This is a genomic window from Streptomyces sp. HUAS MS02 (assembly GCF_055702265.1).
In genome coordinates, this window is record NZ_CM146747.1 from 2,677,531 (window position 1) to 2,792,873 (window position 115,343).

94 protein-coding genes, 5 tRNA genes and 1 pseudogene (2 of these 100 only partly in view) are annotated in these 115,343 nt (G+C 71.2%); 31 read left to right on the forward strand and 69 right to left on the reverse strand.

Annotated elements, in window-relative coordinates; translation table 11 throughout:
• The 8 genes from lepB to proS all read right to left on the reverse strand — a co-directional run.
• Positions 1–73 carry the beginning of a signal peptidase I gene (gene lepB / locus ACZ9QC_RS11260; RefSeq protein ID WP_472920037.1) on the reverse strand. It extends 656 nt beyond the left edge of the window, so only the first 73 of its 729 coding nucleotides appear in the window; it begins with the start codon at positions 71–73; its stop codon lies beyond the left edge, outside the window.
• A gap of 57 nt (positions 74–130) precedes the next feature.
• Positions 131–481, reverse strand: a complete 351-nt coding sequence (gene rplS, locus ACZ9QC_RS11265; RefSeq protein ID WP_033526928.1) for a 50S ribosomal protein L19 — start codon at positions 479–481, stop codon at positions 131–133.
• Between the two features lie 134 nt (positions 482–615).
• Positions 616–1,449: a tRNA (guanosine(37)-N1)-methyltransferase TrmD gene (gene trmD, locus ACZ9QC_RS11270; RefSeq protein ID WP_472920038.1), complete on the reverse strand. Its 834-nt coding sequence runs from the start codon at positions 1,447–1,449 to the stop codon at positions 616–618.
• Positions 1,449–1,991, reverse strand: a complete 543-nt coding sequence (gene rimM, locus ACZ9QC_RS11275) for a ribosome maturation factor RimM (protein WP_472920039.1) — start codon at positions 1,989–1,991, stop codon at positions 1,449–1,451. Before rimM ends, trmD begins: the two co-directional genes overlap by 1 nt.
• A 128-nt stretch (positions 1,992–2,119) precedes the next feature.
• A complete protein-coding gene (locus ACZ9QC_RS11280; RefSeq protein WP_472920040.1) occupies positions 2,120–2,359 on the reverse strand; it encodes an RNA-binding protein in 240 nt (79 codons plus the stop codon).
• 2 nt (positions 2,360–2,361) lie between these two features.
• Positions 2,362–2,781 carry a 30S ribosomal protein S16 gene (rpsP, locus tag ACZ9QC_RS11285; RefSeq protein WP_467299510.1) on the reverse strand — a complete coding sequence of 140 codons (420 nt, stop codon included), beginning with the start codon at positions 2,779–2,781 and terminating at the stop codon, positions 2,362–2,364.
• 364 nt (positions 2,782–3,145) lie between these two features.
• Positions 3,146–3,742: a hypothetical protein gene (locus ACZ9QC_RS11290; RefSeq protein ID WP_472920041.1), complete on the reverse strand. Its 597-nt coding sequence runs from the start codon at positions 3,740–3,742 to the stop codon at positions 3,146–3,148.
• A 260-nt stretch (positions 3,743–4,002) separates the two neighbouring features.
• Positions 4,003–5,418, reverse strand: a complete 1,416-nt coding sequence (proS, locus tag ACZ9QC_RS11295) for a proline--tRNA ligase (protein ID WP_472920042.1) — start codon at positions 5,416–5,418, stop codon at positions 4,003–4,005.
• A 202-nt stretch (positions 5,419–5,620) separates the two neighbouring features.
• On the opposite strand from proS, the gene ACZ9QC_RS11300 reads away from it, so the two are divergent.
• The gene (locus ACZ9QC_RS11300; protein ID WP_472920043.1) at positions 5,621–6,481 is read left to right on the forward strand and encodes an SAM-dependent methyltransferase; all 861 of its coding nucleotides are present in this window, start codon (positions 5,621–5,623) and stop codon (positions 6,479–6,481) included.
• Between the two features lie 311 nt (positions 6,482–6,792).
• On the opposite strand, the gene ffh is transcribed toward ACZ9QC_RS11300, so the two are convergent.
• The 5 genes from ffh to nsdA all read right to left on the reverse strand — a co-directional run bounded on the left by ffh (position 6,793) and on the right by nsdA (position 14,485).
• Complete coding sequence (ffh, locus tag ACZ9QC_RS11305; RefSeq protein WP_215449196.1) at positions 6,793–8,343, reverse strand: signal recognition particle protein; 1,551 nt, start codon at positions 8,341–8,343, stop codon at positions 6,793–6,795.
• 150 nt (positions 8,344–8,493) lie between these two features.
• Positions 8,494–10,944: a [protein-PII] uridylyltransferase gene (locus ACZ9QC_RS11310; protein ID WP_472920044.1), complete on the reverse strand. Its 2,451-nt coding sequence runs from the start codon at positions 10,942–10,944 to the stop codon at positions 8,494–8,496.
• 26 nt (positions 10,945–10,970) lie between these two features.
• Positions 10,971–11,309 (reverse strand): P-II family nitrogen regulator, encoded by a 339-nt coding sequence (locus tag ACZ9QC_RS11315; RefSeq protein ID WP_043680493.1) that lies wholly within the window; start codon positions 11,307–11,309, stop codon positions 10,971–10,973.
• Positions 11,306–12,598, reverse strand: coding sequence for an ammonium transporter (locus tag ACZ9QC_RS11320; protein ID WP_472920045.1), 1,293 nt, complete (start codon positions 12,596–12,598; stop codon positions 11,306–11,308). The genes ACZ9QC_RS11315 and ACZ9QC_RS11320 overlap by 4 nt, the downstream gene beginning before the upstream one ends.
• Before the next feature lie 411 nt (positions 12,599–13,009).
• A complete protein-coding gene (gene nsdA, locus ACZ9QC_RS11325) occupies positions 13,010–14,485 on the reverse strand; it encodes a transcriptional repressor NsdA (protein WP_472920046.1) in 1,476 nt (491 codons plus the stop codon).
• Between the two features lie 426 nt (positions 14,486–14,911).
• Between nsdA and ACZ9QC_RS11330 the strand changes: the two genes are divergently transcribed.
• Positions 14,912–15,568 (forward strand): bifunctional DNA primase/polymerase, encoded by a 657-nt coding sequence (locus ACZ9QC_RS11330; RefSeq protein WP_472920047.1) that lies wholly within the window; start codon positions 14,912–14,914, stop codon positions 15,566–15,568.
• Positions 15,569–15,682: 114 nt separating this feature from the next.
• Here the strand turns inward: ACZ9QC_RS11330 and ftsY are convergent, their stop codons facing one another.
• Positions 15,683–16,879 carry a signal recognition particle-docking protein FtsY gene (ftsY, locus tag ACZ9QC_RS11335; RefSeq protein WP_230220733.1) on the reverse strand — a complete coding sequence of 399 codons (1,197 nt, stop codon included), beginning with the start codon at positions 16,877–16,879 and terminating at the stop codon, positions 15,683–15,685.
• Between the two features lie 133 nt (positions 16,880–17,012).
• Between ftsY and ACZ9QC_RS11340 the strand changes: the two genes are divergently transcribed.
• Positions 17,013–17,984, forward strand: coding sequence for an LLM class flavin-dependent oxidoreductase (locus ACZ9QC_RS11340; RefSeq protein WP_472920048.1), 972 nt, complete (start codon positions 17,013–17,015; stop codon positions 17,982–17,984).
• Positions 17,985–18,071: 87 nt separating this feature from the next.
• Here ACZ9QC_RS11340 and ACZ9QC_RS11345 read toward each other — a convergent pair whose 3' ends face one another.
• The 4 genes from ACZ9QC_RS11345 to ACZ9QC_RS11360 all read right to left on the reverse strand — a co-directional run bounded on the left by ACZ9QC_RS11345 (position 18,072) and on the right by ACZ9QC_RS11360 (position 24,330).
• Positions 18,072–19,487 carry a sugar porter family MFS transporter gene (locus tag ACZ9QC_RS11345; RefSeq protein WP_472920049.1) on the reverse strand — a complete coding sequence of 472 codons (1,416 nt, stop codon included), beginning with the start codon at positions 19,485–19,487 and terminating at the stop codon, positions 18,072–18,074.
• A gap of 92 nt (positions 19,488–19,579) precedes the next feature.
• On the reverse strand, positions 19,580–23,212 hold the full coding sequence (gene smc, locus ACZ9QC_RS11350) for a chromosome segregation protein SMC (RefSeq protein ID WP_472920050.1): 3,633 nt from the start codon (positions 23,210–23,212) through the stop codon (positions 19,580–19,582).
• A gap of 235 nt (positions 23,213–23,447) precedes the next feature.
• Complete coding sequence (locus tag ACZ9QC_RS11355; RefSeq protein ID WP_472920051.1) at positions 23,448–23,648, reverse strand: hypothetical protein; 201 nt, start codon at positions 23,646–23,648, stop codon at positions 23,448–23,450.
• 400 nt (positions 23,649–24,048) lie between these two features.
• Positions 24,049–24,330 (reverse strand): acylphosphatase, encoded by a 282-nt coding sequence (locus tag ACZ9QC_RS11360; RefSeq protein WP_184899816.1) that lies wholly within the window; start codon positions 24,328–24,330, stop codon positions 24,049–24,051.
• A gap of 190 nt (positions 24,331–24,520) precedes the next feature.
• Here ACZ9QC_RS11360 and ACZ9QC_RS11365 point away from each other — a divergent pair, with 190 nt between their 5' ends.
• Together ACZ9QC_RS11365 and ACZ9QC_RS11370 are read left to right on the forward strand one after the other, a co-directional pair.
• Positions 24,521–25,507 (forward strand): CAP domain-containing protein, encoded by a 987-nt coding sequence (locus ACZ9QC_RS11365; RefSeq protein ID WP_472920052.1) that lies wholly within the window; start codon positions 24,521–24,523, stop codon positions 25,505–25,507.
• A 138-nt stretch (positions 25,508–25,645) separates the two neighbouring features.
• A complete protein-coding gene (locus tag ACZ9QC_RS11370; protein WP_472920053.1) occupies positions 25,646–26,086 on the forward strand; it encodes a winged helix-turn-helix transcriptional regulator in 441 nt (146 codons plus the stop codon).
• Here ACZ9QC_RS11370 and mutM read toward each other — a convergent pair.
• The 8 genes from mutM to recG all read right to left on the reverse strand — a co-directional run bounded on the left by mutM (position 26,059) and on the right by recG (position 33,692).
• The gene (gene mutM / locus ACZ9QC_RS11375) at positions 26,059–26,919 is read right to left on the reverse strand and encodes a bifunctional DNA-formamidopyrimidine glycosylase/DNA-(apurinic or apyrimidinic site) lyase (protein WP_472920054.1); all 861 of its coding nucleotides are present in this window, start codon (positions 26,917–26,919) and stop codon (positions 26,059–26,061) included. The two genes, ACZ9QC_RS11370 and mutM, sit on opposite strands and share 28 nt — an antisense overlap.
• Positions 26,920–27,186: 267 nt before the next feature.
• On the reverse strand, positions 27,187–28,032 hold the full coding sequence (gene rnc, locus ACZ9QC_RS11380) for a ribonuclease III (protein ID WP_472920055.1): 846 nt from the start codon (positions 28,030–28,032) through the stop codon (positions 27,187–27,189).
• 7 nt (positions 28,033–28,039) lie between these two features.
• Positions 28,040–28,213: a 50S ribosomal protein L32 gene (rpmF, locus tag ACZ9QC_RS11385; protein WP_007493396.1), complete on the reverse strand. Its 174-nt coding sequence runs from the start codon at positions 28,211–28,213 to the stop codon at positions 28,040–28,042.
• Positions 28,214–28,215: 2 nt separating this feature from the next.
• On the reverse strand, positions 28,216–28,860 hold the full coding sequence (locus ACZ9QC_RS11390) for a YceD family protein (protein ID WP_472920056.1): 645 nt from the start codon (positions 28,858–28,860) through the stop codon (positions 28,216–28,218).
• A 151-nt stretch (positions 28,861–29,011) separates the two neighbouring features.
• A complete protein-coding gene (locus ACZ9QC_RS11395) occupies positions 29,012–30,103 on the reverse strand; it encodes an ATP synthase subunit B family protein (RefSeq protein WP_472921660.1) in 1,092 nt (363 codons plus the stop codon).
• Between the two features lie 89 nt (positions 30,104–30,192).
• Positions 30,193–30,672, reverse strand: coding sequence for a pantetheine-phosphate adenylyltransferase (gene coaD / locus ACZ9QC_RS11400; protein ID WP_184903734.1), 480 nt, complete (start codon positions 30,670–30,672; stop codon positions 30,193–30,195).
• 26 nt (positions 30,673–30,698) lie between these two features.
• Positions 30,699–31,286 carry a 16S rRNA (guanine(966)-N(2))-methyltransferase RsmD gene (rsmD, locus tag ACZ9QC_RS11405; protein WP_472920057.1) on the reverse strand — a complete coding sequence of 196 codons (588 nt, stop codon included), beginning with the start codon at positions 31,284–31,286 and terminating at the stop codon, positions 30,699–30,701.
• A gap of 192 nt (positions 31,287–31,478) precedes the next feature.
• Positions 31,479–33,692 (reverse strand): ATP-dependent DNA helicase RecG, encoded by a 2,214-nt coding sequence (gene recG / locus ACZ9QC_RS11410; RefSeq protein ID WP_472920058.1) that lies wholly within the window; start codon positions 33,690–33,692, stop codon positions 31,479–31,481.
• A 190-nt stretch (positions 33,693–33,882) separates the two neighbouring features.
• Here recG and ACZ9QC_RS11415 point away from each other — a divergent pair, with 190 nt between their 5' ends.
• Positions 33,883–35,778, forward strand: coding sequence for an HSP90 family protein (locus ACZ9QC_RS11415; protein ID WP_472920059.1), 1,896 nt, complete (start codon positions 33,883–33,885; stop codon positions 35,776–35,778).
• Between the two features lie 17 nt (positions 35,779–35,795).
• Positions 35,796–38,756, forward strand: coding sequence for a tetratricopeptide repeat protein (locus ACZ9QC_RS11420; RefSeq protein ID WP_472921661.1), 2,961 nt, complete (start codon positions 35,796–35,798; stop codon positions 38,754–38,756).
• A 269-nt stretch (positions 38,757–39,025) separates the two neighbouring features.
• Here the strand turns inward: ACZ9QC_RS11420 and ACZ9QC_RS11425 are convergent, their stop codons facing one another.
• Entirely contained in the window at positions 39,026–40,765 is a 1,740-nt protein-coding gene (locus tag ACZ9QC_RS11425; protein ID WP_472920060.1) for a DAK2 domain-containing protein, read from the reverse strand.
• A 255-nt stretch (positions 40,766–41,020) separates the two neighbouring features.
• On the opposite strand from ACZ9QC_RS11425, the gene rpmB reads away from it, so the two are divergent.
• A complete protein-coding gene (rpmB, locus tag ACZ9QC_RS11430) occupies positions 41,021–41,206 on the forward strand; it encodes a 50S ribosomal protein L28 (RefSeq protein ID WP_003993230.1) in 186 nt (61 codons plus the stop codon).
• 104 nt (positions 41,207–41,310) lie between these two features.
• Here rpmB and thiD read toward each other — a convergent pair whose 3' ends face one another.
• Both thiD and ACZ9QC_RS11440 read right to left on the reverse strand, forming a co-directional pair.
• A complete protein-coding gene (gene thiD / locus ACZ9QC_RS11435; RefSeq protein ID WP_472920061.1) occupies positions 41,311–42,120 on the reverse strand; it encodes a bifunctional hydroxymethylpyrimidine kinase/phosphomethylpyrimidine kinase in 810 nt (269 codons plus the stop codon).
• Positions 42,117–43,082, reverse strand: a complete 966-nt coding sequence (locus ACZ9QC_RS11440) for a thiamine-phosphate kinase (RefSeq protein ID WP_472920062.1) — start codon at positions 43,080–43,082, stop codon at positions 42,117–42,119. Before ACZ9QC_RS11440 ends, thiD begins: the two co-directional genes overlap by 4 nt.
• Before the next feature lie 229 nt (positions 43,083–43,311).
• Here ACZ9QC_RS11440 and ACZ9QC_RS11445 point away from each other — a divergent pair, with 229 nt between their 5' ends.
• Both ACZ9QC_RS11445 and ACZ9QC_RS11450 read left to right on the forward strand, forming a co-directional pair.
• Entirely contained in the window at positions 43,312–43,545 is a 234-nt protein-coding gene (locus tag ACZ9QC_RS11445) for an Lrp/AsnC family transcriptional regulator (RefSeq protein ID WP_033526900.1), read from the forward strand.
• 20 nt (positions 43,546–43,565) lie between these two features.
• Entirely contained in the window at positions 43,566–44,087 is a 522-nt protein-coding gene (locus tag ACZ9QC_RS11450; protein ID WP_472920063.1) for a DUF3515 domain-containing protein, read from the forward strand.
• 124 nt (positions 44,088–44,211) lie between these two features.
• Here the strand turns inward: ACZ9QC_RS11450 and ACZ9QC_RS11455 are convergent, their stop codons facing one another.
• Genes ACZ9QC_RS11455 through ACZ9QC_RS11465 form a run of 3 tightly spaced genes read right to left on the reverse strand, consistent with a single transcriptional unit; the run spans position 44,212 to position 47,251 of the window.
• Positions 44,212–45,369, reverse strand: a complete 1,158-nt coding sequence (locus ACZ9QC_RS11455) for a D-alanine--D-alanine ligase family protein (RefSeq protein WP_472920064.1) — start codon at positions 45,367–45,369, stop codon at positions 44,212–44,214.
• 59 nt (positions 45,370–45,428) lie between these two features.
• Entirely contained in the window at positions 45,429–46,439 is a 1,011-nt protein-coding gene (locus ACZ9QC_RS11460; RefSeq protein ID WP_184899790.1) for an NAD(P)H-dependent glycerol-3-phosphate dehydrogenase, read from the reverse strand.
• Positions 46,436–47,251, reverse strand: coding sequence for a lysophospholipid acyltransferase family protein (locus ACZ9QC_RS11465; protein ID WP_472920065.1), 816 nt, complete (start codon positions 47,249–47,251; stop codon positions 46,436–46,438). Before ACZ9QC_RS11465 ends, ACZ9QC_RS11460 begins: the two co-directional genes overlap by 4 nt.
• 165 nt (positions 47,252–47,416) lie before the next feature.
• Between ACZ9QC_RS11465 and cofC the strand changes: the two genes are divergently transcribed.
• Positions 47,417–48,067: a 2-phospho-L-lactate guanylyltransferase gene (gene cofC, locus ACZ9QC_RS11470; protein ID WP_472920066.1), complete on the forward strand. Its 651-nt coding sequence runs from the start codon at positions 47,417–47,419 to the stop codon at positions 48,065–48,067.
• Positions 48,068–48,076: 9 nt separating this feature from the next.
• Positions 48,077–48,280 carry a hypothetical protein gene (locus tag ACZ9QC_RS11475; RefSeq protein WP_467335383.1) on the forward strand — a complete coding sequence of 68 codons (204 nt, stop codon included), beginning with the start codon at positions 48,077–48,079 and terminating at the stop codon, positions 48,278–48,280.
• A gap of 204 nt (positions 48,281–48,484) precedes the next feature.
• On the opposite strand, the gene ACZ9QC_RS11480 is transcribed toward ACZ9QC_RS11475, so the two are convergent.
• From ACZ9QC_RS11480 to leuC, 4 genes are all read right to left on the reverse strand, one after another.
• Entirely contained in the window at positions 48,485–49,138 is a 654-nt protein-coding gene (locus ACZ9QC_RS11480) for an HU family DNA-binding protein (protein ID WP_472920067.1), read from the reverse strand.
• A gap of 139 nt (positions 49,139–49,277) precedes the next feature.
• Entirely contained in the window at positions 49,278–49,508 is a 231-nt protein-coding gene (locus ACZ9QC_RS11485; protein ID WP_472920068.1) for an SCO5555 family protein, read from the reverse strand.
• Between the two features lie 287 nt (positions 49,509–49,795).
• Positions 49,796–50,389: a 3-isopropylmalate dehydratase small subunit gene (gene leuD / locus ACZ9QC_RS11490; RefSeq protein WP_184899779.1), complete on the reverse strand. Its 594-nt coding sequence runs from the start codon at positions 50,387–50,389 to the stop codon at positions 49,796–49,798.
• A 6-nt stretch (positions 50,390–50,395) separates the two neighbouring features.
• Positions 50,396–51,826, reverse strand: a complete 1,431-nt coding sequence (gene leuC, locus ACZ9QC_RS11495) for a 3-isopropylmalate dehydratase large subunit (protein WP_472920069.1) — start codon at positions 51,824–51,826, stop codon at positions 50,396–50,398.
• A gap of 198 nt (positions 51,827–52,024) precedes the next feature.
• Here leuC and ndgR point away from each other — a divergent pair, with 198 nt between their 5' ends.
• Positions 52,025–52,741 carry an IclR family transcriptional regulator NdgR gene (gene ndgR / locus ACZ9QC_RS11500; RefSeq protein ID WP_020270051.1) on the forward strand — a complete coding sequence of 239 codons (717 nt, stop codon included), beginning with the start codon at positions 52,025–52,027 and terminating at the stop codon, positions 52,739–52,741.
• A 167-nt stretch (positions 52,742–52,908) separates the two neighbouring features.
• On the opposite strand, the gene ACZ9QC_RS11505 is transcribed toward ndgR, so the two are convergent.
• The 9 genes from ACZ9QC_RS11505 to ACZ9QC_RS11545 form a co-directional block, all read right to left on the reverse strand.
• Positions 52,909–52,981, reverse strand: a tRNA-Glu gene (locus ACZ9QC_RS11505).
• A gap of 44 nt (positions 52,982–53,025) precedes the next feature.
• Positions 53,026–53,097: transfer RNA gene (locus ACZ9QC_RS11510), tRNA-Gln, on the reverse strand.
• A gap of 20 nt (positions 53,098–53,117) precedes the next feature.
• A tRNA-Glu gene (locus ACZ9QC_RS11515) sits at positions 53,118–53,190 on the reverse strand.
• 62 nt (positions 53,191–53,252) lie between these two features.
• Positions 53,253–53,325 (reverse strand) — tRNA-Glu (locus ACZ9QC_RS11520).
• A gap of 40 nt (positions 53,326–53,365) precedes the next feature.
• Positions 53,366–53,437: transfer RNA gene (locus ACZ9QC_RS11525), tRNA-Gln, on the reverse strand.
• A gap of 90 nt (positions 53,438–53,527) precedes the next feature.
• Positions 53,528–54,259, reverse strand: coding sequence for an HAD family hydrolase (locus ACZ9QC_RS11530; protein WP_472920070.1), 732 nt, complete (start codon positions 54,257–54,259; stop codon positions 53,528–53,530).
• A gap of 126 nt (positions 54,260–54,385) precedes the next feature.
• On the reverse strand, positions 54,386–55,861 hold the full coding sequence (gene gltX, locus ACZ9QC_RS11535; RefSeq protein ID WP_467299566.1) for a glutamate--tRNA ligase: 1,476 nt from the start codon (positions 55,859–55,861) through the stop codon (positions 54,386–54,388).
• On the reverse strand, positions 55,854–56,630 hold the full coding sequence (locus ACZ9QC_RS11540; protein WP_472920071.1) for a fumarylacetoacetate hydrolase family protein: 777 nt from the start codon (positions 56,628–56,630) through the stop codon (positions 55,854–55,856). The genes gltX and ACZ9QC_RS11540 overlap by 8 nt, the downstream gene beginning before the upstream one ends.
• A 217-nt stretch (positions 56,631–56,847) precedes the next feature.
• Entirely contained in the window at positions 56,848–57,027 is a 180-nt protein-coding gene (locus ACZ9QC_RS11545) for a hypothetical protein (RefSeq protein ID WP_184899770.1), read from the reverse strand.
• 604 nt (positions 57,028–57,631) lie between these two features.
• Between ACZ9QC_RS11545 and ACZ9QC_RS11550 the strand changes: the two genes are divergently transcribed.
• From ACZ9QC_RS11550 to ACZ9QC_RS11585, 8 genes are all read left to right on the forward strand, one after another.
• Positions 57,632–61,483 carry a sensor histidine kinase gene (locus tag ACZ9QC_RS11550; protein WP_472920072.1) on the forward strand — a complete coding sequence of 1,284 codons (3,852 nt, stop codon included), beginning with the start codon at positions 57,632–57,634 and terminating at the stop codon, positions 61,481–61,483.
• 9 nt (positions 61,484–61,492) lie between these two features.
• Entirely contained in the window at positions 61,493–61,906 is a 414-nt protein-coding gene (locus ACZ9QC_RS11555; protein WP_005479910.1) for a roadblock/LC7 domain-containing protein, read from the forward strand.
• 111 nt (positions 61,907–62,017) lie between these two features.
• Positions 62,018–62,416, forward strand: a complete 399-nt coding sequence (locus ACZ9QC_RS11560) for a DUF742 domain-containing protein (protein ID WP_009314205.1) — start codon at positions 62,018–62,020, stop codon at positions 62,414–62,416.
• The gene (locus ACZ9QC_RS11565) at positions 62,397–62,972 is read left to right on the forward strand and encodes an ATP/GTP-binding protein (RefSeq protein ID WP_184899766.1); all 576 of its coding nucleotides are present in this window, start codon (positions 62,397–62,399) and stop codon (positions 62,970–62,972) included. Before ACZ9QC_RS11560 ends, ACZ9QC_RS11565 begins: the two co-directional genes overlap by 20 nt.
• A gap of 398 nt (positions 62,973–63,370) precedes the next feature.
• Positions 63,371–66,589 (forward strand): sensor histidine kinase, encoded by a 3,219-nt coding sequence (locus tag ACZ9QC_RS11570; protein WP_472920073.1) that lies wholly within the window; start codon positions 63,371–63,373, stop codon positions 66,587–66,589.
• Positions 66,590–66,599: 10 nt separating this feature from the next.
• Positions 66,600–67,013 (forward strand): roadblock/LC7 domain-containing protein, encoded by a 414-nt coding sequence (locus tag ACZ9QC_RS11575; RefSeq protein WP_004983065.1) that lies wholly within the window; start codon positions 66,600–66,602, stop codon positions 67,011–67,013.
• Between the two features lie 98 nt (positions 67,014–67,111).
• A complete protein-coding gene (locus ACZ9QC_RS11580; RefSeq protein WP_472920074.1) occupies positions 67,112–67,681 on the forward strand; it encodes a DUF742 domain-containing protein in 570 nt (189 codons plus the stop codon).
• Positions 67,662–68,243 (forward strand): GTP-binding protein, encoded by a 582-nt coding sequence (locus ACZ9QC_RS11585; RefSeq protein ID WP_009314218.1) that lies wholly within the window; start codon positions 67,662–67,664, stop codon positions 68,241–68,243. Before ACZ9QC_RS11580 ends, ACZ9QC_RS11585 begins: the two co-directional genes overlap by 20 nt.
• Before the next feature lie 278 nt (positions 68,244–68,521).
• Here ACZ9QC_RS11585 and ACZ9QC_RS11590 read toward each other — a convergent pair whose 3' ends face one another.
• The 3 genes from ACZ9QC_RS11590 to ACZ9QC_RS11600 all read right to left on the reverse strand — a co-directional run bounded on the left by ACZ9QC_RS11590 (position 68,522) and on the right by ACZ9QC_RS11600 (position 72,852).
• Positions 68,522–68,716, reverse strand: a complete 195-nt coding sequence (locus ACZ9QC_RS11590; RefSeq protein WP_230220678.1) for an acyl-CoA carboxylase epsilon subunit — start codon at positions 68,714–68,716, stop codon at positions 68,522–68,524.
• Positions 68,717–68,772: 56 nt separating this feature from the next.
• Positions 68,773–70,356 (reverse strand): acyl-CoA carboxylase subunit beta, encoded by a 1,584-nt coding sequence (locus ACZ9QC_RS11595; RefSeq protein WP_472920075.1) that lies wholly within the window; start codon positions 70,354–70,356, stop codon positions 68,773–68,775.
• 165 nt (positions 70,357–70,521) lie between these two features.
• Positions 70,522–72,852, reverse strand: coding sequence for a polysaccharide lyase 8 family protein (locus ACZ9QC_RS11600; RefSeq protein ID WP_472920076.1), 2,331 nt, complete (start codon positions 72,850–72,852; stop codon positions 70,522–70,524).
• A gap of 148 nt (positions 72,853–73,000) precedes the next feature.
• Between ACZ9QC_RS11600 and ACZ9QC_RS11605 the strand changes: the two genes are divergently transcribed.
• Positions 73,001–73,618, forward strand: a complete 618-nt coding sequence (locus tag ACZ9QC_RS11605) for a YceI family protein (protein ID WP_472920077.1) — start codon at positions 73,001–73,003, stop codon at positions 73,616–73,618.
• A gap of 203 nt (positions 73,619–73,821) precedes the next feature.
• On the opposite strand, the gene ACZ9QC_RS11610 is transcribed toward ACZ9QC_RS11605, so the two are convergent.
• Positions 73,822–74,694 (reverse strand): aminoglycoside phosphotransferase family protein, encoded by an 873-nt coding sequence (locus tag ACZ9QC_RS11610; protein ID WP_472920078.1) that lies wholly within the window; start codon positions 74,692–74,694, stop codon positions 73,822–73,824.
• Positions 74,695–74,972: 278 nt separating this feature from the next.
• Here ACZ9QC_RS11610 and ACZ9QC_RS11615 point away from each other — a divergent pair, with 278 nt between their 5' ends.
• On the forward strand, positions 74,973–75,755 hold the full coding sequence (locus ACZ9QC_RS11615) for a serine protease (RefSeq protein ID WP_472920079.1): 783 nt from the start codon (positions 74,973–74,975) through the stop codon (positions 75,753–75,755).
• Between the two features lie 201 nt (positions 75,756–75,956).
• Here the strand turns inward: ACZ9QC_RS11615 and ACZ9QC_RS11620 are convergent, their stop codons facing one another.
• From ACZ9QC_RS11620 to ACZ9QC_RS11635, 4 genes are all read right to left on the reverse strand, one after another.
• Entirely contained in the window at positions 75,957–77,336 is a 1,380-nt protein-coding gene (locus ACZ9QC_RS11620; RefSeq protein ID WP_472920080.1) for a hypothetical protein, read from the reverse strand.
• A 341-nt stretch (positions 77,337–77,677) separates the two neighbouring features.
• Positions 77,678–79,282 carry a citramalate synthase gene (cimA, locus tag ACZ9QC_RS11625; RefSeq protein ID WP_472920081.1) on the reverse strand — a complete coding sequence of 535 codons (1,605 nt, stop codon included), beginning with the start codon at positions 79,280–79,282 and terminating at the stop codon, positions 77,678–77,680.
• A 349-nt stretch (positions 79,283–79,631) separates the two neighbouring features.
• Positions 79,632–80,717 (reverse strand): branched-chain amino acid aminotransferase, encoded by a 1,086-nt coding sequence (locus tag ACZ9QC_RS11630; RefSeq protein WP_472920082.1) that lies wholly within the window; start codon positions 80,715–80,717, stop codon positions 79,632–79,634.
• A gap of 250 nt (positions 80,718–80,967) precedes the next feature.
• Complete coding sequence (locus ACZ9QC_RS11635; RefSeq protein WP_472920083.1) at positions 80,968–82,011, reverse strand: 3-isopropylmalate dehydrogenase; 1,044 nt, start codon at positions 82,009–82,011, stop codon at positions 80,968–80,970.
• Positions 82,012–82,153: 142 nt separating this feature from the next.
• Here ACZ9QC_RS11635 and ACZ9QC_RS11640 point away from each other — a divergent pair, with 142 nt between their 5' ends.
• Positions 82,154–83,770 (forward strand): purple acid phosphatase family protein, encoded by a 1,617-nt coding sequence (locus ACZ9QC_RS11640; protein ID WP_472920084.1) that lies wholly within the window; start codon positions 82,154–82,156, stop codon positions 83,768–83,770.
• Positions 83,771–83,861: 91 nt separating this feature from the next.
• On the opposite strand, the gene ACZ9QC_RS11645 is transcribed toward ACZ9QC_RS11640, so the two are convergent.
• From ACZ9QC_RS11645 to ACZ9QC_RS11655, 3 genes are all read right to left on the reverse strand, one after another.
• A complete protein-coding gene (locus tag ACZ9QC_RS11645) occupies positions 83,862–83,993 on the reverse strand; it encodes a hypothetical protein (protein ID WP_005479955.1) in 132 nt (43 codons plus the stop codon).
• Positions 83,994–84,323: 330 nt separating this feature from the next.
• On the reverse strand, positions 84,324–85,955 hold the full coding sequence (gene pruA, locus ACZ9QC_RS11650) for an L-glutamate gamma-semialdehyde dehydrogenase (protein WP_215449151.1): 1,632 nt from the start codon (positions 85,953–85,955) through the stop codon (positions 84,324–84,326).
• Positions 85,956–86,005: 50 nt separating this feature from the next.
• Positions 86,006–86,932 carry a proline dehydrogenase family protein gene (locus tag ACZ9QC_RS11655; protein WP_472920085.1) on the reverse strand — a complete coding sequence of 309 codons (927 nt, stop codon included), beginning with the start codon at positions 86,930–86,932 and terminating at the stop codon, positions 86,006–86,008.
• 128 nt (positions 86,933–87,060) lie between these two features.
• Here ACZ9QC_RS11655 and ACZ9QC_RS11660 point away from each other — a divergent pair, with 128 nt between their 5' ends.
• On the forward strand, positions 87,061–88,263 hold the full coding sequence (locus ACZ9QC_RS11660; protein WP_472920086.1) for a PucR family transcriptional regulator: 1,203 nt from the start codon (positions 87,061–87,063) through the stop codon (positions 88,261–88,263).
• 15 nt (positions 88,264–88,278) lie between these two features.
• Here the strand turns inward: ACZ9QC_RS11660 and ACZ9QC_RS11665 are convergent, their stop codons facing one another.
• The gene (locus ACZ9QC_RS11665) at positions 88,279–88,860 is read right to left on the reverse strand and encodes a DUF4240 domain-containing protein (RefSeq protein WP_472920087.1); all 582 of its coding nucleotides are present in this window, start codon (positions 88,858–88,860) and stop codon (positions 88,279–88,281) included.
• 185 nt (positions 88,861–89,045) lie between these two features.
• On the opposite strand from ACZ9QC_RS11665, the gene ACZ9QC_RS11670 reads away from it, so the two are divergent.
• The 4 genes from ACZ9QC_RS11670 to ACZ9QC_RS11685 are packed head-to-tail and all read left to right on the forward strand — an operon-like array spanning position 89,046 to position 94,534.
• Complete coding sequence (locus tag ACZ9QC_RS11670) at positions 89,046–90,536, forward strand: ABC transporter substrate-binding protein (RefSeq protein ID WP_472920088.1); 1,491 nt, start codon at positions 89,046–89,048, stop codon at positions 90,534–90,536.
• Positions 90,533–92,737: an ABC transporter permease subunit gene (locus ACZ9QC_RS11675; RefSeq protein WP_472920089.1), complete on the forward strand. Its 2,205-nt coding sequence runs from the start codon at positions 90,533–90,535 to the stop codon at positions 92,735–92,737. The genes ACZ9QC_RS11670 and ACZ9QC_RS11675 overlap by 4 nt, the downstream gene beginning before the upstream one ends.
• Before the next feature lie 37 nt (positions 92,738–92,774).
• Positions 92,775–93,839 carry an ABC transporter ATP-binding protein gene (locus ACZ9QC_RS11680; RefSeq protein ID WP_472920090.1) on the forward strand — a complete coding sequence of 355 codons (1,065 nt, stop codon included), beginning with the start codon at positions 92,775–92,777 and terminating at the stop codon, positions 93,837–93,839.
• Positions 93,836–94,534: an ATP-binding cassette domain-containing protein gene (locus tag ACZ9QC_RS11685; RefSeq protein WP_472920091.1), complete on the forward strand. Its 699-nt coding sequence runs from the start codon at positions 93,836–93,838 to the stop codon at positions 94,532–94,534. The genes ACZ9QC_RS11680 and ACZ9QC_RS11685 overlap by 4 nt, the downstream gene beginning before the upstream one ends.
• A gap of 55 nt (positions 94,535–94,589) precedes the next feature.
• Here ACZ9QC_RS11685 and ACZ9QC_RS11690 read toward each other — a convergent pair.
• The 8 genes and pseudogenes from ACZ9QC_RS11690 to ACZ9QC_RS11725 form a co-directional block, all read right to left on the reverse strand.
• A pseudogene (locus tag ACZ9QC_RS11690) lies at positions 94,590–94,778 on the reverse strand (TetR/AcrR family transcriptional regulator); the annotation flags it as partial.
• A gap of 13 nt (positions 94,779–94,791) precedes the next feature.
• The gene (locus ACZ9QC_RS11695) at positions 94,792–97,725 is read right to left on the reverse strand and encodes a helix-turn-helix transcriptional regulator (RefSeq protein ID WP_472920092.1); all 2,934 of its coding nucleotides are present in this window, start codon (positions 97,723–97,725) and stop codon (positions 94,792–94,794) included.
• A gap of 299 nt (positions 97,726–98,024) precedes the next feature.
• Positions 98,025–99,614, reverse strand: a complete 1,590-nt coding sequence (serA, locus tag ACZ9QC_RS11700; RefSeq protein WP_472920093.1) for a phosphoglycerate dehydrogenase — start codon at positions 99,612–99,614, stop codon at positions 98,025–98,027.
• Between the two features lie 258 nt (positions 99,615–99,872).
• Complete coding sequence (gene ilvC, locus ACZ9QC_RS11705; RefSeq protein ID WP_472920094.1) at positions 99,873–100,874, reverse strand: ketol-acid reductoisomerase; 1,002 nt, start codon at positions 100,872–100,874, stop codon at positions 99,873–99,875.
• Positions 100,875–100,992: 118 nt separating this feature from the next.
• Complete coding sequence (ilvN, locus tag ACZ9QC_RS11710; protein WP_184899728.1) at positions 100,993–101,520, reverse strand: acetolactate synthase small subunit; 528 nt, start codon at positions 101,518–101,520, stop codon at positions 100,993–100,995.
• A gap of 25 nt (positions 101,521–101,545) precedes the next feature.
• The gene (locus ACZ9QC_RS11715; RefSeq protein WP_472920095.1) at positions 101,546–103,408 is read right to left on the reverse strand and encodes an acetolactate synthase large subunit; all 1,863 of its coding nucleotides are present in this window, start codon (positions 103,406–103,408) and stop codon (positions 101,546–101,548) included.
• A 246-nt stretch (positions 103,409–103,654) separates the two neighbouring features.
• Positions 103,655–106,795 carry a putative bifunctional diguanylate cyclase/phosphodiesterase gene (locus ACZ9QC_RS11720; RefSeq protein WP_472920096.1) on the reverse strand — a complete coding sequence of 1,047 codons (3,141 nt, stop codon included), beginning with the start codon at positions 106,793–106,795 and terminating at the stop codon, positions 103,655–103,657.
• A gap of 392 nt (positions 106,796–107,187) precedes the next feature.
• A complete protein-coding gene (locus ACZ9QC_RS11725) occupies positions 107,188–108,189 on the reverse strand; it encodes a 2-hydroxyacid dehydrogenase (RefSeq protein ID WP_472920097.1) in 1,002 nt (333 codons plus the stop codon).
• Between the two features lie 76 nt (positions 108,190–108,265).
• Between ACZ9QC_RS11725 and ACZ9QC_RS11730 the strand changes: the two genes are divergently transcribed.
• Together ACZ9QC_RS11730 and ACZ9QC_RS11735 are read left to right on the forward strand one after the other, a co-directional pair.
• The gene (locus tag ACZ9QC_RS11730; protein WP_472920098.1) at positions 108,266–109,264 is read left to right on the forward strand and encodes an aldo/keto reductase; all 999 of its coding nucleotides are present in this window, start codon (positions 108,266–108,268) and stop codon (positions 109,262–109,264) included.
• Positions 109,265–109,442: 178 nt separating this feature from the next.
• Entirely contained in the window at positions 109,443–110,606 is a 1,164-nt protein-coding gene (locus ACZ9QC_RS11735; RefSeq protein WP_472920099.1) for a PQQ-dependent sugar dehydrogenase, read from the forward strand.
• 104 nt (positions 110,607–110,710) lie between these two features.
• Here the strand turns inward: ACZ9QC_RS11735 and ACZ9QC_RS11740 are convergent, their stop codons facing one another.
• The 4 genes from ACZ9QC_RS11740 to ACZ9QC_RS11755 all read right to left on the reverse strand — a co-directional run.
• The gene (locus ACZ9QC_RS11740) at positions 110,711–113,806 is read right to left on the reverse strand and encodes a helix-turn-helix transcriptional regulator (RefSeq protein WP_472921662.1); all 3,096 of its coding nucleotides are present in this window, start codon (positions 113,804–113,806) and stop codon (positions 110,711–110,713) included.
• Positions 113,807–113,962: 156 nt separating this feature from the next.
• On the reverse strand, positions 113,963–114,130 hold the full coding sequence (locus ACZ9QC_RS11745) for a hypothetical protein (protein ID WP_472920100.1): 168 nt from the start codon (positions 114,128–114,130) through the stop codon (positions 113,963–113,965).
• Positions 114,131–114,325: 195 nt separating this feature from the next.
• Positions 114,326–114,940, reverse strand: a complete 615-nt coding sequence (locus ACZ9QC_RS11750; RefSeq protein ID WP_472920101.1) for a hypothetical protein — start codon at positions 114,938–114,940, stop codon at positions 114,326–114,328.
• A gap of 35 nt (positions 114,941–114,975) precedes the next feature.
• Positions 114,976–115,343: the 3' portion of a GNAT family N-acetyltransferase gene (locus ACZ9QC_RS11755; RefSeq protein WP_472920102.1), read on the reverse strand. It continues 208 nt past the right edge of the window; only the last 368 of its 576 coding nucleotides appear in the window; its start codon lies beyond the right edge, outside the window — the gene reads right to left on this strand; its stop codon occupies positions 114,976–114,978.

Here is a 115,343-nt window from a genome sequence, read left to right on the forward strand (position 1 = left end):
CCTCGGAGACCTCCGCGCCGGAAGGGCGGGGGGAACGGTCGCGCTCCATGTGCTGCTGTGCTTCGGTGTCCATCGGGGCCAGATCGTATCCGGCCCCGGTGTGACGACCTTTTGCGACTCGAACGCGCGATCAGTTGTCGCGCTTCTCCTTGATCTTCGCCGCCTTGCCGCGCAGCTCGCGCAGGTAGTACAGCTTGGCGCGACGGACGTCACCGCGGGTGACGAGCTCGATCTTCTCGACGATCGGGGTGTGCACCGGGAAGGTGCGCTCGACGCCGACGGAGAACGAGACCTTGCGGACCGTGAAGGTCTCGCGGACACCGGCGCCCTGGCGACGGATGACGACGCCCTTGAACTGCTGCACACGGGAGCGGTTGCCCTCGATGACGCGCACGTGGACGTTGACGGTGTCACCCGGGCGGAACGCCGGGATGTCGCTCCGCAGCGACGCGGAGTCGAGGGAGTCGAGCAGGTGAGACATTTCGTCTGCTTTCTTCGCCCATGCCACAGGTCATAGGCGGGAGCTAGGTGTTACGAGAGGATGCTGTCCGGGTCGGGGCGGGCGTCGTGTCCCCCTGTGGCAGGGGCGCGCGCCGGACGACGCACAACAGCGCCCTATTCTTCCACGCCCTCGGGCCGCCGCCAAAATCGGCCGTGGGGCGCCCCCTCCGGATCCGGCGCCCAGCCCAGGATGGAGAGCATCTCGCGGTCCTTCTTGTCGAAGGCCTCGGGGTCGCAGCGCTCGATGAGGTCGGGCCGGTTGGCGGCCGTACGCCTGAGCGCCTCGTCCCGCCGCCAGCGCGCGATCCTGCCGTGGTGGCCGCTGAGCAGCACCTCGGGGATGTCCCGGCCGCGCCACTCGGGGGGCTTGGTGTACACCGGCCCCTCCAGGAGGTTGGCCATGGCGCCCGGCGCGAAGGAGTCGTCGCGGTGGGACTCGGCGTTGCCGAGGACGCCGGGCAGCAGTCGTGCCACGGCCTCGGTGACGACGAGGACGGCCGCCTCGCCGCCGGCGAGGACGTAGTCACCGATGGACACCTCGTACACCGGCATACGGGTGGCGTACTCGTCGATCACACGCCGGTCGATGCCCTCGTAGCGCGCCGGCGTGAAGACCAGCCAGGGGCGCTCGGAGAGTTCGACGGCGAGCGCCTGGGTGAAGGGGCGGCCGCTGGGGGTGGGGACGATGAGCGCGGGCCGGGCGGATCCCGTCTCGTATCCCTGAGCCAGCACGTCGTCGAGGGCGTCGCCCCAGGGGTCGGTCTTCATGACCATGCCGGGGCCGCCGCCGTACGGGGTGTCGTCGACCGTGTTGTGCCGGTCGTACGTCCATTCCCGCAGGTCGTGGACGTGTACCTGGAGCTGTCCACGGGCGCGGGCCTTGCCGACGAGGGAGACGTTCAGGGGTTCGAGGTACTCGGGGAAGATCGTGACGACGTCGAGCCGCATCAGGACTCGTCCCGGGAGGACGCGACCTCCGCCTGGTCGTCGATCAGACCGGGCGGCGGGTCGATGACCGCCTTCTGCTCCTCAAGGTCGATCTCGGTGACGATCTCCCCGACGAACGGGATCATCACCTCGCTCCCGTCGGGCCGTTCGACGATGAACAGGTCCTGGGAGGGCAGATGCGAGATCTCGGTGATCCGGCCGACCTCGACGCCGTCCTTGGTGACCACGTCCAGGTCCATCAGCTGGTGGTCGTAGTACTCGTCCTCCTCCTCCGGCAGTTCCTCCGGGTCCACCTCCGCGATCAGCAGGGTGTTACGGAGGGCCTCGGCGGCGTTGCGGTCCCGGACGCCCTCGAAGCGCAGGAGCAGCCGGCCGCTGTGGACACGGCCGGTCTCGATGGTGAGGGGGCCCGTCGAGGCGGGGTCCGTGAGCAGGACGGCGCCGGGGCCGAGCCGGAGTTCCGGTTCGTCGGTGCGGACCTCGACGGTGACCTCGCCCTTGATGCCGTGGGCGCGGCCGATCCGTGCGACTACGAGCTGCACTGTGCTCGATCTCCTGTCATACGACTCATACAACTCATACAACGCATGGGACTCATGCCACGCATACGACTACGGGCCGGGGACGGCCGAGTGGCCCTCCCCGGCCCGAGCCGGTGCTGCGATGTTCGTCAGCGGACGTGGTCCACGTCGACGAGGTCGACGCGGACACCGCGGCCGCCGATGGCGCCCACGACGGTACGCAGGGCACGGGCGGTACGGCCGTTACGGCCGATCACCTTGCCGAGGTCGTCGGGGTGGACCCGGACCTCGAGTACGCGCCCGCGGCGCAGGGTGCGGGAAGCGACCTGCACGTCGTCGGGGTAGTCGACGATGCCCTTGACGAGGTGCTCGAGAGCCTCCTCGAGCATGCTCAGGCCTCGGTCGACTCGGACTCGGCGGCAGCCTCGTCCTTCTTGTCGGCCTTCTTCTTCTGGGTGATCGCCTCACCCTTGCCCTCGTCGTCGCCGCCCAGGGCCTCGAACGACGGGCGCGAGGACTTCGGCTGAGCCACGAGCAGCGGCGCCGGAGCGGGCTCGCCCTTGAACTTCTGCCAGTCGCCGGTCTTCTTCAGGATGGCGAGCACGGGCTCGGTCGGCTGCGCGCCGACACCCAGCCAGTACGCGACGCGCTCCTCGTCGACCTCGATGACCGACGGGTTGTACGTCGGGTGGTACTTGCCGATCTCCTCGATCGCACGGCCGTCACGACGGGTGCGGGAGTCGGCGACGACGATGCGGTAGTGAGGCGAACGGATCTTGCCCAGACGCTTCAGCTTGATCTTGACTGCCACGGGAGTGGGTTCTCCTGGATTTGACGTGGTTGGGCACGGCGAGAGAGCCGCGTGGGGTTGCGGTACCCGAGTGCCCGATGGACGCGTCAGCCGGAGGAGAGAGGGGTCCTGTGCGACTGTCGAGTACAGCTAGCCATTGTGCCACACGCTGGGGTTCGCCTCTTACCGGGAGTGCACGCGGTCATGCCGAAGCGGCACCCGGCGCCAGGGATTGCTTCACCGGGTGCCGCCCGCATCCACCCGTGCCACGTCCAGCGGCACGACTGCCCGCGGCGAGGGCGGACCACAGACCGACCGCGAACCGGATACGGCTGCCACGAGCAGCCGTCTGTTCAGCTCGCCGTCTTCTCGGCTCGCCCTCGTCTCACGCCGCGCCCGCGACCTCCGGGATCCGGAAGGGCTTGCCGCAGCCGCCGCAGACGATGGGTGCCTGGGCGAGTACGGACGGGACCACGCGGACGTTGCGGCCGCAGTCGCACACGGCCTTGACGCGGACGCCGCCACCGGAGGAGCCGTGTCGTGCGGCCGGACCCCGGAAGCTGCGGGCCGTGTCCGCGGAGGTCGCCGCGGTGTGGGCCTTGAGTGCGCGCTGCAGTCTGTCGATGGTCGGGCGGTAGCGACGCTTGGCCTCGGGATTGAGGGTGACCAGCGAGAAACCGCTGCTGGGATGCGGCTCCTCGGGGTGGTCGAGGCCGAGCTCCTCGGCAATCGCGAGGAATCTGCGGTTGTGGTACCTACCGGCGCGCGAGGTGTCGCGAACCCCACGCGCGGCGGCGATGCCATGGACTGCCTCATGGAGCAGTCGCTCGAAGGAGAGCTCGTGCCCGCAAGCGGACGACGACTCTCCGATCAGGGACTCGGGAGCGGCAAGATCCGGCAGCTCGGGGTGGTGCCGTTGAATGTCGGCCCACGCCTGTGCCAGTTCTGCGGCGAGAACAGGTGGTGTCTGTGTCGTGCTCACGTAAGGACAACGAGCCTGAGTGCCCGTGTGTTCCGATTCCGGGGCATCCCAAATAATTTGCACGTACCCGTCAGTTGCCACTAGTGCGTCCTGACGAGGGCGGGTGCGCTGATCTGCGGAGAAGCCTCGCAGCTCGCCACAAGGCGGTACGTAGGCACCCGTACGCCCCGGCGCGTAGATGAGGTCCGCGCGCCGGGGCACCTGAGTTCGGCAGATGCGCAAGGGACGTTTCGGTCGCTCTCCCGGCGGAACGGGGTGCTCTAGTAAGCGCGCGCCACGACGGCGACGTTACCGGGTGCGTCGTAGGAGTCGGGCACCGACCCGTCCTCGGCGACCAGACAGCGTACGGTCACCGCGTGCTCCCCGAGCCGGTTCTCGCCGTCCTCGCCCAGCGTCGACCAGGGGATCCGCGCCCAGCCGCCGGCCGTGGCCGCCTCGATCGCCTCGTCGAGCGTGGACACCTCGGTCGTCCGGGACTCGCGCCGCTCGCGCGACTGCCGCAGCAGGAGCGCCTGGTCCTCCTCCAGGACGGCGGGGAGCAGGTGCACGAGCGAGTCGAGCGCGACCGGCTCCTTGCCGCCCGGGATGCGGCGGGCGAGCATCGCGGTGCCGTTCTCCAGGTCACGGGGGCCGACCTCGATGCGTACGGGCACGCCCTTCAGCTCCCAGTCGACGGCTCGGCGGCCGAACGGGACGTCCGTGCGGTCGTCCACCTGGACGCGGACGCCCGCCGCCTTCAGCCGCGCACCGATGTCGCGGACCTTGGCCAGAACCGCCTCGTCGCCCTTGATCGCGACGACGACTGCCTGGACCTGGGCCAGCCGGGGCGGGACGCGGAGGCCGTCGTCGTCGCCGTGCATCATCACCAGGGCACCGATCATGCGGGTGGTGGATCCCCAGGAGGTCTGCCAGACGAGTTCCTGCGTGCCGTCCTTCGACAGGTAGCGGGTGTTGAAGGCCTTGGCGAAGTTCTGGCCGAGTTCGTGGCTGGTGGCCATCTGCAGGGCCTTGCCGTCGCCCATCATGCCTTCGAGCGTGAGGGTGTTGATCGCGCCGGCGAAACGCTCCTTGACGGTCTTGCGGCCGGGGACGACGTCCATGGCGAGCACGTTCACCATGAAGTCCTCGTAGACCTCCCGGTGGATGTGCGCGGCGAAGTCGCGCGCCTCCTCGTACGTCGCGTGCGCCGTGTGGCCCTCCTGCCAGAGGAATTCGCTCGTGCGGAGGAAGAGGCGGGGGCGCAGTTCCCAACGGACCACGTTGGCCCACTGGTTGATCAGCAGAGGGAGGTCGCGGTAGCTCTGCACCCACTTCGAGAAGGAGGCGTTGATGATCATCTCGGAGGTGGGGCGGACCACCGCGGGCTCTTCGAGGTCCTTGCCGCCGCCGTGCGTCACGACCGCCAGCTCGGGCGCGAAGCCCTCGACATGTTCGGCCTCACGGGTGAGGTACGACTGGGGGATCAGGAGCGGGAAGTACGCGTTCTGCGTGCCCGTCTCCTTGATCCTGGCGTCCATCTCCTGCTGCATCCGCTCCCAGAGGCCGTACCCGTACGGTCGGATGACCATGGTGCCGCGCACCGGACCGTTGTCGGCCAGTTCGGCCTTGGTGATCAGATCCTGGTACCAGCGCGGGAAGTCGTGCGCGCGCGGCGTGAGAACGGGTGCCTTTGCCATGGCCGAATGGTACGGCGGCATATTGCGGCGATGTGAATTCTTTTTTCCATCCCTGGACAGTTCGCAGAACGGTGTCCGAGACCCCTGGACGACTCGCCGGGTGCGGAGTTACCTGGCATACGGGGGGAGTGCGAGCGCGCACTGCCACGGGGGCCAGGAAATCCGGCAACGGCAACTCACGGCGGATTGGGGCGCTTTCGATATGACACCTACGCTCGTGCGGCAGCAACTGCCTCGCGCGGGAAGGGCAACCCGCGTGGACCGGTGTGCACGCGCGCGTGACTGGGCGGAGATCCAGGAACGGATGCTGGTACCGCTGTACGAGGCCGTGTACCGGCGGCTCGACGTCGGTAGCGGTACGCGGCTGCTCGGCCTCGGCTGCGGGTCGGGGCTCGCGCTGCTGATGGCGGCGGGGCAGGGAGCCGCGGTCACCGGCGTCGACTCGGCGGCCCCGGAGAGAACGGCACTGGCACGGGAGCGGCTGCGGCCGGAGTCCTGGGGCAAGCGCGCGAGCGCCGGCACCCGGGTCGTCGAAGGTGTTCCCGAGGACGTGGCCCGCGCGCCCGGTGAACCGCTCTACAACCTGGTGACCGCCTTCGAGCCGATCGGCTGTCTGGCCGGGGACTCCGAGGGGCTCGGCGAACAGTTGGCCGCCGCGACCCCGCTCGCGGAGCACGGCACCCCCGTGGTCCTCGCCGGCTGGGGCCCACCGGAGCGCTGCGCCACGTCCGCGGTGCTCCGCGTGGCCACGAAGCTCGCCGATCCCCTGCGCAGCGCCGGCAGTTGGCGTCCGGCGCTGCGGGACGACCTGGAGGAGGTCGCCCAGCGGGCCGGCCTCAAGCCGGACGGCTCCGGACGGGTGGCCTGCCCCTTCGGGTACGCCAACGTGGACAACGCCGTGCGGGGGCTGCTGTCGACCGGGCTGTTCGACGCGGCGATCGGGGCCACTGACCAGGACCAGGTGGACAAGGAACTGACCGAGGCGCTGCATCCGCACCGCCGTCGGGACGGGACGGTCTGGATGCCGAACGTCTTCCGCTACCTGATCGCACGGACGCCCTGAAAGGGTCGACGCCCCGGAAAAGATCGACGTCCTGAGAAGGTCTTCGAGACTTCTTCCGATGCGAGTGTGAATGGTGTGAAGAAAGCGGGCCGGTGGCGCTTTCGCTTGGTCAAGTGCCGCACGGCCCCCATAGCCTGGCGCATCGTCCAGGGGAACTACACATCCGCGTACGGGAGTTGTCACCGAGGAGCACGACGAGCGACACCACACCCAGCCGTCCACGCACGGCATCCGGCGCCGCGCGCCCGGCCACACCCCCCGGCCGGTCACGCGGCGTCCGCCGTTCGCCCTCGCGGAACGCGGGGTCGGGGTCAGCCCATGAACTTCTTGAACTCGTCCGGCAGCTCGAAGTCCTGACCGGCCTGCTGGCCCGGCAGTCCGAAGGCGCCGCCCTGGGCCGCGGCGGCCCGGCGCGCGGCCTCCTCCTGCTCCTGCTGCTTGCGCTTCATCGGGTTGCCCGAACGCTGCTTGCCCTTGGCCTGCTTGGGCTGCTTCTTGGTCCGGCCGGGGCCGCCGCCCATGCCGGGCATCCCCGGCATCCCGGGCATGCCGCCGCCCTGGGCCATGCGGGACATCATCTTGCGGGCCTCGAAGAACCGCTCGACGAGGTTCTTCACCGCGCTGACCTCGACACCGGAGCCCTTGGCGATACGGGCGCGGCGCGAGCCGTTGATGATCGTCGGCTCCTGGCGCTCGGCCGGGGTCATCGACTTGATGATCGCGGCCGTGCGGTCGACGTCACGCTCGTCGATGTTGTTGATCTGGTCCTTGATCTGCCCCATGCCGGGCAGCATGCCGAGCAGCTTGCTGATGCTGCCCATCTTCCTGACCTGCTCCATTTGGGCCAGGAAGTCGTCGAGCGTGAAGTCCTGCCCCTTCTTGGACGCCAGCTTGGAGGCCATCTTGGCGGCCTCTTCCTGGCTGAAGGTCTTCTCCGCCTGCTCGATCAGGGTGAGCAGGTCACCCATGTCGAGGATGCGGGAGGCCATCCGGTCCGGATGGAACGCGTCGAACTCGTCGAGCTTCTCGCCGTTCGACGCGAACATGATCGGCTTGCCGGTGACCGAGGCGATCGACAGGGCGGCACCACCGCGGGCGTCACCGTCGAGCTTGGAGAGGACCACACCGTCGAAGCCGACGCCGTCCCGGAAGGCCTCCGCCGTGTTGACGGCGTCCTGACCGATCATCGCGTCGACGACGAAGAGGATCTCGTCCGGGGAGACCGCGTCCCGGATGTCGGCGGCCTGCTGCATCATCTCCTGGTCGATGCCCAGGCGGCCCGCGGTGTCGACGACCACGATGTCGTGGACCTTCGACTTCGCGAACTCGATGGAGTCCTTGGCCACCTTGACCGGGTCGCCCACGCCGTTGCCCGGCTCAGGGGCGTAGACCGCGACACCGGCGCGCTCGGCGACCACGCTGAGCTGGTTCACGGCGTTCGGGCGCTGGAGGTCGCAGGCGACGAGGAGCGGCGAGTGGCCCTGCTCCTTCAGCCAGCGGCCCAGCTTGCCCGCGAGGGTCGTCTTACCGGCACCCTGGAGACCCGCGAGCATGATCACGGTCGGCGGCTGCTTGGCGAAGCGCAGACGGCGGGTCTCGCCGCCGAGGATCCCGACCAGCTCCTCGTTGACGATCTTGAGGACCTGCTGGGCCGGGTTGAGCGCCTTGGAGACCTCGGCGCCGAGCGCGCGCTCCTTGACGTTCTTGATGAAACCCCGGACGACCGGCAGGGCGACGTCCGCTTCCAGGAGCGCGATGCGGATCTCGCGCGCCGTGGCGTCGATGTCGGCCTCGGAAAGGCGCCCCTTGCCGCGCAGGTTCTTGAAAGTCGCTGAGAGGCGATCGGAGAGCGTATCGAACACGGCGGTGTCGGTCCTCGGAGTCGGGGGCAGGGTGGGCTGCCCTCCAGGGTATCTGTCTGGGTGTGGTCGGGTCTCCACCCCTGTGGACAACGGTGACGGAGCCCGGCCGCGTCGGGTACGGAACCGGGCGGTCCCGTACCCCCGACGTGGTCAGCCGCGCAGGGTCTCCTCCAGCTTGCGCGCCACGGAAGTGGCCTCGTCGCTCGGCAGCGGAGCCCCCTTCGGTCCGGTGACGTAGAACGCGTCCACGGCGTTGGCGCCCAGCGTGCTGACGTGCGCGCTCCGCACCCGTACGTGCGCGTCCTCCAGGGCGCGTCCGATGCGGTGCAGGAGCCCCGGCGCGTCCTGGGCGCGGACCTCGATGACCGTGGCGTGCCGGGAGGCCGCCGGGGCCACCGTGACGCGCGGCGGGGGCGCGACCACGCCCCGCCGCCGGGGGTAGGCCGCGTCCCGCTCGGCGAGCCGCCCGGTGATGTCCAGGGAGCCGTCGAGCGCCCGGACGAGGTCGGCGCGCAGTCGTGCCGCCTGGGGCAGCGAGCCGTACTCGGCGGCGACCCGCCAGTTCAGCAGCAGGACCGAGCCCTCGACTCCGTCCGGGAGGTCGAAGCTGCGCAGCTCGGCCGTGCGCACGGTGAGCCGGTGCATGGCGAGCACGCCGGCGACCGCGGGCAGCACGCCCGCCTGGTCGGGCACGGCGATGAGCAGCTCGACCCCGAGCGGCTCGGGGTCCCCCTTGTCGTCCTTCTCCTCGGCCGGGGCCTCCGTCTGCGCGCGCAGCGACAGCACCGGCCCGCCGGTGCGGAACGCCTCTATGGCGAGCCGCTCCTGCTCGGCGCTGGTCTCGCCGGGCTCCGGCTCCTCCGGCTCGTCCCCGGCGAACAGCGCGTCGACCCGCTGGACGAGTTCGGAGACGAGGGAGGCCCGCCACGTCGACCATGCGGCGGGGCCGGTGGCCAGCGCGTCCGCCTCGGTCAACGCGTGCAGCAGTTCGAGCGTGCCCGGCGATCCGACGGCGTCGGCCACCGAGCGGACGGTGGCCGGGTCCTCCAGATCACGCCGGGTGGCGGTGTCGACGAGCAGCAGATGATGCCGTACGAGGGTGGAGAGCACCGCCACGTCGTCGCGGTCGAAGCCGATCCTGGCGGCCACGTCCTTGACGATGATCTCGCCGGCCACGGAGTGGTCGCCGGGCCAGCCCTTGCCGATGTCGTGCAGCAGCGCGGCGACGAGCAGCAGGTCGGGCCGGTGCACCCGGCGGGTCATCTCCGAGGCCTGGACCGCGGTCTCGATGAGGTGCCGGTCGACGGTCCAGATGTGCACGGCGTTGCGTTGCGGCCGACAGCGCACCCGCTCCCAGTCGGGCAGCAGATGGGTGATGAGCCCTTCGGCCTCCAGCGCCTCCCAGACGTCGACGGTCGGACGCCCGGAGCCCAGCAGGGTGACGAGCTGCTCGCGCGCCTCCGCGGGCCAGGGCGTCGCGAGCGGCCGGGCGGTGGCCGCCAGGCGGCGTACGGCGTGCAGGGACAGCGGCAGTCCGGCCTGGGCGGCCGCGGCGGCGGCGCGCAGGGGCAGCACCGGGTCCCGCTCGGGCCGGGCGGCGCGCGCGAGCACGACCTCGCCGTCCTGCTCGACCACGCCCTCGGCCAGCGGCGACCGCTCGGGAGCCGGCTTGCCGCCGCCGAGCATGGCGCGCAGCCGGGGCCGCACGGCGCGCGAACGCAGCACGCGCCCCACTTCACGCCAGGTCACATCGCTGGCGTACGAGATGACCCGCGCCGCCTCGTACACCTGGCGCAGCAGGGTGTCGGCGTCCAGCAGCCCCAGCTCGGCGGCGACCTGGTCCTGTTCCTGGAGTGCGAGCCGGTCGGTCGCGCGCCCGGTGGAGAGATGGAGCGCGTCCCGGACGTCGAGCAGGCGGCGCCGGGCGTCGGCGAGCCCCTCGCGCGGGGCGTCCGCGAGCCAGGAGGCGGCGACGGCGCGCAGGGCGGTGGCGTCACGCAACCCGCCGCGCGCCTCCTTGAGGTCGGGTTCCAGCAGGTATTGCAGCTCCCCCTGCCGTTCGGCCCGCTCGGCGCACAGTTCCTGGAGCTCCGGCAGACGTCTCGGGGCCTGGTTGCGCCAGTCGGCGAGGACGGAGGTCCGCAGTGCGGCGGTCAGTCCCAGATCACCGGCGATGTGGCGGGCGTCCAGCAGTCCGAGCTGCACCTTGAGGTCCTCGCCGGCCGTCTTGCGGGCCTCGGCGGGGGTGCGCACGGAGTGGTCGAGAGCCAGCCCCAGGTCCCAGACGGGGTACCAGATGCGGTCGGCCAGCGCGGCCACCGCCGCCCCGTCGGACCCGTCGTGCAGGAGCAGCAGGTCAAGGTCGCTGCGGGGCGAGAGCTCGCCGCGCCCGTATCCCCCGACGGCCACGAGGGAGACCCCGCGCGGCTCGGTGGCTCCCGCCCCGAAGAGGCCGGCCAGCCAGTCGTCGGTCAGCTCGGCCAGGGCCGAACGGCGCGGCGGCCCGGACCGCGCCCCCTCCTGGAGGAGGCGCAGCCGGGCCGCCGCGTAGCCGCTGGGTCCCGAGTCCTCTGCATCCGTACGTACGTCCGTACTCGTCACCCAGCGACTCCTGTTCTTCTCTTCGGTCAGAGCGCGTCCGGGCCGCGCTCGCCGGTCCGGACCCGTACGGCCGTCTCGACCGGGAGGGACCAGACCTTGCCGTCACCGATCTTGCCGGTGCGGGCGGCCTTGACGATGACGTCGATCAGCTGCTCGGAGTCGTCGTCCTCGGCCAGGACCTCGATCCGGATCTTGGGAACCAGGTCGACCGTGTACTCGGCGCCGCGGTACACCTCGGTGTGGCCCCGCTGCCGACCGTACCCACTGGCCTCGGTCACCGTAAGTCCGTGCACCCCGAAGGCCTGCAGGGCTTCCTTGATCTCGTCGAGCCGGTGCGGCTTGACGACCGCGGTGATCAGCTTCATGCCTCGACCTTCTTGCTCTCAGTGGTGGCAGCGACGCTGCTCGTGCTGGCGGAGATGTGCGAACCGGCGGCCGAGCTGAAGTCGTACGCGGTCTCGGCGTGCAGTGCCTGGTCGACGCCGGTCATCTCGTCCTCCTCGGACGCCCGGAAGCCGATCGTCTTCTGGATGGCGAAGGCGATGATCCAGGTCACCACGAAGGTGTAGCCCATGACGGAGAAGGCACCGGTGGCCTGCTTGCCGAACTGGTCGAGGCCGCCGATCCCGTCGGTGGCGAGGAAGCCGACCATCAGGGTGCCGATGACACCGCCGACCAGGTGGACACCCACGACGTCGAGGGAGTCGTCGTAGCCGAGCTTGTACTTGAGGCTGACGGCCCAGGAGCAGAGAACACCGGCGACGATACCGATCAGGATGGCGCCGAAGGCGTTGACGTGACCGCCGGACGGGGTGATCGCGACGAGGCCCGCGACGGCACCGGAGCAGGCACCCAGGGTGGTGAACGCGCCGTGACGGATGCGCTCGTAGATCAGCCAGCCGATGATGGCCGCTGCGGTCGCGATCTGCGTGTTGATGGCCATGCGGGCGGTCGTGCCGTCGACACCGAGCCAGGAGCCGGCGTTGAAGCCGAACCAGCCGAACCACAGCAGGGCGGTGCCGATCAGGACCAGCGGCAGGCTGTGCGGCCGCATCGGGTCCTTCTTGAAGCCGATCCGCTTGCCCACGACGAGGACCGCGGCGAGCGCGCCGATACCGGCGTTGATGTGGACCGCCGTACCGCCGGCGAAGTCGATGACGCCCATCTCGAAGAGCCAGCCGCCCGGCGCCCAGACCCAGTGCGCGACCGGGAAGTACACCAGGGTGACCCAGAGCGTGACGAAGATCATCCAGGCGCCGAACTTGACGCGATCGGCGAGCGCGCCGCTCATCAGGGCCGGCGTGATGACCGCGAACAGCATCTGGAAGAGGATGAAGGCGAACGCGGCGATCTGGTGCGGCTTGTCGTTCGCACCGACGACGAAGCTGTCGACCGTGCTGGCGACGTCGATGCCCTTGAGGCCGATCGCGTCCAGGTTGCCGATGAAGCCGCCCTGGTCACCGCTGAAGGCGAGCGAGTAGCCGTACAGCACCCACAGGATGCTGACGATGCCCAGCGAGATGAAGGACATCATCAGCATGTTCAGCACGCTCTTGGCACGCACCATGCCGCCGTAGAAGAGCGCCAGGCCCGGCGTCATCACCATGACGAGCGCCGCACTGATCAATACGAATCCGGTATCTGTGCCGTTCAATGCCGGTATCTCCTCGTGGTCGGAACGGCCCGTGCGGATGCGGAAGCTGTGGGGGAGCTATCGGGGAGGGCCGACTGTGCTGAGGAGACTGACGCAGCACCGTTTCACCGGGAGATTGGAAATGTTTCCTGGACGTGACGAAGGCACCCATCACGTTACGGACAGGTGAAACGTGAATCGCGGCGGATTCATCCCGTGTGGGGCCCAGGCTCTGTGGGCCTCTCGGCGGATAACGGTTTCGTATCCGATGGAACTTCCGGTGGTACTTCCACCGGACTTCCGTGGGACTTCCCGGAACGGACCGACCGCGGCAGACCATCCGATGACCTGGCATGGGGGAGCCGAGTCGGGCAGTAGGGATGGCAGGCCGCGGCCGGCGTGGAAGGGGCCCTGGCGTGGCGCCGGGCCGGGTCAGACCGCTTCGGCGGTCTCGGGGAGGTGGACGGCGAGCTGGTCCGTGAGGTCGACGACCTCGGCGAGACCGCCGAAATCACGTACGGCCGTGTCGACGGTCTTGCGGATGCGGGTGTTGACGCGCTCGGAGCGGACCTTGCGCGCGACGTCCATGGCCTCCTTGGCCATGGCGGCGCCCTGCTCGGGCTCACGCTGGAGCAGGTGCACGGTGGCCATGCCGATGAGGTTCAGCGCGTACGACCGCTGGTGTTCGGCGTCCGTGGCGAAGAGGTCGACGGCCCGGCGCATCACGGGCTCGGCGAGGGAGGCGTAGGTGGGGCTGCGGCCGGCGACATAGGCGAGGTCGCGGTAGGAGTGGCTGTTCTCGCCGTGCAGTTCGGCCTCGTTGAAGAAGCGGATCCAGTCGGGGTCCGGGTCGTCCCACTCCTCGGCGTCCGCGAAGACGTCCTCGGCCATCCGCACCGCCCGTTTGCACTTCCCGGGCTGGCCCATGTTGGCGTAGGCGCGGGCCTCCATCGCATACAGCATCGACTGGGTGCGCGGGCTCGCGCAGTCCCGGCTGCCGTACTGGGCGAGATGGATCAGTTCGAGCGCGTCGTCGGGCCGGCCGAGGTGGATCATCTGTCGGCTCATGCTGGACAGGACGTACGAACCGAGAGGCTTGTCGCCTGCCTCCTTCGCCGCATGCAGGGCGAGCACGAAGTACTTCTGGGCGGTGGGCTGGAGGCCGATGTCGTAGCTCATCCAGCCGGCCAGCTCGGCCAGTTCGGCGGCGACCTTGAACAGTCGCCGGGTGGTGGCCTCGGGCTGCGGCTCCTGGAGGAGGTCGGTCACCTCGTGCAGCTGGCCGACGACCGCCTTGCGGCGCAGACCGCCGCCGCACTGGGCGTCCCACTGCCGGAACATCACCGTCGTGGATTCGAGAAGGTCCAGCTCCGGCCGGGAGAGCCGGCCGGCGCGGCGGGCGGCGGGCGACGGCTCGGGCTCCGCGCGCGGGGCGGGCGGCGAGGGGACGAGCCAGCGCTGCATCGGCTCGATGAGGGCCGGGCCCGCGGAGAGGGCGAGCGAGCTCCCGAGGAAGCCGCGCCGCGCCAGCATCAGGTCGCTGCGCGAGAACTCGCTGATCAGCGCCACGGTCTGCGGGCCCGTCCAGGGCAGGTCGACGCCGGAGACGGACGGGGACTGGTGCGCCGCGCGCAGACCCAGGTCCTCCACGGCGACGACACAGCCGAACCGCTCGGAGAACAGCTCGGACAGGATGCGCGGGATCGGCTCGCGCGGGTTCTCCCCGTCGAGCCACCGGCGTACGCGCGAGGTGTCGGTGGAGATGTGGTTGGCGCCGAGCTGACGGGCCCGGCGGTTCACCTGCCGGGCGAGCTCGCCCTTGGACCATCCGCTGCGGACGAACCACGAACCGAGCAGTTCGTTCGGGCGCTTCTCAGCGTTCGTGCCGCTTCCGCCGTTGCCGCCCACTGGAACGCCCCCATCCCTGAACCCACTTGTGCGCTGTGTGCGCCAAGCCCTACCAGAATGCCGGTTACCACGCCGTACGTCCGACCCCCGTCACCCATCGAACGGAAAGACGACTTGCCTCCGGCATACCCACGAGCGTGTACGTCTCCAGACCCCGTGCACTCAAAGTAATCCTACGATCACGCGTCCGGCCACGGCGATTCCAGAAACGCCACCATTCGCCACCCCTTCGAATGAACTAACGGTGGCCCGTCCGCGATTCACTTGACACAGGACGGACGGGAGTGGGCGTAGCGATGCATTCAGGGGCGCGCGCTGGCGACCACGCCACCCGGGGTGCCGTAGTGCGCCGCCCATGCGGAAGCAGAGCGTCGCATTCCGACTCCGTCGCGTAACCACCAGCGCGCTGGACCCGTTGGAGGGGGCATGGGCTTCACGATCGGCGGCATCCGGGAGATGCGATCCGGCACGCGTCGACGCGGCCGTTCCTCGGAGTGCACGGCGGTGGCCGAGTTCACCGGCCTCTGGGGATGGGACGTCGTCCCCGGCGCGCGGACGGCTTCGGGCGCGTGCTCGTGCGGCAGGACGACCTGCTCCGCGCCCGGCGCACACCCCCTCGGCTTCGCGCCTCCCATCCACGCCGGAGCGACGCTCGACGAGGTGACCGAGGCCTGGGCCGAGTTCCCCGGCGCGTCGGTGATGCTGCCGGTGGGCCGCTCGTTCGACGTGATCGAGGTCGCCGAGTCGGCCGGGCGGCACGCACTGGTCCGCCTGGAGCGCATGGGCCTCCCGCTCGGCCCCGTGATCGCCACCCCCGAGGGCCGCGCCCAGTTCTTCGTCGCTCCCGGCGCCGCCGCCGAGCTGCCCTCCCTGCTCTACCGCATGGGCTGGGACGACCCCTCCGCCCTGGACCTGCGCGGTCTCGGCCCCGGCACCCATGTCACCGCCCCGCCGTCCGACCGCGGCGGCCTCGGCCCGGTCCGCTGGCTCCGCTCCCCCGCGCTCGACTCGGCGACCAGGCCACCGGCCGCGCGGCTGCTGCTGGGCACCCTGGCCTACGTGGCCCACCGCTCCCGGGCCTGACCCCGGTCGGCCACCCGCTGTCCGTACACAGCGAAGCGCCCGTCCCCAACTGCACCTTGGGGGCGGGCGCTTCTTCCCTGCCACCTACGGGTTCCCGCAGGTGGCCACCGCCTGTCACTCGCCGATAAGGGCATCCACGAACGCCTCCGGCTCGAACGGCGCGAGGTCGTCCGCTCCCTCTCCCAGGCCGACGAGCTTGACGGGCACGCCCAGCTCGCGCTGCACGGCGATGACGATGCCGCCCTTGGCGGTGCCGTCGAGCTTGGTGAGGACGATGCCGGTGATGTCGACGACCTCGGCGAAGACCCGCGCCTGGACGAGGCCGTTCTGGCCGGTGGTGGCGTCGAGGACGAGCAGGATCTCGTCCAGCGGCGCGTGCTTCTCGACGACGCGCTTGACCTTGCCGAGCTCGTCCATCAGGCCGGTCTTGGTGTGCAGCCGGCCGGCGGTGTCGATGAGGACGACGTCGGCGCCCTCCTCGATGCCCTCCTTGACGGCGTCGAAGGCGATGGACGCCGGGTCGCCGCCCTCGGGGCCGCGCACGGTACGGGCACCGACGCGCTCGCCCCAGGTCTGGAGCTGGTCGGCGGCGGCGGCGCGGAAGGTGTCGGCGGCGCCGAGGACGACGTTCTTGCCGTCGGCGACGAGGACACGCGCGAGCTTGCCGGTGGTGGTGGTCTTGCCGGTGCCGTTGACGCCGACGACCATCACGATGCCCGGGGTGTCGAGCGGCGAGTCGGTGTTGACCGCGCGGTCGAACTCGGGGACGAGGATCTTCAGCAGTTCCTCGCGCAGCAGCGTGCGCAGCTCCGCCGGGGTGCGGGTGCCGAGGACCTTCACGCGCTCACGCAGCCGCTCGACCAGTTCCTGGGTGGGCTGGACGCCGACGTCGGCGGTGAGGAGGGTGTCCTCGATCTCCTCCCAGGTGTCGTCGTCGAGGTGCTCGCGCGAGAGCAGCGTGAGCAGCCCCTTGCCGAGCGCGTTCTGTGAGCGGGAGAGCCGGGCGCGCAGCCGTACCAGACGGCCGGCGGTCGGCTCGGGGATCTCGATCTCGGGGGCGGGCGGTTCCTCGACGGCCACGGGCGCCGACGCCGAACCGTCCGGGAGATCCACCTCCTCGATCGTCCGGCGCGGTTCGTCGCGCGGCGTCTCGGCCTCGTCGCCGACATGCGGCTCGGCCGGAGGGGCGGTGATGTCGGGTGTCGTGGGGGGAGCCGGGGGCAGCGGCTTCTTCCTGCGGCTGCCTACGACGAGCCCGCCCAGCACGCCGAGCACGACCACGGCGATGACTACAGCAAGGATGAGTTCCATAACGGGACCAGTATGCGGGACCGCCCCCCGAGGCGTTCGATCGCCGTACGGGGGACTCCGGCCTTCCACACCCCTGGTTACCTGACGAACCGTCAGCTAACGTCCCCCTCCACAGCCGCCCGAAGGGGGTCCCATGCCCGTCACGGTCGTCCGTTTCAACCTGGTCGAGCCCGGCGCCACGCCCGCCTCGCTCCGGGCCCGCTACCGGGCCGCCGTCGAGATGGCCGCGTACGCCGACGAGCAGGGCGTCAGCACCGTGCAGACGGAGGAGCACCACGGGGTCGAGAACAACTGGCTGCCGTCGCCGTTCGTCTTCGCGGGGGCGGTGTTCGGGGCGACACGGCGGGTCGCGGTCACGGTCTCGGCGGCGATCGGGCCGCTGCACGATCCGCTGCGGCTGGCGGAGGACATCGCCGTGCTGGATCTGGTCAGCGGCGGGCGGCTGGTCACCGTCGCCGGGATCGGGTACAGGCCGGAGGAGTACGCGCAGTTCGACGTGGACTGGAAGGAGCGGGGCAAGCTCCAGGACGAGGTGCTGGAGACGCTGCTCCGGGCGTGGACGGGCGAGCCGTTCACCTATCGGGGGCGCACGGTCCGGGTCACCCCGCGCCCGGGCACCGAACCGCATCCGCTGCTGCTGGTCGGCGGTTCCTCGAAGGCGGCGGCCCGCCGGGCGGCACGCCTGGGGCTCCCCTTCTTCCCGAGCGCGCACCTGCCGGAGCTGGAGGCGTACTACAAGGAGCGGCTCGTCGAGTACGGCACCGCGGGCTGGACGATAATGCCGGCCGCCGAGACGCCCCTGCTGCACGTGGCGGAGGACCCAGACCGGGCGTGGGCCGAGTACGGCGGGCACTTCCTGCACGAGGCGCGGACCTACGCCTCCTGGCAGTCGGCCGGCATCCGGTCGGCCGTGCGGTCGGGCGCGGCGACGGTGGCGGAGCTGCGCGCGGAGGGCGTGTACCGAATCGTCACGCCGGACGAGTGCGTGGCGCTGGGCCTGGACAACTACGTCCTGCATCCGCTGGTCGGCGGGATGCCGGTCGAGGAGGGGTGGCGGGGACTGCGCCTGTTCGCCGAGCGGGTGCTGCCGCGCCTGGCCGACTGACCGTCGCGCGTCCCCGGAGAGCCGCCGTCCCGGCCCGCTCGGTGGTCGGGCCGGGACGGCGGAGGGGTACGAGGGGTGGGGCTGGGGCTAACCCATCTCCTCCAGCGCCTTGCCCTTGGTCTCCTTGACGAACTTCAGGACGAAGGGGATGGAGAGCGCGGCGAAGACCGTGTAGATCACGTACGTCACGGAGAGGTTCCAGTCGGCCAGGGACGGGAAGCTCGCGGTGATGGCCCAGTTGGCGATCCACTGGGCGGACGCGGCCACACCCAGCGCGGCGGCGCGGATCCTGTTCGGGAACATCTCGCCGAGCATGACCCAGACGACGACACCCCAGGAGAGGGCGAAGAAGAGGACGAACACGTGGGCGGCGATCAGGGCGACCCAGCCCTGGGTGGCGGGGAGCTTGCCGTCGACGAGGTCGTAGGAGAAGGCCCATGCCTCCAGGGCGAGGCCGAGGACCATGCCGACGGAGCCGATGAGGGCGAGCGGCTTGCGGCCGATCCGGTCGACGAAGATCATCGCGATCACGGTGCCGACGATGTTGATGATCGAGGTCGTGAAGGAGTAGAAGAACGACTCGCTGGGGTCGACGCCCACGGACTGCCACAGCGTCGCGGAGTAGTAGAAGGCGACGTTGATGCCGACGAACTGCTGGAAGACCGACAGGCCGATGCCGATCCAGACGATCGGCCTGAAGAGGAAGCTGCCGCCGAGCAGATCCTTGAAGGTCGACCTGTGCTCGCTGTTCATGGCCGACTCGATCTCGGCGACCCGGGCGTCGAGATCGACGTCCCCGCCCTCGACCTCGGCCAGCACCTCTCGGGCGCGCTCGTACTTGCCGACGGAGATCAGGAAGCGCGGCGACTCGGGGATCGCGAAGGAGAGCAGGCCGTAGAGCACGGCCGGGACGACCATGACGCCGAGCATGAGCTGCCAGGCCTCCAGGCCGAGCAGTTCACCGCGCTGGTCGCCGTCGGCGGCGTTCAGGATGCCCCAGTTGACCAGCTGGGAGACGGCGATGCCGACGACGATCGCGGCCTGCTGGAACGAGCCGAGCCGGCCCCGGTAGGCGGGCGGGGCGACCTCGGCGATGTAGGCGGGGCCGATGACGGACGCCATGCCGATCGCGAAGCCGCCGACGATCCGCCAGAAGGCGAGGTCGTACAGCGCGAAGGGGAGCGCGGAGCCGACGGCGCTGACCGTGAACAGGGCGGCCGCGATCTGCATGCACCGGATACGGCCGATGCGGTCGGCTATCCGGCCCGCCGTGGCCGCGCCCACGGCACAGCCGATCAGCGCGACGGCGATGACCTGCGCCAGGGCCGTGGAGCCGATGTCGTAGCGGTGGCGGATGGCTTCGACGGCGCCGTTGATCACGGCACTGTCGTAGCCGAAGAGGAAGCCGCCCATCGCGGCCGCCGCCGCGATGAAGATCACGTGCGAGAGATGGTCGGGCTGAGCGCCCCGAGCTCCTGCCCTGGGCTGCGCTGTGCTGGTCACGTCTGTACTCCTCGGCGGGCACGTCGCCGATGTCGGGGGAACGGGCCTGATGATCTGCTGGACCAGCCGCGCCTACCCCCGCTCGGACCCGCCTAACGCAGCCGCTGGCTGATCACCTTCGAGACGCCGTCGCCTTGCATGGACACGCCGTACAGCGCGTCGGCGACCTCCATGGTCCGCTTCTGGTGGGTGATCACGATCAGCTGCGAGGCCTCCTGCAGCTCCTGCATGATCCGGATCAGCCGCTGAAGGTTGGTGTCGTCGAGCGCCGCCTCGACCTCGTCCATCACGTAGAACGGGCTGGGCCGCGCCTTGAAGATCGACACCAGCATGGCGACGGCCGTCAGCGACCGCTCCCCGCCCGAGAGCAGCGACAGCCGCTTGACCTTCTTGCCCGGCGGCCGGGCCTCGACGTCGACACCGGTGGTGAGCATGTTGTCCGGGTCGGTGAGGATCAGCCGTCCCTCGCCGCCGGGGAAGAGCCGGCCGAACACGCCCTCGAACTCCCGTGCGGTGTCCCAGTACGCCTCGGTGAAGACCTGCTCGACCCGCTCGTCGACCTCCTTCACCACCTGCAGCAGATCGGCGCGAGTCTTCTTCAGGTCCTCCAGCTGCTCGCTGAGGAACTTGTGCCGCTCCTCCAGCGCCGCGAACTCCTCCAGCGCCAGCGGATTGACCTTGCCGAGCTGCTGGTAGGCCCGTTCGGCCGCCTTCAGCCGCTTCTCCTGCTCGGCGCGGTGGAACGTCTTCGGCTGGTTGCGGGGGTGCTCCGGGTCCTCCGGCAGCTCCTCCCCCTCCGCAGGCGGCGACGGCGGTACGAGCTGGTCGGGCCCGTACTCCGCGATCAGCCCCTCCGGTTCGACGCCCAGCTCCTCCAGCGCCTTGGTCTCCAGCTGCTCAATCCGCATCCGCTTCTCGGCGCCGAGCACCTCGCCCCGGTGGACGGAGTCGGTCAGCTTGTCCAGCTCCGCCTTGAGGTCCCTCCCCTCGTTGCGGGCCTGCGCGAGCTCCTGCTCACGGCGCGCCTTGGCCGCGTCGGCGGCGGTGCGTTCCCGCTCCGCGCGGGCGAGGGAGACCTCGACGTGGCGGAGCAGTTGCCGGGCACCGGAGGCGACGGCCTCGGCCACGGCGGCCTCGTGCCGCAGCCGCGCTCTGCGCTGTTCGGCGCGCGCCCGCGCCTCGCGCTCGGCGCGCGCGGCCCGGTCGAGGGAGTCCGCGCGCCCCGCGAGCCCCTTGACCCGCTCCTCGTGCGTCCGCACCTGGAGCCGGGCCTCCATCTCGGTCTGCCGCGCGTTGGCCCCGTCCGCCGCGAGCCGGTCCCGTACGAAGGTGTCCGGCTCCTCCTCCACGGGCATCTCCTCGGCCACCGCGAGCCGTTCGGCCAGCTCCTCGGCATCCTCCACGGCCTTGTCGAGCGACTCCTGGGCGCGTGCGGCGGCGGCCGTGGACCGTTCCGCCTCCCCGGCGGCGCCCCGTGCCTGACCGGCCAGCCGCCCGAGCTGCTGCGCGACCGCCGACCTCTCCCGCTCGCCCGCCCGGCGCCGCTCCCCCAGCTCCTCCACGATCCCGGCCCGCTCCCGGCGCAGCTCGACCGCGTGCTGCTGGGCCTCGGCCAGCTCCTCGCACCGTACGGCGAGCTCCTCCAGCTCGGCCGCCGCCTCGTCGACGGCGGCCTGCACCTCCAGCAGGCTCGGTGCCCCGGCCGAGCCGCCGTGCGCGAAGTGGGCCCCGAGCAGGTCGCCTTCGGCGGTCACGGCGGTGAGGTCGGGGCGGGCGTAGACCAGGTCCTCGGCGTCCTCGAGGGTGTCCACGACGACGATGCGGTGCAGGAGACGGCGTACGGCGGGTGTGAGGTCGGAGGGGGTCCGGATCAGGTCTGCGGCGAAGTGCGCGGGAGGGGATGCCGGGAGAGGTCGTCTTTCGTCCGCGGGCCCGTCGTGGCTGGTCGCGCAGTTCCCCGCGCCCCTTTGAGGCGCTGTCCCCGAGGACGGCGCCACGTCGTCCGGTGCTCCTGCCAGCAGCAGGGCCGCACGGCCAGCGTCCTGCTTGCGCAGCAGGCGGATCGCCTCCGCCGCGGCTGAGGGTGAGGTCACCGCGATCGCGTCGGCCGCCGCGCCGAAGGCCGCCGCGAGGGCGATCTCGTAGCCCGGGGTGACCGTCAGCAGTTCGGCGGCCGGGCCCAGTACTCCGCCCAGCCGGTCCTTCGCGGCGAGCAGCGCGCCCGTGCCGTCCTTGCGGCGCAGGCCGAGGGCGAGGGCCTCGTGGCGGGCCTGGGTGGCGGCCCGGCGGCGTTCGGCGGTGGTCGTGGCCTCGCGGGCGGCGGCGAGGGCGGTCTCGGCCTCGGCCAGGGCGCGCTTGGCGGCGTCGTGCTGTTCGGCCAGGTCAGAGTCGCCGGCGTCGAGGGTGTCGACCTCGGCCTTGAGCGCCTCGTACTCCTCCTGGGCGGCGGCGGCGCGTTCGCGCGCCTCGTCGCGGGCGGCGGCGAGGCGGTCGATCTCGGACTGCGCGGAGGCCGCGCGGGAGCGGGCGGCGTTGACCTGGCCGTTCAGCCGGGCGAGGCTCTCGCGGCGGTCGGCGATGGTCCGGGCGACGTCCTTCAGCCGGCGTTCCTCGACCACGAGTTGCCGCTCCAGGTCGGCGCGGTGCTCGACCGTGTCCTCCAGGGCGCGCTCGGCGGCCTCCAGGGCCGCTTCGAGTTCGGCCTCCTGTTCACGGATGCGGGCTGCCTCGCGCTCCATGTCCTCCGGGTCGCGGCCGCGCCGCTCCTCGGCGGGCGCGGAAGTGGCGCTCTTGACCCGGGCGTCGGCCAGGGAGATCGTGCCGCGCACCCGCTCGGCGAGCTGCGACAGCTCGTACCAGGTCTCCTGGGCGCGCTGGAGGCGCGGCGCCAGCCGGCGCACCTCACCCTCCAGATGGGCCTCCCGCTGGAGCGCCTTCTTCAGCTCGGTCTCGGCGGCCTCCTTGCGCTGCTTCAGCGCGGCCTCGTCGGCGACCTCCGTACGGAGCGCGGCGTGGAGGCGTACGAGATCGTCGGCGAGCAGGCGCAGGCGGGCGTCGCGCAGGTCGGCCTGGATGACGGCGGCCCGGCGCGCGACGGCGGCCTGGCGGCCCAGCGGCTTGAGCTGGCGGCGGAGTTCGTCGGTGAGGTCCTGGACGCGGGCCAGGTTGGCCTGCATGGCGTCCAGCTTCCGGAGCGCCTTCTCCTTGCGCTTGCGGTGCTTGAGGACGCCGGCGGCCTCCTCGATGAAGGCGCGGCGGCCCATGGGGTCGGCGTGCAGGACGGAGTCCAGCTGTCCCTGGCCGACGATGACGTGCATCTCACGACCGATGCCGGAGTCGGAGAGCAGGTCCTGGATGTCGAGGAGTCGGCAGGTGTCGCCGTTGATCTGGTACTCGCTGCCGCCGTTGCGGAACATGATCCGCGTGATCGTGACCTCGGAGTACTCGATGGGGAGGGCCCCGTCGGAGTTGTCGATGGTCAGCGACACCTCCGCGCGCCCGAGCGGGGGGCGCCCGGTGGTGCCGGCGAAGATGACGTCCTCCATCTTGCCGCCGCGCAGCGACTTGGCGCCCTGTTCCCCCATGACCCAGCTGAGCGCGTCCACGACGTTGGACTTGCCCGAACCGTTGGGCCCGACGACGCACGTGATGCCCGGTTCGAACCGGAGCGTGGTCGCCGAGGCGAACGATTTGAACCCACGGAGGGTCAGGGCCTTGAGGTGCACGGCGCTGGACTCTACCTTCCGGCCTTGTCTCACTCCATGAACGCGCGGTTTCGCCCATGAACGTGCAGGGCACACCAGACGTTAAAGAGGGTGAGGTGGGGAGCCGGGGGCCGAGCCGGGGCTCGGGGACAGAAAGAAGGGACGCCTTGGAGAAGGCGTCCCTTGCAGATCTGACAACTTAGCGGTTGATACGGGCAGCCCAACCACTGCTGTCTGTCGTGGTGCGATGCAGTGATCAGGTGAGCGCAGGCTCCGCCTGGCGTGCGTCGAGCTCCATGAGCGAGTCGTGAGAAGCGGCAGCCGTCAGCGCGTCGTTCTTCGCCTGGATGCGTCCGAGCTCGGATTCCAGGTCCTGGACACGCTGCTGGAGCCGTCGCATCTCGGCGAGGAGTCGCGGGTCGGAGCCGCCGACGTAACCGAGAAGCGCCTTTGCCATGATGGATGGTCCTCCACACTGAGTGACCGACCGAAGCGGTGTGGGTCGTGAGGGAATCGCACCCGCATTGCTTGGCACTGTTGAGTTTTTGCTGCCGTCTTCATGCCAAACAGCTAAGGTGCGCGGGGTTGCTTTTAGCGTCTCACCAAAAAGTTTGACGGTCAACACGATCACGCCCCGCAATGGCGGGCATCCCTCTGCCGCGCGGCCCCGAACGGGCGACGCTGCGGCGATTCCGGGACCTCTCCTGACCGTCGGAGCGAGGGGATCATCCTCTCTTCGGAGCCTGCCATGACAGACCTGTCTTGACAATCACCTGCACATTTCCGGTTTGTGCATGCTCCTGGCATATGCCGGTGGCGCTCCCCTCCGCTCTCGCGCCACTCACCCCCTCGGGGGATCAGCGAATGGCGAAGCCCTCGTACCCCCCGCGCGGTGTGTCCCAGATCTCGGTCACACCCACCACGCGCCCGGGCGTGTCGTCGCCCTGGAGCCACTCCAGGAGCCCTTCGCACGCCTCGCGCGGCCCCTCGGCGACCACCTGGACCCGTCCGTCGGCCAAATTGAGAGCAAAACCACTCAGGCCCCCGATCTCCAGCGCCCTCGCCCTGGTGAACCAGCGGAAACCCACACCTTGCACCCGTCCACGCACCCAGGCGACCAGCCGTACATCCTCGCTCATGACTGCACGCTAACGGGCCAATGTCTCCCGGGTCTCACCGTCCCCAGGCGCCATGCTGTACCGTCCCCACCCAATGAATCTCATATGAAACTCACTCCTTCGTGTGAGATTCGTGAAGACGACGATCACAACGTTGACGAACTCCCCAACGTTGACCGCAGGACACCGCAAGGACGAGGAAGGCCAAGACATGGGACGCCACCGACGCTCCGCCGCCGGCCGCGCCGCCAGGGGGGGCCGCGCCGCCGGGGTCACTGACAGGGGCTTCGTTCCCGAGGAGCCGCACTACGGTCCGGAGAACCTGTACGGGTTCGCCGCGTTCCTGGAGGCCGACGCCCAGGCCGCTTCGCGGAACGGTGGCTCGCGCCGCCGCAAGAAGAAGACCGTGACGCCTGTGAAGACCGGTCTCCTCGGTGTCTCCGCCGCCGTCGCCCTCGGCACCGTCGCGGTGGCCACCGGGGTGCTGCCGGGCGGCGACCAGTACACGATCAGTGGTGGCAACACCAACGAGACGGTGGTGCCCGCCGGCTCGCCGACGGGTGCGGCGACCCAGCAGGGCGGTGCGGACGGCGCCGCGCAGGAACAGCGCGAGGACGAGGCCACCAGCCGGGACGCCGAGCGCGCGGCCTCTCCGTCCAACACCCAGGCCCCCTCGACGCCCCCGTCCGAGAAGAAGCCCGCCGAGGAGGCGGACAAGGGCTCCGGCTCCCAGAAGACCAAGAAGCCGTCCGACAAGCCCATCAAGGAGAAGGAGAAGGGCAAGGAGAAGGACACCACTTCTCCGGCGGAGCTCTCCTCCGAGACCCAGGCCGAGGCCGCGGTCCTCCTGCTGGTCAACGAGGAACGGGCCAAGGCGGGCTGCCAGCCGGTGGCGGCCAACAGCGACCTGGCGAAACTGGCCGAGGCGTTCAGCGAGGACATGGCCCTGCGCGGGTTCTTCGACCACACCGACCCCGACGGTTCCGACCCGTGGGACCGCGCGGCCACCCTCGGGATCACCGGCCTCGGCGGCGAGAACATCGCCCGCGGCCAGGCCACCGCCGAAGCGGTCATGGAGGCCTGGATGAACAGCCCCGGCCACCGGGCGAACATCCTGAACTGCGACTTCAAGACCCTCGGAGTCGGCGTCCACCTGGGCGACGGCGGACCGTGGTGGACGCAGGACTTCGGCTACTAGGCCCGAGGCACCCGCCCGCCCCGTCGCCGGCCGGCTCACCTTCCCCGGGCCGGCTCGTCACCGCCTCCCCCACCCCACCGCTAACCATCAGTTAGTGCGATCTTCTGGTCAGCGCTGTGCCGGAGTATCCTCGGTGGTATGGAATCAGCCGCGCAGACCGGCGTGACGTCCACGCGGGCCGCCGCGGGTACGGGCGCTGTGGATTTCGACGGCCTCGCCTTCGACGTGTTCGCCAGGAACTGTCCCTCGCGGGGCACCCTGGAGCACGTCACGGGCCGCTGGGGCGCCCTCACGATGGGCGCACTGTACGAGAGTTCGCTCCGCTTCAACGAGCTGCGCCGCCGCGTCGACGGCGTCAGCGAGAAGATGCTCTCCCAGACCCTGCACGCCCTGGAGCGCGACGGCCTCGTCCACCGCGACGCGCAGCCCACCAACCCGCCACGGGTCGACTACACCCTCACACCGCTCGGCCGCGAGATCTCCCAACGCCTGCTGTCCCTCATCACCTTCGTGGAGGACCGCATGGAGGACGTGCTCCGGTCCCGCGAGCGCTACGACGCGACGCGTGGCGCCCGCTGACACGTCGGGCAGAAGTAGCTGGACCGGTTCATCCACGGCCGCCGCCGCATGGGCGTGGCACAGCGGCGGCAGGGCAGTCCCTCACGGCCGTACGCGTCCAGCGAGCGGTCGAAGTACCCCGACTCGCCGTTGACGTTGACGTAGAGGCTGTCGAAGCTCGTGCCGCCCACCGCGAGGGCCGCGTTCATCACGTCCCGTACATGGCCGAGGAGTTCGGTGGTGCGGGGGCGGGTGAAACCGGCCGTGGGGCGCTCGTAGTGGATCCGCGCGCGCCAGAGCGCCTCGTCCGCGTAGATGTTGCCGACCCCGCTGATCAACGACTGGTCGAGCAGGGCCCGTTTGATCGTCGTGCGCTTCCGCCGCAGCGCCTGGTGGAAGGCCTCCGCGTCGAACCGCGGATCGAGGGGGTCGCGGGCGATGTGCGCGATGACGTCCGGCAGACCGTCCGGGGTGGTGTCGTGCAACGACAGTCCGCCGAAGGTGCGTTGGTCGACGAAGCGCAGTTCGGTGGCGAGGTCGTCCGCGAAGCGGACGCGGATCCTGAGGTGCTTCTCGTCGACCGCGTCGTGCGGCTGCACGAGCAGTTGGCCGCTCATGCCGAGGTGGGCGAGGACGGCGATGCCGGTGTCCTCCACGGGCAGCCACAGGTACTTCCCGCGGCGGCTGGGCTCGCCGATGCGATGGCCCTTGAGCCGGTGCGCGAAGTCCTCCGGACCGGCCAGGTGCCGACGGATCGCCCGGGGGTGGAGGACCTCGACGTCGGCGACGGTCCGATGGGCCACCCATCGCTCCAGGCCGCGCCGTACGACCTCGACCTCGGGGAGTTCTGGCACGGGGGCCTCCGGAGAGAGCGGGGGGTGGGGGGTGGGTGGGTGAGGTCGTGGGTGGGTGCGGGTGAGTGGGGGCTGGTCGCGCAGTTCCCCGCGCCCCTGAAAAGCAGGGGCTGCGCCCCGTGCTTTTCAGGCCCACATGGCCTGATCGTTCGGGCCCCGCAGGGCCTGATCTTTCAGGGGCTCGGGGAACTGCGCGAGAAGCCCCCACTCACCCGCACCCGACAACGCACCACACCACACGACACCGCACCGCACCCGGCGGAGCCGTTACGCCGGGGCCGCGTCCGAAGGACTTTCCGCGGGCTCGTCGGGCAGAGCCACGGCCTCGGCCGCCGCCTTCGCCCGCTCGTCCGCCGCGGCGCGGATCGCACGCCAGGCGGACTCGGCCGCCTGCTGTTCCGCTTCCTTCTTGCTGCGGCCGGTGCCGGTGCCGTACGAGACGCCTCCGACGCGGGCGGCAGCGGTGAAGGTCTTCTCGTGGTCGGGGCCGGTCTCCGTGACCAGGTACTCGGGCACACCGAGCCCCTCGGTCGCGGTGAGCTCCTGGAGACTGGTCTTCCAGTCCAGGCCGGCACCGAGGTTCGAGGACTTCTCGATCAGCGGGTCGAACAGGCGGTGCACCAGCTCCGCCGCCGAGTCCAGACCCTGGTCGAGATAGACCGCGCCGATCACCGCTTCGAGGGTGTCGGCGAGGATGGACGCCTTGTCCCGGCCGCCCGTGCCCTCTTCACCGCGGCCGAGCCGGATGAAGGAGCCGAGGTCGAGCCCGCGGCCCACCTCCGCCAACGCACGAGAGTTGACCACCGCGGCCCGCAGCTTGGCCAGTTGGCCTTCGGGCAGGTCGGGGTGGGTGCGGTACAGCGTGTCCGTCACCACGAGGCCGAGTACGGAGTCCCCGAGGAACTCCAGGCGCTCGTTGGTGGGCAGACCGCCGTTCTCGTACGCGTACGAACGGTGCGTCAGCGCACGCACCAGAAGGGCGGACTCGAGCTGATAGCCGAGCCGCCCTTCCAGAAGCGTGTGGGACGAGGCTGTGTTCTCCGCCTTTTTCTTGGCGTTGGTCTCCGCCTTGGCGTCATCCGCCTTCTTGGGGCTGGACACAGTGCCTCTCACCAGCCGCTCAGACCTCGAGGACCTGGCGCTTGTTGTAGGTGCCGCAAGACGGGCACGCGATGTGCTGCAGCTTGGGCTCGTGGCAGCGCTCGCACGCAACCAGGGTGGGGACCGCAGCCTTCCACTGCGACCGGCGGTGGCGCGTGTTGCTGCGCGACATCTTCCGCTTCGGAACAGCCACGGCTACTTCTCCTGCTTCTCGTCGACACCGGATTCGGCGCCGCTCATCTCGTCCTTCTCGCCGTCTTCGAGTGAACCGGCGAGTCCCTGCAGTGCCGCCCAACGGATGTCGACGGCGTCGTGGTGGTGGTCCGGGTCGTCCGCGAGCCGGGCTCCGCATTCGGAGCACAGGCCGGGGCAGTCGTCCTGGCACACCGGCTGCATCGGCAGTGCGAGCACCACCGCATCGCGCAGCACGGGTTCGAGGTCGAACAGGCCGTCCTCGATGAAGAGCCTGTCCTCGTCGTCCTCGGCGTCGTTGTCGGGTTCCGCGATCACGCGGCCCCGCTCATCGGCGTCGGGGTACGAGAACATCTCCTGGAAGTCCGCTTCGAGCTCCAGCCCGAGCGGCTCCAGACACCTTACGCACTCCCCCTTGGCGTCGGCACGGGCGGTGCCTGTGACGAGCACCCCTTCCATGACCGACTCCAGACGGAGTTCGAGCTCCACCGGGGCGCCTTCCGGCACTCCGACGACCCCCTTGATCCCGAGGTCCTTGGGAGCGTCGACCGAACGCGTCAGGCGCTGCTGCGCACCGGGCCGCCGACCCAGCTCGTGCGTGTCGAACACGAGGGGGTTGCGGTGGTCGAGGCGGGCGTTCAGAGCCATTTCTGCTTTCGGTCTTCGAAACTCGGAGGAGGGCGCCACCCCTGGTGTTCCGGGCAGCGCTCGATCGCGGGCGTCTGCTGCGGACAGCATCAACGCACGCGCGACCGAAGAGCCAGGATACTGGACCTTTCGCCATCGGCCCAATCGGCTGTCAGCGGCCCTGCTCGTAGCGGCGCAACTGCTCCGCCGTGATCATGGTGGTGTCGAAGAGGCTGGTCTCGTCGAGCTGGTTCCCCTGCGGCTGCGCGTACCCCTGGTGCCCCTGCTGGTCCTGGTGTCCCTGCGGCTCCATGTGCCCCTGCGGCTCCATGTGCCCCTGGTTCGGGTCGTACGCGGGCTGCTGTGGGTAGCCGGCCGCGTACGGGTCGGCCTGCTGGTAGCCGTAGGGGTCGGCGGACTGCTGGGGCTGGGCGTACTGCTGCTGGTAGCCGTACGGGTCCTGCTGGTACGCCGTCGCCGCGTAGGAGTCCTGCTGCTGCCCGTACGACGGCTGCTCCGGCGCGGACTGGGCGGGGGTGTCCGAGAGGGCGACGAGCTCGGCCAGGTAGTCGGCGTCGCTGGTGGGGCGGGGGGAGGTGCCGTCGTCGTTCAGGGCGAGGGCGCCGAGGTCGTCGGTGGCGATCCGGCCGTGCAGCTTCTGCCGGCCGCGGCCGACGGCCTCCAGGGTCTTGGCGAGGACGGCCTCGAAGGCGCCGAGCTTGGCGTCCACGTAGGCGTCGGCGTCGCGGCGCAGGGTCTCGGGGTCGTGGCTGCGCTCGGGAGCGTCCTCGTCCTCGTACCCCTGCTCGTCGACGCCCGGGCCGGTGCCCAGGAGCTTCTCACGGCCGCGGCCGACCGAGCCGAGGGTCTTGGTGAGGACGACCTCGAAGTTGGCGAGCTTGGAGTCGACGTAGTCGTCGGCCTCGGCGCGGACCTCCTCGGCCTCCTGGCGGGCCTCGCCGAGGATGCGGTCGGCCTCGTTCTGGGAGCGGCGGGCGACCTCGGTGTCGGAGATCAGGGAGCCGCGCTCGGCGTGCGCGTTCTGGATGATCCGCTCGGCCTCCAGCCGGGCCCGCTCGACCATGTGGTCGCGGTCGCCGATCAGCTCCTGTGCCTGGGCGAGGGAGTCGGGCAGAGCCGCGCGCAGTTCGTCGAGCAGGGAGAGCAGTTCCGCGCGGTTGACCACGCACGAGGCCGACATGGGCATGGCCCGGGCGCCGGAGACCACCGAGACGATCTCGTCGAGCTTCTTCTGCACGTCCACCGTGTGGTCCACCGTGTGCTCGCCACTCTCTACAGCTGTGTTGGAGACGGTCGGGTCGACTGTACGGCCAGCGGGGGACGTTCGTCCGCTCAGTCCCGCTTCAGTCGCTCGGCCAGTGCTTCGAGGACCAGCGGGGGCACCAGGTGGGAGACGTCGCCGCCCCAGGTCGCGACCTCCTTGACCAGGGAGGACGACAGGAAGCTGTAGGTGGGGTTGGTGGGGACGAAGAGGGTCTCCACGCCCGACAGGCCGATGTTCATCTGGGCCATCTGCAGTTCGTAGTCGAAGTCGCTGACCGCGCGCAGGCCCTTGACGATGGCCGGGATGTCGCGCTGCTTGCAGAAGTCGACGAGCAGTCCGTGGAAGGCCTCCACCCGGACGTTCGCGTACTCGGCGGTGACCTGGCGGATCAGCTCGATCCGCTCCTCGACCTCGAAGAGGCCCTTCTTGGACTTGTTGATCATCACCGCGACGTAGATCTCGTCGTACAGCTTGGAGGCGCGGCCAATGATGTCGAGGTGTCCGTTGGTGATGGGGTCGAACGACCCGGGACAGACGGCACGGCGCACTTGAGGTCCCTCGCTCTCCGGTCCGGTCATCGTGCGTCTTCGCACGTAGAGGCGGCGCGACCGTACCAAAACGTTCCCTCGCCGTAGCGACGGGCCCTGAGGGCTTCGAAACCGGTCGGCCAGGCGAATTCACCGCCTCTGGTGCTGCGCTCCACGGTGACGAGGGCTTCGTCGCCGAGCCAGCCCCCGGCACGGAGTGTGAGCAGGATCTCCCGAAGATCGTCGTCCGAGACGGCGTACGGGGGGTCCAGGAAGACGAGGTCGTACGGCTCGTCCGGCGCCGGGCCCTGGATGATCTGCTCGGCTTTGCCCGATCTCACCTCGGCGCCGGGGAGGCCGAGCGATCTGACGTTGTCGCGGACCGTTTTCGCGGCGCGGGCGTCGGCCTCCACGAGCAGGGTGTGGGCCGCGCCTCTGGAGAGGGCCTCCAGGCCCACGGCACCGGAGCCGGCGTACAGGTCCAGGACGCGTTCGCCGTCCAGGGGGCCGCCGAGGAGGGACTGCCAGGTGGAGAAGAGGCCCTCGCGGGCGCGGTCGGAGGTGGGGCGGGTGCCGTTGCCCGGCGGGACGGCGAGGCGGCGTCCGCCGGCTGCGCCGGCGATCACGCGGGTCATCTTGGGTCCTTGGGGAGGAGGAGCGACTGTGGGTCCAGTCTGGCAGTCGGTGGGGAGGGGTGCGTCTGCCGTGGGCGGCTGCGGGACGGTGGCGGGTTCGCCTGGTGGGGTGCCTGCCGATCGACGTGGGCGACTGCGGGTCCGTCGTGGCCGCTCGCGCAGTTCCCCGCGCCCCATCGGGGGCGCGGGGCCTCACCCCTTGTCCAGGTACTGCTCCCGTTCCTCGTCCAGGAGGGCGTCCAGGGCTGTGCGCAGCGCCGGTAGGTGCTCCAGGTCCGGGTCGGCCGCGACCACCGCCGCCGCTTCCTCCCTCGCCTCCGCGATGATCTCCTCGTCGTCGATGACGGTCAGCATGCGCAGGCTGGTGCGGGCGCCGGACTGGGCCTGGCCGAGGACATCGCCCTCGCGGCGTTGTTCGAGGTCGATGCGGGAGAGCTCGAAGCCGTCGAGGGTGGAGGCGACGGCGCCCAGGCGCTGGCGGGCGGCGCTGGCCTCGGGCATCTCGGTGACCAGGAGGCAGAGGCCGGCGGCGGAGCCTCGGCCCACCCGGCCGCGCAGCTGGTGGAGCTGGGAGACGCCGAAGCGGTCGGCGTCCATGATCACCATGGCGGTGGCGTTCGGGACGTTCACACCGACCTCGATGACCGTGGTGGCGACCAGGACCTGGGTCTCGCCGGCGGCGAAGCGGCGCATGGCCGCGTCCTTGTCGTCAGGGTGCATCCGGCCGTGCAGGACCTCGACCTTCAGGCCCTGGAGGGGGCCCTTGGCGAGCTGGTCGGCCACGTCGAGGACGGCGAGAGGCGGGCGCTTCTCGGCTACGTCCTCCGGGGACTTGCCGCTCTTCTTCGAGTCGCCGGGTTCGTCGACGTCGTCTCCGATGCGCGGGCAGACGACGTACGCCTGGTGGCCGTTCGCCACCTCCTCGCGGACGCGTTCCCAGGCGCGGGCGAGGAAGTGGGGCTTGTCGGCGGCCGGGACGACATGGCTGGCGATGGGGGAGCGACCGGCGGGCAGCTGGTCCAGGACCGAGGTCTCCAGGTCGCCGAAGACGGTCATGGCGACCGTGCGCGGGATGGGGGTGGCCGTCATGACGAGGAGGTGGGGCGGCTGCTTGCCCTTGCCGCGCAGGGCGTCGCGCTGCTCGACGCCGAAGCGGTGCTGCTCGTCCACCACGACCAGGCCCAGGTCGTGGAACTGGACCTTGTCCTCGATCAGCGCGTGCGTGCCGATGACGATCCCGGCCTCGCCGGTGACCAGGTCCAGCAGCGCCTGCCGGCGGCCGGCGGCGCCCATCGAGCCGGTGAGCAGGACCACCTTGGTGGCGTGCTCGGCGCCGCCCAGCATTCCGCCCTCGGCCAGCTCCCCCATCATCTCGGTCACCGACCGGTGGTGCTGCTGGGCGAGCACCTCGGTGGGCGCGAGCATGGCCGCTTGCCCGCCCGCGTCGACGACGGCGAGCATGGCGCGGAGGGCCACCATGGTCTTGCCACTGCCCACCTCGCCCTGGAGCAGCCGGTGCATCGGGTGTTCGGTGGCCAGGTCGTCGAAGATCTCCCTGGAGACCTTCTGCTGGCCCTCGGTGAGGGTGAAGGGGAGGCGGGCGTCGAACGCGGTGAGGAGCCCTTCGGGGGCGGGGCGGCGGGCGACGGCGGGCAGCTGGGCGTCGGCGTGGCGGCGACGGGCCAGGGCGACCTGGAGGACGAAGGCCTCGTCCCATTTGAGGCGGTCCCGGGCCGACTCGATGTCGGCCCTGGTGTGCGGGCGGTGGATCTTCAGGAGGGCTTCGGGGAGGGTGGCCAGGCCCCGGCCCTCGCGCAGGGAGTCGGGGAGGGGGTCGACGGCCTCCTGGGCGCTCGGCAGGACCGTCTGGACGGCCTTGGCGATCTTCCAGGACTCCAGCTTGGCGGTGGCCGGGTAGATCGGGATGACGGCGCCGGCCCAGGTGTCGACGGTCTCCGTGACGTCGTCGCCGCGCAGCAGTTCGTAGGCCGGGTGGGCCAGTTGGAGGCGGCGGTTGAAGACGGAGACCTTGCCGGCGAAGAGGGCGCGGGTGCCGGGGAGGAGGTCCTTGTGGGGTTTGTGCACGCCGTTGCCGAAGAAGACGAGCTGGAGGCGGCCGCTGCCGTCGGTGATGGTGACTTCGAGGCGCTGGCCCTTGCCCCGGGGGGCCTTGGCGGAGGCGAAGCTGTGCAGGCGGGCGTCGGCGACCTGGGCGACCACCGTGACGTGCTCGTCCATCGGCAGGTCGGCGAGGTGGGTGAGCTGGCCGCGCTCCTCGTATCTGCGGGGATAGTGGTGCAGCAGATCGCCGACGGTGTGCAGGCCGAGATGCTCGGCCATCACCTTCGCGGTGGCGGCGCCGAGCGTGTTCTTGAGCGGTTCTTCGAGCGCGGGCACGAGATCCATTGCACACCACGCCACTGACATTCCCGTATACGTCCTTGAAATCCGCTGGTCAGGCGGGTCGTTCGCGCCTAGGATGACGCACTCCCGGGCCCAGCAGTCGGGCCCTGCCGCCGCCGTCCGCGGTCACCGTCCGACGGGACCGCCCGACCCCGCCGCCGTCGCCAGAATCCCTCCCACCGGCGCTGCGACGATGGATTCAATGACCTCACAGTCATCCCAGGCACCCCAGACTCCTCAGGCACCCCAGTCGCCGCACACGTTCCAGGTCGATCTGCGTGGCCTGGTGGATCTGCTCTCGCACCACCTGTACTCCAGTCCGAAGGTCTACCTGCGCGAACTGCTGCAGAACGCGGTGGACGCGATCACCGCGCGCCGCGCCGAGCAGCCCGACGCCCCCGCCCGCGTACGGCTGTTCGCCGAGGCCGGCACGCTGCGGGTGGAGGACTCGGGCATCGGGCTCACCGAGACCGATGTGCACAACCTGCTCGCCACGATCGGCCGCAGCTCCAAGCGGGACGACGGAGGCATCCAGGAGGTCCGCTCGGACTTCCTGGGACAGTTCGGCATCGGGCTGCTCGCCTGCTTCGTGGTCGCCGAGCGCATCCGGGTGGTCAGCCGCAGCGCCCGTACGCCGGACGCGCCACCCGTGGAGTGGACGGCTGCCGACGACGGCTCGTACACCGTGCGGACACTGCCCGACGAGGCGCGCCCCGAACCGGGTACGACCGTGCATCTGGTCGCGCGGCCCGGGGCCGCCGAATGGCTCTCCCCCGCACGCGTGCTGACGCTGGCGCGGGACTTCGGGTCGCTGCTGCCGTACGACGTACGGGTGGGCGAGGAGGCGGTCACCGACCTGCCGGCGCCCTGGAACCGGGCGTACGCCTCGCCGGCCGGCCGGCGGGTGGCCCTGGCCCGGCACTGTCACGACCTGTTCGGGTTCACGCCGCTGGACTCGATCGAGCTGGACGTGCCGCTGGCCGGGATCCGGGGCGTCGCGTACGTCCTGCCGACCGCCGTCAGCCCGGCGCAGCGGGCGAGCCACCGGGTGCATCTGAAGGGCATGCTGCTCACCGAGCGGGCCGAACAGTTGCTGCCGGACTGGGCGTTCTTCGTGCGCTGCGTCCTCGACACGGACAGCCTGCGGCCCACGGCGTCGCGGGAGTCGCTGTACGAGGACGAGACGCTGGCGGCCGTGCGGGAGGCGCTCGGCGAGCGGATCCGAGGTTGGCTCACGGGGCTCGCCGCGGGTGATCCGGAGCGGCTGGCGGCCTTCCTGTCGGTGCACTACCTGGGCGTGAAGTCGCTGGCGCGGCACGACAGGGAGATGCTGCGCACGATGTTGCCGTGGCTGCCCTTCGAGACGACCGACGGGCGGCTCTCGCTGGAGGAGTTCGCGCAGCGGCACCCGGTGGTGCACTTCACGCGGACGGTCGAGGAGTACCGGCAGGTCGCGCCGATCGCGTCCGCGCAGGGCGTCGGGGTGGTCAACGGCGGCTACACGTACGACAGCGAGCTGGTCGAGGCGCTGCCGTCGGTGCGTCCGGGGACGGTGGTCGCCGAGCTGGACGCCGACACGGTGACCGCTCACCTGGACGTGCCGGACCCGGACGAGGAGCTGGCGCTGGCGGGCTTCCTGTCGGCCGCGCGGGCGAAGCTCGACCCCCTGGGCTGCGACGTGGTGCTGCGGGCCTTCCATCCGCTCTCGGTGCCCGCGCTGCACCTGGACGACCGGTCCTCCCGGCACGAGCAGGCCCGGGCGGAGGCGGAGGAGCAGGCCGACGATCTGTGGGCGGGCATCCTCGGTTCGCTGCGGGGCAGCGCGCCGCGCGCGCGGCTGGTGCTCAACCATCTCAACCCGCTGGTCCGGCGGATCAGTTCGCTGACCGACCGGGAGCTGATCGGCACGGCCACGGAGTCCCTGTACGGGCAAGCCCTGCTGATGGCCCAGCGGCCGCTCAGGCCGGCTGACTCGGCGCTCCTGAACCGCGCCTTCATCGGCCTGCTGGAGTGGGCCACGCACACCGAGCCGGGGGCCGGCCCGGGCAACGGGTCCGGTCGGGGCTTCGGGGAGGGTGGTCGCCGGTGACCGACGTCGTGGATTCCATGGACTTCGACGAACTCCGCCGCGCCATGGCGGAGAACCACGAGCAGCCGGAGGGCCCGGCGCGCAACGCGCGCGCGGAGCGGCTGCTCGCCGAGGCCGAGAAGCTGAACGAGCCGCTCGCCGTGATCGAGGCGCTCGGGCACCAGCTGAAGGTCTACAACTACAGCTCCGAGAAGGCCAAGATGTTCGTCCCCTTCGCGCGCCTGCTGCGCATGTGGGACGAACGCCCGGAGGACTTCGACGAGTACGAGATCCACTCCCTGCACTGGGTGTTCAAATGGATGTCGGCCGGCATGCTGAACCAGCCGCACATTCCGCTGGCCTCCATCGAGAAGTGGCTCGGCGAGATGGAGCACCGCTACCGGCTCGCCGGGCACTCGGAACGGGCCGTGCGCAGCGCCGAGTTCAGTGTGGCCGCGCACATCGGCGACCTGGCGCGGGCCGAGCGGGCGTACGGCGCGTGGCTGGCCGCCGACCGGGACGCGATGGCCGACTGCCACGCGTGCGAGCTGCACGGGCAGGGCTGGTGGCGGGCGCGGCGCCGGGAGGACGCCGAGGCGCTGGAGCTGTGGGCGCCGGTCCTGGAGGGCGAGTACACCTGCGCCCACGAGCCGCACACCGTCCTCGCGTCCTCGCTGGTGCCGCTGCTGCGCCTGGGGCGCCCGGACGAGGCGCGGGCCAACCATCTGCGGGGCTTCCGGATGGTGCGGTCCATGGAGAGCATGCGGGGCGCGTACGCGGACCACGTGGAGTTCTGCGCCCTGACCGGCAACGAGGCGCGCGGTCTGGAGCTGCTGGCCGAGCGTCCGGCGTACTTCACCGATTCCGGCGACCCGCGCAGCAAGCTCGACTACCTGAGCGTGGTGGCCCTGCTCATGGACCGCCTCACCGCGCGCGGGCTGGGCGAGCAGACCGTCCCCGGTCCCGCCGGCCGGGAGTGGACCGCCCGCGGACTGGCCTCCCACGCGCGCGAGGAGGCCCTCGCGCTGGCCGCGCTCTTCGACGCGCGCAACGGCACGGCGTACGTCAGCACGCACGTCCGGGAGCGGATGGACCGGCGCCCCCTGCTGGACCGGCTGCCGCTGGGCGTGCGCCCGAAGCGGACCGTCGTGACCGTGCCCTCTCCCCGGCAGCCCGCCGCCGGGGAGAGGGCGGAGGCCGCCGCCGGGGCGAAGACGGAGACCACCGCCGCGCCGCAGGGCCTGCCCGCGCTCCTCGCCGAGGCGCGGCGGCTCTCGGCGTCCCTGCACCCCGGTTCCGTCGATGCCTGGGCCGCCGTGGCGCGGGCCGCCGACGCCGAGGGCGCGGAGCTGGACGCCTGGGACCGCGCGGAGATCGTGGACCACGAGGCGATCGGCCTCGGGCCGGAGGGCCGCCCGCTCTTCGAACGCGCGGCCGACATGTACGAGGCGGCGGGCGACCCCGGCGAGGCACTGGCGGCACGCGCGCGCGGGGCGAACGTCCACGCCCTCACGGGCCAGGTGGATGCCGCCGTGGAGCTGATCGCCGAGCCGTACGAGCGGATCCTCGCCCTCTGGGCGGCCGGCGGGACGGGTGCGCGGCAGACGGCCTCCGTACTGGTCGGGCGGGCACGAATACTCGTGCAGCGGACGCACGCGTCCGAGGACGCCGACGCGGTGGCCCTGGCCGAGGACGCCGTGCGGGAGCTGGCGGACTTCGTCGAGCCGCGCCGCGCGGAGGACGTACGGCTGGCCTCGCGAGCCGCGGAGGCGCGGGGCATGCTCGGGGAACTGGCTGCGCGCGGCGGTGACGCCGAGGCGGCCGCCGAACTGTTCGCGGAGGCCGCGCAGCGGTACGTGGCGGCCGGGCTGCCGTGGTTCGCGGTGCAGTACGAGGCACGGCTCGCCGGGGTGGCACAGCACCTGGGGGACCTGGCGACCGCGGAGCGGGCGGCCCGGGCGGCGTTGGAGCACGGCGGGTCCGAGCTGGAGCCGGTGGGCCACGCCCAGCTGCGCCTCCAGCTGGCCGAGTTGCTGGGCGCCGGGGAACGGGTCGAGGAGGCCGCCGAGCACGCCCTGGAGGCGGCGCACTGGGCCGACGAGGCGGGCGAGGGTCCGACGCTCGGCTCCTGGGCCCGGCATCTGCTCGGCGGGTTCCTGCTGCGGCTACGGCGGTGGGCGGAGGCGGCCGAGGTGCTGGAGTCGGCGCTCCCCGATCTCACGGCCGAGACCCACGGGGACGGGGCGGTCGCGCAGACCCTGTGGTGGCTAGGGGACTGCCACACCGAGCTGGGCGAGCACCGCGAGGCTGCGGAACGCTGGCTGCGGGCCGCCGACATCGCCCGGCACTGGCCCGAGCAGCGCGACCACGCCATGCTCGCCCATCTCGCCGCCGAGGCGCTGGCGCGCGCGGGGCTGCCCGCCGACGCCGACCGGGCGTACGCGCGCGCGGTCGACCTCTGGGGCGAGCTGGGCAACGTCCACGGGTACGTGCGGGCGCTGCGGGCGCGGGCGTGGTACGCGGCGCGGGAGAGCCGTGAGGCTCCCGGGCCGGCGAGCCTGGACGAGGCCCGGGAGCTGATGGGGGACGCGGTGGCGGGCTGCGAGGCGGCCCTGTCCGACGTGACCGGGGAGGAGAACCGGCGGCGGATCTTCGCGGAGCTGGGCGAGACCTACCGGCAGTTCGGCGACCTGCTCGCCCGGTCCGTGGCCGAGGACGCGGAACTCGCCTCGTTCGGGCCCGTCTTCGAGGAGGCGCTCGGGTTCGTCGAGCGGGCGGTGTCGGTGTACGGGTCGTTGGGGCCGGACTTCGTCCACGCGCGTACCGCGGCGGAGCTGGCGGCGGGGTGGTTGGAGGTGGACCTTCGGCGGGGCGCTGCGGCGGCCGAGCGGGCCCGGGGGGTGTTGTCCGTGTTCGCGGACGGAAGTGACGGCGACGAGACGGTGGTGGCTCGGCGGGTGGAGGCGGGTCGCCTGTTGGAGGCGACGGAGCGGGGCTGAGCGGCCGGGGCACCTCCGATATGTCCTTCGCCCCCGCCGCCCCTACCCGTCCCGTCCCCAGGGGCTGCGCCCCTTCGACCCCGCTCGGTCGTCGGTCGTCTGCCGGCCGGTGGGGCTTCTCGCGCAGTTCCCCGCGCCCCTTTTCAGGGGCGCGGGGAACTGCGCGAACGGGGTCCGGGGCGGAGCCCCGAATCTGTGACGCGGGGGTCGAAGGGGCGCGCAGCCCCTGGAGGACGGGACGGGTAGGGGCGGCGGGGGCGAGGGAAGCGCTACTCCACTCCGATCAGTAGCAACGCCCCCTGCCGCCCACCCCGGTACACCACCGTGTCCACCGCCAGATACCCCTCACGCACCCTGGCCTCCACCCGCTCCACGACCTCCGCGGGCGCCCCGTCCCCCAGCACCAACGTGACCATCTCTCCCCCGGCAGCCAGCATCCGGTCGACCACCGCCGCCGCGGTCACCGTCACGTCGGAGCCGATGACGGCGACGTCCCCGTCGACGAGACCGAGGACGTCACCGGCCTGACAGATGCCCGCCATGGTCCAGGACTCACGCTCGGCGATGACGACCTCGGCGTACCGGGTGGCGCCGGCGGCGGAGGTCATGGAGACGACGTCCTCGTCGAAGCGCCGGTCGGGCTCGTGGACGGCGAGGGCGGCGATGCCCTGGACGGCCGAGCGGGTGGGGATGAGGGCGACCCGGACACCCTCGGCGCGGGCCTGCTCGGCGGCGGCCGCCGCCGTGTGCCGCAGGTCCGCGTCGTTGGGCAGCAGCACCACCTCACGCGCGTGGGCACGCCGTACGGCCTCCAGCAGCTCCCCGCTGGCGAGCGGCTCCCCGGGCCGGGCCAGCACCGTGGTCGCACCGGCCTCGGCGTAGAGCCCGGCCAGCCCCTCCCCCGGCACGACGGCCACCACGGCCCGCTGGGCGCGCTCGCGCGGCTGCCGCCCGGCCTCGCCGGTCATGTGGGCGTCCTCGGCCCCGAAGTGGGTGATCCGGATCCGGTACGGCCGCCCGGCCTCGACCCCGGCCTCCACGGCCGCCCCCGCGTCGTCGACGTGCACATGGACGTTCCACAGCCCGTCGCCGCCGACCACGACTAGGGAGTCCCCCAGCTCGTCCAGGCGCCGCCGCAGCAGGGCCACCGCCGCGTCCTCCGCCTCCAGGAGGTAGATCACCTCGAAGGCCGGGCCGCCCGCCTCGGGCCGGTCGTCCCCGTCGCACACCTCCGCCACGGCTTCGGCGACGGCCACGCGCGCGTGCGCGGCGGGCACGGCCACCGCCCTCGGCGCCTCCCCCGTGAACGTCTCCACCAGCGCCGCCAGCACCGCCACCAGGCCCCGTCCGCCCGCGTCCACGACGCCGGCGCGGGCCAGGACGGCCAGCTGGGCGGGGGTCGCCGCCAGGGCCCGGCCGGCGCCCTCGTAGGCGGCACGGGCGACGGTCCCGCAGTCGTCCTCGGCGTCGCCGGCCGCGTCGGCGGCGGCGGAGGCGACCGTGAGCACCGTGCCCTCGACCGGGTGCGCGACGGCGTCCCGGGCGGAGTCGGCGGCGTGCCGCAGGGCGAGCCGCAGCCCCCGGCCGTCGGTGCGGGGCGCCTCGCCGTCATCGGCGAGGACCTGGGCCATGCCCCGCAGGAGCTGGGCGAGGATCGTCCCGGAGTTGCCCCGGGCGCCGATCAGCGCGCCGTGCGCCATCGCCCGCGCGGCCTCGGCGAGCGTGGGCTGCCCCGCTCCGGCGGACGGGCCCCCGGACGGGCTCCCTCCGGCGTACCGCCCTTGCCCGACGGGCGGACCCGCCGTCTCATGGCCCGCGAACACCGCCTCGACGGCCGCCGCGGCCGACTCCATCGTCAGGTACAGGTTGGTGCCGGTGTCGCCGTCGGCCACCGGGTACACGTTGATCGCGTCGATCTCCTCGCGCGCGCGTCCCAGCGCCGCCAGCGCGAGTCCGCACCAGGTGCGCACCGCGAGAGCATCGAAGAATGTCTGCGGCACCTGCGGCACCTGCGCCTCCTTGAGCTGCTGGACTGGACGCAGAGTAGACCTTGGAAGGCGGTCCGCCGGAAGGGGGCGGGGCAGTGCTCCTGAGCAGCCATGGTAGTTTCGTTGTACTGGCGCAGTCGTTGTATGCTGCTCCGGTTGCCCGATCCACATCGGGCCATTCCCCCTGGCAACGCCACTCAGATCTATGATCCTGTGATCTCGATCCCGGCCTGCCGGGATCATCCGTAAGTGCATCTGAAGTCTTTGGAGTGACCCGTGGCTGCCAACTGCGACGTCTGCGGCAAGGGGCCGGGCTTCGGCAACAACATCTCGCACTCGCACCGCCGTACGTCCCGTCGCTGGAACCCGAACATCCAGCGCGTCCGTACCGTGGTCGGCGGGACGCCGAAGCGCGTGAACGCCTGCACCTCGTGCATCAAGGCCGGCAAGGTCTCGCGCTGACGCACAGCTAAGCGCGCGGCCACTGCTGGTTCGCTGCATCGAGCCGGTCCACCTGGAGTGGACCGGCTTTTTGCTGTCCCTGACACACCGCGACACACCGCGGATCAAGCCGGCCGATCGCTCCGTCCGAGGGCCCACCCGTGGTCCACCGGTCCGATCCCCCCGCCGAGCGCGAACCCGGCGGCGATCGCCCCCGTGACGTACTCCTTGGCGGCCGCGACGGCCTCCGGCACGGTCCGTCCCAGGGCGAGGTGGGAGGCGATCGCGGAGGCGAGGGTGCAGCCCGTGCCGTGGGTGTGCCGGTTGTCGTACCTGGAGGCCCGCAGCCAGTGCTCCTCGGAGCCGTCGGTGAGCAGATCGACGGCTTCCCCGGGGAGATGGCCGCCCTTGATCAGTGCCCAGCGCGGCCCGAACGCCAGCACTGCCTCGGCAGCCTCACGCATACCGGCCTCCGACTCGACCGTGACCCCGGTGAGTTGGGTCACCTCGTCGAGGTTCGGCGTCGCCACGGTGGCCGCCGGCAGCAGCCGGGTCCGTACGGAGTCCAGCGCGGAGGCGGCCAGCAGCGGGTCGCCGTGCTTGGAGACGCCCACCGGGTCGACGACGACCGGCGCGTCCGTGGCGGCCAGCAAATCGGCGACGGTCTCGACGAGTTCGGCGGAGGCGAGCATGCCGGTCTTGACGGCCTGGACGCCGATGTCGTCGACGACACTGCGGTACTGGGCGCGCACCGCCTCCACCGGCAGTTCCCAAGCGCCCCGCACACCGAGGGAGTTCTGCGCGGTGACCGCCGTGACGACGCTCATGCCGTGCACCCCGAGCGCGAGCATCGTCTTCAGGTCGGCCTGGATCCCCGCCCCGCCCCCGGAGTCGGACCCGGCCACGGTCAGGACCCGCGCGGGAGCCGGGCTCATGACTCGATGTCCCCGAAGTGGTCCCAGCCGCCCTTGCTGGTCCAGGGCGCCCCATCCACGGTGACCTGCGGCAACGCGGAGGGGTTGAGCACCTCGCCGATCACCTTCCACCGCGCGGGCAGCTTCACGTCCTGCGGGAAGGTGGCCACGATCGCGTGGTCCTCGCCGCCGGTGAGCACCCACTGGAGGGGATCGACGCCGACGGCCTGACCGATGTCGTGCATCTGGGTGGGGATGTCGATCGCGCCGGAGCGGATGTCGATCCGGCACTTGCTCGCCTCGGCGATGTGTCCCAGGTCCGCGATCAGCCCGTCGCTGACGTCGCACATCGCGGTCGCCCCGAGGGAGGCCGCGGCGGGGCCCGCGTGGTACGGCGGCTCGGGGCGCCGGTGGGCCTCCACGAAGGCGCGCGGCGAGCGGAAACCCCGGGAGAGCACCGCGTGCCCGGCGGCGGACCAGCCGAGCCAGCCGGTGACGGCCACGACGTCGCCGGGCTGGGCGCCCGCCCTGGTCACCGGCTCGTGGTTGCGCAGATCACCGAGCGCGGTGATCGAGATCATGATGGTGTCACCGCGGACGACGTCACCGCCGACCACGGCGGCGCCGGCCACCTGGCACTCGTCACGCAGGCCGTCCATCAGCTCGGTGGCCCAGGTCACCGGCAGGTCGACGGGCGCGACCAGGCCGAGCAGCAGCGCGGTGGGCACGGCACCCATGGCGGCGATGTCCGCGAGGTTCTGCGCGGCGGCCTTGCGCCCCACGTCGTAGGCCGTGGACCAGTCGCGCCGGAAGTGCCGCCCCTCCAGGAGGATGTCGGTGCTCGCCACGACCCTGCGGTCCGGCGCCGCCACCACGGCGGCGTCGTCGCCGGGGCCGACCCGGACCGCCGGGGTGGTGGTGAGCCGGGAGGTGAGCTCCCTGATGAGCCCGAACTCCCCCAGCTCTCCCACGGTGCCCTTCATCGTCGTATCGCCCCTTCTCGTGCCGCTTCCAGTGTCACTCGCGCCCGGTCGCGGGCCGTTGTCGTCCTCGGTACGGTCGAGTGGACCGTCAACTTCCGTCGCCCCCGCCCCCCCCGGTGCGTGCGGCGCGGCCTCCGGGGGTCTCCCCCTGGCGCTCGGCGACGCGATACCGTGGCGTTCCTTTTCCCGACATGATCCACATGATCCTCGTGGCCGCCCTGGAGGTTCCGTGGTACAGGCGTACATCCTGATCCAGACGGAGGTCGGCAAAGCGTCGACCGTCGCCGACACGATCAGCAAGCTCCCTGGGGTCATCCAGGCCGAGGACGTGACGGGCCCGTACGACGTCATCGTGCGCGCCCAGGCCGACACCGTCGACGACCTCGGCCGGCTGGTGGTCGCGAAGGTCCAGCAAGTGGACGGGATCACCCGTACCCTGACCTGCCCGGTCGTTCACCTGTAGCCCCCGTCTACCCTTGCCCGGTGAACTCGTTGCGTCACCGGGGCCCCGCTCGTCGCGGGCTGCCCGTCCTGGCTGTTTCGTTGATCGCCGTCGCGGGCTGCTCCTCAGCAGACGACAGCGGCTCGGCGGCGGTTCCCAGCCCGGGGGCCGCCGCCACGAAACTGTGCCGGAACCTGGACGAGGTGTTGCCGCGGACGGTGGACGGTCTCGGCCGCCGGGATCCTCGGCCCGCCTCCTTGCTGACGGCGGGCTGGGGCGACGCGGTGATCATACTGCGCTGCGGGGTGCCCCAGCCGCCCAAGATGGTCGACCCCGGGGTGGCGGAGGGACGGGACGCCGACGCGGTGGCCGGGGCCGTCGACGGGGTGGACTGGCTGATGGAGAAGCGGGACGGAGGCGCTTACCGCTTCACCACGGCCAATCGCTCCGTGTACGTGGAGGTGTCGGTGACCGCGGATCGGGCCAGGGAGGACACCTCGCCGATCCTGGTGGGGCTGGCGCCTGCCATCAAGAAGGCGGTTCCTGAAGGGGTTGCCTCGTAAGGGGGTGCCTCCCAAGGGGGTGCCTCAGGAGGCCGTCTGGATGCTGCGACGCCGTCGTGGCTGGTCGCGCCCACGCGGCGGAGCCGCACATCGACACCGCCCCGCGCCCCTTACGGAGCTCGTTTCAGCGCAGGCCCGTCGACCTGTGCAGCGCCGCCTGGATCAGGCGGTCCACCAGTTCGCCGTACTCCACGCCGCTCGCCTTCCACATCGCCGGGTACATCGAGATCGGTGTGAAACCGGGCAGCGTGTTGATCTCGTTGATGACGAAGTCGCCGTCCTCCGTGAGGAAGAAGTCGGCGCGCACCAGCCCCTCGCAGGAGGCGGCCTCGAAGGCGTCGACCGCGAGCCGCTGGACCTCGGCGGTCTCCTCCGTGGTCAGCGGGGCCGGGACGATGCCCGGGGTCGAGTCGATGTACTTCGCCTCGAAGTCGTAGTAGGCGTGGGCCTCGGGCGGCGGGATCTCGGCGGGGACGGAAGCGCGCGGGCCGTCCTCGAACTCCAGGACGCCGCACTCGATCTCCCGGCCGCGCAGGGCCGCCTCGACCAGGATCTTCGGGTCGTGGCGCTGGGCCTCGGCGATCGCCTCGTCGAGGCCGACGATGTCGTCGACCTTGGTGATGCCGATGGACGAACCCGCGCGGGCGGGCTTCACGAAGAGGGGCCAGCCGTGCTCACCGGCGAGATCGATGATCTTCTTGCGGGCGGCCGACTCGTCGAGCCGCCACTCGCGCGGCCTGATCACCACGTACGGGCCGACCTTGAGCCCGAAGGAGGTGAACACCCGCTTCATGTACTCCTTGTCCTGGCCGACGGCCGAGGCGAGGACGCCCGAGCCGACGTACGGGACGCCGGAGAGCTCCAGGAGGCCCTGGAGGGTGCCGTCCTCGCCGTACGGGCCGTGCAGGACGGGGAAGACGACGTCGACCTCGCCGAGGGCCTTGGGCACCGAACCGGGCTCGCTGTAGACGACTTCGCGGTTGGCGGGGTCGACGGGCAGGATCACGCCGCCCTCCCGGGACTCGGCGAGCTCCTCGACGCTCGGCGTACGGCGGTCGGTGATCGCCATCCGCTCCGGTTCGTCGGCGGTGAGCGCCCAACGGCCGTCCCGCGTGATGCCGATCGGCAGGACGTCGTACTTCGTCCGGTCGATGGCTCGCAGTACGGCGCCGGCCGTGACCACGGAGATCCCGTGTTCCGAGCTACGGCCGCCGAAGACGACGGCCACGCGCGGCTTGCGGGACGGCTGCTCAGGGCTCTGGGGGAGGTTCTCGCTGCTCATATCGCGACGAGAGTACCCGGTGGTAGGGCGCGAGTCAGTGCCCGAACGGTCGCTTTCGCTCAGCGTCGCTCCGGCTTGGCGCTGCGCGACATCATCTCCTTGAGGGCGACGACCGGCGGCTTGCCGTCGTGGACGATGTCGACGACCGTCTCGGTGATGGGCATGTCGACGCCGTGCCGGCGGGCCAAGTCCAGCACGGACTCACAGGACTTGACGCCCTCGGCGGTCTGCTTGGTGACCGCGATGGTCTCCTGGAGGGTCATGCCCTTGCCGAGGTTGGTGCCGAAGGTGTGGTTGCGGGAGAGCGGCGAGGAACAGGTCGCCACCAGATCGCCGAGACCCGCGAGTCCGGAGAAGGTGAGCGGGTCGGCGCCCATCGCGAGACCGAGCCGGGTCGTCTCCGCGAGACCGCGGGTGATGAGCGATCCCTTGGCGTTGTCGCCGAGGCCCATGCCGTCCGCGATGCCGACGGCGAGACCGATGACGTTCTTCACCGCGCCGCCCAGCTCGCAGCCGACGACGTCGGTGTTGGTGTACGGGCGGAAGTACGGCGTGTGGCAGGCGGTCTGGAGCCTCTGGGCGACCGCCTCGTCGGTGCAGGCGACCACGGAGGCGGCCGGCATGCGGGAGGCGATCTCCCGCGCCAGGTTGGGCCCGGAGACCACGGCGACGCGGTCCTGACCCACCTTGGCGACGTCCTCGATCACCTCGCTCATCCGCATGGCGGAACCGAGTTCGACGCCTTTCATCAGCGAGACGAGGACCGTGCCCGGGGCCAGCAGGGGCACCCATTCGGCGAGGTTGGCGCGCAGGGTCTGGGAGGGGATGGACAGGATCGTGAAATCGGCGTCGGCGGCGGCCTCGGCCGGGTCCGTGGTGGCCCGGACGTTCTGCGGGAGTTCCAGGCCCGGCAGGTAGTCGGTGTTGGTCCGAGTGGAGTTGATCGCGTCCGCGACCTCCGGGCGGCGTGCCCACAGGGTGACCTCGCACCCGGCGTCGGCCAGCACCGTACCGAAGGCCGTACCCCATGAACCGGCGCTGAACACGGCCGCCTTGACCGGCTTGCTCACTTGCCCTGCCCCTCTTCCTGATGTTGCTGGGCCCGCTGGACCGGGCTGTGCTGTTGCCGCTTCCCATTGTCGAGCACCGCCCGGGCGCTTCTGCGCCGCTGCTCGATCCGCTCCCGCTTGGGGTCGTACGGCGTCGCGGGGGCCTTCTCGCCGCGGATCTCCTCCAGCTGGTGGGTGATGGCGGCCATGATGACCTCCGTCGCGTCCCTCAGCAGGTCGGGGCTCATCTCCCGGCCGTAGAAGCGCGAGAGGTCGACGGGCGGGCCCGCGAGGACGTGGTGGGTCTTGCGCGGCAGGAGGTTCGGCTTCTTCGCGTACGGCGGCAGCAGTTCGTTGGCGCCCCACTGGGCGACCGGGATCACCGGGCACCTGGTCTGCAGGGCGACCCGCGCCGCGCCGGTCTTGCCGGTCATCGGCCAGCCGTCCGGGTCGCGGGTGAGGGTGCCCTCGGGGTAGAAGGCGACGCACTCGCCGCGCTCCACGGCGTCGATCGCGGCCCGGAACGCGCTCAGCGCGTCGGTGCTCTCGCGGTAGACGGGGATCTGACCGGTGCCGCGCATGACGGCGCCGATGAATCCCTTGCCGAAGAGACCGCTCTTCGCGAGAAATCGCGGAACCCGGCCGCTGTTGTACTGATAATGGGCGTACGCAAAGGGATCGACATGCGAATTGTGGTTCACGGCAGTGATAAATCCACCCTCGGCCGGAATGTTCTCCATTCCACGCCAGTCCCGCTTGATCAGCACCACCAGGGGTGGTTTGGCGATCACCGCGGCGAGGCGGTACCAGAAGCCGATTCTCCGGCGGGGCACGCGGACACCTTCCTCTAGGACTTCCCAGGGCCTGCTCCGGGCGCCCGGAGCCGCACAAGTGTCGCCCCGGGCTGCCGGTCTGTCGAGAACACCGTACGCCCCGCCCTGCGGCCGTCCATTGCGCCCAGGTGACAATGGCCGCGACAAGAGAGGGACGGAACGCACGTGCAGTGGACCCTGGTCGTACCGCTGAAGCCCCTGGCGCGGGCCAAGAGCAGGCTCTCGGACACCGCCGACGACGGGGTGCGCCCCGGTCTGGCCCTCGCCTTCGCGCAGGACACGGTGGCCGCGGCCCTGACCGCCGCGGCGGTCCGGAGTGTGGTGGTGGTCACGGACGACCCGCTGGCCGCGCGCGAGCTGGCGGCCCTGGGCGCACGTACCGTCCCCGAGGATCCGCACGAGGGCTCCGGGGACGGCCTGAACGCCGCTCTGCGGCACGCGGCGGCCGTCGTGCGCGGTATACGCCCGCAAAGCCCCGTGGCGGCGCTGAACGCGGATCTGCCCGCTCTGCGTCCCGGGGAATTGACCCGCGTACTGAACGCGGCCGCCGAATTCCCCCGCGCTTTCCTCCCCGACGCCGCCGGCACCGGTACGACCCTGCTCGCCGCGGCTCCCGGCCATGACCTCTCCCCCGCCTTCGGCCCCGACTCCCGTCGGCGTCACCGCCGCTCCGGCGCCATGGAGCTCGCCCTCGCCGACGTCGACTCCGTGCGCCAGGACGTCGACACCGGGGACGACCTGCGCGCCGCCCTCGGCCTCGGCGTGGGCCCCCGTACGGCCGCGGCGGCCGCGCGCCTGCTGATCCCCGGCCAGTAGGCTGCGGCCATGCAGGCCACCGCGTACACCTACGACCCCGCCACCCGCAGCGGCCAGGTCCTTCTCGACGACGGCACCCCGCTCCCCTTCGACGCCCCGGCCTTCGACGCGGGCGCCCTGCGCCTGCTGCGCCCGGGCCAGCGGGTCAGGATCGAGACGGAGGGCGAGGCGGAGAGCCTGCGCATCACCTTGATCACCTTGCAGACCTTCTGAACAAGACTCGCACCAAGGCCGCGCCCGAAAAGGGCGCGGGGAACTGCGCGAGCAACCACGCACAAGCCGCATCCGCCCGCGAGCAAGTCCCCCACGGCGAACAGGCACCCCTGCCCTGCTCCCTGCCCTGCCCAGAAACACGCCGCGGGCCGGGCTCCCCATTCAGGAACCCGGCCCGGCGCGTGTGTGTGAGTACCCGGCGCCCTAGGCCTGACGCGCGGCCGTCTTCTTCGCGGTCGTCTTGCGAGCCGTCGACTTCTTGGCCGGCGCCTTCTTCGCGGTGGCCTTCTTGGCCGGGGCCTTCTTCGCCGCGGTCTTCTTCGCCGCCGCCGTCGTCGTCTTGGCGGTCGTCTTCTTCGCCGCCGCCGTCTTCGTGGTGGCCTTCTTGGCGGTCGTCTTCTTCGCCGCGGTCTTCTTCGCGGCGGCCGTCGTCTTCTTGGCGGCGGCCGTGGTCTTGCGGGCGGTGGTCTTCTTCGCGGCGGTCTTCTTCGCCGCCGCCTTCTTGACCGTCGCCGAAGCCCCACCGCTCAGGCTGCCCTTGGGCGCCTTCTTGACCGCGACCTCGCCACCACGGGGAAGCTTCTTCGACCCGCTCACCAGGTCCTTGAAGCCCTGACCCGCGCGGAAACGCGGCACGGAGGTCTTCTTGACCCGAACCCGCTCACCCGTCTGCGGGTTGCGGGCGTAACGGGCAGGCCGGTCGACCTTCTCGAACGAACCGAAGCCGGTGACCGACACCCGGTCCCCGCCGACGACCGCGCGGACGATGGCGTCCAGAACAGCGTCGACCGCGTCGGCGGCCTGCTGACGCCCGCCGACCTTGTCCGCAATCGCTTCTACGAGCTGCGCCTTGTTCACGTCTTCCCCTTCGGAGACATCGCCCGAACGATAGTGTTCAAGCTTTTTCGCACGTTAGGCAGATATATACCGCAAATCAAACACGAAACGGGCTTATCACCCTTGTGCCGCAACGAACTCGGACGGTCATGGAGTTCCTTCAGCGTTCCTCCGCGGGCATTCGCCCCTCGTCGAGGTCCGTCGTGAAGCTCTCCAGACGCCTTGCCGCGTCGGCGAGATCGTGCTTGGCCACGGCCGTAATGACCAGCAGCTTCCGGGTCAGCGCCATGCGTACGCCCTCCGGGACTTGCAGTGCGCGCACTCTTGTGTGCGCTTCCTTGAGTTGGCTCGCGACCGCCGCATAGAGCTCGAGTTGGCCGTCGTGTTCCATGCACAGATTGTGCCATCTGGGGCGAGTTGTCGCCTGCGCAGGGGGCAACTGCCGTCTCCCCGGGGCCCTTGGAGCACCCCGGGCTGATGCCACACCATGATGCGCGTACCCCGACAATCACCTTTGTAACTAGGGGAGTTGAAACCTTTCTGCACATGACTTCGAAGGTGCCCGGACCCGGACATGGAGATACCCCCAACCGTGCACGATTGGGGGTACCTGGGGGTGTCGCGGTGGCTGGAATCCGCCTTGCGCGGCCCGCTCGAGGGGTGGGTCCGCGCGGTGGATCAGACCTTCAGCGTCCTCGGCTTGTACGACGGGCGCTTGGCCTCGTACGCGGCGATGTCGGCCTCGTTCTGGAGGGTGATGGAGATGTCGTCGAGCCCGTTCAGCAGCCGCCAGCGGGAGTTCTCGTCCAGCTCGAAGGAGGCGGTGATGCCCTCGGCGCGCACCTCGCGGGCCTCCAGGTCGACGGTGATCTCGGCCTCGGGGTCGTTCTCCGTGAGCTGCTGCAGCGCGTCCACGATCTTCTGCTCCAGAACGACCGTGAGCAGGCCGTTCTTGAGCGAGTTGCCGCGGAAGATGTCAGCGAAGCGGGAGGAGATGACGGCCTTGAAGCCGTAGTTCTGCAACGCCCACACCGCGTGCTCACGGGAGGAACCGGTGCCGAAGTCGGGGCCGGCGACCAGGACGGTGGCGCCGCGCCGCTCGGGCTGGTTGAGGATGAACGTCTCGTCCTTGCGCCAGGCCTCGAACAGCCCGTCCTCGAAGCCGTCCCTGGTCACCTTCTTGAGCCAGTGGGCGGGGATGATCTGGTCGGTGTCGACGTTGCTGCGGCGCAGCGGGACGGCCCGGCCGGTGTGCGTGGTGAATGCTTCCATGGCTGTTCAGACTCCAGCGGGCGCGGGGGTGTCGACGTCGGTCAGGTCGGCGGGGGACGCCAGGTGCCCCAGGACTGCGGTCGCGGCGGCGACCTGCGGCGAGACCAGGTGGGTACGGCCGCCCTTGCCCTGCCTGCCCTCGAAGTTGCGGTTGGAGGTGGACGCGGAGCGCTCACCGGGGGCCAGCTGGTCGGGGTTCATGCCCAGACACATCGAGCAGCCCGCGTGCCGCCACTCGGCGCCGGCCTCCTTGAAGACCACGTCCAGGCCCTCGGAGACGGCCTGCAGACCGACCCGTGCGGAGCCGGGGACGACCAGCATCCGTACGCCGTCGGCGACTTTGCGGCCCTTGACCAGCTCGGCGGCGGCGCGCAGGTCCTCGATGCGGCCGTTGGTGCACGAACCTACGAAGACGGTGTCCACCTTGATGGAGCGCAGCGGCTGGCCGGCCTCCAACCCCATGTATTCCAGGGCCTTTTCGGCGGCGAGGCGCTCCGAAGCGTCCTCGTACGAAGCCGGGTCGGGGACGGACGCCGAAAGCGGCGCGCCCTGGCCGGGGTTGGTGCCCCAGGTGACGAACGGCGACAGGGAGGCGGCGTCGATGATCACCTCGGCGTCGAACTCGGCGTCCTCGTCCGTCTTCAGCGTCTTCCAGTACGCGACGGCCGCGTCCCAGTCCTCGCCCTCGGGGGCGTGCGGACGGCCCTTGAGGTAGTCGAAGGTGGTCTGGTCGGGGGCGATCATGCCCGCGCGGGCGCCGGCCTCGATCGACATGTTGCAGATGGTCATGCGGGCCTCCATCGAGAGCTTCTCGATGGCGGGGCCCCGGTACTCCAGGACATAGCCCTGGCCGCCGCCCGTACCGATCTTGGCGATGATCGCCAGGATCAGGTCCTTGGCGGTGACGCCCTCGGCCAGCTCGCCCTCGACCGTGATCGCCATGGTCTTGGGGCGGACCAGCGGCAGCGTCTGCGTGGCCAGCACGTGCTCCACCTGGGAGGTGCCGATACCGAACGCCAGACCGCCGAAGGCACCGTGCGTCGAGGTGTGGGAGTCACCGCAGACGACCGTCATACCGGGCTGGGTCAGACCCAGCTGCGGGCCGACGACGTGCACGACGCCCTGCTCGACGTCGCCCAGCGGGTGCAGACGCACACCGAACTCGGCGGCGTTCGCGCGCAGCGTCTCCAGCTGGACGCGGGAGACCGGGTCCGCGATGGGCTTGTCGATGTCGAGGGTGGGAGTGTTGTGGTCCTCGGTCGCGATGGTCAGGTCGAGCCGGCGAACCTTCCGCCCGCTCTTGCGGAGACCGTCGAAGGCCTGGGGGCTGGTCACCTCGTGCAGCAGGTGCAAGTCGATGAAGAGGAGGTCGGGCTCGCCCTCGGCGCGCCGGACGACATGGTCGTCCCAGACCTTCTCCGCGAGTGTCCTACCCATCGCTTTCCCTCCGGCCGACGCGCCAGCGCGCCGGCCCAACTAGAGATATCGGAGGTGGCGAGCGCGCGTATCCCCTCGTGGCGCGCGCCGGCCGCCGGGCTCGTCGGTCCGCGAGCCGTTGTTGTTCTGCTTCCAGAGTGGCAAGGTCCACGCGAAATTGAACTTGCGTTTCACAGAGTGAGACGCGAGTATCGTTGCATGGACAACAGTAGCGGCGTCGGCGTTCTGGACAAGGCGGCCCTGGTCCTGAGCGCTCTGGAGTCCGGTCCGGCCACCCTCGCGGGTCTGGTCGGCGCCACCGGACTCGCACGGCCCACGGCCCACCGCCTGGCCGTGGCTCTGGAACACCACCGCATGGTGGCACGCGACATGCAGGGCCGTTTCATCCTCGGTCCCAGGCTGGCCGAGCTGGCCGCGGCCGCCGGCGAGGACCGCCTCCTCGCGACGGCGGGCCCGGTGCTCACCCATCTACGGGACGTGACGGGCGAGAGCGCGCAGCTCTACCGCCGCCAGGGCGACATGCGCATCTGCGTCGCCGCGGCGGAGCGCCTGTCCGGCCTGCGGGACACGGTCCCGGTCGGTTCGACCCTGACGATGAAGGCCGGCTCCTCGGCGCAGATCCTGATGGCCTGGGAGGAGCCCGAGCGCCTGCACCGCGGCCTCCAGGGCGCCCGCTTCACCGCCACCGCCCTCTCGGGCGTACGGCGCCGGGGCTGGGCCCAGTCCATCGGCGAGCGCGAGCCGGGCGTGGCCTCGGTCTCCGCCCCCGTGCGCGGGCCGTCGAACCGCGTGGTCGCCGCGGTCTCCGTCTCCGGTCCCATCGAGCGTCTCACCCGCCACCCCGGCCGTATGCACGCCCAGGCGGTGATCGACGCCGCGGGTCGCCTCTCGGAGGCCCTGCGCCGCACAGGCTGATCCCTCGAAGCTCCCGCACGACCACGAAGAAGGCCTGCCTCAACGCCGCGGCAGGCCTTTTCTCGTACCGTCGACCCCTGGGCCGCCGACGTCGAACTCCTGGGCCGGTACAGCGAGTTGACGCACGACGAAGGCCCCCCACCGAAGTGGAGGGCCTTCGTGAAACGTACCCCCGACCGGATTCGAACCGGCGCTACCGCCTTGAGAGGGCGGCGTGCTAGGCCGCTACACAACGGGGGCGTGGATCCTGCAAGCGTTGAGTAATACACCGCCGCAGGTCCGAGCTGGTCTACCTGGACTCGAACCAAGACTAACTGAACCAGAATCAGTCGTGCTGCCAATTACACCATAGACCAATGTGGTTTAGACCAGTCAGTACCCCCGACCGGATTCGAACCGGCGCTACCGCCTTGAGAGGGCGGCGTGCTAGGCCGCTACACAACGGGGGCCCTAGCGATCCTGCATCGAGGTGAGCGGGTGCGACCCGAACTCTCCTCGCGGGAAGGATCTGTACCCCCGACCGGATTCGAACCGGCGCTACTGCCTTGAGAGGGCAGCGTGCTAGGCCGCTACACAACGGGGGCTTCGCGGAGTTGATCTCCGCCTGCAGATGAGCTCTGCGAGCTGGCCTACCTGGACTCGAACCAAGACTAACTGAACCAGAATCAGTCGTGCTGCCAATTACACCATAGGCCACTGGAACGCAAGCCCCTGAGGGGATCTTGTTCTAGTTCGCTCCGTCGGTTCCGGCCTTTCGGCCCGCTCTCCGGCGGCGCAGAAAGAACATTACCCGAAGGTGGACGGCGCTCCAAAACGGGTATCCGAGCCGAGGATCGCGGGGAGTTCGGCGAGGGTGGCGATCCGGTGCGGCCCGACGGGCGGGTCGACGGTCGCGTAGAGACCGCCGCGGTCGATCCAGACGGACAGCAGACCGGCGTCGGCGGCGCCCCGGCCGTCGATCTCCGGGTGGTCGCCGACGTACGCGACCTCGTGCGGAGGCAGTTCCAGGGCCTCGCAGGCGACGTGGAAGGCCTCGGCGGCCGGCTTGTGGACCCCCAGTTGCTCGGCGCACAGCACCGTCTCGAAACGGTCCCACACCCCGAGGGTGCGCAGCTTGCGTTCCTGGACGGGCAGGCTGGAGTTGGAGAGCACCGCGTGCCGGTGGCTGGCGGCGAGGGCGTCGAGCACGGGCAGGACGTCCGGGAAGAGCGACCAGGCCCGCTCGTAGTGCGCGACGTAGCGCTCGAACCAGGCGTCGGCCTCCGCGTCCGTCAGGGGCCGGCCCTGGAAGTCGCGTACCCGGTCGCGGCGGGTGGACTCCCAGTCGCCCTCGCCCGCCGCGTACCGCCGCCAGTGCAGGCTGGTGAGGTCGCGCCAGCGGGTGAGGGCCTCATCGACCGACTCGTGCCCGGGCAGCAGGCCCTCGGCGGTGAGGTGGTCCCGCATTCCGGCCCGGTCGGCCGCCGTGTAGTCGAAGAGGGTGTCGTCGACGTCCCAGAGCACCGCCTTGATGTCCATGATCCGACGGTAGCCGCAGGCCGGCCGTCCTGTCCGGAGGACGGGACGACAAAGGGCGGCACCCGGTCCTCCGGGTGCCGCCCCTCACCTGCGCCGTTCGTCACACGAGGGCGTCGCGTGCGCGCGTCACGCGGCCAGCCTGGCCAGCGCCGCGTCGATCCTCGCCAGGGTCTTCTCCTTGCCCAGGATCTCCAGGGACTCGAAGAGGGGCAGGCCGACCGTGCGGCCGGTGACGGCGACGCGGACCGGGGCCTGGGCCTTGCCGAGCTTGAGGCCGTGGGCCTCGCCGGCGGCCAGGACGGCCTCCTTCAGGGACTCGGCCGAGGTCCAGTCGGCGGACTCCAGCTTCTCGCGGGCCGTGCGGAGCAGGGCGTCGGAGCCCTCCTTCATGGCCTTGGTCCAGCTGGCCTCGTCCTCGGCCGGCTCCGGCAGGAACAGGAAGTCCACGTTCTCCGTGATCTCCGAGAGGACCTTGAGGCGGGTCTGCGCGTGCGGGGCGATCGCCTCCCACTTGGCCTCGTCGAAGTCCTCCGGCGCCCAGGGGGCGAAGGGGGCCTTCAGCCAGGGGGCGCAGCGCTCGGTGAACTCCTTCACGTCCAGCAGACGGATGTGGTCGGCGTTGATCGCCTCGGCCTTCTTCAGGTCGAAGCGGGCCGGGTTGGGGTTCACGTCGGCGATGTCGAAGGCGGCGACCATCTCCTCGATCGTGAAGATGTCCTGGTCGGCGGAGAGCGACCAGCCGAGCAGAGAGAGGTAGTTGAGCAGTCCCTCGGGGAGGAAGCCACGCTCGCGGTAGAGGTTGAGCGAGGACTGCGGGTCGCGCTTCGACAGCTTCTTGTTGCCCTCGCCCATCACGTAGGGCAGGTGGCCGAAGGAGGGGACCTCCTTGGCGATGCCCAGCTCGATCAGCGCCTTGTAGAGGGCGATCTGGCGGGGGGTGGAGGAGAGCAGGTCCTCGCCGCGCAGGACGTGGGTGATCTCCATCAGGGCGTCGTCGACCGGGTTGACCAGCGTGTAGAGCGGAGCCCCGTTGGCGCGGACGATGCCGTAGTCCGGCACGTTCTCCGGGGTGAAGGTCAGCTCGCCGCGGACCAGGTCCGTGAAGGTGATCGTCTCGTCGGGCATCCGGAAGCGGACGATCGGCTCACGGCCCTCGGCCTCGTACCGGGCCTTCTGCTCCGGGGTGACCTCGCGGCACTTGCCGTCGTAGCCGGAGGGCTTCCCGGCGGCGCGGGCGGCGTCGCGGCGCTCCTCCAGCTCGGAGGCGGTGCAGTAGCAGTAGTAGGCATGGCCGGCGTCCTTGAGCTTCTCGGCCACCTCCCGGTACGTCTCCATGCGCTGCGACTGGCGGTACGGCGCGTGCGGGCCGCCGATCTCGGGGCCCTCGTCCCAGGTGAAGCCCAGCCAGCGCAGGGAGTCCAGGAGCTGCTCGTAGGACTCCTCGGAGTCGCGGGCCGCGTCGGTGTCCTCGATGCGGAAGACGAACGTGCCGCCGGTGTGGCGGGCGAACGCCCAGTTGAACAGGGCCGTGCGGACCAGGCCCACATGGGGGTTGCCGGTCGGGGACGGACAGAAACGTACGCGGACGGAGCCGTTAGCCACGCTTGATCACCTTGTTGGTGAGAGTGCCGATGCCTTCGATGGTGACGGCGACCTCGTCGCCGACGTTGAGGGGGCCGACCCCTGCCGGGGTGCCCGTGAGGATCACGTCGCCGGGGAGCAGCGTCATGGCCTCGGTGATGTTGACGATCAGGTCCTCGATGGAGTTGATCATCTCGCTCGTCCGGCCGAGCTGGCGCTGCCCGCCGTTGACGGTGAGCTGGATGGTCAGGTCGCTCGGGTCGAGGTCGGTCTCCACCCAGGGGCCCAGCGGGCAGGAGGTGTCGAAGCCCTTGGCCCGGGCCCACTGCTTCTCGCGCTTCTGGACGTCACGGGCGGTGATGTCGTTGGCGCAGGTGTAGCCGAAGATCACGTCCTTGACGCGTTCGCGCGGCACCTCGCGGCACATCCGGCCGATGACGACGGCCAGCTCGGCCTCGTGGTGGAGGTCCTCGGAGAAGGACGGGTACTGGATCTCGTCGCCGGGGCCGATCACCGAAGTGGCGGGCTTGAAGAAGGCGAACGGGGCGTCGGGAACCTCGTTGCCCAGCTCGCGGACGTGCTCGGCGTAGTTGCGGCCGAAGGCCACGACCTTGTTGGGGAGCACCGGCGGCAGCAGCCTGACCTTGTTGACCGGGACCTTCGTCCCGGAGAGCTCGAAGTCCGCGAACGGAATGCCCTTGATGATGTCGAGGACGAGCTCGTCCGGCTTGTCGCCCTCGACCGCGCCGAAGGCTACGTTCCCGTCGATGGAGAACCTGGCGATGCGCACGGGATGCTTGCGCCCCTTAACTGAGCTGGCTGGAGTCTGACGGTCCAGGCTAACGCGGGGTGAGGTGGCCGCCTCGCGTATTAACCCCGGTACACGCGCGGAAGGGCGCTCGGCACGTGCCGAGCGCCCTTCCGCCGAGCCCTCGCAGGAACCCGCCGATGCTTCACAGGAACCGACTTGAGTGATCGCCGGATTCCGCGCGTACTTGAGCCTGCAACTACTCCGCCGCCTGGACCGGGACCGTCATCAGGACCGTCCGGCGGGGGTTGGCGGTCACGGAGGGGAGGTCGACGGAGTGCTCCTGCTCCGGCGTACGCAGGTCCTCGGCGTCTTCGAGGTGGGCCAGGGTCGTGCGCCGGGGGTTGGCTATCGTGCGGAACATCGTCGTCGTCTTCACTGTTGTCCTGGACCTCGTCGTGTACGGGCGCCGGGCGGGCCGGAAGGGCCGTCCCACAAGCGCGGGTTGTCGGATTCGCCATCCCTGTAAAGCGTCAGGCTAAACATCCGATTCCCAGGCCAAGTCGTGAAGAAGGCATGATCGGCGTGTGAGTTTGCTCACTCAGTCATGGGTAAAACGGGCAATTCAGGCCATCAACTCGACCCCACGAAACAGACATAAGCGACCTGAAGCACGCATTCCGCTCCTGATCATGGCGACTGGGACACCCTGCTCACACCTCTGGATCGCACGGGTATGTCCGTAATAAATGCAAACGCCTTCCACGCCTGGTGACGCAGCCCTCACGTGCTGTAACAGTGAACAGACCGTTACCCATTGGCCTTGTTGGAGATCCGGCACTGTGCTGGAATTCCACGGACCGCCGCCGGATCCGTGCCGGCGCGCAGGGGCGCAAGAACAGCGCCTGGTGGCGGTGGAAGGGGGAGCCAGCGCCGGTCACTCACGACCACCAATTGGGGACGTATTCAGGGCGCCCCCGAAGACGCCGACACCGTCCCGCCGTTCACGCGGTGGGGCGCCTGGTCCAGAGGTTGCGACGCTAGTGCAGGGACGTTTCAAGAGGGATGGCAGCGCTTCGGCGGAGCCGGAGCCACACAACGGAACCGGCAACGGTTCCTCCCCCCAGCACGCCCAGAACCCGGGTCCGGCGGAGATCGGCGACGGCGGGGAGCGCTCAGGGCGCCCCGGCTCGTCAGTTGCTCCCGTGCCGCCCGGGAAGCCCAAGGGCGGCACCAAGACCGGAGCCGGCAGCGGCTCCCGAATAGCCCTGCGCAACTGGCGCATCTCGACCCGTCTCGTGTCGCTGCTCGCGCTCCCCGTGGTGGCGGCGACCTCGCTCGGTGCCCTGCGCATCGGCGACAACGTGGACGACATCCAGCAGCTCGACAACATGCGCCTGCTGACCGACATGACGAAGCAGGCGACCGAACTCGCCGCCGCGCTCCAGCAGGAGCGCGACCTGTCGGCCGGTCCCCTCTCGCACGGGCTGGACGCCGCCGACTTCACCGTCAAGGGCACCCGCGAGAAGACGGACCAGGCCCGTGTCCAGTTCACGGACGCGACCCAGGCCGCCGAGACCGCGAACACCACCGCGAAGATGCCCGGCGTCCGCGACAGCCTCGTCCGGGTGGTGCGCGAGCTCTACAACCTCAGCACCATCCGCAAGAACGCCTACGTGGACCCGAAGAACTCCACGCAGACGGTCGAGGCCTACCACCGACTGATCTCCCAGCTGCTGGAACTGTCCACGGACATGGCCGAGGCCACCAGCAACCCGGACATGATCAAGCGGACCCGTGCCCTGGCGGCCTTCTCCTCCGCGAAGGAGTACGCCTCCATCCAGCGCGCGGTCATCGCGGCGGCGCTCCCCGCCACCGACGACAAGGCCGGCAAGCTCTCCGAGAACGACCGGCTCTACGCGAACTCGGCGCTGTCGAACGAGGAGTCGGACCGCAGCACCTTCTCCGACATCTACGGAGACGGTGCCGAGGAGCTGACCAAGCCGATCGACGACGCGAGCCCCACCATCGAGGCCGCCGACCTCTACGCGGACCGGGTGCTCGCCAGCGCCGGCGGTCTGGGCGGCCAGGACAACCGCTCGTACCGGGACTGGACCGACGACTCGTCGGCCAAGATCGAGCAGATGAAGAAGATCGAGGGCTCGCTCCTCGAGCAGATGGAGCAGACCGCTCGCAACCTGCGCGCCGACGCCGAGCAAGAGGCGATCATCTCCGGTGCGCTCATCCTGCTCGTCCTCGGTGTCTCCCTCGTCGGCGCCTTCGTCGTGGCCCGGTCCATGATCCGCTCGCTGCGGCGGCTGCAGGACACCGCGACCAGGGTCGCCCAGGACCGGCTGCCCGAGCTGGTCAAGCAGCTCTCGGAGTCGGACCCGCAGGACGTCGACACCTCCGTCGAGTCGGTCGGTGTGCACTCCCGGGACGAGATCGGCCAGGTGGCCGCGGCCTTCGACGACGTGCACCGCGAGGCCGTCCGCCTCGCCGCCGAGCAGGCCCTCCTGCGGGGCAACGTCAACGCGATGTTCACCAACCTCTCGCGCCGCTCCCAGGGCCTCATCCAGCGTCAGCTGTCGCTCATCTCCGAACTGGAGTCCCGCGAGGCCGACCCGGACCAGCTGTCCTCCCTCTTCAAGCTCGACCACCTCGCCACCCGCATGCGCCGTAACGGTGAGAACCTCCTCGTCCTCGCCGGTGAGGAGCCCGGCCGCCGCTGGACCCGTCCGGTCCCGCTGGTCGACGTGCTCCGCGCCGCCGCGTCCGAGGTGGAGCAGTACGAGCGCATCGAGCTGGCCTCCGTGCCGACCACCGAAGTGGCCGGCCGCGTGGTCAACGACCTCGTGCACCTGCTCGCCGAGCTGCTCGAGAACGCGACCTCCTTCTCCTCGCCGCAGACCAAGGTCAAGGTCACCGGTCACGCGCTGCCCGACGGCCGTGTGCTGATCGAGATCCACGACACCGGTATCGGCCTCTCCCCCGAGGACCTCGCGGCGATCAACGAGCGGCTCGCCTCGCCGCCCACCGTGGACGTGTCGGTCTCCCGCCGCATGGGTCTGTTCGTGGTCGGTCGTCTGTCGCAGCGCCACGGCATCCGCATCCAGCTGCGCCCGTCCGACTCGGGCGGTACGACCGCGCTCGTCATGCTTCCCGTCGACGTGGCCCAGGGCAACAAGAAGCCCACCCCGGGCAAGCCCGGTCAGGGTGCCCCCTCCACCGGTGGCCCCGCCGCCGCGCAGGCCGCGGCCGGTGCCGCCGCCGCGCGTCGCCAGGCGGGCAACCAGTCGGGTCCGCCGCTCGGCGGCCCCTCCGCCGGTGGTGGGCTCCTGGGCGGAGCGCCGCAGCGTGGGCAGGTCGGCGCGGGCCAGGGTCCGCGGGCCGCGCTGCCCGGCAACCCCAGTGGCCCTGGCGGCTTCGGCAACCCCGGCGCCCCGCGTGGGCCGCAGGGTGGTCCGCCGATGCCCCCGCAGGGCGGCCGGCCGGCTCCGGCGGGCGCCGGTGCCGGTGGGTTCGGCGGCGGTGGGTTCGGCGGCGGTCAGTCGCAGGGTGCCCCGCAGGGACTGCAGGCTGCCGGGACCGGTGGTCCGGGCGGCTTCGAGAGCTTCGACGACTCCGGACGCCAGAGCGGCTTCCCGAACGGCTCGGGCCTGCGCCCGGCCGGCGGTCCCGGTGACACCGGTGCGGGACGGCCGGGCGGGGCCGACAACGGCCCCGGCGCCGTGCCGCCCAAGCAGGGCAAGGAACGTTCCGGCAGGCGCCGCCCGCAGCTGCCCGGCCGCGGTGGCGCACGCGCCGAGCTGCCCGGTGGCAACACCCCGGCGCGGCCGAGCTGGAGCGACGACAACGCGCAGCCGCCTGTGCCGCGCGCCTCGCTGGACGCCCCGCGCGGCCATGAGGAGCAGCCGGACGTCACCGCTCCGATGCCGCGTGTCGACCCCCACCAGGGTCCTGGCCCGTCCAACGACTTCCCGCGTTCGCCGCAGGGCGACTTCGACAGCCGGCGCCCCGGTGCGGGCACCCCGCAGAACGGCACCGGCTCCTACGTCCGCTCCGACGTGTTCGGCGGGGCCGGTGCTCCGCCGGCGCCCACCGGTCCGTCCCGCGGTGCTCCGCAGGACCCGTCCTCCACCGGCCAGTTCGCCACGCAGGGCTACGACGGCTCCGGCACGGGCCAGTTCCCGGCTCCGGGCCGGCAGAACCCGCAGGGCAACGGGCAGTACGGTGCGCCGGGTCGGCAGAACCCGCAGGACACCGGCCAGTTCGAGCGGCCGCAGGTCAACGGTGAGAACTACGGCGCGCCCCGCCCGCCGGTTCCGCCGCAGCGTCCCCCGATGCCCCCGCAGCGTCCCGCGCGTCCGCAGGAGCCGGAGGCACTGCCCCCGGCGACGGGCCCGATGGACGGCCGTACACCGCTGTACGACACGCTGGAGACCAACTGGTTCCACGGTCAGGGCGGCCAGAACGGTCAGAACAGCCAGGGCGGTCAGCAGCAGGGCAACGGTTCCGTGCCTCAGCAGCACACCGCTCCGGCGCCCCAGCGTCCGGCGGCGGCTCCCCAGCGTCCTGCCGCTCCCGCCGCGCCGGCCTCCTCCGGCTGGCGCAGCACTCCCAACGACGACCTGGTCCGCCAGGCCGAACGAGCCCGTCAACCCTCGGCGGGCGGGGTCACCACCTCCGGCCTGCCGCGCCGGGTCCCGCGCGCCAACCTCGTGCCGGGCACGGCTCAGCAGCAACAGCACCAAACCGGTCCGCAGGTCTCGCGTTCGCCTGACGACGTACGCGGCCGGCTGACCAATCTCCGTCGGGGCATCGCGCAGGGTCGACAGGCCGGCAACGGCCAGACCGGTAGCTTCCCGAGCCCCACTCACCAGCAGGAGCGTTAGTTGAGCCAGATGAGCCAAGCGGCACAGAACCTCAACTGGTTGATCACCAACTTCGTGGACAACACCCCCGGGGTGTCCCACACCGTCGTCGTGTCCGCCGACGGTCTTCTTCTGGCGATGTCGGAAGGCTTTCCGCGCGACCGTGCCGATCAGCTCGCGGCCGTCGCCTCCGGACTCACCTCGCTCACGGCCGGGGCGTCCCGGATCTTCGAGGGCGGGGACGTGGCCCAGACGGTGGTCGAGATGGAGCGCGGATTCCTCTTCCTCATGTCCGTCTCCGACGGATCGTCCCTGGCCGTCCTCGCCCACCCCGAGTGCGACATCGGTCTGGTCGGTTACGAGATGGCGCTGCTCGTCGACCGCGCGGGCGCCGTGCTCACGCCCGACCTGCGCGCCGAACTCCAAGGCAGTCTGCTCCACTGACGCCTGCGGATCCACAGAACTCACCACATCACCGTCAGGCCGACACAGTCCCCCCACCGGCCCCCGTCAGACGGCACGACTGACCGACTTGCTGTCCCGCTCGGAGGATCAATGACCCCGCCCACCGCTCCTCACGATCCGTACGCAGAGCCGTACGGAGACGAGGGCGACCAGCCGCTGGTACGGCCGTACGCCATGACCGGTGGCCGGACGCGGCCGCGTTACCAGCTCGCCCTCGAGGCGCTGATCAGCACGACGGCAGACCCCGCGCACCTGATGGGGCTGCTCCCCGAGCACCAGCGGATCTGCCACCTGTGCCACGAGGTGAAGTCGGTGGCCGAGGTGTCGGCCCTGCTGTCCATGCCGCTCGGTGTGGCACGGATCCTGGTCGCGGACCTCGCCGAGGCCGGACTCGTCGCGATCCATCAACCCGGTGGCGACGAGAACGCCGGTGGCGCTCCGGACGTGACTCTGCTGGAAAGGGTGCTCAGTGGACTTCGGAAGCTCTGAAGCGGGACGGGCCACCACCTCCGCGAAGATCGTGGTGGCGGGCGGTTTCGGCGTGGGCAAGACCACGTTCGTCGGGGCCGTCTCGGAGATCAACCCGCTGCGTACCGAGGCCGTGATGACGTCCGCGTCCGCGGGCATCGACGACCTCACCCACACCGGGGACAAGACGACCACCACGGTCGCCATGGACTTCGGCCGTATCACCCTCGACCAGGACCTGATCCTGTACCTCTTCGGCACGCCGGGGCAGGACCGCTTCTGGTTCATGTGGGACGACCTGGTCCGCGGCGCCATCGGTGCCGTGGTGCTGGTCGACACCCGTCGTCTCGCCGACTGTTTCCCGGCCGTCGACTACTTCGAGAACAGCGGCCTGCCCTTCGTCATCGCCCTCAACGGCTTCGACGGGCACCAGCCGTACACACCCGACGAGGTGCGTGAAGCACTGCAGATCGGGCCCGACACCCCGATCCTCACGACGGACGCCCGCCACCGCGCGGACGCCAAGTCGGCCCTGATCACCCTGGTCGAGCACGCGCTCATGGCGCGGCTGCGCTAGGGGGCAGGCGCCGAAGCACCGCGACTGGGCCCAAAACAGGACTCAAGTCCACAACGTCATATGGCAGTTGTCGTAGTTACACCGGAGCCGGCTGTGTCCTTTGACACGGTCGGCCCCGGTGTTCATAACGTTTCGACAGAGAAATAGGGTGGTACGACCACGCGTCGCGGTCGATCGGTGCCGCTGCGCTCACAATGCCCCCGCTTTTTGCCGGGGCTCGCTCTTTATGACCGTTTTATCTGGGACTTACATCACGCGGAATCGTTGCCTCCCAGTGTTTGGAAGTCCTCAGCGTGACGTGCTGGAATGCCTGAACTGCCCATTAGTCAAAGACGTACTAGGGCGTGGAGTCACCCGCGGCACGACGTAGGTGCCGGCGCCGAGAGGTTGTTGGTCGAGTGAGGCGAAGCAAGAAAGGTCCCGAGCCATCGGCGCGGGGCAACTTCACCCCGCCGCCGCGCGGAGCGGCACCCGCACAAGTGACCGGACCGGAGCCGACGGCAGCTCCCGCACCCAGCGGCAGTCGTCTCTCCCCCCGCAACTGGCGTGTACCCACTCGCCTGAACGCGATCCTCCTCATACCCGTGCTGGTCGGCCTGGTCATGGGCGGCTTCCAGGTGAAGGGCTCGATCGACACCTGGCAGGAAGCCAAGGACGCCGAGAAGGTCGCCAAGATCGTGGCCGCCGCCGGTCTCTACGGCGAGGCGCTGCTCAACGAACGTGACCTCTCCGCCCAGCCTCTGCTGGACGGCGACCGGGACAGCGAGGTCGTCAAGGACGCCCGTGCCTTCACCGACGAGAAGGCGGACGCCTTCCACGCGGAGGTCGTCGGGATGCCCGCCGGGCAGGGCCTGGAACGCCGTCTGCGTCTGGTGGAGGAGGCCGAGCCGTCGCTGGAGAAACTCCGGCAGACCGCCTTCACCCGGGCCGCCGACCCGGTACAGACCGAAGAGGGCTACGTCACCGTCGAGCACCTCCTGGCGGAGTTCTCCAACGAGCTCGGCCTCGGTACCGGCAACATCACCGCGTACGGCCGTACGGTCTACGCGGTCACGCTCGCCAAGGGCGCCGCCTCTCTGCAGCGCTCGATCGGCACCCACCTGCTGGTCCGCCCGAGCGAGGACCAGCGGGTCTTCCGCCAGCAGATCACGGCGTTCACCTCCTACGCCTACCTGGAGAACATCGCCGTCCAGGAGTTCGTCTCCGGTGGCACCGAGGCCGACGCCGCACGGCTCGAGTCGGTCATGGCGCAGAAGACCGAAGAGGGCAAGAAGCAGGCCGCCGCGGCCGCCGCGAAGGACCCGGACTACGTCGCGCCGCCGGACACCATGCTGAAGATGATCCAGGCGATCGGCAGCGGTGCCTCCCCCGAGGACCTCGCCAAGCAGGGCGTCACCTACCAGAACTGGATGGCGGCCTCCACGCTGAAGTTCGAGGGCTACAGCGAGGTCGAGACCGAGCTGATCAACCGCGCGGTGTCCGAGGCCGGCCAGATCGCCTCCGACGCCCAGCGCGACGCCTACCTCAACGGCGCCATCGTCATCGTCGCCCTGCTCGCCGCGTTCATCATCGCCGGGATCATGGCCCGCCAGATGAGCCGCTCGATGCGCCAGCTGCGCAACGCCGCCTTCGGCATCGCCGAGCAGCGCCTGCCGATGCTGGTCGACCAGCTCTCGCGCACCGACCCCGGCCGGGTCGACACCCGGGTCGCACCGATCCCGATCACCTCCACGGACGAGATCGGCGAGGTCGCCCGCGCCTTCGACCAGGTCCACCGCGAGGCCGTCCGGCTCGCCGCCGAGCAGGCCCTGCTGCGGGGCAACATCAACGCGATCTTCACCAACCTCTCGCGCCGCAACCAGTCGCTGATCGAGGGCCAGCTGACCCTGATCACCGACCTGGAGAACAACGAGGCCGACCCGGACCAGCTGGAGAACCTCTTCAAGCTGGACCACCTCGCGACCCGTATGCGCCGCAACGGCGAGAACCTCCTCGTTCTCGCCGGTGAGGAGCCCGGCCGCCGCTGGGACCAGCCGGTCCCGCTGATCGACGTGCTGCGCGCCGCCTCCTCCGAGGTGGAGCAGTACGAGCGCATCGAGCTCTCCGGCGTCCCGGAGGCCGAGATCCACGGCCGCGCCGTGACCGACCTCGTGCACCTGCTCGCCGAGCTCCTGGAGAACGCCACCACGTTCTCCTCCCCGCAGACCAAGGTCCGCGTCACCGCGACCCGTCTCCCCGACGGCCGCGTGATGATCGAGATCCACGACAAGGGCATCGGCCTCACCGCCGAGGACTTCGCGGACATCAACCACAAGCTGGCCAACCCGCCGACCGTGGACGCCGCGATCTCGCAGCGCATGGGTCTATTCGTGGTCGGCCGGCTGTCCGACCGGCACGGCATCCGCGTCCAGCTCCGCCCCTCGGGCGAGCAGGCCGGTACGACCTCGCTGGTCATGCTGCCCGACGTCATCACCCACGGTGGCGGTGGCGAGCAGCACCAGCCGCAGGTCGACGAGTTCACGGTCTCGCAGATCATCCCGGAGCAGCACGCGTTCCAGCAGCCGGGCGTCGCCCCCATGCGGACCGCCGCCGAGCTGGGCTTCGACGACAGCCGGTACGAGGTTCCGGACGACATCCGCGACCTGGACCCCGTGGGCCGTTCCCTGATGCGTGAGGAGCGTCGGGCGGCCCTGGAGTCCCAGGCGCACCAGAACCCGCAGCTGCCCGCCGGCGAGGCGCCGCGCTACGGCGACGACTTCCAGTCGCCCGAGCCGTCCTACGACAACGGCCCGACCGCGTACGTGGACCCGCAACGGTCCTACGACCAGCAGACGGCGTACGAGGAGCCGCAGCAGCCGTCGTACGACGAGGCGTACTTCGGCCAGAGCAACGGCGTGGCGAACGGCGACGGACACCTCCCGGGCGGGAACGACACGTTCGCCGCTACCGGCGGTTACCCTGAGCCCGCCTATGCGGAGTCCGTCCAGGAGGAGCACGCGGCCGCCGCCGCGAACGCCCCGGAGACGTACACGGGCTTCGAAGAGCAGTCCTATCAGGACGACTGGCCGCAGCAGCAGGACTACCAGAGCTCGTACCGCTCCGAGTACGCTCCGGAACCGGAATCTGCGCAGGCCGCTGACGTGAAGGAGCCGGACCGCGTAGGCTTCGACCGTCCGGGATCCACCCCTTCCGCCGGCCACACGCTGACCGACGCCGGCCTTCCCCGCCGCGGCTCCACCGCGAGCGCGGGCGGCACGAGCGCGGGCGCCGCGACCGGACGGCAGGAAGTGGCCCAGGACCAGCCGACGGCCGGGGGACCGAACGGCGACTGGCGCTCGACCAACGACGAGCGCTGGCAGCAGGCCTCCCAGCTGAAGAAGCCCAAGGCGGGCGGGGTCACCTCCTCCGGCCTGCCTCGGCGGGTGCCCAAGGCCAACCTGGTCGAGGGAGCCGCCAAGACGACCCCGCAGGGAGGTCCACAGATCTCCCGCGCTCCCGAGGACGTCCGGGGCAGGCTGAGCAACCTGCGTCGCGGTGTCCAGCGTGGGCGCAACGCAGGCAGTGAAACGAACGGCCAGGGCTTCGGTCCTGACAGCACCTACAACCAGGAGCGTTAGTGTGAGCCCGATGAGCCAGGCGGCACAGAACCTGAACTGGTTGATCACCAATTTCGTGGACAACACCCCCGGGGTGTCGCACACGGTGGTGGTCTCCGCCGACGGACTCCTTCTGGCGATGTCCGAAGGGTTTCCCCGCGACCGTGCCGACCAGCTGGCGGCCGTCGCGTCGGGTCTGACCTCTCTGACCGCGGGTGCCTCCCGCATCTTCGAAGGTGGCAGCGTCAATCAGACGGTTGTGGAGATGGAGCGGGGATTCCTGTTCATCATGTCCATTTCCGACGGTTCCTCGCTCGCCGTACTCGCACATCCGGAAGCCGACATCGGTCTCATCGGGTACGAGATGGCCCTTCTGGTGGATCGTGCCGGTACGGTCCTGACGCCCGATCTTCGTGCGGAGCTCCAGGGCAGCCTGCTCAACTAACAGTCAGACGGTGCGTTTTGGCGTCCCGGGGCCGTAAGGTTTCGGGACGCGGCTTCCAATGAGCCATGGATGCCAGCACAGTCGGAGGAGGAGAGAACGTGGCAACACCCCCAGGCGGTTCATCGTCGGGCAACTGGTCCTACCCTGGCCAGGGGCCGGGCCAGGGTGACCAGAACCGGTACAACTTCCCCTCCGCACCGAGCCGCCAGCAGCCGTACGCACCGCAGGGCCCCGGTCCTTCGCCTTACGACCAGCCGTCGGCGCCACGCATCCAGCCCGTTCAGCCGCAACGCCGCAGCCCCGAGCCGTCGCCCGCGGGGGCGGCGCACAACCCCCTGGTGCGCCCGTACGCCATGACGGGCGGCCGCACCAGGCCGCGCTACCAGCTCGCCATCGAGGCGCTGGTGCACACCACCGCGCAGCCGCACCAGATGCAGGGCCAGTTGCCCGAGCATCAGCGGATCTGCAACCTCTGCCGAGAGATCAAGTCGGTCGCCGAGATCTCGGCGCTGCTGACCATCCCCCTCGGCGTGGCCAGGATCCTCGTCGCCGACTTGGCGGAGGCGGGCCTGGTCGCCATCCATCAGCCCGGCGGCGACGAGAACGCCGGCGGCCAGCCAGACGTGACACTGCTCGAAAGGGTGCTCAGTGGACTTCGCAAGCTCTAGCGGCGGTCCTTCCCGCTCCACCACCTCGGCGAAGATCGTGGTGGCGGGTGGCTTCGGCGTGGGCAAGACCACGTTCGTCGGGGCCGTCTCGGAGATCAACCCGCTGCGTACCGAGGCCGTGATGACGTCCGCGTCCGCGGGCATCGACGACCTCACCCACACCGGGGACAAGACGACCACCACGGTCGCCATGGACTTCGGCCGTATCACCCTCGACCAGGACCTGATCCTGTACCTGTTCGGCACCCCCGGTCAGGACCGCTTCTGGTTCATGTGGGACGACCTCGTGCGGGGCGCGATCGGCGCGATCGTATTGGTGGACACGCGTCGTCTCGCCGACTGCTTCCCGGCCGTCGACTACTTCGAGAACAGCGGTCTCCCCTTCGTCATCGCCCTGAACGGCTTCGACGGGCAGCAGCCGTACAACCCGGACGAGGTGCGTGAGGCGCTGCAGATCGGCCCCGACACCCCGATCATCACGACGGACGCGCGGCATCGGGCCGACGCGAAGTCGGCGCTGATCACGCTGGTCGAGCATGCGCTGATGGCGCGGCTGCGGTAGGCCCGCGGCGCTCAGCCGAGTACGAAAGGGGACCCCTTCCTGTTGTTCCGGGAGGGGTCCCCTTCGTCGTGGGTCGGCTACCGGCCGGTGGGGGTTGCTCGCGCAGTTCCCCGCGCCCCTTAAGGGCCTACGGCCCATTCGGGCCGAAAAAGCACGGGGCGCAGCCCCTGCTTTTTCAGGGGCGCGGGGAACTGCGCGACCAGCCCCCACCCACCCGCACCCGACCCACACGCGAAGGGGCCCCTCCATTCGGAGAGGGCCCCTTCGGCAAACAAGGCTCAGCGCCAGCTGTGCGGCGCCCGGAACCCCGGCTCGCGTTCCAGGCGGCGCCAGCCCGCGCGGAGGCGGCCCCGGTGGACCGGGGTGGCCTCGGTCGGCCGCGCGGCCGCTCGGGCCAGCAGCAGCGCGGTGATCGCGGCCACTTCCTCCGGCTCGGCGTGGCCCTTCTCGACGCGAATATCAGGCAGCTTCATGGATTCAGTCTCCGTGGATGAGGTTTCCGCAGGGGTACCGCGAAGGAACCGTCGGGTTACTGCGGCGGGTTGCCGTGCTTGCGGGACGGCAGGTCCGCGTGCTTGGTGTGGAGCATCGCCAGGGAGCGGACGAGGACCGCGCGGGTGTCCGCGGGGTCGATCACGTCGTCCACGAGGCCGCGCTCGGCCGCGTAGTACGGGTGCATCAGCTCGGCCTTGTACTCCTTGACCATGCGGACCCGCATCGCCTCGGGGTCCTCGGCCTCGGCGATCTGGCGCCGGAAGATGACGTTGGCGGCGCCTTCGGCGCCCATGACGGCGATCTCGTTGGTGGGCCAGGCGTAGGTGAGGTCGGCCCCGATGGACTGGCTGTCCATGACGATGTAGGCACCTCCGTACGCCTTGCGCAGGATCAGCGAGATCCGGGGCACGGTCGCGTTGCAGTAGGCGTACAGCAGCTTCGCGCCGTGGCGGATGATTCCACCGTGCTCCTGGTCGACGCCGGGCAGGAAGCCGGGGACGTCCAGAAGAGTGATGATCGGAATGTTGAAGGCATCGCACATCTGCACGAAGCGCGCGGCCTTCTCGCTGGCCTCGATGTCGAGGACGCCCGCGAGGGACTGCGGCTGGTTGGCGACGATGCCGACGACCTGGCCGTCGAGCCGGCCGAGGGCGCAGATGATGTTGCGGGCCCAGCGCTCGTGGATCTCCAGGTAGTCGCCGTCGTCGACGATCTCCTCGATGACCTTGGTCATGTCGTAGGGCCGGTTGCCGTCGGCCGGGACCAGGTCGAGGAGGACGTCGCTGCGGCGGTCCACCGGGTCGGAGGAGTCCACGCGCGGCGGGTTCTCGCGGTTGTTCTGCGGGAGCATCGACAGGAGGTAGCGGACCTCGGCGATGCAGGTCTCCTCGTCGTCGTAGGCGAAGTGCGCCACGCCGGAGGTCTCGGCGTGCACGTCGGCGCCGCCCAGGCCGTTCTGGCTGATCTCCTCGCCCGTGACCGCCTTGACGACGTCCGGGCCGGTGATGAACATCTGCGAGGTCTCGCGGACCATGAAGACGAAGTCGGTCAGGGCGGGGCTGTAGGCCGCGCCGCCCGCGCAGGGACCGAGCATGACCGAGATCTGCGGGATGACGCCCGAGGCCCGGGTGTTGCGCTGGAAGATGCCGCCGTAGCCGGCCAGCGCCGAGACGCCCTCCTGGATCCGGGCGCCCGCGCCGTCGTTGAGCGAGACCAGCGGGGCACCGGCCGCGATGGCCATGTCCATGATCTTGTGGATCTTCGTGGCGTGGGCCTCGCCCAGCGCACCGCCGAAGATCCGGAAGTCATGGGCGTAGACGAAGACGGTGCGGCCCTCCACCGTGCCCCAGCCGGTGATCACACCGTCGGTGTACGGCTTCTTGGCCTCCAGACCGAAACCGGTGGCCCGGTGCCGGCGCAGCTGCTCGACCTCGTTGAAGGAGCCCGGGTCCAGCAGCAGCTCGATGCGCTCCCGGGAGGTCAGCTTGCCCTTGGCGTGCTGCGCCTCGGTCGCCTTCTCGCTGGGGCCGGCCAACGCCTGGGCACGGATCTCGTGCAGTTCGGCCACTCGCCCGCGCGCGTCCGTCGGCTCACCCGGTGCCTCATCCAAAACGGTCATGTAGTGACCTTACGAAGCCGAGCGAGGAAAGCGGTCCGTCGACTCCGTACAGTCTCCGGCGTGTTTTCCTGGTACCCCTGAACAGAACCTCGTCGCCATGCAGGCGAACCGACTGCTCAGGGGGTGTGGGGCTTGTAGGGGTCACACAAAGGCGGCTCGGACCTGTCAGGGGAGAATCAGGTCACAGGTGTGGGTGGCGCAGGCCGTGCCGGGGGTGATGCGGAGCCGTAGCCGGCCGGGGGCCGACTCCAGCACCTCGACCGGGTCGTCAGCTCGGGTCACCCTGCGGAACGGGCCACTCCAGATGATCTCCACCGGCTCGCCGGTGCGCGGCGGTTCGCTCACGCAGAGGGTAGCGCTCCTCCCCCGGCGGCGGACCAGCACGCTCGCCCCGGCGGACGCCGTGAGCGGGCCCGCCGTACCGGGCCCCCAGAAGTTGGCGGCGGTCAGCCCGAGCGAGGGGACGTGGACGGCCTGGCTCGTGCTGTCGTTGGTGAAGATCGACAACCAGCGCCGGTCTGCGGCACGGGCCTCGACGGCGTGGCGGGACGCTCCGGGCATGAGCAGATAGGCGTAGCCGGCGTTCACCGGATCGGTGCCGTGGTCCAGCCAGAGGGTCTGCCAGCGCCGGGTGCGGCGCTCGGTCGTACCGCCGGTGTTGATGTCCGACCAGGCTCCGGTGCGGTCCTCGCGGAGGGTGCGCAGGGCGCCGTCCGACCCCGCGTCGGGGAGGACCCAGCCGCCGTGGCCGTCCAGGTGTGCCCAGCGGCGGCCCCGCAGCAGGGCCCCGGGTGCGGCGGCGCTCTCCCCCAGGTTCCGGTTGTCGACCACCGTCTCCACCGGCACTCCGTCCGCGCACGTGATCCCCGCCCCGAGGCAGATCACGGCGTCCTCGACGCAGAACCACGACTTGCGGGCGCGGAGCGTGGAGCCGAGGCCGGCGAGGTGCTGGCCGATGGCGGCGTACTCGCCGTCGGTCGTACCGCCGACCCAGCGGACGGCGGGCTTGGGCGCGCCCCATTCGCCGCCCTCCCGGTCGGCGAGCCGCTTGGTGGAGACGGTGGTGCCGGGAAGGCGGTACCAGTCGACGGTGGGCCAGAACCAGTTCGTGTACTGGTCGCCGTGCCCCTCGGCCCACCACAGGGTGGTCCCCGAACCGGTGTGCCAGCCGCGCGGGTTCTCGCCGTTGCCGCACTCGTAGTGGGCGATGCGGTCGGAGGCCATGGCGATGTTCACGGTGAAGGCGGGGCGGCGGTGGACGGCTCTGTCCATGGCCGGAAAGAGGCGGTGGCCGACGGGTTCGGGCGCGGCGGCGACCGGGGAGGCGGCGACGGCGTGCAGCCGGGCCAGGTCCGCGACACCGAACTGCCGCGCCGTGAGGATCGGTGTCACCGTGTCGCGTTCGATCCACCCCTTGATCCGCCCGTGCCACCGCTCGCGCTCGGCGGGGCCGGCGCCGAGCGCGAGCAGCGCGATCGCGGCGATGATCCCCTGCCCATGGAAGTGGTCGCTGCGCAGGATGTGCCGGTCGTCGCCCTTGAGGTAACCCCGGCTGATGGCACGGCCGTTGACGCTGTCCATCACCAGTCCGTCGAGGACGAGCGGGGCGAAGGCCCGCTCCACACCGTCGAGCACGGTCCGCCGGTTCGGATCCGTGACCGCCCAGCTCGACCCGGCCAGCAGCGCGAGGAGCCGGCCCAGTCCGTCGAGCATGACCTGCCCGTACGTGCCCGAGTAGGCGACCCAGGTGTGCTGCACGAACGAGCCGTCGGCGTAGAGGCCGTCCCCCCGGGTGACGTACGGGAAGACGGGTGAGAGGGCGTCGCGGGCGAGGGCGATCTTCTCGGGGGCGCGGCCGAGGATGCCGCGCAGGGCCACGGAGCGGCAGAGGTCGACGCGGTTGGCGCCGGTGGAGGTGCCGGTGTAGTCGTGGAGCATCGCGTCGGGGATGAAGTGGTCGATCGCCGCGCAGGCGTCGGCCGTGCGGGTGGGGGTGAGTTCGTCGTACAGGGCGGCGACGATGTCCAGCAGGAGGCGTGGGCTGCCGATCTGCCACTCCCACCAGTTGCCGTAGCGGGTGGTGCCGGGGTGGTAGACGGTCGCGGTGAGGTGGTCGAGGCCGCGCAGGACGTCCGCCAGGAGGGCGGTGTCGCCGGTGCGGCCGGTGCCGGGCTGGAGGTAGGCCTGGGTCATCGTCCACAGGCGGCTGTAGCTCTGGGTGATTCCCGCGGGCGGGTCGAAGGGGTGGCCCGGCCAGAGGGAGTTCGCGGTGGGCGCCATGGCCGCGCGGAAGGCGTGGGCGAGGTCACCGGTCTCGCGCAGGCGGGTGGCGTAGGGCTCGGCGGTGGGGTCGTAGCCCTCGCCGAGCGCGATGGCGAGCCAGCGGCGGCGGAGGGTGTCGTACTCGTCGGCGGCGTGGGCGGGGCCGGGGGCGGTCGCGGCTGCCAGGGTCGCGGCGAGGAGCAGGACGGTCCGGCGTGTGGGGGTCATGGCCATGCCGTGTACCACTCCGGAGCGGCCGGATCAACAACGCGTGACACAATGATCACCGAACCGATACGGTTGAAAATTGAACGGAATAGGTCTACGGTGGGCCGTGTTCAGTTCGTTGAACATTGAACGACATCACTCAAGGAGTCACGTCATGGGCATCTTCGGCCGCAGCAACTCGACCCCCGAGACCGCCACCACCTCGGCGACCGTCTCCGCGGTGAACCCCGACCTCGCCGCGCTGACCGGCGACTACTCGATCGACGCGTCCCACACCACGATCGGGTTCACGGCCCGCCACGCCATGGTCACCAACGTCAAGGGCGCCTTCCTGGACTTCTCCGGCAGCCTGCACCTGGACGGCACGGACCCGTCCCTGTCCACCGCCTCCATCGACGTCAAGATGGAGAGCATCGACACCGGCAACGCCGACCGTGACGGTCACCTGAAGAGCGCGGACTTCTTCAAGACGGAGGAGTTCCCGACGATGACCTTCCGCTCCACCAAGGCGGAGGCCCTCGGCGGCGACGACTACCGCATCACCGGCGATCTCTCCATCCTGGGCACGACCAAGCCGCTCACCATCGACCTGGAGTTCAACGGCGCCGCCAAGGACCCCTTCGGCAACGAGCGCGTCGGCTTCGAGGGCAAGGCGGAGATCCTGCGCTCCGAGTGGGGCCTGACCTGGAACGCGGCGCTGGAGACGGGCGGCGTCCTGGTCTCGGACAAGATCAAGCTCACCTTCGACATCTCGGCGATCCGGAACGCGTGACCCCTTCGGCGGTCCCGCCGCGCGGTTCCGACACGCTCTGACCCGCGGTTCCGACGCCCACCGAGCCCTCGCCCTCCGACTGCCCACGCGGCAGTCGGAGCGCGGGGGCTCGGCCTTGTCCGTACGCCGATGCCTGGGTCGACATAGAGGGCGACATGCGGGGGGGGACATACGGGCGCGACGCTCACGGTGAGCGCCCCGCCCTAGACGACCGCGTCCTCCAGCACCTGGTCGAGCACGCGACGCTGGCGTCCCTCCGGGTCGGGGCTGGACAGTCCCGCCGTACTCACCAGGGCCTTCCACAGTGCCCAGCCCCGGGCCCGTCGCCAGGCGTCGTCGGGGAGGCCGACGGCCTCGCGGAAGACCTTCCGTTCCTCGCCGGTGAAGTGGTTCCAGGCGATCACGAGGTCGCAGGCGGGGTCGCCTACGCCGGAGGAGCCGAAGTCGATGACGGCGGAGAGAGCCCCCTCCGCGGCCAGGAGATTCCCGACGGCGACGTCACCGTGGAACCAGGTCGGCGCGGAGGGCCAGGCGGAGGTCAGCGCCTCGGCCCACACGGTCCGGCAGGCGGCGACGTCGACGGAGTCCGCCAGCCGCTCCAGAGCCGCCTCGACCTCGTCGCCGTAGACGCTGGGATGGCAGCCGCGGAAGTACGAGTGCCGTCCGGCGGCCGGGCCCCGCCCGACCGGCGCCTCGCGCAGCCGGGTGAGGAAGTCGCCGAGGTCGCGGGCGAGTCGCGTCCGGTCGACGCCCGTCGCGACCTCGACCGTCTCCCCCGGGAGCCAGCGCCGCACGGACCACGGGAACGGGTAACCCGCGCCCGGCGCACCGACCGCGACCGGCTCCGGTACGGGTAGCGGCACGTGCCGGGCCAGCTCGGGCAGACAGCGGTCCTCCTTGGCCACGGCGGCCACATAGCCCTCCGCACTGGGCAGACGCACCGCGAGCCGGTCCCCGAGCCGGAAGGTCCGGTTGTCCCAGCCCTGCCGGTCGACGGCTCTGACGGGTAGGTCGCCCCACTGAGGGAACTGGCTTGCGATCAGGGCGCGTACGAGCTCGGCTGAGATGTCGATCACCAGGTCAGTGTGCGCACTCCTCCGGCGCCGTCGCACTCCGTTTTTTCGCGGGACGGTTCGTCGATCGGGCCGTGGACCGGAAGTGAGGCTGGCTGGTTCGTACCTCTTGTGTGCGCGCTGCCGACGTTCTCATAATCCTGCAACAGAAATTGACCTGGGCATGCCACCAAAGGCGATTTCCTGTCGCTTCATTGGCATGCCTATGTCATTCCTGCGGTTCGGCAGTACGCGTCATCGAACGACTCATCGCATGTCAACCCCCCACGGAAGGCATCACGTTGAAGCGACTCATCACCGCCCTGAAGAGATGTGCGGCTGTCGGTGCCGCCGCGCTCGCGATCGCCAGCCTGCAGCCCGTGTCGGCGGCGACGGCCGCGCCGGCGCCGGTGGTCGGCGGAACGCGGGCCGCGCAGGGCGAGTTCCCGTTCATGGTCCGGTTGTCGATGGGCTGTGGCGGCTCCCTGTACACCCAGCAGATCGTGCTCACGGCCGCGCACTGCGTGGGCGCGACCGGCAACAACACCAGCATCACGGCCACGGCCGGTGTCGTGGACCTCCAGAGCACCAGCGGCCGGGTCCAGGTCCGCTCGACCAAGGTCTACCGGGCCCCCGGCTACAACGGCGACGGCAAGGACTGGGCGCTCATCAAGCTGGCCTCCCCCATCAACCTCCCGACGCTGAACATCGCCACGACCACCGCGTACAACTCCGGCACCTTCACGGTCGCCGGCTGGGGCGCGGCCACCCAGGGCGGCGCGCAGCAGCGTTACATGCTCAAGGCGACCGTGCCGTTCGTGAGCGACGCGACCTGTCGTTCCTACAGCGGCTACGGCGGGCTCATCGCCTCCGAGGAGATCTGTGCCGGGTACGCGGCGGGTGGCGTCGACACCTGCCAGGGCGACTCCGGCGGTCCGATGTTCCGCCGGGACAACGCCAACCAGTGGATCCAGGTCGGCATCGTCAGCTGGGGCATAGGCTGCGCCCAGCCCAACGCTCCCGGTGTCTACTCCGAGGTGTCGACCTTCGCGTCCCAGATCGCGGCGGCCGCGGCGACTCTCTGACGAGGCTCGGCGACAGCGGACGCCCTCTCCAGCACGGCCTCGTACGACCTCGTACGACCACTCACGACCTCGTATGACCTCGCACGACCGCGTAAGACGTCCACGGGCCCGGCGGCTCCCAGCGCCGGGCCCGTGTTCGTGGCTGAGTCCGGGTCCGGGGCCGGGCACGCGTTCGTGGCGGGCCGGACGTCGGGGCGGGCCTCAGAAGCCTCCGCCGAAGTCGCCGCCGCCTCCGAAGTCGCCCCCTCCGCCGAAGTCACCGCCGCCGAAGCCGCCGGTGAAGTCGCCCGTGTCGAAGTCGCCGCCGGAGACGTCGCCGCCGCCGTAGCCGGGTTCCGCGCCGAAGTCGCCGTAACCGGAGCCGTACATGGCGGCGTACGAGGGGGTGGCCATCATGCTGCCGAGCATGGTGCCGACGAGCAGGCCGGGGAGGATGCCGCCGCCGAAGTAGCCGCCCGCCCAGGGGCCGTAGGCAGGGCCGGCGTCCCAGTACGGGCGGCGGGCTCCGGAGACCGTCTCCACCTCGCGGATCATGGGGTCCTGGCCGTCGGCGAGGCGGGCCCGGTCGGCGGCGCAGACCGGCACCTCGCGTGCGGTGCCGACACCCGGGGTCCACAGGACGTCCGCGACCGACGGACCGTGGCGGGGGTCGAAGAAGCAGGGGGCGCGGCGCTCCGGCAGGGGGCGGCCCTCTCTGCGGGCGGCGAGCTGGGTCAGGGAGAAGCGGCCGTCCTCCAGGGTCTGGGTGACCGCGCGGACCTCCTCCGGGCGGGTGGCCGCCGCCATGAGGGACTTGGCCTTCTCGTAGGCGTCCAGGGCCCGTTCGTAGTCGGCGCGCATCGCGTCGTCGGCGCCGGCCTCCGCGGGGTGGAAGTCCAGGCGTTCCAGTTCCTCGCCGAAGGCCGTGATGTCCTCGTCGACCACCACGGCGAGCTTGGCCAGCGCCTCGCGGCGTTCCTCCTCCTTGCGGCGGCGGTTGCGGCGGACCAGCGCGTACGCGCCGACGCCGCCCGCGACCACGACCGCGCCCGCCGCCGCCAGGGCGCCGGCGTCCACGCCCGCGTCGGCGCCGTCGCTCCAGCTCGACGGGGCCGTGCCGCCGGGGTTGCTGCGCAGGGCGTCGTCCACGAAGTCGTTGAGCTGGGCCTTCGGGTCGCCGGCGCCCTGGACGGCGGTGACCAGGTTGGCGACGGCGTCCTGGCTCAGGACGCTGCTGTCGGCGCGGGCGTCGAAGCGGTCGCCGAGGCGGACGGCGTAGAGACCGGCGATGCCCGTCTCGGTGCGGAGGTTCTGGAAGAGGTCCTCGGTCGGGTAGCCGGCCGGGAGGACCGCGACGAAGATCGGCTCGTCCGCGTCCTCGATCTTGTCCGCGAGGGCCTCGGCGTCCGTCGAGGAGAGCAGGTCGGTGGCGGCCGGGTCGACGTAGACGGGGCCCTCGCGCAGGGCCGCGGCCACCGTGGACAGGTCGGTGGCCGCGTGTGCGCCGGGCGCACCGACCGACAGCACCGCCAGGGTCGCCGCGGCGAGCGGCGCGATCACTAGGCGGAGGAAGAGACGACGTCGACTCAGTACGCCTTTCATATCTTCGAAGCTACCTCGATCGCCACGAAAACGGACGATTCGATCAGCAGGGCTCGTGAGTACGTCGGTGTCGGTGGTGCTGAGCGGTGTTGTCGGGTGCGTTGTCGGGTGCCGGTCCGGTGGGGCTTCTCGCGCAGTTCCCCGCGCCCCTGAAAAGCAGGGGCTGCGCCCCGTGCTTTTCATCCCCGCAGCCCCGCCCGTTATTCAGGCCCGGGCCCCCCGCTGCCCCAAGCCCCCGCCGACTTCCAGGCCCGCAGGGTCTGGTGCTTCAGGGGCGCGGGGGACTGCGCGAGTGACCACGGACCACCCGCGCCCGGCGACGCGGTCCCACCCACCCGGACCTACTCCGCCGGCTCCACGCCCGCGCGCAGCAACCCGTACGTGTACGCGTCCTCCAGTGCCTGCCACGACGCGGCGATCACGTTCTCGGCCACGCCCACCGTGGACCACTCCCCCGCACCGTCCGTCGTGGAGATCAGCACCCGCGTCGTGGAGTTGGTGCCGTGCTTGCCCTCCAGGATGCGGACCTTGTAGTCCACCAGCTCCAGCTTGGCGAGCTGGGGGTAGATCTTCTCCAGGGCGACCCGCAGGGCACGGTCGAGCGCGTTGACGGGGCCGTTGCCCTCGGCCGTGGCAACGATGCGCTCGCTCTTGGACCACAGCTTGACCGTGGCCTCGTTGGCGTGGCTTCCGTCGGGGCGGTCCTCGACGATGGCCCGCCAGGACTCCGTACGGAAGTACCGCTGCGGCTTGCCCGCGACCTCGTCGCGCAGCAGGATCTCGAAGCTGGCGTCGGCGGCCTCGTAGGTGTAGCCGCGCAGCTCGCGCTCCTTGACCCGCTCGACGACCCGGCCGACCAGCTCGCGGTCGTCGCCGAGGTCGACGCCCAGCTCCTTGCCCTTGAGCTCGATGGAGGCGCGGCCCGCCATGTCGGAGACCAGCATCCGCATGGTGTTGCCGACCTGCTCGGGGTCGATGTGCTGGTACAGGTCCGGGTCGACCTTGATCGCGGAGGCGTGCAGTCCGGCCTTGTGCGCGAAGGCCGAGACACCGACGTACGGCTGGTGGGTGGAGGGGGTGAGGTTGACGACCTCGGCGATCGCGTGCGAGATCCGCGTCATCTCGCGCAGGGCGCCCTCGGGGAGGACCTTCTTGCCGTACTTCAGCTCCAGCGCGGCGACGACCGGGAAGAGGTTGGAGTTGCCGACGCGCTCGCCGTAGCCGTTGGCGGTGCACTGGACGTGGGTGGCGCCCGCGTCGACGGCGGCCAGGGTGTTGGCGACCGCGCAGCCGGTGTCGTCCTGGGCGTGGATGCCGAGGCGGGCGCCGGTGTCGGCCAGCACGGTCGAGACCACGGCCTGGACCTGCGCCGGGAGCATGCCGCCGTTGGTGTCGCAGAGGATCACGACGTCGGCGCCGGCCTCGGAGGCGGTGCGGACGACGGCCTTGGCGTACTCGGGGTTGGCCCGGTAGCCGTCGAAGAAGTGCTCGCAGTCGACGAAGACCCGGCGGCCCTGGGCACGGAGGTGGGCGACGGTGTCGCGGATCATCTCCAGGTTCTCGTCGAGGGTGGTGCGCAGGGCGAGTTCCACATGACGGTCGTGGGACTTCGCGACCAGGGTGATCACCGGGGCGCCGGAGTCGAGCAGGGCCTTGACCTGGGGGTCCTCGTTCGCCTTGCCGCCCGCGCGGCGGGTGGCGCCGAACGCGACCAGCTGGGCGTGCTTGAAGTCGATCTCCTTCTGCGCGCGGGCGAAGAACTCGGTGTCGCGCGGGTTGGCGCCGGGCCAGCCGCCCTCGATGAAGCCCACGCCGAAGTCGTCCAGGTGCCGTGCGATGGCCAGCTTGTCCGCGACGGTGAGGTTGATGCCCTCGCGCTGGGCACCGTCGCGCAGGGTGGTGTCGAAGACGTGGAACGAGTCGTCGAGTTCGCTGGTTTCCGTCATGGTGTCAAGGCTCCTGCTGTTGGATCCCGCTGGATCTCGGTCTGTACCGGAATGACCGGCTCCACCGTCCCCAATGGTCCCTCGCGCTGCGCTCCCGGCTGAAGGTGGGCCAGAAAAGCGAAAAACCCCTCGCGGGTGCGAGAGGTCTGCGCGCGGGTCGAGGACGACGGTGTCCACCCGTACCTGGTCGTACGTGGCGGTCACTGCGGACCGGCGCGCCTGCTGCCAATAATCATGGCGAACGAGAGCACGGGGGCAGTCTGGCACAGACCGCCCCCGCCCTCACCTTCCGTCTCAGGATGCGAACAGCGTGCTGATCACCTCACGGTCACCGCACTCACCGTCGGCGTCAGCCCAGCTCGTGCATCCAGCCGTGCTTGTCCTCGACCGTGCCGCGCTGGATGTTCAGCAGCGCTTCGCGGAGCTTGAGGGTGACGGGGCCGGGCTCGCCGCCGGACTGCTGCCAGGCCGCGCCGGTGCGCTTGACCGTGCCGACGGGCGTGATGACGGCGGCCGTACCGCAGGCGAACACCTCGGTGAGGGCGCCGCTCTCGGAGTCGGCCTGCCACTGGTCGATGGAGATCCGGCCCTCCTCGGCGGCGTAGCCGAGATCCGCGGCGACCGTCAACAGGGAGTCACGGGTGACACCCTCCAGGATGGAGCCGGTGAGCGAGGGGGTGACGATGCGGTCGCCGTACACGAAGTACAGGTTCATGCCGCCGAGTTCCTCGACCCACTTGCGCTCGACCGCGTCGAGGTAGCAGACCTGGGCGCAGCCCTCGGCCGCCGCCTCGGCCTGGGCGAGGAGGGAGGCCGCGTAGTTGCCGCCGGTCTTGGCGTCGCCCATGCCGCCGGGCACCGCGCGGACGTGGTCCTCGGAGACCCAGATGGAGACGGGCTGCACCCCGCCGGGGAAGTAGGCGCCGGCCGGGGAGGCGATCACGAGGAAGAGGTACTCGTTGGCCGGCTTGACGCCCAGGCCGACCTCGGTGGCGATCATGAAGGGGCGGAGGTAGAGGGACTCCTCGCCGCCGTGGGCCGGGACCCAGGCCTGGTCCTGCCGCACCAGCACGTCACACGCCTCGATGAACGTCTCGACCGGCAGCTCCGGCATGCCGAGCCGACGGGCGGAGGCCTGGAAGCGGCGGGCGTTCTTCTCCGGGCGGAAGGTGGCGACGGAGCCGTCCGGCTGCCGGTAGGCCTTCAGGCCCTCGAAGATCTCCTGCGCGTAGTGCAGGACCATGGTGGCCGGGTCCAGGGAGAGCGGCGCGTACGGAACGAGCTGGCCGTCGTGCCAGCCACGACCCTCGGTCCACTTGATGACGACCATGTGGTCGGTGAAGTGGCGGCCGAAACCGGGGTTGGCCAGGACCGCGTCGCGCTCGGCGTCGGAGAGCGGACTGGCGGAGGGCTTGAGCTCGATCGTGGGCGTCATGAGTGGTGTCCTTCACCGGTTGTTGTGACGGGCCGCGCTCACATCCGTACTGCCAGTGGCGAGTGCTAGGACGTCCGAGCATTCCCTCATTCGGCGGCCCCGCGTTCGATTATCGCAAGCGGAGTCGGCGGAAGAAAACGGCGTGAATGCGACCCAGGGGATGATGGTGGCACCCGGCGGGAACATGCGGAAGCCGCCGGGTGCGGTAGCGACCCGGCGGCTTCGAAAGATTTCGAGTGGGCGCGGCGGGTCAGCCGGCTACTCGTACGGCGAGCGCGTCGCCGATCTCGGCCGTCGAACGGGCGGGCTTCCCGACGCGCTCCGCGAGGTCGGCGGAGACGGCCTCCTCGATGCGCGCGGCCTCGGACTCGTGGCCGAGGTGGCGCAGGAGCAGGGCGACGGAGAGGACCGTGGCGGACGGGTCGGCCTTGCCCTGGCCGGCGATGTCCGGGGCCGAGCCGTGCACGGGCTCGAACATGGACGGGAACTCGCCGGAGGGGTTGATGTTGCCGGAGGCCGCGACGCCGATGCCGCCGGAGACGGCCGCGGCGAGGTCGGTGATGATGTCGCCGAAGAGGTTGTCGGTGACGATCACATCGAACCGGGCCGGGTCGGTGACCAGGTAGATCGTGGCCGCGTCGACGTGGATGTAGTCGGTGGTGACCTCGGGGAACTCCTCGGCCACCTTGTTGAAGATGTTCGTCCACAGGTGACCGGCGAAGGTCAGCACGTTGTTCTTGTGGACGAGGGTGAGCTTCTTGCGCGGGCGGGCCTGGGCGCGGGCGAACGCGTCACGCACGACCCGCTCGACGCCGAAGGCCGTGTTGACGGAGACCTCGGTGGCGACCTCGTGCTCGGTGCCCTTGCGGATGGTGCCGCCGTTGCCGGTGTAGGGGCCCTCGGTGCCCTCGCGGACCACGACGAAGTCGATCTCGGGCTGGCCGGCGAGCGGGGTGGCGACGCCGGGGAGCAGCTTCGACGGACGCAGGTTCACGTGGTGGTCGAAGGCGAAGCGGAGCTTGAGCAGGAAGCCGCGCTCCAGGACCCCGGAGGGGACGCTCGGGTCGCCGATCGCGCCGAGCAGGATCGCGTCGTGCCGCTTCAGCGCGTCGAGGTCGGCGTCGGTGAGGGTCTCACCGGTGGCGTGGTAACGCTTGGCGCCGAAGTCGTACTCCTTGGTCTCCAGCTTCACATCCTGCGGAAGGACGGCGGAGAGGACCTTGAGCCCCTGGGCCACGACTTCCTGACCGATGCCGTCACCGGGGATCACTGCGAGATTGAGGCTGCGAGACATGACGGCACCGTACTCCTTGTCCCACGGGATGACACGAGATGTCCGCGATACGGACGCACGATCGGGTGACGCTGCCCACACGTCACCACGCGTTCACCCGTACGGGGGGCGGGTGTTGGGATTCGCTGGGAACTTCGAGAGCATGACCCACCCTTCCAGGGACACACCCCCCGGACCCCCCGGAGCTCCCGTACTCGACTTCGGCATCCCGCCGCGGCTCGCGCGCCGGATGAGCATGGCCGAGCAGTACGAGTACCTGCGTACGAAGTTCTCCCGGCGCCGCACCCTGGTGACGGCGGGCTCGCTGGCGGCCGGCGGGCTGCTGACCGGCTGCGGCGGGTCCGGCTCGCCGGCCTCGCCGAACGCGACGACCTCGGCCCCGTCGCCCGCGACCTCCAAGGCGCCCGGTTCCGCCGTCACCCCCTTCGGCCGCCATCTGGCGTTCGGCTCGGACCCGAAGACCCGGATGCGGATCTCCTGGCAGGTGCCGTTCGCGGTGAAGAAGCCGTACGTGCGGGTGGGGCTGAGGCCCGAGGAGCTGACCCGGAAGGTCGAGGCGGAGGTCCGCGACCTGCACACGCCGGGGGTCGAGGGCGTGCGCCTGGAGCTGGACCAGTACTACCTGCACGCGGCCCTGGACGGCCTGCGTCCCGGCACCACGTACTACTACGGCGTCGGCCACGAGGGCTTCGACCCGGCCGACCCGGCCCACCGCTCGACGATCGGCACCTTCCGTACGGCACCCGCCGCGCCGGAGACGTTCGTGTTCACCGCGTTCGGCGACCAGGGCGTCGGAAAGGCGGCGGCGGCGAACGACAACCTGATCGTCCGCCAGAAGCCCGCCTTCCACCTCCACGCCGGCGACATCTGCTACGCCAACGGCAACGGCAAGGGGGTCGAGTCGGACGGCTACGACCCCGGGTTCTGGGACCTGTTCCTCAAGCAGAACGAGCCGGTGGCCAGGTCCGTGCCGTGGATGGTGACGACCGGCAACCACGACATGGAGGCGTGGTACTCGCCGGACGGCTACGGCGGTCAGCTCGCCCGCTGGTCCCTCCCGGAGAACGGCTTCGACCCCCGTGCGGCGCCGGGGGTGTACGCGTTCACCTACGGCAACGTCGGCTTCGTGGCGCTGGACGCGAACGACGTGTCGTACGAGATCCCCGCCAACCTCGGCTACTCGGGCGGCAAGCAGACCGAGTGGCTGGACAGGAAGCTGGGGGAGCTGCGGGCCGCGAAGGGCGTCGACTTCATCGTCGTCTTCTTCCACCACTGCGCCTACTCGACGTCCTCGCACGCCTCCGACGGCGGTGTCCGGGACGCGTGGCCGCCGTTGTTCGACAAGCACCGGGTTGACCTGGTGGTCAACGGCCACAACCACGTCTACGAGCGCACCGACGCCGTCAAGGGCGGCGAGGTCGGCAGGCCGGTGCCCATCGGGGCGTCGACGGACCCGACCCGGGACGGCGTCGTGTACGTCACGGCGGGCGGCGGCGGACGCGATCTGTACGGCTTCCCGGCCGGCGTGCAGGAGAGCTACGAGGGGCACGTCACCCGCCATGAGGCCGTCGAGACCTTCGAGTGGACCAGGTCGCGCGCGTCGAAGCCGGAGACGGTGGAGTGGTCGCGGGTGCGCTACCGGGGCTTCTCGCTGCTCTCGGTGGAGGTGGTCAGCGGGGCGCGACCGGCCCTGAAGGTGTCGGCACTGGCCCAGAACGGCGACCGCGTCGACCACTTCGAGGTGCGGCGCGGCACGTGAGTCTGTTCCGGGGTGCGGCGCGGCGCGCGGGTCGTCGTCCCACGGCCGCACCGCACCCCGAACGGGTGCGGCTCCCGGCTGTTCGGGCCGCTCAGTGCCCGGTCGAGCCGCCGTTGTCCCTGCGGTCGAGGGCGCGCTGGAGGGCGGCGGCGGCGTTCTTGCGGTCGGACTCGGTGGTCCGGGAAACGTGACGGACTCGGCGGCGGACGGTCGTCTCGGCCATGGGGAATCGACTCCTTCGAGGCAATCCGGAGTACGGAAACGGGAGGGAAGCGAGACGCCGGATGGGGCGGGGAGCGGGGCCGCAGGGGTTGCCTGCCTAGGGCTCCGGCTCACGACCGCCATTCGCTGGATCGAGCGAGACGTTCGGCTCCTACAAAGCTAGGCGAGGGCGGCGCATCTGTCTCCACAATTAGTCGGACTTCCTACTATCTGAGACGGTGGATTGGGTCACACCGCCCTGACCTGGGGTTTCTCGATTCCGTCGTATACGACAGCGCGCCCGGCCCCTCCGTCGTCGCGGAGGGGCCGGGCGCGCTGTCGGTGGCCGGTGTCAGCCCATGTGCGGGTACGAGTAGTCGGTCGGCGGGACCAGGGTCTCCTTGATGGCGCGGGTCAGGGTCCAGCGCATCAGGTTCTGGGGGGCGCCGGCCTTGTCGTTGGTGCCGGAGGCCCGGCCGCCGCCGAAGGGCTGCTGGCCGACGACGGCGCCGGTGGACTTGTCGTTGATGTAGAAGTTGCCGGCCGCGTAGCGGAGCTTGTCCATCGTGTACGCGGTGGCCGCGCGGTCGCCCGAGATGACGGAACCCGTCAGGGCGTACGCCGACACCGACTCCATCTGGGTCAGCATCTCCTCGTAGCGGTCGTCCTCGTAGACGTGCACGGCGAGGAACGGGCCGAAGTACTCGGTGGTGAAGACCTCGTTCGTCGGGTCGGTGCACTCGACGACGGTCGGGCGGACGAAGTAGCCGACCGAGTCGTCGTAGGAGCCGCCGGCCACGATCGTGCAGGTCGGGTCGGACTTGGCGCGGTCGATGGCGGCCTTGTTCTTGGCGAAGGAGCGTTCGTCGATGACGGCGCCGATGAAGTTGGACAGGTCGGTGACGTCGCCCATGGTCAGGTACTCGACCTCGGCGGCGAACTCCTCCTTGAAGCCGGAGTTCCAGATCGACGCCGGGATGTAGGCCCGGGAGGTCGCGCTGCACTTCTGGCCCTGGTACTCGAAGGCGCCGCGGGTGAGGGCGGTCTTGAGCACGGCGCGGTCGGCGCTCGGGTGCGCGACCACGAAGTCCTTGCCGCCGGTCTCGCCGACGAGCCGCGGGTACGAGCGGTACTTCTCGATGTTGGCGCCGACCGTCTTCCACAGGTACTGGAAGGTCTTGGTCGAGCCGGTGAAGTGGATGCCGGCGAGGTCGGGGTGTTCGAGGGCGACCTCGGAGACCGCGATGCCGTCGCCGGTGACGAGGTTGATGACGCCCTTGGGCAGGCCCGCCTCCTCCAGCAGCCGCATGAGCAGGACGGCGGCGTGCGTCTGCGTCGGGGACGGCTTCCAGACCACCACGTTGCCCATCAGCGCCGGGGCGGTCGGCAGGTTGCCCGCGATGGCCGTGAAGTTGAACGGGGTGATCGCGTAGACGAAGCCCTCCAGCGGGCGGTGGTCGAGGCGGTTCCACACGCCCGGGGAGTTGGCCGGGGGCTGCTCCGCGAGCAGGTCGCGGGCGTACTTGACGTTGAAGCGCCAGAAGTCGACCAGTTCGCAGGGACAGTCGATCTCGGCCTGCTGGGCGGTCTTCGACTGGCCGAGCATGGTGGAGGCGGCCAGCGTCTCTCGCCACGGGCCCGCGAGGAGGTCGGCGGCGCGCAGGATGATCGCGGCGCGGTCGTCGAAGGACATCGCACGCCAGGCGGGCGCGGCGGCGAGGGCCGCGTCGATGGCGTCCTGGGCGTCCTGGGCGGTGGCGTTGGCGTAGGTGCCGAGACGGGCCTTGTGGTTGTGCGGCTGCACCACGTCGAAGCGGTCGCCGCCGCCCATCCGCCGCTCGCCGCCGATGGTCATCGGCAGGTCGATCGGGTTCTCGGCCAGTTCCTTCAGCTTGACCTCCAGCCGGGCGCGCTCGGGCGAGCCGGGGGCGTAGCCGTGCACCGGCTCGTTGACGGGGGTGGGGACCTGGGTCACAGCGTCCATGGGTTCCGTAACTCCTTATTGAGCGGTGTGTGCGAGCCGTTGTGCGGGGCTCAGCCCTTGCTGACCATGGCGCGGAGGAAGAACCGCAGGTTGGCGGGCTTCTCCGCGAGGCGGCGCATGAAGTAGCCGTACCAGTCCGTGCCGTACGCGGTGTAGACCCGCATCCGGTGTCCCTCGGCGGCGAGCCGCAGGTGCTCGTCGCCGCGGATGCCGTACAGCATCTGGAACTCGTACTCGTCGGGCTTGCGTCCGGCGCGGTGGGCGAGTTCCTGCGTGATGGAGATCAGGCGCGGGTCGTGGGACCCGATCATCGGGTACCCCTCCCCGTCCATGAGGATCTTCAGGACGCGGACGTACGCCTTGTCGATCTCGGCCTTCTGCTGGAAGGCCACGTCGGCGGGCTCCTTGTAGGCGCCCTTCACCAGCCGCACCCGGCTGCCGTTCTCCGCCAGGCGGCGGGCGTCGGCCTCGGTGCGGAAGAGGTAGGCCTGGATGACGCAGCCGGTCTGCGGGAAGTCGCGGCGCAGCTCGTCGTGGATGGCGAACATCGAGTCGAGGGTGGTGTGGTCCTCCGCGTCGAGCGTGACCGTCGTGCCGATCGCGGCGGCGGCCTCGACGACCGGGCGGACGTTGGTGAGGGCGAGCTCGTGGCCGCCGTCGAGGGCCTGGCCGAAGAGGGAGAGCTTCACGGACATCTCGGCGCGCTCGCCGAGCTCCAGCTCCTTCAGCCGGTCGATCAGCTCCAGATAGGCGTCGCGCGCGGCGGCCGCCTGCTCCGGACGGGTGATGTCCTCGCCGACGACGTCCATCGTCACGTCGAGACCCCGGCCGGTGAGCTCCCGGACGACGGGGACGATGTCGTCGACGCGTTCACCCGGGATGAAGCGGTCGACGACCTGCTTGGTCACGGGCGCCGCCGAGATCAGGCGTCGTATCCGGTCGCTGCGCGACGCGGCGAGAATCACGGGACCCAGCACGGGGCACCTCCACAAACCAGCAGATAGAACCACCGTGAAACCTAAGGATCCCCCCGTTCGCCGACCATCGACAGCTGTCACGTATCCGTGCCGCAGATCTCAGACAGATGTATGAAGGCCGCTTGCGGATGCGCGACAATGCCCGGGTGACGCCGGAAAGCTCGAGCCCCCACCCCGTGGGCGACTACCAGGACCTCGTCGACGAGATCTCCGCGCTGCTCGGCGCCCCGGCGACGCTGGAGAACCGCGACTTCGAGCTGATCGCCTTCGGCGCGTACGACAGCGAGGGCGAGCTCGATCCGTCGGCCCTGGACCCGGTCCGCACCCGCTCGATCCTGACCCGCCGCTCGACGACGGCGGTACGGGAGTGGTTCGAGGGCTTCGGCATCACCCGGGCGACGGGCCCGGTCCGGATCCCGCCGACACCGGAGGCGGGGGTGCTCCGGGGGCGGGTCTGCCTCCCGGTACGCCATCGGGGGGTCGTCCTCGGTTACGTCTGGCTCCTGGACGGCGACCCGGGCCCGACGGCCGCCCAGCTGTCCGCCGCCATGGCGGTGGCCTCGCGCATCGGCGCCCTCCTCGCGGACGAGGCGCAGGCCGGCGCCGATCTCACCCGGGAGCTGCGCGCGGTCCTGACCGCCGAGCGCGACTGGGAGCGCGACATGGCCGTGGCGGAGCTGCGCGCGGCCCTCGGCCCTCGCGGCGACGGCGTCCACACGCTGGTGTGCGTGGCCCCCTGGCCGTACACCGACCCGGACGACGCGCCGTCCTTCCGTACGGTGCCGGGGGCGACCGCGCTGTGCACGGTGCCGTGGGGCGCGGCGGGCCAGGGCCTGGCCCTGCTGGTACGGCTCCGCTCCGCGGACACTCCGGCCCCGGCGCTCACCGCCGCCGCCCGGCTGCTGGAACGCGCGGGCGCGCACGCGGCGGCGGGCGTCTCCGGGGCCCGCGCGGGCCTCGCCGAACTGGGCACCGACTGGCGGGAGGCCTCGGCGGCCGCCCGGGCGGCGCTGGCCGAGCCACGGCTGGGCCCGATCGCCGAGTGGCGCTCCATCGGCCCGTACCGGATGCTGACCGCGCTGCCTCCCGGCCTCCCCCAGGACCCGTCCGTCCGCGCCCTCCTCGCCCCCGCCCACCGTGAACTGGCCCGCACCGCCGAGGTCTTCCTCGACCACGCCGGCCAAGCAGGGCGCACGGCGGCCGAGTTGGGCATCCACCGGCAGACCCTCTACTACCGGCTCTCCCGCGTCGAGCAGCTCACGGGCCTACGGCTGACCGACGGCGAGGACCGGCTGCTGCTGCACATGGCGCTGAAGGGGGCGCGGTTGTGAGGTCTTCCGGGAAGGTCAACTCACCGAGGTGAGCGGGAACAGCGCGCTGAGACGCGGCAGCCGGCGGTGCGACTCCTCGTCGTCGCGGGCGTCCCAGCGTTCGCCGGCCGGGTCCGTGAGGTCGGCGTCGCCGCCGACGAGGCTCTCCAGGGCGTCGTAGAAGTCTTCCTCGGTGCGACCCGTGACGTGTTCCCAGGCCCGCACGGCGACATAGTCCAACTCCTCCCAGTCCAGCACCTCCTCGTCCTCCCAGTCCTGCGGCGGGCGGCCCGCGAGCTGCCGCACCCCGGGCACGTCGGCCAGGGAGTCCGGGTCACGGACGGTCCTGTCGAACGCGTCCCTGCCCAGGCCGATCAGCCAGAGCCGGAAGTAGAAGAAGGTGTCGTCGGAGCACCAGCCCATGATCCGGTCGGCCGCGCCCCACAGGTCCCAGGTGAGTGTGGGGGCCAACACGCGGTCCAAGCTCTCCTGGAACCGCAGGAGTTCGTTCCCCGACCGGGCCTTCAACCGCTCGCACAGCCACTCCAACCGCTCGTCGGGGTCCGGTGTCGCCCGTCGGCAGTCCTCGATCACGTCCCAGAAGGTCTCGTCGTCCACGTCCCCACCATGACAGGAGGCACTGACAACGCGGCCGACCTGCGGTTCGGAGGGAGGACCGGGGGCGGCAGGCGGGGCGCGTGGCGGCTTACCGGTGGCGCAAAACCGCACTTCTGAAAATGATTGTCATTGTGCTACGGTCGGGCCCGTTGAATCTTTGACCACGCCCTTACTCGGAGTGTCCCGTGCGCGTCCCGGCCCGTTTCGTCCCGCTCACCGCGGTCACCACCGCGACCTCGGCCCTGCTCACGGGCTGCTTCTCGGCAGCGGGCCCCGAGGAGGCCGGGAGCGAGGGCAAGCGGATACGGATCGCGATGATGCTGCCGCCCCGCTCGGGCCTGTCGCCGCTCTCCGACGACGCGTTCAAGCTGTCGCGCTGGTCGACCGCCGAGACCCTGGTGAAGCTGAACGCCGAGGGGGACGCGCAGCCCGCGCTCGCCACCGAGTGGAAGCGCTCGGGCAAGAAGTGGACGTTCACGATCCGGGAGGGTGTGACGTTCCACGACGGGACGAAGCTGACCGGTGAGGCCGTCGTCAACTCCCTCACCGAGGCGGCCACCGCCTCCCCCAAGCCCCGCATCCTCGACGGCGTGGACCTGACGGCGAAGGCCGACGGCGACACCGTCACCGTCACCACGGCGGTGGAGGACCCGCTGGTCCCGCAGCGCCTCAGCTCGCCGCAGCTGTCGATCCTCGCGGCGAAGGCGTACGAGGGGAAGACGGTGAACCCTCTCGGCGCCGGCACCGGCCCGTTCGAACTGGTCGAGGTCAACGGCACCTCCTCCGCCGCGCTCGACCGCTACGACGACTACTGGGGCGGCAAGGCCAAGGCCCCCGGCATCGACGTGAAGTTCGTGCCGGACGGCACCGCCCGCGCGGCCTCCCTGCGCACCGGCGAGGCCGACATCGTCGAGGCGGTCCCGGTGTCGCAGGCCGCCGTGCTCGACCAGGACCTGATCACCGAGGTCCCGATGCCCCGCACCAACACCCTCTACCTGAACACCGAGAAGGGCGTGTTCAAGGACGCCTCGCTGCGCGCCGCCGCCCGCGAGGCCGTCGACGCCGAGTCCATCGTGAAGGGCGTGTACGAGGGGCGTGCCGACGTCGCCGAGGGCCTGCTCGGGCCCGCGCTCCCCTGGGCCGCCGAGCTGCGGTCCCCGGTCGAGCGCGCCGAGGCGGGAGACCCGGACGGCAGGACCATCACCATCGGCACCTTCACCGACCGCGCCGAGTTGCCCGAGGTCGCCGCCACGCTGCAACAGCAGCTGCAGAAGGCCGGGTTCAAGGTGAAGCTCGACGTGCGCGAGTACGCCAACATCGAGTCCGACGCGCTCGCGGGCGAGTTCGACGCCTTCATCCTCTCCCGGGCCACCGTCCTCGACTCCGGCGACCCGGCCGCGTACCTCTACAGCGACTTCGCCTCCGACGGCTCCTTCAACCTCTCCCAGCTCGCGGACAAGACCGTCGACGCGGCCCTCGACCGGGCCTCCGACACTCCCGCCGGTGACGCCCGCCGCAAGGCGGTCATCGAGGCCGAGGCCGCCGTCCTCGGCACCGACGCGGCCGTGCCGATGCTCCACGAGCGCGTCATCCAGGGCGACGCGGCCGGAGTCGTGGACGCGGCCCACGACCCGCGCGAGCGGGAGCTGGTCACGGCGGACACCTACGTCAAGTGAGCACGTCCGCTGGGGAACCGACGGAGGCCACGCGCGGCGCTCGCGTCGCGGGGAACGCGGGCGCGGGGAACGCGGGCGTCGAGAAGGTGACGGCCGGGATGCAGCAGAACCGCGTCGTGGCGGACCTGGGCGGGCCTGCCCGGGGCGGCCGTGCCAAGAAGGAATCGAGCGAGGCCGCCCGGGGCGACCGGAACGCGGGGGAACCGACCGGAACCGCGGGTGAGGACCGTTCGGCGACGGGGTCGGCCGGCTCGCCCACTGCGGCGTCCGACGGGACGGCGCACGCCGCCCCTTCTGCGGTGGAGTCCGCCGAAACGCCGCACGTGGGCCTGCCTGCGGCGAGGTCGGTCGAAACGGCGCGACGGAGCCGGCGCAGCCGGGAGTCCGGGCCTGGGCGCCTGCGGCGCCTCGTCGGACCCGTCATCGGACCCGTCATCGGTCCCGCCGGGCTCACCCGTCTCGGCTGTCTCCTCGGGGTGCTGGCCGTCGTCGGGCTGTTGCCGTGGCTTTCGGGGCGTGATCCCGCGCTGACCGTGCTGCGTGCCCGGTCGGCGGAGCAGGAGGCGACGCCCGAGGCGCTGGCCGCGATCCGCGAGGACCTGGGCCTCGGCGCGGGCCCCCTCTCCCTGTTGGGGAACTGGGCCTCCGGGCTGCTGCGCGGCGACCTCGGCACGTCCTGGGTGTCCGGCACGGACGTGCTGCCCTCGGTCGTCTCCGGCCTCCAGGTCTCCCTCGCCCTGATGGGCACCGCCTTCGCCGTCGCGCTCCTGCTGGCCTGCGCGCTGGTCGCCCCGGTGCTCGTACGGGGCCGGGGATCGGCCGGCGCGTTCGCCGCGATGCTCGCAGCCGTCCCCGAGTTCCTGCTGGCCACGGTGGCGCTGCTGGTCTGCGGGGTCTGGCTGGGCTGGCTGCCGACGTCCGGCTGGGCGGGCCCGCAGTACCTGGTGCTGCCCGCGATCGCCCTCGGTGTACCGGCCGGCGGTCTGCTGGGCCGCCTGGTCGCGGACGCGCTGCCCGCCGTGCTCGACGAACGCTGGGTGGAGCTGTGGCGGGGCGCGGGCGTGAGCCGGGCCCGTGTCGCGGCGGCCGCCCTGCGCCGCGTACTGCCGCCCCTGGTACCGCAGTTCGGCATGGTCGCCGTCGGCCTCACCGGCGGCGCGGTCGCCGTGGAGATGGTGTTCGCGGTGCCCGGCATCGGCCGTACCGCCCTGGGCGCCGCCAAGTCCCAGGACCTCCCCCTCCTCCAGGGCGCGGTCCTCGCCCTGCTCGCCCTGGGCCTGGTCGCGGGCGCCCTGGCCGCCCTCGCCCGGCGCCGCCTGCTCGGCCCCGCCCTGCGCGACGCGGGCCTCACCCTGCCGCCGGCCCGCCCGGTCCGTGTCCACCCCGCGGTACCGCTGACCCTGGCGGCCGTCCTCCTGGTCACCGTCGGCTGGGGCCTGCTGCGCGACCCGTACACCGTGGACACCACCGCCCGCCTGCTCCCGCCGTCGTGGGCGCACCCGCTCGGGACGGACGGGCTCGGCCGGGACGTCCTGGCCCGACTCGGCCACGGCGCGGCCGCCACGGTCGGCACGGCGACGGCGGTCTGCGCGCTGAGCCTCCTCGTCTCCCTGGTACTCGGCTTCCTCCCCCGGGTGGCGGCGGGCGCGGCGGACATCGCCAACGCGCTGCCGCCGGTGATCGTCGGCATCCTGGTCGCCGCGGCGGCCGGCCCCGGCACGGGCGGCGCGGCCCTCGCCGTGGCCCTGATCTCCTGGCCCGCCCTGTCCGCCCACGCGGCGGCCCTGGTGCAGGAGGTCCGCGCGTCCGCGTTCCTGACCGCCCAACGGGCCATCGGCGCGAGCCCGTGGTGGATCCTCACCCGGCACGTCCTCCCGTCGGTCGCCGCGCCCGTCGCCCGCCACGCCGTCCTGCGCCTGCCGGGCATCGCCCTGGCCCTCGCGTCCCTGGGCTTCCTGGGTCTCGGAGCACAACCACCCACCCCGGAGTGGGGGTTGCTCCTGGACGAGTCCCGCGCGTACGTGGAACGCGCGCCGTGGGCGGCCCTGGCACCGGCGGTCGCCCTCGCCCTGCTCGCCGGTATCGCGGTGTCCGGGGCGGCGTACGCGCAGTCGCGGACGGGGCGCCGCCGCACACGTAGACCCGCTCGTGCACACAGGGGAAAGGGGAAGGGTTCCATTGAAGTCGCAGCCGGGGTCTGACGTGCCGCCGAGGTCTGACGTGCCGCCGAAGTCCGACATGCCGTCGGAGACGGACGCCCTGCTCTCGGTCCGTGATCTGCGGATCGCGTTCGACGGAGTCGAGGTCGTGCGCGGGCTGTTCTTCGACGTCCGGCCGCGCGAGGTGCTCGCCCTGGTCGGCGAGTCGGGCGCGGGCAAGTCCCTCACGGCCCGGGCGCTGCTCGGGATGCTGCCGGTGGGTGCGACGAGCAGCGGAACCGTGCGGCTGCGCGGGGAGGCGGATCTCGCCGCCCAGCGGGGTCGGCGTATCGCCCTGGTCCCCCAGGACGCGTTGTCGGCGCTCTCCCCCGTGCACCCCGTGGGCGACCAACTCGTCGCGGCCGTACGGTCGGTGGCGCGTGTCTCCCGCAAGGAGGCCCGTGCCCGGGCGGTCGCCGCGCTCGACCGGGTGGGCATCCCCGACGCCGTGCGCAGGGCGCGGGCGTATCCGCACGAGTACTCCGGCGGTATGCGCCAGCGGGCCGTGATCGCCATGGCGACGATCAACGAACCGGACGTCGTCGTCGCGGACGAGCCCACGACCGCGCTCGACGCGGAACTCCAGGAACAGGTGCTGCGGGTCCTCGCCGCGCAGCGGGAGGCGGTCGGCGCCGCCCTCGTGCTGGTCACCCATGACCTGGGCGTGGTCCGGGAGCACGCCGACCGCGTGCTGGTCATGTACGCCGGGCGTCAGGTCGAACAGGGCCCGGCGGCGGCCGTGTGGGACCGCCCCCTCGCGCCGTACACGGCGGGCCTGCTCGCGTCGCTGCCGCCGGAAGACGGCGACCGTGACGGCGAGAGCAAGGGCAACGGCGGGAGCGAGGGCGAGGGCGGGAGCGAGGGCGAGGGTCCGCGCCCCGCCGGTCGGCGTCGCCGTCGGCTGCCCTCCGTCCCCGGCTCCCCGCCCGCCCCCGACGCTCTCCCGCCGGGCTGCGCCTTCGCGCCGCGCTGTCCCCTCGCCGAGGACCGCTGTCGTGGCGAGGAACCGCGGCCGTTCACGGCCGCCGCCGGCCACGAGGTCTCCTGCCACCGCTGGGACGAAGTCCCGCACCCCGCGACCGAGTTGTTCCTGGAGCCCGCGTGAACCCGATCACTCCCCTGCTCGACGTGCGCGACCTGGTCGTCCGCTACGGGCCGGTCACCGCCGTCGACCGGGTGTCCTTCACGGTGGAGGCGGGCGAGACCCTGGCCCTGAACGGCCCGTCCGGCTGCGGAAAGTCCTCCACGGTCGGTGCCGTGCTCCTCCTGCGCCGCCCGGACGGCGGCGAAGTCCGCTTCGAGGGGCGGGAACTGACGTCGCTCACCGAGCGCGAGCTGCGTCCGCTCCGGCCCCGTATGCAGCCGGTCTTCCAGGACCCGTACGGCTCGCTCAGCCCGCGCCACCGCGTCCGGGAGGCGGTGGCCGAACCCCTGCGCGTCCAGGGCAGCTGGGACGCCACGGGCCCCGCCCGGGTCGCCGCGCTCCTGGACCGGGTGGGCCTGAACCCGGTCCTCGGCGACCGCTTCCCGCACGAGTTGTCCGGCGGTCAGTGCCAACGGGTGGGCATCGCACGGGCGTTGGCCTCCGAGCCGCGTCTGCTGGTCCTCGACGAGCCGGTGTCCGCCCTGGACCCCTCCATCCGGGCCGGCGTCCTCAACCTGCTGGCCGACCTCCAGGACGAGCTGAACCTCGGGTACCTCTTCATCTGCCACGACCGCGCGGTCGTACGCCACTTCGCGGACCGGTCGGTGGAGATGCGCGCCGGAAGACTCGTCCCGGCGCGGGCCGCGGTGGCCTAGGGCCTGTTGCGAAATAGGCACCTGCCGTGCGACGCCCGGCACGCTCCTGCCGCTCCCCCGAGACCTCCTCGACCATCGCCACGTACGCCTGCGCCAGCAGCGCGTCCTTCGAGCCGTAGTGATAGCCGATGGACGCCGGGTTCGTCCCCGACTCCCGGACGAGGTCACGTGCCGTCCTGCGCGCGAACCCCTTCTCCAGCAGACAGCGCTTGGCGCCTTCGAGAAGATCCTCACGGCGTCCCATGGCGCCAGCGTAATCAGGTAGGCGTGCCGGTCGTGATCAGCCCCTGGCGGTAGGCGATGGCCACCGCCTCCGTACGGCTCGTCGCCCCCAGCTTGGCCAGGATGTTGGACACATGGACGCTCGCCGTCTTCCCGGTGATGAACAGTTCCTCGCCGATCTGTCGGTTGGTGCGGCCGAGCGCGAGCAGCCGCAGGACATCGCTCTCCCGCGCGGTGAGCGCGGGCACGTCCCCGTCCCCCGGGGCCTCGCCCAGCCGCCCCCGCCGGACCAGCGCGTCCAGCGCGGAACGCAGCGGCACGGCGCCCAGCCGGTCGGCGGTCTCCCCCGCCGCCCGCGCCTCGGCCGCCGCCTCCTGCCGCTCCCCCGCCGCCAGCAGGGCCTCCGCCAGCCGCAGCCGGCACCGCGCCCGCTCGTACGGATCACCGAACGCGAACGCGTCCACCACCGCCCGCCATGCCTCCACATCGGGCCCGGTCCGTATCCGCGTCCACTCCGCCTCGGCGCGCGCCAGCCAGGCCAGACCCTCCGGGCCCTGCCGGCCCCCGTCCTCGCCCTCGGCGGCGGTGATCCGCGCGGCCAGCACCAGCTCTTCCCCCGTCGCGGCCCAGCGCCGCACCGCCTCCTCGTCCCCGGCGGAACGCCGCTCCGCCACCGCGTCCGCGATCGCCCCGAGCACGAGGGCGGCGAACCGGACGGTCGCGTCGGGCCGGGCCCCGGCCTGCTCGGTGAGGACGCCGACACTCGTGCGGAACTGCTCGACCGCGGCCTGCGCGTCGTGCCGCAGGACGGCCGCCTCCGTGAGGGTGATGCCCGCGACGAGGGCCGCCATGAAGTCGTACGGCCCCTCCAGGAGCGCCCGCGCCCGGTCGACGGCCCTCTCGTCGCCCCGGGCGAGAGCCACGTACAGGGCGGGACCGACCGCGTAGCCGGCGTCCGCGGGCAGCCGGTCAGCGTCGGCGGCCGAGCGAACGCACTCGTCCCAGCGGCCCAGTGTGTAGAGGCAGAGGGAGTGGAGGTAGCGCATCTCCACCGGGTACGGAGAGGAGAGCAGACCGGCGCGGCCCGCCCGGTCCAGTCCCTCGGACAGCCAGGCGAGGCAGTCGTCGAGGTCGCCGGATTCGAAACAGCCGACGGCGAGGTTGAACAGGGCCCGCATCTCCACGGGGACGTTGCCCGCGCCACGGGCCAGTTCACGGGCCTCACGCAGCCGCACCCGGCCCTGCCGCGTACGCCGGTTGCGCCGGGAGTCGAGACTCACCACAGAGATGATCAGATCGGCCTGCGCGTCGGCCAGTTCGAGCCGTTCGGCCACCTCCAGCGCCTCGCGCGCCACCCTAGCCGCCTCCTCGTCCTCCCCGACGTACCGGGCCGCCATCACATGCGTGGCCGCCGCCCACACCCAGGTACGGGACGGAGGTTCGGCGGGAATCATCGCCAGCGCCTCGCTGCTGTACCGGAACGCGGCGTCCAGATGGTCCACGCGCATCAGGTCACCGGCGAGCGTATAGCGCACCCGGGCGGCCAGTTCCGAGTCCGCGTCGGGGCCCGCTCCGGCGAGCGCCGAGCGGGAGAGGGAGACCGCGCGGTGGTTCTCGCCGGCCCGCGCGGCGGCGGCCGAGGCGCGCAGGGTCAGGGTCACCGTGTCCAGGTCCCGGGGCCGGGCCCCGGCGTCCACGGACGACCACAGTTCGAGAGCGCCCTCCAGCTGCCGCAGTTCCTCGGCGGGCGCCCCGATGCCGTGCGCATGGTCGGCGGCCTCGACGGATGCCGTCAGCGCGTCGGCGAGGTCGTGGCTCTCGCGCGAGTGGTGGGCGCGCTCGGCGCTCTCCCCCGCCCGGCCCCTGCGGGCCAGCAGCTTGGCGAACACCCTGTGCAGGCGCACGCGTTCGCCCGGCAGCAGATCCGCGTAGACGGCCTCCCGGGTGAGGGCGTGCCGGAACTCGTACGTCGATCCCCGGCCCGGCAGCAGCAGTTGCCGGCCGACCGCCTCGCGCAGGGCCGACTCCAGCTCGTCGTCGGAGAGTTGGACGGCGTCCCGCAGCAGTTCGTGCTCGACCCTGCGGCCCGCGACCGCCGCCGTGCGCAGCACCTGCTGGGCGGCGACGGGCAGTTGCTCGATCCGGATCAGCAGGACGTCGGCCAGTCCGCTCGGCAGCACCGCGCCGGGCTCGTCCGCGGTCGCGGCCAGCAGTTCCTCGGCGTAGAAGGCGTTGCCCTCGGCCCGTTCGACGATCCGGCCGACCGTGGCCTCGGGCAGTGGCTCGGCGCGCAGCGACCGCACCAGCCGCGCGACCTCCCGGTCCGGCATCGGCCGCAGCTCCAGCCGTTCCACGGGGGGCAGCCGCACCAGCTCGGCGAGCAGGGGGCGCAGCGGGTGGCGGCGGTGCAGGTCGTCGGCGCGGTACGAGGCGAAGACGGCGAGCCGGTGGGCCGGGGCGCCGAGGGTGGGCCGCTGGAGCACGGCCCGGCTGAGCAGGAAGCGCAGCAGGTCCCGTGAGGACTGGTCGGCCCAGTGCAGGTCCTCCAGCACGAGCAGGACGGGGGTCGTGCCGGCCAGGTCCGTCAGCAGCGCTGCAATCCCCTCGAAGAGCTGGAGCCGGTCCCCGCCGTCCGCTCCGCCGCCGAGGAGGCGGCCGGTCGCCGGGTGCGCCTCCAGAAGCGACGCGAACCGTTCGTCCGCGGCCAAGGCGCCCAGGATCTCGGTGAACGGCAGATAGGGCAGACCGACGTCGCCGAGGTCCACGCAGTGGCCGGTCAGGACGAGGGTGCCGTTGCGCGCCGCGTACGCCGCGGCCTCCGCCAGGGTCCGGCTCTTCCCGACCCCGGCGTCCCCCGCGACCAGCACGGCCCGGGGTTCCCCGCCGCCGGTGCGGTCCAGTACGTCCCGCAGGCGGGCCATCTCGGTGTCCCGCCCGACGAACGGCGCGTGCACGATGCTCTGAGCCACGCTGCCATCCTGGCATGCGGCCGGGGGTGGGTTGTCGGGTGCGGGTGTGTGGGGGCTGGTCGCGCAGATCCCCGCGCCCCTGAAAAGCAGGGGCTGCGCCCCGTGCTTTTCACCCTGAGTGGCCGAAGGCCCTCAAGGGGCGCGGGGAACCGCGCGACCAGCCCCCACCGAACGGACGTCTGGGGGTCGAAGGGGCGCAGCCCCCTTGAGGATGGGACGGGTAAGGGCGGCGAGGGCGAAAAAGGCGGGGCCCAGCCGCCCCCAGGCGACCAGGCCCCGCCTCCCGCGGAACAGAAACCTCAGACCAGGTTCACCGACCGCGCCGACGTCGCCCCGATCTCCTCGGCGACCTCCGCGAGCACCGCCGGCGGAACCGTGTCGTCCACGGTCAGCACCGCCAGCGCCTCCCCACCGGCCGTGGACCGCGCCACCTGCATCCCGGCGATGTTGATACCGGCCTCACCGAAGACGCGCCCCACGGTGCCGACGACACCGGGACGGTCCACGTAGCTGAAGACGACCATGTGGTCGGCGAGGGCGAGGTCCACGTCGTACTCACCGACCGCGACGATCTTCTGGTGGTGCTTCGGCCCGGCCAGCGTGCCGGAGACCGACACCTCCTCGCCGCTGCCGAGCGTGCCGCGCACGGTGACGACATTGCGGTGGTCGGGCGACTCGGAGCTGGTGGTCAGCCGCACCTCGACGCCGCGCTCCTGCGCGAACAGCGGGGCGTTGACGTACGACACCGTCTCGTCGACGACGTCCTCGAAGACACCCTTGAGCGCGGACAGCTCCAGCACCTTCACATCGTGCTGGGTGATCTCGCCGTACACCTCGACGTCGAGGCGGACCGCGACCTCACCGGCGAGCGCGGTGAAGATCCGGCCGAGCCGCTCGGCGAGCGGCAGACCCGGCTTGACGTCCTCGGCGATGACACCGCCCTGGACGTTCACCGCGTCCGGGACCAGCTCACCGGCGAGGGCGAGGCGCACCGAGCGCGCCACGGCGATGCCGGCCTTCTCCTGGGCCTCGTCGGTGGAGGCGCCGAGGTGCGGGGTGCAGACGACCTCGTCCAGCTCGAACAGCGGCGAGTCGGTGCAGGGCTCCTTGGCGTACACGTCGAGGCCCGCGCCCGCGACCCGGCCCTCCTTGAGCGCCGAGTACAGCGCGGCCTCGTCGACGATCCCGCCGCGCGCGGCGTTGACGATGCGCACCGAGGGCTTCACCTTCTGCAGCGCCTCGGCACCGATCAGGCCGACCGTCTCGGGGGTCTTCGGCAGGTGGACGGTGATGAAGTCGGAGACCTCGAGCAGCTCGTCCAGCGACAGCACCTTGACGCCCATCTGCGCGGCGCGCGCGGGCTGCACGTAGGGGTCGTAGGCGACGACCTTCATGCCGAAGGCGGACATGCGCTGGGCCACCAGGGCACCGATGCGGCCGAGGCCGACGACGCCGAGGGTCTTCTCGGCCAGCTCCACGCCCGTGTACTTGCTGCGCTTCCACTCGCCGTTCTTCAGCGCCGTGTTCGCCTGCGGGATGTGGCGGGCGGTGGCGAGGAGCAGACCGCAGGCCAGCTCGGCGGCGGTCACGATGTTCGACGTGGGGGCGTTGACGACCATCACGCCGGCCTTGGTGGCGGCGGAGACGTCCACGTTGTCCAGGCCGACGCCGGCACGCGCGACGACCTTCAGCTTCTTCGCGGCGGCGATCGCCTCGGCGTCGACCTTGGTGGCCGAGCGGATCAGGATCGCGTCGACGTCGGCGATGGCCGGAAGCAGTTCGGCTCGGTCCGCTCCGTTGACGTTCCGGATCTCGAAGTCCGGGCCCAGCGCGTCGACGGTGGCGGGCGACAGCTCTTCAGCGATCAGTACGACTGGTTTCGAGCTCACGTGAGTCCTCACAAGTCCAATGCTGCGGACGGCCGTCCCGACGGCCGCAGGCGGTGGAGGGGAGTGACACCCGGAATTCCCCGGTGTCGCTTGGCCGCGTGGAAGACGCACGACGCTGTGGGCCTGACGCGTATGTAGTCCAGCAGTGTAGTGGCGCCTGAAGCGTCGTCCCACGCCACTGCGGAAGTGTCACCCGGACGAGAAAAGCGAGGTCGGCCGTGGCACCGGGTGGACCCCGCCACGGCCGACCTCACGAGGTCACGCCTCTTCGTCGTTGACCCACGACATGAGCTTGCGCAGCTCCTTGCCCGTGGTCTCCAGCAGGTGCTCGGAGTCCTGGGTCTTGTACTCGTTGTACTTCTTCAGGCCGCCGTGGTACTCGTCCATCCACTGCTGGGCGAAGGTGCCGTCCTGGATCTCGGCGAGGATCTTCTTCATCTCGGCCTTGGTGGCGTCCGTGATGATCCGCGGGCCGGTGATGTAGTCGCCCCACTCGGCGGTCTCGGAGATCGACCAGCGCATCTTCTCCAGGCCGCCCTCGTACATGAGGTCGACGATCAGCTTCAGCTCGTGCAGGCACTCGAAGTACGCGATCTCGGGCTGGTAGCCGGCCTCGGTCAGCGTCTCGAAGCCCGCCTTCACCAGCGCGGCCGTACCACCGCAGAGAACCGCCTGCTCGCCGAAGAGGTCGGTCTCGGTCTCCTCGGTGAAGGTGGTCTTGATGACGCCGGCGCGGGTGCCGCCGATGCCCTTGGCGTACGACAGCGCCAGCGCGAACGCGCTGCCCGTGGCGTCCTGCTCGACGGCGGCGATACACGGAACGCCGCGGCCCTCCTCGTACTGGCGGCGGACCAGGTGGCCCGGGCCCTTGGGGGCGACCATGCAGACGTCGACGCCGGCCGGGGGCTTGATGAAGCCGAAGCGGATGTTCAGGCCGTGGCCGAAGAACAGCGCGTCGCCGTCCTTCAGGTTGTCCTTGATGTGCTCCTCGTAGACCTGGGCCTGGATCGGGTCCGGGACGAGGATCATGATGACGTCGGCCTCGGCGGCGGCCTCCGACGGGGTCACCACGCGCAGGCCCTGCTCCTCGGCCTTCGCCTTGGACTTCGAGCCCTCGTGCAGACCGACACGGACGTCGACACCCGAGTCACGCAGGGACAGCGCGTGGGCGTGGCCCTGGCTGCCGTATCCGATGACCGCGACCTTGCGGCCCTGGATGATGGACAGGTCGGCGTCGGCGTCGTAGAACAGCTCGGCCACTTTGGGTTCTCTCCTTGAGTGCAGGTGTTGCGTCCCACCGTATGACGGCGGGCGGAATGAAGGTCTGCGGGTCTCGACATACGGGCGGCCGCGCGTCGTCGGCCGCCCGTTTCGTGCGTCAGGCCGATCGGTCCAGGGCGCGCAGCGAGCGGTCCGTGATCGAACGGGCACCGCGGCCGATCGCGATCGTGCCGGACTGGACCAGCTCCTTGATGCCGAACGGCTCCAGCATCTTGAGCATGGCGGTCAGCTTGTCGCTGGACCCGGTGGCCTCGATGGTGACGGCCTCCGGGGAGACGTCGACGGTCTTGGCGCGGAACAGCTGGACGATCTCGACGATCTGGGAGCGCGTCTCGTTGTCGGCGCGCACCTTCACCAGAACGAGTTCCCGCTGAACGGCGGAGCCCGGCTCCAGTTCGACGATCTTCAGGACGTTGACGAGCTTGTTGAGCTGCTTCGTCACCTGCTCCAGGGGCAGTTCCTCGACCACCGTCACCACGATGGTGATGCGGGAGATCTCGGGGTGCTCGGTGACACCGACCGCGAGCGAGTCGATGTTGAAGCCGCGGCGGGAGAACAGGGCGGCGATCCGGGCCAGGATGCCAGGGGTGTTCTCCACCAGGACGGAGAGCGTGTGCTTGGACATGGTCGGGTTCCTTTACCTACGGCTCTCAGTCGTCTTCGTTGTCGCCGAAGTCGGGGCGGACGTCCCGGGCGGCCATGATCGTGTCGTTGGAGGTGCCGGCGGCGACCATCGGCCACACCATCGCGTCCTCGTGCACGACGAAGTCGATGACGACCGGGCGGTCGTTGATCGAGTTCGCCTCCTCGATGACCTTGTCGAGGTCGTCCGGGGACTCGCAGCGGATGGCGTAACAGCCCATGGCCTCCGACAGCTTGACGAAGTCGGGGACGCGGGTGCCGCGGGCGTTGGGGTTGATGTCGTCCGGACCGCTGTGCAGCACGGTGTTGGAGTAGCGCTGGTTGTAGAACAGGGTCTGCCACTGGCGCACCATGCCGAGGGCGCCGTTGTTGATGATGGCGACCTTGATCGGGATGTTGTTCAGGGCGCAGGTGGTCAGTTCCTGGTTGGTCATCTGGAAGCAGCCGTCGCCGTCGACCGCCCACACGGTCCGGTCCGGGGCTCCGGCCTTGGCGCCCATGGCGGCCGGGACCGCGTACCCCATCGTTCCGGCGCCGCCGGAGTTCAGCCAGGTGGCGGGCTTCTCGTACTGGATGAAGTGGGCGGCCCACATCTGGTGCTGGCCGACGCCCGCCGTGAAGATCGTGCCCTCGGGCGCGAGCTGACCGATGCGCTCGATGACCGCCTGCGGGGAGAGCGAGCCGTCGGCGGGCTGGTCGTAGCCGAGCGGGTAGGTCTCGCGCCAGCGGTTGAGGTCCTTCCACCAGGCTGCGTACATAGGCCCGGCGGCCTCGCCCTGTCCGCTCTCGCTGTGCTCCTTCTGCACCGCCTGGATCAGGTCGGCGATGACCTCGCGGGCGTCACCCACGATCGGCACGTCGGCCGCGCGGTTCTTGCCGATCTCCGCGGGGTCGATGTCCGCGTGGACGATCTTGGCGAACGGCGCGAAGCTGTCCAGCTTGCCGGTGACCCGGTCGTCGAAGCGGGCGCCGAGCGCCACGATCAGGTCGGCCTTCTGCAGGCCGGTGACGGCGGCCACCGAGCCGTGCATACCGGGCATGCCCAGGTGCTGCGGGTGACTGTCGGGGAACGCGCCGAGCGCCATCAGGGTGGTGGTGACGGGGGCGCCGGTCAGCTCGGCCAGCACCTTCAACTCGGCCGTGGCCCGCGCCTTGAGGACACCGCCGCCGACGTACAGCACGGGCCGCTTGGCGGCGGTGATCAGCTTGGCGGCCTCGCGGATCTGCTTGGCGTGCGGCTTGGTGACGGGCCGGTAGCCGGGCAGGTCCATGGCGGGCGGCCAGCTGAAGGTGGTCTTCGCCTGGAGGATGTCCTTGGGGATGTCGACCAGGACCGGGCCGGGGCGGCCGGTGGAGGCGATGTGGAACGCCTGCGCGATGGCCTTGGGGATGTCCTCCGCCTTGGTGACGAGGAAGCTGTGCTTGGTGATCGGCATGGTGATGCCGACGATGTCCGCCTCCTGGAAGGCGTCCGTACCGATCGCCTTGGACACGACCTGTCCGGTGATCGCGACCAGCGGGACGGAGTCCATGTGCGCGTCCGCGATCGGGGTGACCAGGTTGGTGGCGCCCGGCCCGGACGTCGCCATGCACACCCCGACCTTGCCGGTGGCCTGCGCGTAACCGGTGGCCGCGTGGCCGGCGCCCTGCTCGTGGCGGACCAGCACGTGCCGCACCCGCTTGGAGTCCATCATCGGGTCGTACGCCGGCAGGATGGTGCCCCCGGGGATGCCGAATACGGTGTCGGCCCCGACCTCCTCAAGCGAGCGGATGAGGGACTGCGCACCCGTGACGTGCTCGACGGGGGTGGTCGGTCCTCCGGATCGGGGCCGCGGCTGCGGATGGTGGGCCCCGGTGGCCTGCTCGGTCATCGGCATTCTCTTCTCGATGCTGAGGGTGTTTTGCGAGGTTCGTGCGGTGTGCGGCTCACGCCGACTGGTGCCCGTGCAACAAAAAACCCCTCCTTGCCACGAGGCAAGCGAGGGGAGCGCGCCGGGTACGGTCGCTGGGGATTCCGGATCGTCGTCCGGTGGGTCCCAGCTTCAGCCGACGCGCTTTCCAAGTACGAGGATTCGGGTGCGCATGGCACTGACCCTCCCCCTCGCGCGCACCGCGTGTCAAGCGGGTGGGACGGGAGTCTCATTATGTGAGCGAAGGGCACTTCCGCCTCCGTAGACAGCGGGGACACCACTTGTGTACACCCCCGCGCCCCGCCATGCCCGCTCACCCCCGACACGCCCCTCGGGCTCTCTCGCGCCCCCCGCGAACGCCGGTTCGGCGGGTCCTCCGGGCACCGGGTAGTGCCCGAGGGAGAGGGCCCGGCGGAGCCGGTACTCGTCCAGCGGTCCGGAGAAGGCCGCGCCCTGGCCGTGGGTGCAGCCCATGGCGCGCAGGACGACCACCTGCTCGGGCAGGTCCACGCCGTCGGCGACGGACTGGAGCCCCAGGTCGTCGGCGATGCGCAGCAGTCCCCGGGTGATCTTGTGCAGTCGGGTGGACTCCACGATGCCCTCGACGAGGCTCCGGTCCAGCTTCAGCACGTCGACCGGGAGCCGGCGCAGTGCCGTGATGGGCGCGTGGCCGCTGCCGAGGCCGTCCAGGGCGATCCGGACACCGAGCCGCCGCAGATGGTGCAGGCGGCGCTCCAGCTCGTCGAGCGGGCCCTTGAGCTCGGTGTCGGAGAGCTCGACCACCAGGGAGCCGGAGGGCAGCCCGTGGCGGGTCAGGAGCGCCTCCACCGAGCCCGGGGGCAGCGAGCGGTCCAGCAGGCGCCGGGCGCTCATCCGGACGGACACCGGGACGTTGAGGCCGTTGGTGAGGCGGTCGGCGGCCTGCTCGACGGCCTGTTCCAGCATCCAGCGGCCGAGTTCGGCAGTCTTCTCGCTGTCCTCGGAGACCCGCAGGAACTCGGCGGGTGTGAACAGCACCCCCTGGGACGAGCGCCAGCGGGCCGCCGTGGCGACCGACGAGATCCGGCCGGTCTCCAGCTCCACCACGGGCTGGTTCAGCAGCATGAACTCGCCGTCGTGCAGCGCGGCCCGCAGCCGGGTGGCCAGCTCGGCCTTGCGGACGACGTCCTGCTGCATCTGTGGCTTGTACAGCTCGACGCGGCCCTTGCCGGACGCCTTGGCGCGGTACATGGCGAGGTCGGCGTTGCGCAGCAGCTCGCCCGCGCCGAGGCCGGGCTCGGCGAAGGAGACCCCGATGGATGCGGCCACCCGGACGTCGTTGCCGTCGATGGTGTACGGCTGCGAGAGGGCGACCCTGAGCCGGTCGGCGAGCTCCAGGATGTGCTGTTCCCGGGCGGCGCGGTCGCGGGAGCCGTCACCGACGATCAGGGCCGCGAACTCGTCGCCGCCGAGGCGGGAGGCGGTGTCCCCCTGCCGGACGGCGTCCTGGAGTCTGCGGGCGGCCTGGACCAGCAGTTCGTCCCCGGCCTGGTGCCCGATGGTGTCGTTGACGGCCTTGAACCCGTCGAGGTCGATGAAGAGGACCGCCGTGTTGCGCAGGGCGACGCCCCGGTCGGAGGAGCGGCGGCCGGAGAGGGCCTGCTGGACGCGCTTGGTGAACAGGGCGCGGTTGGGCAGGTCGGTGAGCGGGTCGTGCTCGGCGTTGTGCTGCAGCTGGGCCTGCAGACGCACTCTTTCGGTCACGTCCCGGCTGTTGAAGATGAGGCCGCCGTGGTGGCGGTTGACCGTGGACTCCACGTTCAGCCAGCCTCCCCCGCTCTCGGCTTCGCTCGAGCGGGAGGTGCCCCCACCGCCGGCCTTGAAGCGGCACTCGATACGGGTGGTGGGCTCCTCGGCGGGGTCGGCGGCGAGGAAGCGGCGCACCTCGTGGACGACGCAGCCGAGGTCCTCGGGGTGGATGATCGAGGCCAGCTCCTTGCCGACGAGCTCCTCCGCGGGGCGTCCGTAGACCCCGGCCGCGGCCGGGCTGACGTAGCGCAGGATGCCGTTCGGCGCGGCGATCATGATGACGTCGCTGGAGCCCTGGACCAGGGAGCGGAAGTGGTTCTCCTTCTGGGCCAGTTCCTGGGTGAGGGTGATGTTGTCCAGGAGCATGATGCCCTGGCGGACGACGAGGGCGAGCACGACGGTGCAGGCGGTGATGAGCACCACGCGGTCGACGCTGCGGCCGTTGAGGACGTTGTAGAGGATGCCCAGGGTGCAGACGGCGGCGGCCAGGTACGGAGTGAGCGCGGCCAGGGATCCGGCGATGGGGCGGTTGGCCGGATAGCGACTGTGACCTCCTCCCTGGAGGAGCACATGGACGTGCCCTCCCTGCGAGCCGTCGTGCCGGTGGCCCGGCTGCGCCTCGTGGCGGTGGGCCGCGCGCACGTCGGGCCGCTGGCCGGGGATGTGCTCGTGGACCACGCGCCCGTGCCCGCCCTCGTCCGCCTGTCCGCCGCGCTGGCCGGCCCAGGGGGCGTAGGCGAGGAGCAGGGAGCCCGCGAACCAGCCGGCGTCGAGGAGCTGACCGGACTGGTAGCTGGCGTGCAGCAGGGGCGAGGTGAACAGGGCGTCGCACATCACGGTGAGCGCGAGGGCGCCGATCGCCGTGTTGACTGCGGAGCGGTGCATCGAGGACCGGCGGAAGTGCAGGGCCAGCACCATGCTGACCAGGGCGATGTCGAGCAGCGGGTAGGCCAGCGAGAGCGCGGTGTGCGCGGTGTTGGAGTCCTCCAGCTGCGCGTTCTGGGCGAGCGCGAGGCTCCAGGAGAGGGTGACCAGGGACCCGCCGATGAGCCAGGAGTCCAGGGCGAGGCAGACCCAGCCGGCCTTGGTCACCGGCCTCTTGGCCAGCACCAGCAGGCCGACGATGGCGGGTGGCGCGAAGCAGAGGAAGAACAGGTCCGCGTAGCTCGGCTCGGGCACGGGTCGCTCCAGGACGACCTCGTACCAGCCCCAGACGCCGTTGCCCAGGGCCGCCATGGCGGAGGAGAGGGAGAACAGCAGCCATGCGGGTCGAAAGCGGCTACGGCGGGTGCGCGCGTAGCGGAAGCAGGAGACGGCCGCGGCCGCCGCGGCGGCGCTGAGCCCGAAGTCGCCCATGACGAGGGCGACTTGCTCATTGCCCCAGCCGAACGCGGCACCGACGGCGTACGCCGCGCAGAGCAGGGCGAGGACGAGCTGGGCCCGCAGGCTCGCGCCGCCACGGCGGGGCGACCGCCCGCCGGTCGACTGCGACCCGGGCAGCGGCCTGGCGGCCCGGAGCGTGCGGTCCAGCGTGGAGGCGGTGGTCGGGCGGGTGCTCACGGGGTCTCCCCGGTGAGCACCGCTCCCGTGTCCCGCCGGTCGCGCTGCGTCGGGTGCGTGTGCTTTCTGCGGCTGCTGTGCCTGCGGCACTGACCGTGACCGCCGCGGCCGCCGTGGCTCCCGTGCGGGTGCCTCCGCGTCGCAGCTCGCCAGGGCCGCCGTCGGCGGCTCCGCCGCGTCGGATCGTTCGTCCATAGGCCGTGCATCGCCCGTCGCCCCCCTCGCTGTCTCAAGTCCGTCCCCGGCGCCGAACGGTGCGCGGCGCAGCCCCTGTCGGGGACGATACACCAGTCTCGTCACTCAGGGACATAGTTCCTCTACGCTCAGTGACCACCTGCGGCAACACGAGCACGTTCCGCTTCCGAAGGAATGCGGAGGGTGCCCGAAGTGGATTACGCGTCGTCCGGCTCGCCTGTCGTAAGGACCACGTTGCGCAGTGGCTCCCGGTTCACGAAACGCCCCAACTGGTCCACCAACAGCCTCTTGGCACGCGGCAGGAAGGCCGACGTGGGGCCGCCGACGTGGGGGCTGATGAGCACCCCGGGCGCGCGCCAGAGCGGGTGCCCGGGCGGCAGCGGCTCGGGGTCGGTGACGTCGAGCGCCGCGGTGATCCGGCCGTTGTCCAGTTCCGCCAGCAGCGCCTTGGTGTCGACGACGCCTCCGCGGGCAACATTCACCAAGAGGGCCCCGTTCTTCATATGGGCCAGGAAATCGGCGTTGACCAGGCCTTTCGTCTGTTCTGTGAGAGGCGTGGACAGGATCACGACATCCGCCTGCGGCAGCAGGGAGGGCAGTTCGGTGAACGAATGCACCGGTCCGCGCGCCGTGGTGCGCTCAGAGCGCGCGACGCGCGCCACCCGCGCCACTTCGAAGGGTACGAGCCGGTCCTCGATGGCGGCGCCGATCGCGCCGTAACCGACGATCAGCACGGTCCTGTCGGCGAGCGCGGGGCGGAAGTCGCCCGTCCAGCGCTCCTGTTGCTGGGCCCGGACGAAGTCGGGGACGCCGCGCAGCGAGGCGAGGGTCAGGGTGAGCGCGAGTTCGGCCGTGCTGGCCTCGTGCACTCCGCGGGCGTTGCACAGCTGGACACCGGGAGCGACCTCCGAAAGCCGGGCCGTGATGTCGTCGACCCCCGCCGTGAGCGTCTGGACGACCCGCAGGCTCCGCATGGACGCCAGCGGGTTGCCCGCCACTCCCCGGCGCTTCATGTAGGGGACCACGTACAGGACGCAGTCGGCGGGGTCGCCCGGGTAGGGCTGCGTGCCGTCCTCGCCCCCGTCCCAGAAGAGGTAGTTGGGGCCCTGCGGGAGCCCTTCGATCTCGTCCGGCGGGATGGAGAGCCACACGTCGGCGGTCACGTCCGGGACCGGGTGGGCAGTCGCGTCAGCAGTCATGCTCCGGAGGCTATGTCAGGTACCCGCTACGGCAGAGGTTAGGTTGGGGGTTCGGGAGAGGGAGGGTCACGACCAGGTGGAGCGCAGGACGATCGGCGCGGCGACGCTCGAGGTGGGGGCCGTAGGACTCGGGTGCATGCCGATGAGCTGGGCGTACACCGGGTCGCGGCAACGGGGCGACGAGTCGATGCGGACGGTGCACCGGGCCCTCGACCTCGGAACCACGCTGCTGGACACGGCCGACATGTACGGCCCCTTCACCAATGAGCTGCTGGTGGGCCGGGTACTGAAGGAGCGCCGCGCGGAGGCCTTCGTCTCCACCAAGGTGGGCCTGCTGGTGGGCGAGCAGCACATCGTGGCCAACGGCCGCCCCGGCTATGTGAAGCGTGCCTGTGACGCCTCCCTGCGCCGGCTCCAGACCGATGTCATCGACCTCTACCAGCTCCATCGGGCGGACCCCGAGGTGCCCGTGGAGGAGACGTGGGGTGCGATGGCGGAGCTCGTACAGGCCGGGAAGGTGCGGGCGTTGGGCCTCTGCGCGGTGGGCGCGCGGGCGGGCCGCCGGCCGGGGGCGGGTGTGCACGACACCACGCTGCGCCAGCTCCAGCGGGTCCAGCAGGTCTTCCCGGTGAGCGCGGTGCAGGCGGAGTTGTCGGTCTGGTCGCGGGAGGCCCTGGACGCCCTCCTCCCCTGGTGCGTGGCCCGCGGCATCGGTTTTCTCGCCGCCATGCCTCTGGGGAACGGTTTCCTCACCGGCACCCTGACACCGGGCGAGGGCTTCGAACCGGACGACCTCCGCGCCCGCCACCCCCGCTTCACCGCGGAGATGATGGCGGCCAACCAGCCCCTCGTCGTCGGCCTGCGCCGGGTCGCGGCCCGCCACGGGGCGGAGGTGACCCCGGCCCAGGTCGCCCTGGCCTGGATCCTGTCGCTCGGGCCCCATGTGGTCCCGGTGCCGGGCACGAAGCAGGCGCGGTGGGTGACGGAGAACGCGGCGGCGAGCGCGCTGCGCCTGACCCCGCAGGACCTGGCCGAGGTGGCGGGCCTTCCGCCCGCGCGGGGATCCTGGGACTGAGGCCCACCCCGGGCCCGGCATCGGCACTGGCACTGGCATCGGCATCGGCATCGGCATCGGCATCGGCATCGGCATCGGCATCGGCATCGGTGAAAGATCCGCTGGTTCGGGCGGAGGTGGAACTTGTGGGGCACTCGCGGTGTAAGACAAGTAGAAGTTCCACGCCGAAGGGATCGTGATGGTGCAACGTCGAGTGGTGACGGCCGCGTTGGCCGCGGCCGTGCTCCTGGTGACGACCGGCTGCTCCTCCGAGGACGGAGAGAAGCCGGACGCGGCCGGCAGCTCACCCCCGAGCAGCAGTGCCGGTTCGTCCCCGCCCGACCGGGCTGCGGACGAGGCACCCCCGGCGAAGGGCTCGGTGAAGGTGGTCCGCACCGTCGCCGAGGACCTCGACACCCCCTGGGGCCTCGCGCCCCTCCCCGAGGGCGGCCTCCTCGTCTCCTCCCGTGACGAGGCCACGATCAGCAGAATCGACGAGAAGACCGGCAAGCGGACCGAGCTCGGCGAGGTGCCGGGCGTCGCCCCGGCGGGCGAGGGCGGCCTCATGGGCATCGCCGTCTCCCCGGAGTACGCCTCCGACCACATGATCTACGCGTACTTCACCTCGGAGTCCGACAACCGCATCGTGCGGATGCTGTACAACCCCGAGAAGCCGGCCGGCGAACAGCTCGGCGCCCCCGACACCATCCTCCGCGGCATCCCCAAGGGCACCAACCACAACGGCGGCCGTCTCGCCTTCGGCCCCGACCGGATGTTGTACGCGAGCACGGGCGAGCGGTACGAGGGCCCCCTGGCCCAGGACAAGAAGTCCCTCGGCGGCAAGATCCTCCGTATGACCCCGGAGGGACAGCCCGCTCCGGGCAACCCCTTCGACGACTCCGTCGTCTACTCGTACGGCCACCGCAACGTCCAGGGCCTCGCATGGGACTCCGAACAGCGCCTGTTCGCCTCGGAGTTCGGCCAGAACACCTGGGACGAGCTGAACCACATCCGCCCCGGTGGGAACTACGGCTGGCCGGAGGTGGAGGGCGAGGGCGGCGAGTCCGGCTATGTCGACCCGCTGGCCGTGTGGAGCACGGAGGAGGCGTCCCCGAGCGGGATCGCCATAGCGGAGGGTTCGGTCTGGATGGCGGGCCTGCGCGGCCAGCGGCTGTGGCGCATCCCCCTCGACGGCACCGAGACCGCCGCCGAGCCGCAGGCCTTCCTGGAGGGCGACTACGGCCGACTCCGCACGGTGGTCTCCGCCGGCGGCGACAAGCTCTGGCTGGTGACCAGCGAGACGGACGGCCGTGGTTCCCCGGAGAGCGGCGACGACAAGATCCTCGAACTGGAGGTGAAGTAGGCCGCCGGGTCCCGGCAGGTCACGGCGGACCACAGCAGGTCACAGCGGGTCGAGCGTCCGCGTCCGCCCGTCCGCAACCGGATGCCTCGACGCTCGCACGGGGCTCACCGCGCTGCCATCCTCTCCTCCTCCCCGGCCGGGGACAGTCCCACCCGGTGTGCCACCGCCGCCGCCTCGCCCCGGCTGGAGACGCCGAGCTTGGCGAGGATGTTGGAGACATGGACGCTCGCCGTCTTCGGGGAGATGAAGAGTTGCTCGGCTATCTGGCGGTTGGTGCGGCCGGCGGCCACCAGGCGGAGGACGTCGTCCTCCCGGTCGGTGAGGCCGAGCGCGGCCACGGGGTCGGCGGGGGTGAGAGCCGGCTCGGGGGCGCGGCTCAGTACGAGGCGGGCCCGGCGGGCGAGGAGGGCGACCTCGTCGGCGAGGGGGCGGGCGCCGAGATGATCGGCGACGGCGGCGGCCAGCCGCAGGAGTTCCGTCGCGCGATCGCGGGCCTCGTCGTCGGCGCCGTCGGCCAGCAGGGCCTCGGCGAGGCGGTGCCGGACGCGGGCGAGGTCGTAGGGCCGCTCCAGGGGCTCGAAGGCGGTGACGACGTCGGACCAGACGTCCGGGGCCGTCGTGCCCTCGGCGCGCTGGAGTTCGGCGCGTACCCAGCACTCGTGGGCGAGCCAGCTCGGTGAGCCGGTGGTGAGCTTCTTGACCGCGGTGAAGATCCGGTCGAGTACCTCGGCGCGGCCGGGCCCGGAGGCCTGCAGGGCGCGGGCGTCGGCCTCGGCGGTGGCGGCGGTGAGGAGCAGGGGCCAGGCGTAGCGCTGGGTGCCGACGGAGAAGCCGGTGTCGAGGACACGGGTCAGTTCCGTGCGGGCGTCCATGAGTCGGCCCTCGGCGGCGGCGATGCCGAGAGTGAGGAAGGAGAGCGGCAGGTCGTTCTGGGGCATGGGGTTGTGGTGGCCGTAATGGCCGCGGGCGGCGGCCAGTTGGCCGCGGGCGGCGGCGATGTCGCCGCGGGCGAGGGCGATGGAGGCGTGGATGAGGGTGCTGAGGCCTCGGGGTTTGTGGCTGGAGACGACGCTCTGGGCCTTCCGCACCGCTTCCAGGGCCTCGTCCCAGCGGCCCAGGGAGAGCAGGGACTCGGCGAGGTTGCCCCAGACCCAGGCCTCGGACTCCAGCAGGCCGCGGCGTCGGGTGACGTCGATGCCTTCCTTCAGCAGGCGCACGGCGTCCTGGGAGCGTCCGATGCCCTCCAGGCAGGACGGGATGTTCACATAGGAGCGGCCGACGACGGCGGCGGGGCCGCGTTCGAGGGCGCGGCGGCGGACCTCCTCCATCACCTCGATGCCCGTCTCGACGTCACCGGCGTCGACCATCAGGCCGCCGAGGGTGAGGCGGGCGTTGAGCTCGATGTCCTCGGCGCCCACCATGCGGGCGTAGTCGACGGCGCGCTGGGCGTCGGAGAGGGCGTCGGGGCCGGGGGCGTGCAGCATGGACCAGCCGGCCACCCGGGAGAGCACCTCGGCGTGTACCTCGGAGGGCGGCAGTCCGCGGACGAGGTCCTGGGCGGTGGCGAGTTCCTTCCAGCCGTCGCCCCGGGCGAGACCCTCGGTCAGCAGAGAGCGCTGGACCCAGAACCAGGCGGTGCGCAGCGGGTCGTCCCCGTCCGCGAGCAGGTCCAGTGCGCGCCGGGTGATCCGCATGGCCCGTTCCCGCTCTCCGCACAGGCGTCCGGCGACCGCGGCCTCGGCCATGAGGTCGAGGTAGCGCAGCGGGGTGGTGGCGGGGTCGCAGCCGCAGGGCGGGTAGACCTCGGTGTAGTCGACGGGGCGGAGGGAGGCGCGTACGGGCTCGGGGGCGGTGTCCCACAGCTCCATCGCCCGCTCCAGGAGGCGTAGTTGCTCGGCGTGGGCGTGCCGGGAGCGGGCCTCGGCGGAGGCGTCGAGGACGGCGGGCAGGGCCTTGGCGGCGTCGTGGGCGTGGTACCAGTAGCTGGCCAGGCGGGTGGCGCGGCCGTCGGTGGGGACAAGGGCCGGGTCGGCCTCCAGGGCCTCGGCGTAGCGGCGGTTGAGGCGGGAGCGTTCGCCGGGCAGCAGGTCGTCGCTGACGGCCTCGCGGACCAGGGAGTGGCGGAAGCGGTAGCCGTCGCCGCCGGGGGCGGCGAGCAGGATGTTGGCGCCGACGGCAGCCCGGAGGGCCTCGATGAGGTCGTCCTCGGGGAGCCCGGCGACGGCGGCGAGCAGGGCGTACTCCACGGTGGAGCCGCCCTCGGCGACGATGCGGGCGATCCGCTGGGCGTCCTCGGGGAGCCGTTCGACGCGGACGAGGAGCAGGTCGCGCAGGGAGTCGGTGAGGCCGGGGCAGCCGCCGTCGTGGGCGGCGACGGCGAGTTCCTCGACGAAGAAGGCGTTGCCGTCGGAGCGGTCGAAGATCTCGTCCACGCGCTCCGGTTCGGGTTCGGTGGCGAGGATGCCGGCGAGTTGGTGGCCGACCTCGGCGCGGTTGAAGCGGGGCAGTTCGACGCGGCGGACGGTGCGCAGGCGGTCCAGTTCGGCGAGGAGGGGGCGCAGGGGGTGGCGGCGGTGGATGTCGTCGGAGCGGTAGGTGGCGAGGACGACGAGGCGGCCGGTGCGCAGCGTGCGCAGGAGGTAGGAGAGGAGGTGGCGGGTGGAGGCGTCGGCCCAGTGCAGATCCTCCAGGACGAGGACGATCGTGCGGTCGGCGGCGAGGCGTTCCAACAGGCGGGCGGTGAGTTCGAAGAGGCGCGCGGTGCCCTCCTCGTCGTGCCGTGCGCGCGGGGTCTCGCCCAACTCGGGCAGCAGCCGGGCCAGTTCCTGTTCCTGGCCGGCGGCCGCGGTGGCCAGTTCGTCGGGCAGGCTGCGGCGCAGGGCGCGCAGCGCGGTGGAGAAGGGTGCGTAGGGCAGGCCGTCGGCACCGATCTCGACGCAGCCGCCGAGGGCGACGACCGCGCCCCCGCGCGCGGCCTCACCGGTGAACTCCTCGACCAGGCGGGTCTTGCCGACCCCGGCCTCCCCGCCGAGCAGCAGTGCCTGCGGGCCTCCGCCCCCGTCTCCCCTGTCTCCCCCGTTCCCCGCCGCGTTGGCGGTGTCTCCATCGGCGCGGGTCAATGCCTCGCGCAACACCTTCAGTTCGTCGGTACGCCCCACGAACACCGGACTGACGGACCTGGTCTCCACAGCGCCGAGCATCGCACGGCCCTCGGACACTCGGGCACCGAATATTCCCGCGGCAGAGCCCCGGACGTCCGGTTGTGGGGCGGCCGCGGGTGGTGCGGGGTCGCTCGCGCGGTTCCCCGCACCCCTCGGCGGCATGGGCTCACGCCCCATGTCCCCCACGCCTCGCGTTCACGCGGCGCGGAGGAAGCGGAGCCTGCGTGGGCGTTCACCGTGCCCTTCGTGTTCCGTGTCCCGTTCCTCGCGGCGGGCGCGGCGGGCCTCGCGGACCCGGCGGTACTGCTCCGCCTCGCGGATCAGCTCGGCGGAACGGATCTGCTGGAGCTCGTACTCGAACATCTCTTACCCCTCGTGAAGCGTCGGTCTCGGCTCGCTTGCTGCGATGCCTCAACCTTCGTCCGTGAGGGGGGTGCGCCACATCGGGAGAGTTCCGCATCTTGAACGCGGGAGGGGCCTTAGGCCCGCCGTAGGTATGTCTACGGCGGGCCTAAGGCCCCTCAGAAGCAGCCGCTCCGCCCGGTCCGGGCGGGCGCGTCAGGTCTTCGGCAGTGCGAGCAGGAGGTCGGAGTACTTCAGGGCGGCCAGCACCAGCCCGATGAAGCCGACCGAGACACCGGCCCAGGCGACCGACTTGATCCACGGTGCCTGTACCTGGTCGGGGTCGCCGAACGCGGGCCGCACCAGTACGGCCACGCCGACGATCAGGCCGACCAGCGCGAAGATGCCGCCCCACAGGGCGGAGGCCTGCCAGGCCTCCCCGTATACCGCCTGGAGCTGGGTGGCGACGGTCGCGTTCGTCGCGGCCTGCATCTCCAGCTGCCCGGTGATCTCCTCACGCGCGGAGGCGACGGTACCGACCCAGCCGCCCGTCAGCGAGACGAGGCCCAGCACCACCGACACGATGCCGGCGGCACCCTGGCCGACGCCCGGCGTCGCCTTCGCGGTGGCCGGCGGGAACTCCTCGTCGAACTCTCCGGCCTCGTCGGAGGCGTCGGCGCCGTCGGTCTCGACCGCGTCGTCGGCCGGCGTCGCGGTCTCCTCCCGGGCCGCGTCCTCCTTGGTGACGTCGGTTCCCTTCACCGACTCGTCGTCGTTCCTGGCCTCGGCGCCCGTGTCGGCCCCGGTCTCGTCAACTGTCTTGGTTCCCATACCTCGCACCGTACGAATGTTGTCTGAGAGGTTTCTTAACGCTCGCTGTGACTGTCGCGGGCGCGTTCCGCACGCCATTCGGGCGCCAGGACGGACCATATCTCCAAGTCGTGCCGGACACCCCGGTGGGGATATCTCTCGCGCTGCACCCCGTCCCTGACCATGCCGAGCCGCCGGGCCACGTTCAGGCTCGCCGTGTTGCCGGAGGCCGCGATCCATTCGACGCGGTGGATGTCCCGGACGTCCACGGCCCAGTCGATGAGGATCCGCATCGCGCGGGTGACCAGTCCCCGTCCGGTGCCGGCGGGCTCCAGCCAGCAGCCGACCTCGCAGTTGGCGTTCTCCGCGTCGAAGTTGAGGAAGAGGACCCCGCCGACGAGCTTGCCGTCCAGCCAGATCCCGT

What these genes read in the sequence shown, in the direction of transcription:
- proS (WP_472920042.1), bottom strand. Translation starts at nt 5,418, where the DNA reads ATGGCAAAGGCACCCGTTCTCACGCCGCGCGCGCACGACTTCCCGCGC.
- ACZ9QC_RS11360 (WP_184899816.1), bottom strand. Translation starts at nt 24,330, where the DNA reads ATGAGCGAGGATGTACGGCTGGTCGCCTGGGTGCGTGGACGGGTGCAA.
- trmD (WP_472920038.1), bottom strand. Translation starts at nt 1,449, where the DNA reads ATGCGGCTCGACGTCGTCACGATCTTCCCCGAGTACCTCGAACCCCTG.
- ACZ9QC_RS11630 (WP_472920082.1), bottom strand. Translation starts at nt 80,717, where the DNA reads ATGACGCCCACGATCGAGCTCAAGCCCTCCGCCAGTCCGCTCTCCGAC.
- rplS (WP_033526928.1), bottom strand. Translation starts at nt 481, where the DNA reads ATGTCTCACCTGCTCGACTCCCTCGACTCCGCGTCGCTGCGGAGCGAC.
- ACZ9QC_RS11620 (WP_472920080.1), bottom strand. Translation starts at nt 77,336, where the DNA reads ATGAAAGGCGTACTGAGTCGACGTCGTCTCTTCCTCCGCCTAGTGATC.
- ACZ9QC_RS11575 (WP_004983065.1), top strand. Translation starts at nt 66,600, where the DNA reads ATGAGCCAGGCGGCACAGAACCTGAACTGGTTGATCACCAATTTCGTG.
- ftsY (WP_230220733.1), bottom strand. Translation starts at nt 16,879, where the DNA reads ATGGAACTCATCCTTGCTGTAGTCATCGCCGTGGTCGTGCTCGGCGTG.
- ACZ9QC_RS11645 (WP_005479955.1), bottom strand. Translation starts at nt 83,993, where the DNA reads ATGGCCGAGACGACCGTCCGCCGCCGAGTCCGTCACGTTTCCCGGACC.
- ACZ9QC_RS11455 (WP_472920064.1), bottom strand. Translation starts at nt 45,369, where the DNA reads ATGAGCAGCGAGAACCTCCCCCAGAGCCCTGAGCAGCCGTCCCGCAAG.
- ACZ9QC_RS11600 (WP_472920076.1), bottom strand. Translation starts at nt 72,852, where the DNA reads ATGGCCATGACCCCCACACGCCGGACCGTCCTGCTCCTCGCCGCGACC.
- ndgR (WP_020270051.1), top strand. Translation starts at nt 52,025, where the DNA reads ATGGACAACAGTAGCGGCGTCGGCGTTCTGGACAAGGCGGCCCTGGTC.
- ilvN (WP_184899728.1), bottom strand. Translation starts at nt 101,520, where the DNA reads ATGTCCAAGCACACGCTCTCCGTCCTGGTGGAGAACACCCCTGGCATC.
- ACZ9QC_RS11725 (WP_472920097.1), bottom strand. Translation starts at nt 108,189, where the DNA reads ATGACTGCTGACGCGACTGCCCACCCGGTCCCGGACGTGACCGCCGAC.
- ACZ9QC_RS11605 (WP_472920077.1), top strand. Translation starts at nt 73,001, where the DNA reads ATGGGCATCTTCGGCCGCAGCAACTCGACCCCCGAGACCGCCACCACC.
- pruA (WP_215449151.1), bottom strand. Translation starts at nt 85,955, where the DNA reads ATGGACGCTGTGACCCAGGTCCCCACCCCCGTCAACGAGCCGGTGCAC.
- ACZ9QC_RS11660 (WP_472920086.1), top strand. Translation starts at nt 87,061, where the DNA reads ATGCGCGACAATGCCCGGGTGACGCCGGAAAGCTCGAGCCCCCACCCC.
- ACZ9QC_RS11440 (WP_472920062.1), bottom strand. Translation starts at nt 43,082, where the DNA reads ATGAAGGGCACCGTGGGAGAGCTGGGGGAGTTCGGGCTCATCAGGGAG.
- ACZ9QC_RS11485 (WP_472920068.1), bottom strand. Translation starts at nt 49,508, where the DNA reads ATGGAACACGACGGCCAACTCGAGCTCTATGCGGCGGTCGCGAGCCAA.
- thiD (WP_472920061.1), bottom strand. Translation starts at nt 42,120, where the DNA reads ATGAGCCCGGCTCCCGCGCGGGTCCTGACCGTGGCCGGGTCCGACTCC.
- ACZ9QC_RS11370 (WP_472920053.1), top strand. Translation starts at nt 25,646, where the DNA reads ATGGAATCAGCCGCGCAGACCGGCGTGACGTCCACGCGGGCCGCCGCG.
- ACZ9QC_RS11680 (WP_472920090.1), top strand. Translation starts at nt 92,775, where the DNA reads ATGCCGTCGGAGACGGACGCCCTGCTCTCGGTCCGTGATCTGCGGATC.
- ACZ9QC_RS11390 (WP_472920056.1), bottom strand. Translation starts at nt 28,860, where the DNA reads ATGGCTCTGAACGCCCGCCTCGACCACCGCAACCCCCTCGTGTTCGAC.
- ACZ9QC_RS11415 (WP_472920059.1), top strand. Translation starts at nt 33,883, where the DNA reads ATGGATTCAATGACCTCACAGTCATCCCAGGCACCCCAGACTCCTCAG.
- ACZ9QC_RS11735 (WP_472920099.1), top strand. Translation starts at nt 109,443, where the DNA reads ATGGTGCAACGTCGAGTGGTGACGGCCGCGTTGGCCGCGGCCGTGCTC.
- ACZ9QC_RS11365 (WP_472920052.1), top strand. Translation starts at nt 24,521, where the DNA reads ATGGGACGCCACCGACGCTCCGCCGCCGGCCGCGCCGCCAGGGGGGGC.
- ACZ9QC_RS11300 (WP_472920043.1), top strand. Translation starts at nt 5,621, where the DNA reads ATGACACCTACGCTCGTGCGGCAGCAACTGCCTCGCGCGGGAAGGGCA.
- ACZ9QC_RS11560 (WP_009314205.1), top strand. Translation starts at nt 62,018, where the DNA reads ATGACCCCGCCCACCGCTCCTCACGATCCGTACGCAGAGCCGTACGGA.
- leuD (WP_184899779.1), bottom strand. Translation starts at nt 50,389, where the DNA reads ATGGAAGCATTCACCACGCACACCGGCCGGGCCGTCCCGCTGCGCCGC.
- ACZ9QC_RS11530 (WP_472920070.1), bottom strand. Translation starts at nt 54,259, where the DNA reads ATGGACATCAAGGCGGTGCTCTGGGACGTCGACGACACCCTCTTCGAC.
- ACZ9QC_RS11330 (WP_472920047.1), top strand. Translation starts at nt 14,912, where the DNA reads ATGGGCTTCACGATCGGCGGCATCCGGGAGATGCGATCCGGCACGCGT.
- ACZ9QC_RS11715 (WP_472920095.1), bottom strand. Translation starts at nt 103,408, where the DNA reads ATGACCGAGCAGGCCACCGGGGCCCACCATCCGCAGCCGCGGCCCCGA.
- ACZ9QC_RS11590 (WP_230220678.1), bottom strand. Translation starts at nt 68,716, where the DNA reads ATGAAGCTGCCTGATATTCGCGTCGAGAAGGGCCACGCCGAGCCGGAG.
- ACZ9QC_RS11315 (WP_043680493.1), bottom strand. Translation starts at nt 11,309, where the DNA reads ATGAAGCTGATCACCGCGGTCGTCAAGCCGCACCGGCTCGACGAGATC.
- ACZ9QC_RS11355 (WP_472920051.1), bottom strand. Translation starts at nt 23,648, where the DNA reads ATGGCAAAGGCGCTTCTCGGTTACGTCGGCGGCTCCGACCCGCGACTC.
- ACZ9QC_RS11555 (WP_005479910.1), top strand. Translation starts at nt 61,493, where the DNA reads ATGAGCCAAGCGGCACAGAACCTCAACTGGTTGATCACCAACTTCGTG.
- ACZ9QC_RS11640 (WP_472920084.1), top strand. Translation starts at nt 82,154, where the DNA reads ATGACCCACCCTTCCAGGGACACACCCCCCGGACCCCCCGGAGCTCCC.
- recG (WP_472920058.1), bottom strand. Translation starts at nt 33,692, where the DNA reads ATGGATCTCGTGCCCGCGCTCGAAGAACCGCTCAAGAACACGCTCGGC.
- cimA (WP_472920081.1), bottom strand. Translation starts at nt 79,282, where the DNA reads ATGACGGAAACCAGCGAACTCGACGACTCGTTCCACGTCTTCGACACC.
- ACZ9QC_RS11745 (WP_472920100.1), bottom strand. Translation starts at nt 114,130, where the DNA reads ATGTTCGAGTACGAGCTCCAGCAGATCCGTTCCGCCGAGCTGATCCGC.
- ACZ9QC_RS11740 (WP_472921662.1), bottom strand. Translation starts at nt 113,806, where the DNA reads ATGCTCGGCGCTGTGGAGACCAGGTCCGTCAGTCCGGTGTTCGTGGGG.
- ACZ9QC_RS11420 (WP_472921661.1), top strand. Translation starts at nt 35,796, where the DNA reads ATGGACTTCGACGAACTCCGCCGCGCCATGGCGGAGAACCACGAGCAG.
- ACZ9QC_RS11750 (WP_472920101.1), bottom strand. Translation starts at nt 114,940, where the DNA reads ATGGGAACCAAGACAGTTGACGAGACCGGGGCCGACACGGGCGCCGAG.
- rsmD (WP_472920057.1), bottom strand. Translation starts at nt 31,286, where the DNA reads ATGACCCGCGTGATCGCCGGCGCAGCCGGCGGACGCCGCCTCGCCGTC.
- leuC (WP_472920069.1), bottom strand. Translation starts at nt 51,826, where the DNA reads ATGGGTAGGACACTCGCGGAGAAGGTCTGGGACGACCATGTCGTCCGG.
- ACZ9QC_RS11340 (WP_472920048.1), top strand. Translation starts at nt 17,013, where the DNA reads ATGCCCGTCACGGTCGTCCGTTTCAACCTGGTCGAGCCCGGCGCCACG.
- ACZ9QC_RS11280 (WP_472920040.1), bottom strand. Translation starts at nt 2,359, where the DNA reads ATGCTCGAGGAGGCTCTCGAGCACCTCGTCAAGGGCATCGTCGACTAC.
- ACZ9QC_RS11475 (WP_467335383.1), top strand. Translation starts at nt 48,077, where the DNA reads ATGCAGGCCACCGCGTACACCTACGACCCCGCCACCCGCAGCGGCCAG.
- ACZ9QC_RS11595 (WP_472920075.1), bottom strand. Translation starts at nt 70,356, where the DNA reads ATGACCGTTTTGGATGAGGCACCGGGTGAGCCGACGGACGCGCGCGGG.
- ACZ9QC_RS11635 (WP_472920083.1), bottom strand. Translation starts at nt 82,011, where the DNA reads ATGTCTCGCAGCCTCAATCTCGCAGTGATCCCCGGTGACGGCATCGGT.